Origin of the sequence: Kribbella rubisoli, from assembly GCF_004217145.1 — a bacterium.
In the GTDB taxonomy this organism is placed as follows: Bacteria; Actinomycetota; Actinomycetes; order Propionibacteriales; family Kribbellaceae; genus Kribbella; species Kribbella rubisoli.
Map to the genome: position 1 here is coordinate 57,276 of NZ_SHKR01000011.1, position 112,043 is coordinate 169,318.

The following is a 112,043-nucleotide window of genomic DNA, read 5'->3' on the forward strand; positions in this document are numbered from 1 at the left end:
CCCAGCGATCGCGATCCTGGTCCTCGAGCAAGACCAGCGAGCCGTCCGGCCCGGTGCGGGCGTCGCGTCGAGCGTGGACGAGCAGCATGAGGGCAAGCAGCCCCGTCACCTCGCGCTCGGCCGGGAGCAGCCGGTGCAGGATCCGGGCCAGCCGAATCGCTTCCTCGGCCAGGTCGAGGCGCTGCAGGTATGGTCCGGAGCTCGCGGCGTACCCCTCGGTGAAGACCGAATAGACGACCTGCAGTACGCCGGGCAGCCGCTCCGGCAACTCGTGCGGATCCGGGACGCGGAACGGGATCCGTGCATCGCGGATCTTCTGCTTCGCCCGCACGATCCGTTTCGCCATCGTCGCTGTCGGCACCAGGAACGCCCGCGCGACCTCCGGCGTGGTCAGACCGGCCAGGCAGCGCAGCGTCAGCGCACCGCGATCCTCGGCCGCGAGCGCAGGGTGCGCGCAGGTGAAGAACAGCTGCAACCGCTCGTCCGGCAGCTCGCCCCCGGTCGCCTGCGGCGCGGCCCGGTCCATGTCGACCTGCAGTACGGCGAGCTTCGCGGCGTACACCTGATCGCGCCGGAGCCGGTCGACGGCCTTCCGCCGGGCGGTCGTCATCAGCCAACCGCCCGGATTCGGCGGTACGCCGTCGACCGGCCAGCGCACCAGCGCCGCCTCGATCGCCTCCGACGTGACCTCCTCGGCCAGGTCGAGGTCCCCGAACCGCCGGGCGAGCGCGGCCAGCAGCCGGCCACGCTCCTCCCGGAAGACCGCCTCGACCTGGTCCATGCTCAGAACTCCGCGACCGGGCGAACCAGAACCGATCCGCCGGCCCGCGACCCCGGACACTTCGCGGCCCAGTCGAGCGCGACGTCCAGATCCGGTACGTCGATCACGTAGAACCCGCCCAGCACCTCGCGGGTCTCCGCGAACGGACCGTCCGTCACCGTTCGCTTGCCGTCGTTGGCGACCTGAACGCGGGTCGCGGTGACGAGATCGGCGAGCGACTCGGACGCGACCACGACCCCGGAGTCGGTGATCTCCTTGTCGAACCGCATCCAGTCCTCCGGCTCACACCCGACCGGCGCGTTCTCCGTGTCGAGCTCCCCGGCGTTGATCAGCAGCATGTACTTCATCAGAGCCTCCTGTTCACCGTGTCTACACCATCACCACGAACGGACAAGGTCGCTAAGGACAGGAGGTAGTGGCCAAATACCGGCCGTCGGCCGAGTCGGCAGGCGGACCGGTGCCCGGCGAGGCCGACTACCTCCTGTCGTTAGCCACGGTATGAGCGAGGATGGGCCTATGAGCGTGTTGCCATCTGGGGAGCAATGGACAGTCCGCGGCGGCGGGTACGAGGCGACGGTGGTGAGCGTCGGCGGCGGGCTGCGCGGACTCACCTACGACGGGCGCCCGGTCCTGCTCGGGTACGCCGAGGACGAGGCGGCGCATGCGGGTATCGGGCAGCACCTGTTCCCGTGGCCGAACCGCATCACCGACGGGAAGTACACGTTCGAGGGGGTCGCGCAGCAGCTGTACCTGACCGAGCCGGCCCGCTCGAACGCCATCCACGGCCTGACCCGCTGGGCCAATTGGCTCCGGGTCGACGACGGCTCAGACCCGGCGGCCCTGGTAGTCGGCCACCGCCTCCACGGCCAACCCGGCTACCCCCATCAACTGGACCTTCGCCTCGATTACCGCCTGACCGACCGCCTGACCGTCACCGCCACGGCAACCAACGTCGGTGCGACCGCGGCGCCCTACGGCTATGGAGCACATCCGTATCTCTCCGTCGGACGCTCGATCGACGAATGCGTACTCGAGTTCACCGCGACCAATCGGCTAGAGGTGTCCGCAGACCGCATGCAACCCGTCGGACTCACCCCAGTAGCCGGCTCGGAGTACGACTTCCACAGCGGTCGACTGATCGGGGCAACCTCGATCGACAACGCCTTCACCGGGTTGGACGGCCCCTGGACCGTCTCGTTGACGGATCCCGACACCGGCGCGAGGTCAGCGCTGACCAGCGACACCCCCTGGATGCAGCTGTTCACCGGCGAGGCGGTCGGGCGTACGGCGCTGGCGGTCGAGCCGATGACCTGCCCGCCGGACGCGTTCGTCACCGGTCAGGACCTGGTCGTCCTCAAGCCCGGTAAGTCGCACACGACTAGCTTTTCGGTGGCCGTTTAGCGCCGGCGCCGTGGTCGCGAGCCACCGCCGCCAGTTGCTTCGCGGCGCGGCCCGCCCGGGCGCCCTCCGCGGCCTGGATCGCGAGGATGCCGATCCGGTTGCCGTCGGCATCGAACAGCTGAAGCCACGCGTCCCCCGGCCGGAACCGCAGGCCGCTGATCTCCGGCCAGGTCAGCGTGTAGGTCTTGAACACGTTCCGCACGTGCAACCGGTCGGCGTACGCCGTCACGCGCAGCGTCGTCATCCGGTACAGGATCCAGAACACCGCACCGAAGAACGCGATCAACGTGAGCCGCTGGAACCAGCTGAACGAGTCCCGGGACTCCGCCGGCAGCCGGATCCAGATCACCCCGAACACCGCCAGCAGCGACAGGCCCATCACGCCCGCCATCAGCGCGAGGATTCGCGGATGGAACGTGAAGAGCCTGTCGCTCATGTCAGATCCGGCAGGCGTGGATGTCTGTGGTGAGGATGGCACGGGCGCCCACCTCCCACAGCTGGTCCATCAGGCGCTGCGCCTCGGCGCGCTGGACCATTACCCGGACGGCGACCCAGCCCTGCTTGTGCAGCGGGGAGATCGTCGGCGACTCCAGGCCGGGCGCGACCGCGGTCGCCGCGTCGACGTCCTCGGCGCGGATGTCGTAGTCCATCATCACGTAGTTCCGCGCGATCAGGACGCCTTCGAGCCGGCGTACCAGCTGGTGCATGCCGTTCGGCGTGATCTCGACGCCGTGCCGCTTGATCAGCACGGCCTCGGACTTCAGGATCGGCTCGCCGAACACCTCGAGGCCGGCCTGGCGCAGCGTCGTACCGGTCTCCACCACATCGGCGATCACGTCGGCGACACCGAGCTGTACGGCCGATTCGACCGCGCCGTCGAGCCGGACGACCGACGCGTCGACGCCGTTCTCGGCCAGGTGGTCTTGGAGCACCCCGGCGTACGACGTGGCGATGCGCTTCCCGGCCAGGTCCTTCACGGAGTCCGCGGCACCGGGCCGCCCGGCGAACCGGAACGTGGACGAGCCGAACCCGAGGCCCATGATCACGTCGGCGTCGGCGTGTGAGTCGAGCACGAGGTCACGGCCGGAGATGCCGACGTCGAGGGTGCCCTCCCCGACGTACACCGCGATGTCCCGCGGGCGGAGGTAGTAGAACTCGACCTCGTTGGCCGAGTCGGTGAGCGTGAGGTCCTTGGTGGTCCGGCGCTGCTTGTAGCCGGCCTCGACGAGCATCTCGGTGGCGGCTTCGCTCAGCGAGCCCTTGTTCGGTACTGCGACGCGCAGCATGGCGACTGCCCTTTCTGGGGGTGTGAACCGGTGATCTGTGGGAGGGGCTCCTACAGATGTCGGTACACGTCCTCGAGGTCCAGGCCGAGGGCATGCATCATCACCTGAGCGTGGTAGATGAGCTGTGACAGCTCCTCCGCGGCGCGCTCCTTGCCCTCGTACTCCGCTGCCATCCATGACTCGGCGGCCTCTTCGACCAGCTTCTTGCCGATCGCGTGCACGCCGGCATCCAGCGCCGCCACGGTCCCGGAACCCTCCGGCCGCGTCGCCGCCTTCTCGCCCAGCTCGGCAAACAGCTCCTCAAAACTCTTCATCGCGCGCCCAGCCTACGGGGTCCGGCCGGCACCCACCGCCCCCAGGTCCGCCGATCGGACCGGTCCCGGCGTGGCGTGTGGGTTACTGGACACATGGACGGATTCGCACAGATCTCCGTGATGCTCGCTGTGGAAGACGCGCCGGCCGCCGCGTCCTGGTACGCCGAGGCGCTGGGCGCGGTCGAGCTCTGGAACCTCGGCAGCGTGATCGGGCTGAGCGTGAACGGCGCTCCGGTGTTCCTCGGGGAGCCGGGGAACAACATCTGGAAGACGCCTGCGGAGACCGGCGCTCCGACCGTCCGGGTCGAGATGTTCGTGGACGATCCGGACGGTTTCGTACGGCGTGCCGTCGAGGCCGGCGCGGACGGGAGCTTCGACCCAGTGCGCGACCATGAAGTTCCGTGGGGGACGCATCGGCAGGGGTCGTTCCTGGATCCGTTCGGGCATCTGTGGTTCGTCGGCGACAGGTCTCCGCTAGGACCCGGCGAGCGCGGCTGATCTGCTGCGCGGGGCTGAGTGCGCGTCGACGTACCAGTCGTGCTGCTCGGACAAGAGTTGCTTGACCATCGCGTAGTCGATCGTGTCGTCGGGCGTGCGGAGGTGATACGGCGGCGGGTAGAACGCGTCGCCGAGCAGGGCGACGCCGTCTGCGACGACGATGAGCGAGTCCGCGGCGTGCTTTCCGCCGACGTGACGCAGTACGACGTCGGTCGGGAGCGTGAGGGTGTCGTCGAACGTCTGGTCTGGGATGACGATGCGGAAGTCGGACCAGTCGGGTACGGCGAGTGCACGGGCGCGGAAGCTGGGCCCGAGTTTGGGGTTGGCCTCGACCTGGTCGTGGAGGTAGCGGTGGCCCCACGGTCTTTGCGCTTCGCTGGTGAGGATCGGCACCGCCGACTCGTGGGCGATGACGGTGACGTCGTCCCAGGCGGAGGCTCCCCAGGTGTGGTCCCAGTGGTGGTGCGTGTAGACGAGCCACTTCGGCGCGGGCAGTCCGGCAGTTTCTATTGCTGTTTGGATCGCTCGGGCATGCTCCGGACTGTTGCCGGCGTCGACGAGGACGGATCCGTCGTTGTCTGCGATGACGGCGACCGATGGGCGGATGGCGTCGGGATCGGGGTCGTGCGGGTAGATCCAGACCCGGCCGGCGAGGTGCTCGAGCATGTGGTCGACGATAGCCGTATGCAGAATCCCCGGAGAGTCCGCGACCTCGGCGTCGTCGTCGGTACCCTGCCCACCGGTCCGCTCAACGCGATCACCGACGTACCCGGGGTCCGCGTCGGTCAGACCACGCTCACCGGCGACGGCCTGAACACCGGCGTCACCGCGATCGTGCCCGACGGGTACGACGAGACCCTTCCGGCAGCTGTTGCTGTTGGCAACGGATACGGCAAGCTCATCGGCACGACCCAGGTCGACGAGCTCGGCGTGATCGAGACCCCGATCCTGCTCACCGGCACCCTGAGCACGTTCCGCGTCGCCGACGCCCTGGTCACCTGGCTCCTCGACCGCAACCCTCGCGCCACGAGCCTCAACCCGATCGTCGGCGAAACCAACGACGCCTACCTCTCCGACATCCGCCGCCGCCCCATCACTCCCGAACACGTCCACGCCGCCCTGGACACGGCCTCCCCCGCCCTCCCCCTCGAAGGCTGCGCCGGCGCCGGCACCGGCACCACCGCCCTCGGCTTCAAGGCCGGCATCGGTACGTCGTCCCGCACGTTGGCGTCCGGCACGGTCGGAGCGATCGTGCAATCGAACTTCTCCGGCCTGCTCACCGTCCTCGGACATCCGATCCCCGCAACACCCGTCGACGCGGACGGGAACAGCTGCATGATCGTGGTTGCTACCGATCTGCCGCTTGATGCCCGGCAGTTGGCGCGGCTGGCGCGGCGGGCGGTGTTCGCGATGGGGCGGGTCGGCTCGGACTTCGCGCCCGGCAGCGGCGACTACGCGATCGCCTTCACCACCAACCGCGCCCCGGGCTACGCCGACGCCGACCTCCGCGGCCCGTTCCAAGCAGTCACCGAGTCAGTGGAGGAAGCTCTCCTCAACTCCCTCACAATGGCCCGAACCACCACCGGCCACCGCAACCACACCGCCCACGCCGTACCTCACGACCTCATCCGCGGGCTGACATAGCCATCCGCCGGCTGCGATCCCGCACGGTCGCAGTGACCTGGCTTGCCGTGATCAGGAGGCCGAAGGCGAGTACCGCGGCGGCTGTGCGGATTGCGTGTGCGACCTGCCATCGGTCGCGGACGTCGGCCCAATCGGAGGGCGGGTTCTGTACCGACCACGCGGACTGGTCCGAGTTGATCGGCAGGTTGATCGCGAAGGTCGTCGCGAAAACGACCACCAGCAAGGCGATCGCGATCAGCACGATCCGGCGATCGTTGCCCCGAGCCCGGATCGCCAGTAGCACCGTGGTGATCATTGCCGGGATCAACGTTGCCGAGGCCAACTTGTCCAGCGAGTCCAGCTCGACCAACCGCGTCTGCGTATAGACCGCCGCGTCGAACCCGCGCAACGAGTTCTCGAGCACCAGCACGCACACCAGAAATCCAGCGAACACCCCACTGAACAGCAAGCTGGCCGACCGCACGAAGCGCGTCATCAGTACGACACCCCGACCGGCTGGCCGATCGTCGCCGGGTCGTCGAGCACCGCGAGCATCAAGTGCGCGACGTCGGCCCGCGAGACGAAGTACCCCTTGGTGACCGTGCCGCCGACGACCGTGCGGTAGTGACCGGTGAGCGCCTTGTTGTTGAGCTTGGGCGGGCGCACGATCGTCCATTCCGTGGGGCTGCTCATGATGGCCGCCTCCATCAGTCGCAGGTCCGCGTACACATCGGCCGCGAACGCGTTGATCATCGGGTACACCACCCGGCGATTCAGGAAGCTTTCGTCGTCGGGGATCGGCCCGAGCGGCGCGGCGCTGACCGCGACGAACCGCCGTACCCCGGCGGCTTCCATTGCCGTCAGCATCGATCGCGTACTCCGCGACGCGACCGGCCCGTCCTTGCGTCCGCGGGCGCCCACGCCGGACACGACCGCCGTACTTCCATCGAGCGCCTCGCGCAGCGGCTCCGCGTCATCCAGACCCGCCACCCGGACCACCTCGAGGGACGGATGCTCCACCTCGAACGCCGACGACTTCCGCACCACCGCGGTCACCTTGTGCCCCGCATCGAGCGCCTGCCGTACGACGTGACCGCCGATCCCACCCGTCGCGCCGAACACCGTGATCCTCATCCCGCGTCTCCTTGCGCTATCGTGAATCTGATCTGTAACTCATATAGTACGGGAATCATAATATATGGAACAGACAGAACCGAGTGACGCGCGCCACCACCGGCGTACCGGCAACGAGATCAAGGCCGCTCTCCGCGACCTGCGGATCCAGCTCGCCCTGCTGAACCACCAGGTCGGCGGCAAGCTGGCGCTGAAGGACGTCGACCTGGACTGCCTCGACGTGCTCGCCCGCAGCGGACCGCTCACGCCGAGCGCCCTCGCCCGGCAGGCAGGCCTGCACCCGGCCACGCTGACCGGCATCCTCGACCGGCTCGAGAAGGCCGGCTGGATCGCCCGGGACCGCGCGCGGGCGGACCGGCGCAGCGTCACGATCCGCGTGCTGCCGGATCGCGGGATGGAGGTGTTCCGGCTGTACCAGCCGATGATCGGCGCGATGGACGACGTACTCGCCGAATACAACGAGGCCGAGCTTGCTTTGATCGCCGACTTCCTGCGTCGCAGCACCGAGGCCGGCGAGCGGGCCAACGGAGAGTTGGCTCAGGAGTAGAGGTCGTGGAGCGCGCGGCCGAGGGCGGCGAGTTCGGCTCGCAGTTCGGCGGGCTCGAGCACCTCGACCGCGGCGCCGAACCGGCTCAGTGAGGCTGCCGCGTTGGCGACCGATTCGATCGGGATCGTCACCACGACGCTGCCGTCGGGCTCCGGTTCGGCGGCCGCCACTGCCTTGACCAGGCTCGGGAATGAGACGTCGTACATCCTCCCGGCCAGGCGCGCGGAGACTCGTACGACGGCCTGATCGGTGTACCGGACGCGGTCGAAGCCTTCGAGGTGGTCCTGCCAGAACTGGGTCAGGTTGAAATCCGGGTCGCGCTCGAAGCCGTCCTCGGTCGGCGTCAGCTCGAGGATGTTGGAGACGCGGTACGTGCGGAGGCCCCGGGGTGTCGCGGCAACGACGTACCAGCTGCCGTTCTTCAGGACGAGGCCGTGCGGCTCGAGGAGACGCTCGACCTCGCGCGGTGCCTCCCAGCGGCGGTACAGGACTTTGACGCGGCGGTCGTGGAGTACGGCGTCGGCGATGGCCGAGAGATGCGGTGAGTCCTCGGCGTCCTGGTACCAGGCGGGCAGATCCAGGTGGAAGCGGTTCTTGAGCCGGCCGGCCCGGTCGCGCTGGTCCGGCGCGAGGGCGGCGAGCAGTTTGAGCTCGGCCGCGCTGGTCTCCGCGGTGAGCCCGAGCGCCGCGGCCGCGCCCGGCATACCGACCAGGAACAGTGCGGCCGCCTCTTGCTCGGTCAGTCCGGTCAGCTTGGTCCGGTACCCCTCGACGAGCCGATAGCCGCCGGCGCGCCCCTGATCGGCGTACACCGGAACCCCGGCAGCGGCGAGAGCCTCGACGTCGCGGTAGATCGTGCGCAGCGACACCTCGAGCTCGTCCGCGAGCTCACGCGCCGTCAATTGCCGGCGCGTCTGCAGCAACAGGAGGATCGACAACAGCCGGCTCGAACGCATGTTGTTCAGGTTAATGCTTATCGCTGCCATGGACTGTCAGGTATTGCCGGGAGGCTTGGCTGCATGACGACATGGAACAAGGTCACCGGCGACTTCGACTTCCTCAACGGGTACTTCGACGTCCACCACCGCACGCTGAAACAGGCCTTCGCCGACTGCGACGAGTGGCTCGAGTACGACGGGACCACGACGGCCCACACGTACTTCGACGGACAGATCAGCATCGACGAGATGCGCTTCCCGACGAAAGGGTCGTACGGGCTGTCGCTGCGGGTGTTCGACCCGGTGGCCAAGCAGTGGAGCATCTGGTGGGTCAACAGCACGACGATGAAGCTGTACCCGCCGGTGCGCGGCGGCTGGTCGGAGGACGGTACGACGTGCCGGCTCGTCGGTGAGGACTCGCTCGACGGGTTCCCGATCCTGTGCAGCTACGAATGGTCGGACATCACCGACAAGACGGCGCACTGGGAACAGGCGTACTCCAGCGACGGCGGCAAGACCTGGGAAACCAACTGGATCATGGACTTCACCCGCCGCTCCGATCCCCCGCCGCCCCTCGACCTACCGAAGGTCACCGACGACTTCGACTTCCTCGTCGGACGCTGGTCGTTCCACAACCTCCGACGTCGACCGGTACTGGGCGAACCGTTCGAGTGGCACGAGTTCGACGCGGAACTGGAGGCCACCACGTACTTCGACGGGGCCATCAGCGTCGACGAAGGCTGGTACCCGACCGAGGGCTTCCGGGGTGCGACGTTCCGGCTGTATGACCCGACGACGCGGACGTGGGCAATTCACTGGATCAACAGCGAACGCGGCCACCTGGAGACGCCGGTCATCGGTTCCTTCACCGGCGACGTCGGCACCTTCGAAGGCCCCGACGAGTGGGACGGCCAGCCGATAGACGTCCGCTTCCTGTGGAACCGCGGCGTCGACAAATCGTCGTGGGAACAGGCGTTCTCGACTGATGGGGGTAAGTCCTGGGTCGCCAACTGGCACATGAACCACACACGGATCGGTTGAAGTACTGCGTGAGGTGCACCTCAGGAGCCAAACCGCGCGGACCTCCAAGCCCCAGCACGACAGGGCAGCGCGGTGCTTGCGGATCCCCAGGACATCACAATCGCCGTCCCGCCGGCCGGTTCCGCCTGGCAGCCCCGGCACACGCGGATTGTGATGGCGTGGGGATCCGCTGCCTCCCGTCGAGCAGTTCGGTGACGGGGCAGAGCCCTCGTCTGCCCCCCGCACGTTCCGCCGCCAGGTACTCACCCGGGGGCGGCAGCCCGCGCGTGGGGGCTGCTATCCCAGTTGCCTGACGGCAGCGAGGGTCGACAGGGCGGCCTGAGTTGCTTCGTAGCCCTTGTCTTCGCGGCTGTCGGGGAGGCCGGCTCGGTCGAGCGCCTGGGGGTCGTTGTCGCAGGTGAGGACGCCGAAGCCTATGGGGACGCCGGTGGCGACGCCGACCTGCATGAGGCCGTCGGTGGCTGCCTGGCAGACGTATTCGAAGTGGGGCGTGTCGCCGCGAATCACCACGCCGAGCGCGACCACCGCGTCGTACCCGGCCTTTGCCGCATGCAACGAAGCGACGGGCAGCTCAAAGGAACCGGGCACGCGCACGACCGTGTAGTCGCGAACCCCGGAGTCCTCCAGCGCCCGCAACGCGCCGGCCAGCAGACCGTCGGTGACCTTCGGGTGCCACTGGGCTGCGACGATTGCGACGCGGGCGCCGTCTACTCGCGGGGCTTCGATGGTTGGTGCTCCACTGCCCGACATCAGCCGGCTCCGTTCTCTTCCGTACGAATCTCTTGGGCGAGTACGCCGCCGGGCAGGTGATGCCCCATCCGGTCGCGCTTGGTCCGCAGGTACCGCAGGTTGTGCTCGGTCGGGTCGATCGAGATGCCGCGACGCTCGACGACATCGATGCCGTACCCCTGGACCCCCGCGAGCTTGTCAGGATTGTTGGTCAGCAGCCGCACGGACGTCACGCCGAGATCAGCCAGGATCTGCGCACCGGTCCCGTAGTCGCGAGCATCAGCAGGCAGCCCCAGATCCAGGTTCGCGTCGACCGTGTCCCGGCCGGCGTCCTGCAGCTCATAAGCCTGCAGCTTGTGCAGCAGCCCGATCCCACGCCCCTCATGACCGCGCAGGTACACCACCACACCGCCCTCGGCCGCGACCTGCCGCATCGCCTCGTCCAACTGCGGCCCACAGTCGCACCGCAGCGACCCGAACACGTCTCCGGTCAGACACTCCGAGTGCAGCCGCACCAGAGTCGGACCATCACCAATGGAGCCGCGCACCAACGCCAACTGCTCCGACCCGTCCACCGTGTTCCGGTAGCCGTGGGCAACAAAGTCGCCGTACTGCGTGGGCAGCGTGGTGGTCGCGACCCGCTCGATCTGAGACTCCGTACGACGCCGGTACCGGATCAGGTCGTCGATCGACACCAGCACCAGCCCGTGCTCGTCGGCGAACGCCCGCAGTTCCGAACCGCGCTTCATCGTCCCGTCGTCGTTCACCATCTCGGAGATCACAGCAGCCGGCGTCAGCCCAGCAAGACGTGCCAAGTCGATCGACGCCTCGGTGTGGCCGGGCCGCACGAGTACGCCGCCCTCCCGGCCGCGCAACGGAAACACATGCCCCGGCTGGACCAAGTCGTACGACTCCGAGGCCGAGTCCGTGAGTACCCGGATCGTCCGAGCCCGATCGGCCGCCGAGATGCCGGTGCTGATCCCGTCACGCGCATCGACCGAGATCGTGTACGCCGTACGCATCCGCTCGCGGTTGTGCGGCGTCATCAACGGGATCCCGAGCCGGTCGAGCTCCGAACCCTCCATCGGCACGCACACCACGCCGGAGCTGTACCGGATCAGGAACGCGAGCAACTCCGGCGTCGCCTTGGACGCGGCGAAGATCAGGTCGCCCTCGTTCTCACGGTCCTCGTCGTCGACCACGATCACCGGTCGCCCGGCGCGGATCTCGTCGATCGCATGCTCGATCGTGTCGAGTTTCAAGACGTTACCCATCTCAGCCCACCACCACTGGTTCCGGCGGAGCAACCCGCTCCTGGTTCTGGATCTTCCACCACGACGCGAAGCCGATGATGCAGAACAGCCCGTACACGACGTACATCGTTGCCGACGGGTAGAACTTCGCCTGCACCAGCAGCGGTACGCCGACCACGTCGACCGCGACCCAGATCAGCCAGAACTCGACGAACCCGCGGGCCATCCCGTACGTCGCCAGGATCGAACCGGTCAGGATCCACGCGTCCCACTGCGGGCCCCACGAGCCGAGCGCCTTCAGCACGAAGTACGAGATCGCGTAGATCACGACGCCGATGCCGAGCAGTTCGAGTCGCTGCCTCGCCGTCGCCCACTTGGGCTGGACCGCCGAAGCGGAACCGCCGTGACGGGTCTGGTACCAGCGGTACCACCCGTACAGGCTGATCAGCGCGAAGAACACCTGCCGGCCCGCCTGGCCCCAGAGATCCTTGTCCTGCGGGGTGTCGAAGATCCCGCCGACGAAGACCGTGAACAGCAGCACGTTGCCGACGATGCCGACCGGCCACGCGGCGACCAGCCGGCGCATGCCGAACAGTGCGCTGGCCAGACCGAACACGTTGCCGACGATCTCCCGGACGAGCACCGGCGACCCGGCGATCGTCACCTGGGAGTGCAACAGCCAGTCGATCGGGTTCACTTGTTGCCTCCAGCAATGAGTCTCTCGACGTACTTCGCGATCACGTCGACCTCGAGGTTGACGGTGTCGCCCACTTTGTTCCGCCCGAGAACGGTCAGCTCGAGCGTGGTCGGGATCAGGCTGATCCCGAACGTCCCGGACGCATCGTCGACATCGGTCACGGTCAGCGACACTCCGTCGACCGCGATCGAGCCCTTCTCGGCGACGTACTTGAGGATCTCCGGCGTCGTCGCGACCCGGACGTCTTCCCAGTGCTCGCCGGGGCTGCGGGAGGCGATCGTGCCGGTGCCGTCGACGTGCCCCTGGACGATGTGGCCGCCCAGTCGCGCGTGTGCGGTGACGGCACGCTCCAGGTTGACCGACGAGCCCTTGTCGAGGCCGCCGAGGCTGGTGCGCTTCAACGTCTCGCGCATCACGTCCGCGGTGAACACGCCCTCGCCGTACTCGACCACCGTCAGGCAACAGCCGTTGACCGCGATCGAGTCGCCGTGGCCGGCGTCCTCGGTCACCTTCGGCCCGCGGATCGTCAACCGGGCTGCGTCGCCGTCCAACAGGTCCAGGGACTCGACCGTGCCGAGTTCTTCGATGATGCCGGTGAACATCTACTTTCCTCCCAGAGGAACCAGGGTCAGCCGGACGTCGTCGCCGAGGCGGCTGACGTCCGCTAGCTTGAACCGCCGAAGGTGGTCGATCGATTCCGCGCCGAGATCGCCGACCGCGGCGAACCCGGAACCGAGTACGGCCGGAGCGACGTACGCGATGAGCTGGTCGACCAGACCGGCGCGTACGAATGCGGCGGCCAGCGTCGGGCCGCCCTCGAGCCACAGGTGCCGGATTTGCCGGTCGTCCAGCTGCCGCAGCACCTCGGCGGGATCATGGGTCGGCAGCAGCAACGTCTCCGCGCGATCGTTGCGGACCCGCGCGGTCGTCGGGATCTCCCGGTCGCCGACGACGACCCGCAGCGGCTGCCGCTCCGCCGGTACGTCGTTCTCGTCGCGAACCGTCAGTTCGGGGTCGTCGTCCAGCACGGTCTGGGTGCCGACGGCAATCGCGTCGCACTCCGCTCGATGCCGGTGTACGTCGGCGCGCGCGATCGGGCCGGTGATCCACTTGCTCGTCCCGTCCGGGGCCGCGGAGCGTCCGTCGAGCGTGGTCGCGAACTTCCACGTGACGAACGGGCGACCCATCCGGACGCTGTGCAGCCAGACGTAGTTGACCGCCTCGGCCTCGTCCCGCAGTACGCCCTCGACGACCTCGATGTTCTTGTTGGCCAGCTTCTCGGCGCCGCCGGCCGCAGTCCGATTCGGGTCCGGTACGGCGTACACGACGCGCGCGATCCCAGCCTCGATCAGGGCGTCGGCGCACGGGCCGGTCCGGCCGGTGTGGTTGCAGGGCTCGAGCGTGACGTACGCCGTACCGCCACGGGCCCGCTCTCCGGCCATCCGGAGCGCCTCGACCTCGGCATGCGGGCCACCGGCAACGGCGTGGAAGCCCTCACCGACGGGATGCCCGTCGGGGCCGGTGACGACACAACCGACCACCGGGTTCGGATGGGTGCTGCCGATACCTTTCGCGGCCAGTTCGACCGCACGCCGCATCCATGCGACATCCATCGGCGAAGTGTTGCTCACTGCTCTTCGGTCCCTCGTCGTCACGGACGCACTACCGGGGTCTCGTGACGACCGGCGACCACGCTCCGCCACCCGGGCTTCGCCGTACGCCGCCAACTCGCGCACGCCCCGACCGGACGTCAGAGCACACCCGCCGACCGCGTGCGCCTCCCATCCGGACTTTCACCGTCGGTCCCGGAATTCCACCAGGTCAACCGGCCGCCGAACTGCAGCAGCCGGGTCGCGGACTGTCACCGCCGGCTCGGAATTACACCGACCCCGGAGCACGCGAGTGGGTTCACTCGTGGTTCAAGTATGCCCCTCCCCGCAACCGGCACCACGACCCAGGTCACATCGTGGTCCGTTCCAGCTCCTGATGCCGGCTCGGCGCGATCCGCCGGGTGAGGGCAAGGGCGCCGGCTGCCACGGCGCACGCCACCGCGACGGAGAGGACGAGCGGCCGGTACCCGAACGCGTCGGCCAGCCCGGCGCCGCCGAGCGGTCCGAGCGCCTTCGCGATCGAGGTCGGCGTACCCAGCATCCCGGCGATCGTGCCGAACCCGGCCGCGCCGTACCGGTCGAGCAGGATCGCCGGCGTCGCGACCGACGACACCCCGAACCCGAGCCCGAACAGCACCAGACAACCGACCGCCCCCGCGACGTGACGCCCGACGACCGGCAGCAGAGCGATCGCGACTGCCTGGACGGACAGGATCAGCGCGGTGATCGTCGCCATCGGCAACCACCGCGAAGACACGCTGGTCACCAGGCGGCCGGTCACCGAAAGCAGGCCTAGCAGACCCGCCAGGCTGGCCGCGCGCGCCGGCGGGTGCCCGAGGCTGATCAGGTAAAGCACCAGGTGCACCGAGATCACCGCCAACGCGGCACTGTGCACAACGAACGCTCCCGCAAGCACCCAAAACCCAGGATCCCGAAGCACCCGGCCGGGCGACCCGGCCAGCCTCGCACCGCGGTGTGCCCCGGGCTCCGCACTGTCGCCTCGCCCGTCGGAGGCGCGGTCAACTGGGCGTGGTGGGCCGGGGTGGACGGCGAGGAGGTGGAGCGGGAACGTGATCACGGCGAGGGTGCCGGCCAGGATCATCAGCGCGTTACGCCAGCCGTGAGCGTGGGCGAGGTAGCCAGTCAGCGGCAGGAAGATCGAACTGGCCAATCCACCGACCAGCGTGATCGTCAGGATCGAGTTGGTCCGCTTGGCGGGTGCGGCGACGGCGACCACGACGGCGAACGCGGGTGGGTAGAGGACCATCGCGCAAGCAACGCCGATCACCGCGAATACGGCGTACAGCTGGACGACGTTCTGCACCTGCGACCAACCGAACACGGCGACCGCGGCCAGGACCGAGCCGCTGGCCATCAGCCCGCGCCCACCCCGCAGATCCAGCCGGCGACCGACCGGGATCGACATCAGAGCGCTGACCAGTACTGCGGTGGTCGATGCGCCGACCGCCGTGGTGGTGGAGATGGACAGGTCGGCGGTCATCGGTCCGAGCAACGCGCTGAACGCGTAGCTGAGCACGCCGTACCCGACGGTCGTGGTGATCGCGAGCGCGGCCACCATGAGCCGCAACCGGTCATTCTTCGCCCCAGCGACCACAGTCGAACTCATTGCCGTCAGTATTTCACGGCCGACACCACCCGTCGGGTTAGTTTCCTCTCAGCGAACCAGCAACCAGACCGCACTCCCCAACAACCCCACCGCCCCCACAAAACACCCAACCGCAACCACCCACAGCACCCGCGCCCGCCCAGCCCCACGAGCCGCCGCACCCGCGCCCACCCGCGCCGACGCGCCAGCAGCTACAACGTGTGCGGGCACAGTCGGAGGCGTCGCGACAGCTGCGGGTTGGGGTGTGGATGCTTCGCCGGCGGCGGGTGGCCACAGGCGCGGTCGGTCGGCGGCGGTTTCAGGGGTTGGGGCGGCGCCACGCGTGGCTGCTTGCGCGGATCCGGCGTTCGGGGTGCTGGGTGTTGGTGGGGGTTGGTGGGCGCGTGGGCCGGTGGGGGTCCAGGTCGGGGGGAGGGGTGGGAGTTGGTCGAAGACCTCGGGGGCGTCGGGGTCTTGGGTCCATGGCTCGGTTCCTGGGGGTGGTACGGCGCCGGTTGCGGCCAGCAGGCGGCCGGCGGTGGCGGCGGAGTCGGGGCGGTCGGAGGGGTTCTTTGACGTTAGGTGGTGAATGAACTCGGCCAGGAGTCCGTCGACGGCTGGGAGTTTGCCTTCTGTGCCGGGGCGCTCGCCGGTGAGGAGTTCGGCTGTTACAGCGCCGACGGCGTACAGGTCCTGGCGCGGGTCGGGGTCTGCGCCGGCCAGCTGCTCGGGAGCTAGGTAACCGGGTGTGCCGAGGATCGTGCTGTGGCGGGTCATGCGGGGTTCGTCGAGGAGGCCGGCGACGCCGAAGTCGGACAGGCGCAGATGCGGGAGCCCGGTGCCAGTCGCGTCGAGCAGCAGGTTGGCCGGCTTCACGTCCCGATGTACGACGCGCGCCGCGTGCACAGCGGATAGCCCGTGCAACAACTGATCCACCAGCACAGCGACGTACGACTCGGGCAACGGACCGTGATCGCCGAGCAGCGTCGCGACCGATCCGCCGCGAACCAGCTCCATCGCGAACACGACCTTGTCGTCGTCCGCGGCCCAGCCGTGCGGCGCAACCACATGTGGGTGCTCGATCCGCAGCGACTGCTCCCGCACGAATCTCAGCAGCGTCGCCGCATCATGCTGGCCCAGCACCTTCGCCGCCACGTACGCGGACCGCCGCAGGTCCCACGCCCGCCAGACCGAACCCATGCCTCCGGTCCCGACGAGGTCGATCAGCTGATACCGCCCGGCAAACGCCTCCACCCGCCAGAACCTACCGTCCCAACCGCCCACCCCCCGAAGGACACCGTCCGGACCACCAAGCGGTGATCCGGACGAGTGCGCACCGGGTTAACGGTGCGGCGGCTGCTGCGGCGGCTGACCGCCCTGGTTCGGGTACGGCGGCTGGCCACCCTGGTTCGGATACTGCTGAGGGCTCCCCTGGTTGGGGTACTGCGGCGGGTACTGGTGCTGCCCGTGCTGCCAGTTCCCAGCTGCGGGCGCGGGGCTCGGCTTCGCGCGAAGGCGGAGTACCGCGAACACTCCGACCAGCAGGAGAGCCAGCCCGCCGCCACCCAGTCCGGCGACCAGGACGACAGGAGTGCCGTCGTCCGAATCCGAGCTGCCCTGCACCGGGCCACCAGCCTCAGTCTTGTCGCCACCCTTGTCGCCGGCGGGCGTCTCCGAGGGCTCCGCAGTCGGCGTCGGCGTGATCGAGTCGCCTGACACCGGAGTCGCGCCGTCGACGTACGTCGGCTTGCCGGTGCCGGCAGTCCCCTGCAGACCGACGGTCAGCGTCAGCGGGATCGCGAACGCCTTGTCGTCGTCCTTCCGGGTCAGTGACACGGCGATGTAGTACTCCCCAGGCGTGGACGTGCCGGTGTCCTGGTTGTTGGCGCCGTTCCGGTTCAGGTACCGGATCTCTTTGCTTGTCACGGCCTTGACCAGCCCGCGCTTGGTGAGAACCGCCTTCGTATACGAGCCCCCTGGCACCTTCTTCGCGAAGACCGCGTAGACGTCCTCACCGATCGGTGAGATCAGCGCGGTGTCCAGGTACCGGATCCCGTCGATCGCCTCGGCGGTGGCGCCGGCCATCTCCGGCACGGTGATCTGCGCCTGGATGCGCTGACCCCAGTCGGCCTTGACCTTGTAGAGCTGCAACTCCCCCGGCATCAGGGTCGTCTTGTAGCTGCCGGGCTGCAGCAGCGGCGCGTCCGGGAAGCTGGAACCGGGAACGATCTCCCGCGGGGTCGAGCCGGCCATCGGAACCCAGACCGGGTCGCCGGCCGCCGCCGGGAGGCTGGTGGTCTCGTCCACCGGCGGCTCCTCGTCGATCCGCAACTCGTAGGGCACGCCCTTCAGCTCCCGGAAGTCCTTGCCCGGGTTCACGGTCAGGACCAGCTGGTCGGACTCGGCGCACTCGTCGTTCTTCTTCTCGTACTTCGACCAGCTCGCGGCCGTCCCGGTCGCCAGACCCTGGTCACCGTCGAACGCTCTCGGATAGCTCCAGCCGCACTGCTCACCGGTGAGCGTGTTGAGCCTCACCTCGGTCTGGATGACGAAGCTGCCGCCCGACGGACGCCGGAAGCTCACTCCGGCCCGCAGCGTCGAACCCGTCATGGTCCGCTTGATCAGGTAGTGCTTCGAGGTGGTGTCCGCCCCGAACGTGTCGGAATAGTGGCCCGGGGCAAGCGCCGGCGCCCCCTCCTGCTGCGCGGCGCCATGGACCGGCGTGCCGGAGATGCGGAACGGGCGGAACGCTCGTGTGGACAGGCGGTCCAGGCCGGCCTCGAGGTCGATCGTCGAGTCGGCGTCGTAGTAGTCGCCGCGGCCCTCACGAGCCACACATTGCAGCTGGGTGCGCGCCTTCCCCGCGACACGGAACCCGACCACGTCGATCTTCAGATCGATGCCCTGCTTGGCGATCGACTGCGCCACCACACAGGGATCGGGCGCGCAGGTGGCTTCACCATCGGAGACCAGCACGATGGTGCGCTGGCCGACCGGGCCAAGGTCCTTGGCCGCCTGCTGCAGCGCATAGCCGATCGGAGTCTCGCCGTACGGCTTGTACTTCGCGATCGCGGCCTGCAGCTGGGGCCGGTTGTTCGTGCCGATCGGGACGGTCAACTGGGTGTCGGTGCAGGCACCGGGCTGGGTGCGCTTGAACACGGTCGCGCCATACACCCGCAGGCCGACTTCTGCGGCCGTCGGGAGCTTGGTCACCACCTGGGTCAGGGCGGTCCGGGCCGCGGCGATCTTCGTCTGCCCGTCGCCGGCCGGCTCCTTCATCGAGCCGGACGAGTCGAGCACCAGGACGAGCTTGCCCCCGGACGGCGCCGGGTCGGCCACCGCAGAGCCGGTGGTCAGACCAGCCAGCACAGCAGTCAATGTGATGGCGAGGAGCGCCCACACCGCGGGGCGGCGGCGGTGTCCCTGCTGAGTCGTCATCGTTTCCTCCAGTGAGATTCGCTGCCGCAAAGATTCGCAGTTTGCGATTGCAAATGTCAAGCCCGTTCTGACTGGAAATCCGCGTTCGCAAGTGCGAAGATGTTTGCAATCGCGATGCGATGGCCGGCAGAAGGGCAGACCGATGGACCAGACAGCACTCAACCTCCAGCAGCAGATCGAGCTGTACGGCGAGCCGCTCGGAGAGACTGTACGGCGCGTTGTGGGTCCGCTCGGGCTGACCCAAGGCGGCCTCGCGCAGGTGATCGGACTGTCGGCGCCGATGCTGTCCCAATTGGTGAGCGCCCAGCGGGTCAAGATCGGCAATCCGACGGTGATGGCACGGCTGCGCGCCGCGTCGGAGCTCGCCGACCTGGTGATCACCCATGAGATCCAGGAGTTCGACATTCCAGATGCCGTCGACCGGATCCGGGCGACGAACGGCGCGCTCACCACCTCCGGGCCGACCACCCACTTGCCGGCCCAGGGTGGCCCACCGCCGTACGCGACACCGCCAGAGCTCGGAGCTCAGCCGTCAGGTGTCAGCGGGGCGAATGTTGCATCCGGCATGCAATCTGCCTGGCCCACCGCGGCCGCAACGCCACCCAACGAGGGCGCCGTCCCGGCCCGCACCATCGTGAGAGCGATCCAGGATCTGCTGCGCGAGGTCGCGTCGACCGACGAGCTCCAACGAGCTGCCGTCACCATCAGAACAGAGTCACCGGCACTGGCCGAGTTACTCCTGGCCTACGGCACCGGCAGGACCGCGGACGCCATGGCCCACTATGAGCAACATCACGGCTGAGCAGCTAAGGCACGGCTCTATGTAGCACGAGCCGAGTAGACATTCGGGCCCGTCTCATCCCTTGTCCGCAAGGAATTCCGCCCCCAGGTCTGGTGTTGGGTTGCCTCGGCGGGGCGGATCGTCCTGCGTTCGTTGACGTTGTGAGGAGAGGCTTGTGCGCGCGTTCGGCGCTTTTCGGCGGGTTGTTGCGGTGGCGGGAGCGGTCACGCTCGCGGTGTCGATGGTTGCCTGCGGCAGCGATCAGAAGGACGCTGCCTCCGGTCCTGATCTCGGGCTGATGAAGGCGGGCACGTTGCGGATCGGGACGCTGACCGACGCGCCGCCGAACGTGTACGTGAAGGACGGCAAGTTCACCGGGTTCGACAACGACCTGATCACCGCGGTCGCCGCCAAGCTGAACCTGAAGCCGGAGTTCGTCGGCACGGACTTCTCCGCGCTGCTCTCGCAGGTGAACGGCGGCCAGTTCGATCTCGGTAGCTCGTCGATCACGGTCACCGAGGCGCGCAAGAAGACGGTTGCCTTTAGCAACGGGTACGACTTCGGCTACCTCGGGCTCAACACCACGAAGAACTCGGGTATCACGTCCTTCGACCAGCTCCAGGGCAAGCGGGTGGTCGTGGTCCAGGGCACCGTCCAGGACGACTACGCGACCGGCAAGAACCTCAACCCGGTCCGCGTGCCGAACTACAACGCCGCGCTCGGCCAGCTGAAGGCCGGTACTGCGGATGCGTGGGTCTCCCCCGCCGAGATCGGCGAGAAGATGGCCAAGGAGCAGGGTGGCGGCACGGTGATCCTGGCTGCCAAGGAGCTGAGTGACGCGCCGATGGCGTTCGCCGTGGCCAAGAGCAACGACAAGCTCCGCGACGCGGTCGACAAGGCGCTCGACGAGGTCATCGCCGACGGCACCTGGACCAAGCTGGTCGAGCAGTACTACCCCGGTCGCGCCGTGCCGGCGAACTTCAAGCCGGGCAGCGGGTCTGTGAAGTTCACCGCTCCCAAGGCCTGAGCATGGACATCTGGTCCACGCTGAGTGACACCTTCCTCGACTGGGAGTCGATGAAGGCGGTTCTGCCCGAGATGCTCAAGGTGGGACTGGTCAACACCCTCATCCTGGCGGCCGCCTCGGTCGTGCTGGGCACAGTGCTCGGCATGATCGTGGCGGTCCTCGCCCTGTCCACCAAGCCGTGGCTGCGCTGGCCGGCGAAGATCTACACCGACATCTTCCGCGGCCTGCCCGCGATCCTGACGATCCTGCTGATCGGTCAGGGCCTGTCCCCCATCACCCGGCACTGGTGGGGCCCGAACCCGTACCCGCTCGGCATCCTCGCCCTGTCGCTGATCGCCGCCGCCTACATCGGCGAGATCTTCCGCTCAGGCATCCAGAGCGTGGAGAAGGGCCAGCTCGAGGCCGCCCGCGCACTTGGGTTCAGCTACACCAGCGGGATGCGGCTGGTCGTCATCCCGCAAGGTGTGCGACGGGTGTTGCCGGCGCTGGTGAACCAGTTCATCGCGCTGGTGAAGGAGTCCAGCCTGGTCTACTTCCTCGGTCTGCTGGCCAGTCAGCGTGAGCTGTTCCGGATCGGTCAGGACGCTGCCGCGACCAACGGCAACCTGTCACCGCTGCTGCTCGCGGGCATCTTCTACCTGATCATCACCGTCCCGCTCACGCACTTGGTGAACCACTTCGACAAGCGGCTGCGCGAGGGGCGACCGGCCGAGACCGAAGCTGTGAAGCTGGAGGAACTCGCGCATGCGAACCATTGAGGCCGCGAGCCTGCAGGTCGAGGGCGTCGAGCTCGCGTTCGGGACCAACAAGGTCCTCCGCGGCGTGGACCTCGCCGTGCCGGCCGGACACACCGCGTGCGTGATCGGGCCGTCAGGCTCCGGGAAATCGACGCTGCTACGGGCGATCAACCGGCTGCTCGAGCCGGATGCGGGCGACGTGAAACTCGGCGGCGAGTCGGTGCTGCGCGGTGACCCCGACGTCCTGCGCCGTCGGATCGGGATGGTGTTCCAGCACTTCAACCTGTTCCCGCACAAGACCGTGCTCGACAACATCACGCTTCCGCTCCGCAAGATCAAAAAGCTCGACACCGACGCGGCGCAGGAAGCCGCCCGGGAGCAGCTTGAGCTGGTCGGCCTGAAAGAGAAGGCCGCGGCGCGCCCCGGGAACCTGTCCGGCGGACAGCAGCAACGGGTCGCGATCGCGCGAGCGCTCGCCATGAAGCCCGAGGTGATGCTGTTCGACGAGGCGACGTCCGCGCTCGATCCCGAGCTGGTCAAGGGCGTGCTCGCGCTGATGGCGGACCTCGCGCAGGCGGGGATGACGATGGTCGTGGTCACGCACGAGATGGGGTTCGCGCGCGAGGTCGCGGACCAGGTCGCGTTCATGGATCACGGTGTGGTGGTCGAGTCCGGCGTACCGGAGCAGGTGTTCACGGACGCGGACTCGCCGCGGCTACGGCAGTTCCTGTCGCAGGTGCTGTAAACCGCCTCTGGCGTAAATGGTTGCCGAGGGCCACTATGGGGATTGGGCCCGACAGCCGGGCCGACCATGGCTGGGGGATGGTTATGGTGAGAGATCTTCGGTTGATGATCTCGGCGGCGCTCACCGTCGGGCTGACAGCGATGCTGGGCCTGGCGGTGAGCACCGAGCCACCACCCGCCGCAGCCGCGGCCACGCCAGCAGCGACGACGAGGCCGTCAGCGAAGCAGGCAGCGAAGCCGAAGTGGGTCTACCTGACGTTCGACGACGGGCCGAGCGCGCGCTACACCGCGCAGATCCTGAAGATCCTTCAGGCCTACCACGTGCGGGCGACGTTCTTCGAGGTCGGCCAGAACGTCAAGCGGTACCCGGCCATCACCCGGCGGGTCGACCAACTCGGTCACAGCGTGCAGAACCACTCCTGGTCGCACCCGAACCTCACCAAGGTCAATTGGGCCACGTTCAAGTACCAGGTCCGCACCACCGACCGTTACCTCCGGACACAGACCGGCTACACCCCGCGCTGCCTGCGACCGCCGTACGGCGCGACGAACCGGGTGGTCGCGCAACGAGCCGCGATGCTCGGCAAGAAGCTCACGCTGTGGACCGTTGACCCGGCCGATTGGAGCCGCCCGGGTACGTCGGTGATCGTGCGTCGCGTCCTGGCGAAAGTTCGGAGCGGCTCCGTGGTCCTGATGCACGACGGCGGTGGCAATCGCAGTCAGACCGTCGCCGCGCTCCCGAAGATCCTGAAGGCACTCAAGGCCAGGGGCTACCTGTTCTATCCGTTGTGGTGTCACTGACAGGCGTCCGCTATTCGTTACTCGTTGACACGGCAGCGGCGTGGCCGCTGGCTTTCGACGGGATCCTGCCCAGGGTGGACGGGAGGAGTGAGCCACCCACCGCCCTGGGGGACGCATGGATGTTCGCTTGACGCGCGCCGGGAACCGGATGATCGGTCTGGCGATGATGATGCTGGTGAGCGCGGTGATCGGCTCGGTCGTTGTCGCGGCCGCGAAGTCACCCGCCAAACCAGCCACGCCCGAACCGCCCGCCGCGGCGCCGGCAGCAGCCGCGCCGACCAAGACTCCGCTACCTACCAAGTACGTCGTGCTGACGTTCGACGACGGTCCCGATGTCGAGTACACCCCGAAGGTGCTCGAGATCCTCGCGAAGTACGACGCGAAGGCGACGTTCTTCGAGGTCGGCCAGAACGTCCAGAAGCATCCCGAGCTGACCAAGCGCATCCACGACGCCGGCCACAGCGTCGAGAACCACACCTGGACCCACGCTGACCTGCGCAAACTGAGCGCGACCGCGTTCCGGCAGCAGGTCATGTCGACGGACCAGGCGATCCGCGCACAGATCGGGAGTACGCCGGGCTGCCTGCGACCGCCGTACGGCGGGGTGAGCGCAGCCGTCCGGCAACGGGCGAAGGCGCTGGGCAAGGACCTCGTCGTATGGACCGTCGACTCGCGCGACTGGACCAAGCCGGGCACGACCGCCATCGTCCAGCGGGTGATGAAGAACGTGCACAGCGGCTCGGTGATCCTGATGCATGACGGCGGCGGCAACCGCAGTCAGACGGTGGCCGCGCTGCCGACCATTCTCAAGTCGCTCAAGGCGCAGCGATACGGCTTCCGCACCCTCACCTGCTAGGAGAGGGCGCTCACCAGCGGCACGATGTCGGCGATCGACTCGACGATGCGGGTCGGGCGGTACGGGAACCGCTCGACCTCGTGCTCGCCGGTCGATCCGGACAGCACCAGCACGCTGCGGAGACCCGCCTCGAGACCGCTGATGATGTCCGTGTCCATTCTGTCGCCGATCATGACAGTGGTTTCGGAGTGCGCCTCGATCCGGTTCAGCGCGCTACGCATCATCAGCGGGTTCGGCTTGCCGACGAAGTACGGCGCGACACCGGTCGCCCGGGTGATCAGCGCGGCCACCGAGCCGGTCGCGGGCAGCGGGCCTTCCTGCGACGGGCCGGTTGGGTCCGGGTTGGTCGCGAGGAACCGCGCGCCGTCGGCGATCAGCCGGATCGCCTTGGTGATCGCCTCGAACGAGTACGTCCGGGTCTCACCGAGGACGACGTAGTCGGGGTCGCGCTCGGTCAGCACGTACCCGATCTCGTGCAGCGCGGTCGTCAGACCCGCCTCACCGATCACGTACGCCGTCCCGCCCGGACGCTGGTCGTCCAGGAACTGGGCGGTGGCGAGCGCGCTGGTCCAGATCGCCGCCTCCGGGATGTCGATGCCCGCAGCAAGCAGGCGGGCACGGAGGTCGCGCGGCGTGAAGATCGAGTTGTTGGTGAGGACAAGGAACTTCTTGCCCGACGCCTGCAGCGCGGCGATGAAGTCACCGGCTCCCGGGATGGCGCGCTCCTCGTGCACCAGCACGCCGTCCATGTCCGTCAGCCAGCTCTCGACCGGTTTGTGCTCGCTCACCGGCTCATCGTAATGGCCACATGGAAACTGTCGGTGGAGGCCGCAAGAATGCGGGCATGGAGTTAGCCGGGTACCGAGAGTTGTGGCGAGCACACGGCGTGATGGCGCTGCTGGTGTCCTCGCTGCTCGCGCGGCTGCCGGTGCTCGCGACGATGGTTCCGATCGCATTCCTCGCGAAGGACGCGAGTGGTTCGTTCCGCTGGGCCGGAGTGGTGGCCGGTGCGTACTCGATCGGTATGGCGATTGCTGGGCCGGTCTGGTCGCGGGCGGCGGATCGCCGCGGTCCTCGGGGCGTGTTGTTGGTGACCGGGATCGCGTGGAGCGTGGCGCTGATCGCGATCGCGTTGCTGCCCGCCGGGCTGCATCGGTTGCTGCCTGCGCTGGCGGTGGTCGCGGGTGCGCTGGTGCCTCCGGTGATGCAGACGTTGCGGGCAGCCTGGCCTCGGGTGGTGCAAGGGCCGGCGCTGCGGACGGCGTACTCCGTGGATGCGACGGCGCAGGAGTTGCTGTTCATGGTCGGGCCGATGCTCGGGGCAACTGCCGTGAGCGTGGCCAGTCCGCGTCTCGGTGTGCTCCTCGCGGCGGCGATGTCAGCGGTCTTCATCTGGTGGTATGCGCTTCGACAACCCAAGCCCGTCCCGCACGATCACCGGACCAAGGTGACCGCGCGGCAGTTGCTTTGGCATCGGCACCGGTTGCCGTTGATCCTTGCGTTCGGCCTCTGGGTGACGTCGTTCAACGGGATCTCGCTGGGGATCGTCGCGTTTGCGGACGAGCACGGTCAGCGGCTGCTCGCCGGCATCTTCGAGGCCGTCTGGGCGTTCGGCAGCCTGGTCGGCGGCGCTGTCGCGGGCGCCTTGCCCGCTCGGCGTACGTCGTACCTGTGGCGGCGGGCTGCTCTGGTGGCGGCCGGGATGCTGTTGTGCGTGTTCGCGACCTGGTCGTCGGTGTCGTTAGGGATCGCGTTGCTGTTGTCGGGGCTGACGTTGGCGCCCGCGATCGGCGCGCTGTACGAGCGGCTCGGTGCGTTGACCCCGGATGTGGCGCGGACCGAGGTGTTCGGCTGGATGGGCAGCGCGGCAATGGGCGGCGCTGCGATCGGGGCCGCGGTATCGGGTGCGGTCATCGAGGGATTCGGCGTGCGATATGTGTGGCTGCTGGCCGCCGTACTCGCCGCCGCGTCGATGGTGTTGCTGCTGAGAGTGCCGCCCGAGCAGCACCTGGAGGTGGAGCCAACGGCACCAGAGCTACCGGCCGGTGGATTGCTCGGCGAGGGTGCGTAGGTTCTCGACCATCGCGTTGGGGTCGTCCGCGGCGTAGACGGCCGAGCCGGCTACGAACACGTCGGCACCGGCTTCAGCGCATTGCTCGATGGTGTCGGCCGCGACACCGCCGTCGATCTCGATCCACAGGTCGAGGCCGTGCTTGTCGAGCAGCTGGCGGGTACGGCGGATCTTGGGCACGCAGATGTCGAGGAACTTCTGGCCGCCGAAGCCGGGCTCGACGGTCATGATCAAGATCATGTCGAGCTCGGGCAGCAGGTCCTCGTACGGCTCGATCGGCGTCGCGGGCCGGAGCGCCATCGCGGCCCGCGCACCCTTGGCCCGGATCTCCCGCGCGGTCCGGATCGGCGCCCGACAAGCCTCGATGTGGAAGGTCACGCTCGAAGCGCCCGCTTCGACGTACCCGGGTGCCCAGCGGTCCGGGTCCTCGATCATCAGGTGACAGTCGAGCGGCATGTCGGTCGACTTCGCGAGCGACTCGACCACGGGCATCCCGAGGGTCAGATTCGGCACGAAGTGGTTGTCCATCACGTCGACATGCAGCCAGTCCGCATTGGACACCGCAGCAGCCTCATCAGCCAGCCGGGCAAAATCGGCGGCCAGGATGCTCGGCGCGATCTGAATCCCCATAGGCGTCAATCTACCGAGACCCCACCGCCGCACCGGCAGGCGGTGAGCCTGCGGGGTGGCTGACCTCACCCGGCGAGTTCGGCAGCGAGCACCTCGCGGAGGGTGGCGGTGGGACGACCGAGCAGTTCAGGCAAGGCGGGATCGACGACGGTGAACTCGCCCCGACGGCTGGCGGCGAACAGGTCCAGGGTCATGTCGACGGCGTGACGCGGCATCCCCCGCTCGAGAGCAGTTCTCTTCCAATCCATGTCGGCGACGGTGATCCGGGTGATCGTGCGCCCGGTCAGGTCAGATGCGATGGCGGCCGCGTCGGCGTAGTCCAGGGTTTCCGGCCCGGTCAGGGCCGGACTGATGCCGTCGAGGCGTTCGGGTGAAGTCAGCGCAATCACCGCGGCGTCGGCCAGATCCGCGTGCGCCGTCCACGACACCGGCGCGTCCTCCGGGAGGATCAGCCGGCCGGATTCGAGGGCCGAGCGCAGCATCGCGACAGCAACGCTCGCGTAGAAGCCGTTGCGTAGCACGGTGAACGGGACGCCGGATGCCTGCAGGTGCCGCTCGACCGCGGCGTGGCTGCGCGTCGCGGCGAAGAGCGAGTCGGGGCTGGAGCCCTGCTGGCTGGTGTAGACGATGCGCTCCGCGCCCGCAGTCCGGGCCGCCTCGATCGCGGCGCGATGCGCGTCCGGATTGCCTCGGCCGGAAATGAGCATCACCTGGGTGGCACCCTCGAAGGCAGCGGCGAGAGTTTCCGGGCGATCGAAGTCTCCCTCGCGCACCCCGATGCCGCGGGCCCGCAGGTCGGACGCCCGCTCGGGCGAGCGCACGCTGACGCCGAGCTGGTTCGCAGGCAGCCGGCCTGCGAGTCGCTCGACGATCGCCCGGCCGAGGTGACCGTTCGCTCCGGTGACGATGATCATGCCGCCCCAACTCCTCGTTATCGATGCTAACAGTTGAACGTTATCACCGATAACGACTACCTTTGGGCTCGTGAAGGACACAGATCCGGCCGGTGGCGGACCGCCCGACGAGACCTGGACCGACGCCGGATCCACCCGGGACCGGATGCGATCGCAGATCGTCGAAGTGGCGGCGGGGTTGCTGGCGCGCGGTGGGCGGGAAGCAGTGTCGACGCGAGCGGTGGCCGCGGCCGCCGGGACACAGGGGCCAACCATCTACCGCTTGTTCGGGGACAAGGACGGCCTGCTCGCCGCCGTGCTCGAGTATGGCGTTGCGAAGTACCTGTCGGACCGGCCGGTGGTGGAATCCGGCGCGGACCCGGTCGCCAGGCTGCGCGCCGACTGGGATCGGGATCTCGGGTTCGGACTGGCGAACCCGGCGTTGTTCAGGTTGATGTACGTGGAGGCGGTCCCCGGGCGACCGTCGGCAGCGGCGGAAGCCGCTTTGTCGACGCTGCGGACCCGCATCCGCGGCATCGCCGCCGCCGGCCGGCTCCGGGTCGACGAGGAGCTCGCGATCGCCATGGTGCAGGCCGCTGGGTGTGGAGCGATCTTCGCGCTCGTCGCAGTACCGGAGGAACGCCGGGATCCGCGACTGGCGGAGGCGATGTTCGATGCGGTCGTCGCCGCGATCACGACCGGCGAGGTCGAGACCCGCAACACCCGTCCGACGACGGCCGCGAATGCCCTACGAGCGCAACTGCCGGACCTCGAGATGCTGACCGATGGCGAGCGTCAGCTGCTCGATGAATGGTTGGTTCGGATCACCCACTGAACCGCATCTCGGACCGTCTCGACCACCTCGGGGCCGATGGGCAATGACGGGCGGCGGATGACGAGTACGGGGATCGCGAGCCGGCGGGCCGCGGTGAGTTTCGCGGCCGTGGCCGGGCCGCCGCTGTCCTTGGTGACCAGTACGTCGATGCGGTGCTCGCGGAGAATTGCCAGCTCGTCCGTGAGGGTGAACGGACCGCGCGCGAGGATCAGCGTGCACCATGTCGGGCGGGGTTCGGGCGGGTCGACGCAGCGGGCGAGCGTCCAGAGCCCGGTGGTTGCGAAGGCGTCGAGGCCTTGCCGTCCGATCGTGAGGAACACGCGCGAGGTCCTGAGGTCCCGAAGCAGATCGGCGGCTGCGGTCGCAGAGTCGGCCCAGTGCCAGTTGTCGTCGGGACCAGGCGTCCAGCCGGGGCGGCGGAGGACGAGGAGAGGTACGCCGGTCTCGCGGGTCGCGGCGACTGCGTGCGCAGTCATGGTCGCGGCGAACGGATGCGTCGCATCGACAACAAGATCGACCGGATGATCGCGAAGCCAGGCCGCAAGCCCGTCCGCGCCACCGAATCCACCCGTCCGAACCTCGCCGACAGGCAGCCGGGCGTCAGTCGTCCGTCCGGCCAGCGACGAGACGACCTCGATCCCCTCGGCGGTCAGAAGCCCGGCAAGCGTCCGCGCCTCACCGGTCCCGCCGAGGAGCAGGACCTTCATCGCGCCCGGTCGGCCGAGTAGAGGTGGCTGTCACGGAAGGTCGTTGCCGAGAGCACCTTTCCGACGATGATGACGGCGGTACGACGGATGCCCGCGGACTTCACCTGGTCCGCGATGTCGGCGAGAGTTCCGCGGAGAATCAGCTCGTCGTCGCGGGAGGCGCGGGCGACGACGGCGACCGGGCAGTCGGGACCGTAGTTCGGCACGAGCTCATCGACGACCCGGTCGATCTGTTGGACCGCGAGATGGAGGACGAGTGTTGCCTGAGCGGCGCCGAGGGTCGGGAGGTCTTCGCCCGCGGGCATTGCGCTCGCGCTGCCGCCGATGCGGGTCAGGATGACGGTTTGGCCGACTTCGGGAACGGTCAGCTCGCGGGCCAGGGTTGCCGCCGCGGCGGCGTAGGCGGGTACGCCGGGCGTCACGTCGTACGGGATGTCGAGGGTGTCGAGGCGGCGCATCTGTTCGGCCATCGCGCTGAAGACGGAGGGGTCGCCGGAGTGCAGGCGGGCGACGTCCTGGCCGGCGGCATGGGCAGTGGCGAGTTCGGCGATGATCTCGTCGAGGGTCAGGTTCGCGGTGTCGATCTTGCGGGCGCCGGGTGGGCAGTGGTCCAGAAGGTCGCCGGGGACGAGCGCCCCGGCGTACAAGCAGACCGGCGACGCCGCGATCAGGTCGCGCCCGCGCACGGTGATGAGATCGGCAGCACCTGGGCCGGCCCCGATGAAGTGAACGGTCACTTCACCACGCTCCAGATCGTGACTGGCATGGCCGGGCGCCAGCCGGTCATGGAGCCTACGGCGGAGGCGCGTTGCACGGAGAGGCGGACCAGGTCGCCGCCGTGGGCCGTGTACCAGCCTGCGATGAGGGACTCGGTTTCGAGCGTGACGCCGTTCGTCACCAAGCGACCCCCGGGTTTGAGGGCGCCCCAGCAGGCGTCGAACATGCCGGCCGCGGTCGCTCCCCCGCCGATGAAGATCGCGTCCGGCGCCTCGAGACCGTCGAGCGCGGCGGGTGCGGCGCCTTCGACGACGGTGACTGACGCGCCGAGCGCGGCGGCGTTGCGTTCCAGTCGCTTGGCCCGGTCCGAGTCGCGTTCGACGGCGATCGCGCGGCAGGACGGGTGATGACGGGACCATTCGATCGCGATGCTGCCGGCGCCACCGCCGACGTCCCAGAGCAGTTGCCCGGGCACCGGGGCGAGTCGCGACAGCGTGACAGCGCGTACTTCACGCTTGGTGAGCTGGCCGTCGTTCTCGTAGGCATCATCGGGCAGCCCGGGTGCGGTGGACAGGACGGGGCCTTCGCAGGCGATGGCGATCACGTTGAGGGCGTCGACGTCCTCGGACCACGAACCGGCGCGTGATCGTCGTACCCGCTCGGTCGGTCCGCCGAGCTGTTCGAGGACAGTGAACTCGCTGGAGCCGTAGCCGCGGGCAACCAACAGCTGGGCGACCTCGGCCGGAGTTTGGGCACCTCGGCTCAGGATGAGCAGAAGTCGACCGGGCTGGAGGTGTGGGTGGAGACGCTCGACCGGTTGGTTGACCAGGCTCACCACCTGCACCTGATCCTGCGGCCAACCGAGTCGCGCACAGGCCAGGGAGACGCTCGACGAGTGCGGGATGACTCGTACGGCGTCCGCGCCGAGCATCCGTGCCAGGGTCGTGCCGATGCCGTGGAAGGTGGGGTCGCCGCTTGCCAGTACACAGATCCGCTGGCCCGCGTACTGCGAGAGCAACCCGGGAAGCGCCTCGGACAGGGGCGAAGGCCACGCGACACGCAAGCCGGTCGGGACGAGGGCCAGCTGGCGGGTGCTGCCCATGACGACGTCGGCTGACTCGACGGCGGCGCGGGCTGCGGGTGACAAACCGGGCCAGCCATCGGCACCGATGCCAACGACCGTGATCGGGTCAGGCATTGCCGAGGACCTTGGTGATCGTGATCTCGATGACCACGCGTTGCGGGTTCACTCGCGGTTCCTTGTAGCGCTTGGCGTAGCGGTGCTCGGCATCCCGCACGCGCCCCGGGTCGTCGCTCACGACAGCCCGCCCCTCGAGCGTGCTCCAGCGCCGGCCGTCCACCTGCGTCACCGCGACCGCGGCCTCCCCCAGCCGCCGGATCGCGTGCGCCTTGTACGACGTACCCGAGCAGATGACCCGGACCAGCCCCGCCTCGACGTCCAGCGTCGCCCCGACAGGCGTCGCGTGCACGGTCCCGTCAGCGCGGACGGTACTCAGCACGCACAGATGCCGCTCGGTCCAGAACTCGGCCAGTCGCTCACTCAACACCCAGCGATCGTAGACAAGGCGGCCCGCCCGGTGAGGTGCCGGGCGGGCCGTCGTGCGCTGGACCCCTCAGACCAGCGCGGTCCAGATCGGCTGGGAGTCAGCCGATGTCGCGTCGGCGGAAGGTCGCGAAGCCGGCGACGGTCAGTGCGGCGGCGATCGCGGTCAGCCAGAGGACCGGGGTGACGGAGAAGTCGCCGCCGGGCAGCCGCGGGGTGTGGCCGTACGGGCTGAGGTTGATCATCCATTGCGGCAGGTTGAAGATCTCGCCGAACTGGCCGATCAGCAGGAACACGCCGTACAGGACCCAGCCGCCGGTGACGAGCTTCGGCGCGAAGCCGAACAGTATGACGACCAGCGCGGTCACCAGCCAGATCGCCGGCAGTTGTACGGCGGCCGCGCCGAGCATCCGCGGGACCTGGCGCCCCATGTTGCCGAGCGACGCCCCACTCGAGATCCCCGAGCCGAGGCCGGCGACCAGGATCAGCGCGCCGGTCCCCAGCAATGCCATCAGCACGTGGCTACCGAGCCAGCGCGCCCGGGTGACGCCGGTCGCCAGCAGCGGCTCGGCGCGTAGCGCAGTCTCCTCGGAGCGGAGCCGGAGCGCCGCCTGGATGCCGAACGCCGACGCGAGCAGACCCATCACGCCCATCTCTGTCGCCAGGAACGCGTCGGTGATGCCCTCCACACCGCCGAGCTTCTGCACCATCTCCTTGGCGCTGTCGCTGGTGACGAACCCGTCGACGTTGCTGGCGATATTGCCGACCAGCAATCCGAGCAGCAGGAACGCGAATCCCCAGGCGTAGAACGAGCCTCGGTGCAGCCGCCAGGCCAGTGCGAGCGGCGAGCGCAGCGACGCGGCTGCCTGCGGCGGACCGGGACATGGTGGAACCAGTCCGGCACCGAGGTCGCGCCGCCGGATCAGTGCGGTCGCAGCAGCGATCAGCACGACCAGGAACACCAGCGGGATCAGCAGTACGACGATCCGGTCACCGGCGTACGCGCGGACCTGCTGCGACCATCCGATCGGCGACAGCCACGACACCCACTGGGTACTACCGTCGGCCGACGAGTCACCGATCGCCCGCAGTACGTATGCCACACCAAGGACGACCGCAGTCAGTCCGTTGGCGGCCCGAGCGCTCTCGGTGACCTGTGCGGTCACAGCGCCCACACCGGCGAACGCCAGCCCGGCACCGGCCCACATCAGCCCGAACGCGAACGAGCCCTTCGTGTCCAGCCCGCTCCCCATCAAAGCGAGTGCAGTGACCAGACCGAGGACGATGACGGTCCCTGCGGACACGATCAGCGCTGCGGTCAAAGCGGCGTACCGCCCGAGGACTCCGGCGCTCAGCAACTCCAGTCGGCCGCTCTCCTCCTCCGTGCGGGTGTGCCGTACGACGAGGATGCCGGCGAGCAATCCGACCAGCAGAGCACCGAATGCGGTGAGCTTGAACAGCGAGACCTCCCCGAGCGAGGACTCGTCGAAGATCCGCCCGTACAGCGACACCAGTGCCGGCGACGCGTTCGACGTACGCGCGGCCTCGACCAACGCGTTCTGGTCGGAGTACAGGTCGATCGACGCTTTGACCGACCCGGCCGCCGAGATCACGAAGACGACGATCCAGATCGGGATCAGCAGCCGGTCCCGGCGCAGCGCAAGCCGCACCAGCGTCCCGGTACCGACGAAGTCGTTCATCGCACGGCCGCCTCAGCCTCAGCCGGTACGTCGTCCTCGTAGTGGCGCAGGAACAGCTCCTCCAGCGTCGGCGGCTGCGCGACCAGGCTCTTGATCCCGCTGGCGGACAACTGTCGCATCACCGCGTCGAGCTGTGCGGTGTCGACCTCGCACCGGACACGGTTGCCCTCGACATCCAGGCCGTGGATGCCGGGCAGTTGCGCGAGCCCGTTCGGCGATCCGGCCAGCTCGGCGTGGATCGACGTACGCGTGAGATGGCGGAGGTCGGACAGAGTGCCGGTCTCGACCACCTTGCCGCGGCGGATGATGCTGACCCGATCGCACAGGGCCTCGACCTCGGACAGGATGTGACTGGACAGCAGCACGGTGCGGTCCTCGCGCTTGTCCTCCTCGATGACCTGCCGGAACACCTCCTCCATCAGCGGGTCCAGGCCGGAGGTCGGCTCGTCCAGGATCAGCAGCTCGACATTCGACGCGAGCGCCGCGACCAGCGCGACCTTCTGCCGGTTGCCCTTCGAGTACGTCCGGCCCTTCTTGGTCGGGTCGAGGTCGAACCGGCGCAGCAGGTCGTCGCGCTTCTTCTCGTCCAGCCCGCCGCGGAGCCGGCCGAGCAGGTCGATCACCTCACCGCCGGTCAGGTTCGGCCAGAGGTTGACGTCACCGGGGACATAGGCGAGCCGCCGGTGCAGCGTGGCGGCATCGTGCCAGGGGTCGCCACCGAGCAGCGAGACATCGCCGGCGTCACCCCGCAACAGGCCGAGCAGGACGCGGATGGTGGTGGACTTCCCGGCGCCGTTCGGGCCGAGGAATCCGTGCACCTCGCCGGTCGCGACCTCCAGATCGAGACCATCGAGCGCGTGCGTACTTCCGTACGACTTGTGTAGTCCAGAGACCACGATGGCTGATGTCATGATTCATAACGTACACTGCATTCAGAAGATTGTGAATCTTGCTAACAGCTTCCTGACAGCGCAGAGGGGATGATGGGGCGGTGAGTGCAGATCGAGACGACGACGCCGTCAAGCGGTACACCGAGCAGTTCGGCAACCTGCTCGCCGAGACAGGCTGGCCGCGGATGGCGGCCCGCGTGTTCGCCGCGATCCTGTCCAGCGTGTCCGGCCGGATGACCGCCGCTGAGCTGTCCGACCAGCTGCAGGCCAGTCCCGCCGCGGTCTCCGGCGCGGTCAACTACCTGCTGCAGCTGCGCCTGGCCACCCGCGAGCGCGAGCCCGGGACCCGCCGCGATGTGTACGTCGTCCAGGACGACGCCTGGTATCAGACGATGATGAGCGAGGACGCGTCGCTGCTGCGGTGGTCGGAGTCCCTGCGCAAGGTCCTCGACGCGTCCGGCGACGGCACCGACGCCCACCGACGCATCCGCATCTCCCTGGGCTTCATCGACTTCATCGGCGAAGAAGTCAAAGGCCTCACCGATCGCTGGGTGAAACGCAAAGCCGAGCTGGACGCAGAAATCGACGCCGAACTCGCCTGATTTCCGGAGCCCGCCAGTGAGCGAGGGACTCCCGCGGCCGAGGCTTCAGGTGGAGATCCGCGATCAGGACGGCCTTCACCGCGCACGCTGCATGAAAGCCGATGGTGACCTCTACTGCGGGTCGTAGACGGTGAAGATTGTGCAGTAGATGGGTGGAGACTCCAGGCCGGGGTAGTACAGGCGGCCGGCCTCGTCGGTGATTTTGAAGTACGCCGTTGACGCGCCGACCTGGGCCGGGGCTTGGAGGTGCATCGTGACGACGACGGTCTCCCCTGGTGCGGCATCGGGGACTCGCGAGCGGGAGGGCGAGCGTAGCCAGCCGGGAGTGCCCGCTGCGCCTTGGCGGGTCAGCCAGCGGTCGTGCCACGGGCGCTCGCCGCTGTTGCGGATCTCCCAGGTCTTTTCGAATGGCTGATCGCGGCTGACCCGCGTGCCGTCGGGGACCGTCTCCCCCGCCAGCTCGGCGCGGTCGTCGGGGTGGTGGTCGATCGGCACGGATCCACCGAGCAGCACGGGTTGGATGTGCCGGCGCATGTCGCGTTGGGAGACGTCGCGGCCGGCGCGTACGGCGGCGTCGAGCTCCATCAACTGGTTCACCAGGGACTGGCCGGCGCCGAACGAGGCGTCGTACCACTCGGTGAGCTCGCGGCTGGGTTTGGTGTGGCCGCGCTCGACCCGAGACAGGTGCCCCTTGTCCCAGCCGGACTCCGCGGCGGCGCGGCTCAAGGGCATACCGACCGCTTCCCGGAGCTCGCGCATCCGGGATCCGATCACAAAGCGAGCCTGTGCTGGCCTCACGGCGGACTCCCCGGTCCTGCTAACGGTCGTTGCCCACTGCGACAACACGGTAACCCTTTGATTCTCTGTAAATCAGTGTCACTTCGCCAGTCGCCCAGCGAAAAGGACCAACATCATGCGTACCGCCCTCATGCGCATCACCCTCACCACAGTGCTGGCCACCGCCGCCGCCCTCGGCACCGGCACCCTGACCGCCAGCGCCGCCACCGGAACAGTGGTCACCGACAGCGGCCAAGGCGTCGCCATCCGGTCCGGAAACGCGACCAGCTTCGGCTCGGTCGGCACCCAGCCCAACGGACCGGTCGAGATCGACTGTCAGATCTACGGCGAGCCCGTCACCGGTAAGTACGGCCGCAGCCTCGTCTGGGACCACATCCCCGGCAAGGGCTTCATCACCGACTCCTACGTCAACACCGGCAGCAGCGGCCTCATCGCTCCGCTCTGCACCAGCAACCCGCGCGCCGACGCCGCGATCGCCTGGTACGCCGCCCGCAGCGGCTCGACCGCCTACCAGGGGTACTGCGAGATGGCCGCCGAGAACTCGTACGGCAAGACCGCGATCTGGGCCTCCGCCAAGGCCGACTGGAACGACGCCGTGGCCCGCGGGGTCGCCCATCGCGGTGACCTGAACCCGCCGAAGGGCGCCCTGGTGTTCTGGGACCTGGCTGCGCCGTACGGCCACGTCGGAGTCGCCAAGGGAGACGGCACCTTCTGGGCCACCAGCGTCAGCGGCGCGATCGGCACCCGCGCACTGCCCTACTTCAACAGCTACCTCGGTTGGGCCTGGCCCAACTTCTGATCGCGAGCACCCGGACGCGCGTCCCGCCCCTCACGCGTCCGGGTGCTCGACCCTGTGTTCGATTCTGTCCAGCCAGTCCGACACCAGCGCGCGGTACGCCGCCAGCCCGGGCCCGGGCAGCAGGTGATCCTCCTGGTCCAGTACGGCGAACGTCGCGCGCGGATAGTCCTCGAGGATCGCCCACGCGTCGGCGTACCCGGCGGTGGTGTCCTGGCGGCCGGTCACGATCAGAGTCGGACGCTCGAAGCGGGCCGCGGGATCTTCGCGCAAGGCGTACGTCGTGACGTCTCGCTGGATGTGACCGAGGAACGCGAGGTCCGCGGCTGCCTCTGCGGCGTCGTAGTACTGATGCTGGCGTTGCCGATCCGGTGAGGCGACGAGGTGTTCGTCGGTCGGCAGGGTGCGTCGGGTGCGATCGACGACGATGCCTGGGGCCCTCAGCAACAACCCGAGGACCCGCGTCGGATCACGGCGCACGATGCCGCGGGCGTGCAGCCCGCCGGCCGACGTACCGGCCAACACGAACGGCTCGCCGCCGGACAGGTCGTCGACCAGCGCGGTGATTGCGTCGAGCATCCCGTCCTGGTCGGTGATCGACGGAACCGCCGGCGACTTCCCGGTGCCGGGGGGATCAACGTAGATCCGTCGCCAGCCCGCTCGGTCCGCGAAGACCGGCTCGTGGACGTCGCGACCTTCACCCGCATCGCCACCCCAGCTGGGCAGGAAGAAGATCGGACGGCCAGCTCCGAAAGACTCGTAGTACACGTGCCGACCCTAGCCAGGGCGTCAGCGGCTCAACGAGCCTTTCTCTTGGCAGCAGAATCCGGTGGGCGTTCGCCGGACCCGCGCTCGATCAGCCCGCAGGGAAGCACGATCCGCTGCGGCGGACGTGTGTCGGCGCCGGACGCGCGATCGAGCAGCAACCGCGCCGCGCTACGACCGAGCTCGGCGATGTCGGAGGCAACGACCGTGACCGGCGTCGGCAGCATGTCGGCCAGCCGGAAGTCGTCGAACCCGACCACGGCCGGCTCGCTCTTGAGTTGGCTGCCGAGCTCGCCGAGCGCACGCAGTACACCCTCGGTGAGGAAGTTCGTCGAGGCGAAGATCGCGGTCGGCGGATCCGGCCGCAGCATCACCTCGCGGGTCGCCTTCTCGGCGGCCTCCGCGTTGCCCTCGGGCAGCTGGATGACCAGCGACTCGTCGACGTCGATCCCCGCGGCCCGGTGCGCCCGCCGGAACCCGCGCAGCCGGCGTCCGATCGTGTAGTACGACGGTGCGAGCAGGATCGCGATCCGCTCATGCCCTTGCGCCAGCAGGTGCTCGGTCGCGAGCCGCCCGCCGCCTTCGTTGTCGACCATCACGATGTCCGCGTCGATACCGGTCGCCGGACGGTCGACGAACACCACAGGCACGCCGGCGCCTTCCAGGAACGCGTGATCGCCCTGGTCCGGCACGATCATCAGGCCCGCGACCTGCCTGCTGACGAGTTCCTGGATGGCCCGCTTCTCGCCCTCCGGGTCCTCGTCGACACTTCCCAGTACGACGGCGAACCCGGACTGCCCCGCGATCTCCAGCGACGACTTCGCGATCGTCGCGTAGAACGGGTTGGTCAGGTCACCCAGCACCAGGGCCAGACTGGTCGACTTCTTCCCTGGCCGCAGCGCCCGCGCGACCTCGTTGCGCTGGAACCCCAGCTCGTCGATCGCGGCCCGGACCCGCTGCGCGGTCTCGTCCCGGACACCATGCCCGCCGTTCACCACGCGCGACACCGTGCCGAGCCCGACACCGGCCCGTCGGGCGACGTCGATCATCGTCGGCCGGGAGACCTCCGGCTTGGTTGGAAACGTTTCGGACACGGGGTTGACTTCCTTTTCGCGACACGGCATCGTCACCCAACAGTAAAACGTTGGAAACGTTACCGTCCAGGAGGCCGGATGAATCGTTCTTCTCTTGGGACACCGGGCCGGAGGCGATCCGCCCGCGCCGGCATGAGCCGCAACGCCGGCTCCGATGTGAAGGCGGCGTACCTGTTCATCGCACCGGCGATGATCGGGTTCTTCGTCTTCGTGGGGTACCCGCTGGTCCGGTCGTTCTACCTCGCGCTGACCAAGTACAACGGGCTGACCGATCCGATCTTCGTTGGCCTGGGCAACTTCCGCCGGATGTTCACGACCGACCCGGCGTTCTGGCCGGCGCTGCGGGCAACCGGGTACCTGGTGGTCCTGTATGTCCCGCTGTCGCTGGTCATCGGGCTGGCGCTGGCGATGTTCTGCAACCAGCGGTTCGCCGGCGTGCGGGTGGTCCGGACGCTGGCGTACCTGCCGGTCGTGCTGCCCGCGGTCGCGACGATCACGCTGTGGAAGTTCATGCTCGACCCGCAGGTCGGCCTGCTGAACACGCTCCTCGACCGGATCGGGCTGCCGACCAGCCTGTGGTTGCAGAGCCCGAAGATGTCGATGCCCTCGGTCGTGCTGGTGATGCTGTGGGGCGTCGGCGGGACGATGATCATCTTCCTGGCCGCGCTCCAGTCGGTGCCGACCGAGCTGTACGAAGCGGCCAAGGTCGACGGCGCCGGACCGTGGTCGGTGTTCTTCCGGATCACGATGCCGATGATCAGCCCGATCATCCTGCTGCAGGTGATCCTGCAGACCACCGCCGCACTGCAGACGTTCAACCAGCCGAAGATCCTGACCGCCGGCGGACCGGGGTTCAGCACCAATGTGCTGATGCTGTCGATCTACAACAACGGCTTCCCCACCCTGGGCCGGATCCCGCAGCTCGGGTACGCATCCGCGCAGGTGTGGGTGCTGTTCATCATCATCATCGCCGTGATCGCCCTGACCGCGAAGTTCTCCTCACTCTGGACGTACAGTGACAGCACTTCAGACTGAAGCCTCCGTGACGGAGGCGACCGAGGCCGCGCCCCCGGCGAAGAAGAAACCCCGCGTGCTCGGTACGACGTCGTGGTACGTCGTCGCGCTGTTCATCTGCGCCGTGATGGTGGTGCCGCTGCTGTGGATGATCACGATCGGCCTGAAGAGCCGGACCGCCGTGTTCGACATCCCGCCGAAGCTGCTGCCGCACGAGTTCCACTGGAGCAACTTCATCAACGGACCGCAGGTGATCCACTTCCCGCGGCTGTTCCTGAACTCGATGATCATCACCTCGCTCAGCGTGCTCGGCGGCGTGATGACCGCGATGATGGCCGGCTACGCGCTGGCCCGGTTGCGGTTCCCCGGCCGCAAGCTGTGGTTCTACCTGTTCGTCGGCAGCATGTTGCTGCCGGGTGTGGTCGGGCTGATCCCGTTGTTCCAGCTGTACAAGAGCATCGGCTGGTACGACACCTGGCTGCCGCTGATCGTGCCGGCGTTCCTGGGCGGGAATCCGCTCTTCATCTTCCTGGCTCGCCAGTACTTTCTCGCGATCCCCTATTCCATCGATGAAGCGGCCAAGATCGACGGCGCCGGACACCTGCGGATCTTCGTCAGCGTGATGCTGCCGTTGACTCGGCCGGCCTGGCTGACGATGGCGATCCTCGCGTTCCAGGCGTCGTGGAACGACTTCCTGAACCCGCTGGTCTACCTGTACTCGTCCGGCAAGTGGCCGTTGTCGGTGGGGATGGCGTCGTTCATCTCCCCGTTCGCCGGGAAGACGCCGGACTGGAGCTACTACATGGCCACCAACCTGCTGTACATGCTGCCGCCGCTGATCATCTTCTTCGCCGCGCAGCGCTACTTCATCCAGGGCCTCGGCGCTCTCGGCAGCACGAATCAGAAATAGAAGGAGAACCTTGTGAAGAGGACATTGGGCGTCACCGCGCTGGCCTGTGCCGGGTTGCTGGCGGCAACGGCCTGCAGCGGGTCGGACTCCGGCGGCGGCTCGAGCAGCGGCCCGGTCACCGTCACCGTGATGACGTGGGAGTCGGCCGAGACCAACGCCGCGATCAAGAAGGCGCTCGCGGACTTCAAGGACGACAACATCACGGTCCAGCTGATGGACACCCCGGCCGGCAACTTCGGCGACAAACTCGCCTCGCTGACCCAGGCGAAGAAGCTGCCGGACCTGTTCTGGTGCGGTAACGACACCGAGCAGCAGTACACCTCGCAGGGCCTGCTGGTCGACTGGGCCGACAAGATCAAGAACGGCGACGGCGACTTCAAGGCGGACAACTTCGTGTCGTCCGCGATGGACAACTGGAAGACGTCCGACGGTCAGATGGGCGGCCTGCCGTCACTGATGAACACGTACGGCGTCTGGTACAACGCCGACGCGTTCACCGCGGCCGGTCTGCCGCTGCCGAAGGCCGGCTGGACGTGGGACGAGATGTACGCCGACGCCGCGAAGCTGGCCAACAAGAACGGCGCGAAGTACGGCCTGGTCGCCGACCAGCTGACCTCCGCCGACGGTCCCTTCACGATGAGCATGTACTCCGTATCGGCCGGCGGCGCGCCGTTCACCGACAACGTGAACCACCCGACCAAGGCCGAGGCCGACGACAAGTACACGGAAGGCGTCGAGAAACTGACCGCCGCGATCAAGAACGGATCGGTCGCGCCGCCCGGGTACGACGCCTCGAACGTGCAGTCGCTGTTCTCGGCCGGCAAGGTGCCGATGACGTTCGGCGGGCAGTGGCTGGCGGCCGGGTTCCAGACCGACAAGCCGAAGGTCAAGTACGGGTTCGCGCCGTTCCCGCAGGTGCAGACGCCGACCACGCTGTACGACTCGGTCGGCATCTGCACGCCGCAGTACACGAAGGACCAGGACGCGACGTACAAGGTGCTCGAGTACATCAACACCAAGGTCTGGGACGCCGTGCTGCCGGCCTCCCCGGTGGCGCCGCCGGCGTACAAGCCGGCTCAGACGAGCTACTTCGACGCGCTCACCAAGGCCCAGCAGCCCACTGTCGCCGACACGGTCAAGGCCGACCTCGGCGCCGAGAAGACGGTCGGCGTCCGCTTCACCACCCAGTGGGCACAGCAGGTCGGTGACCTGACCACGGCCAATTACCAGCCCATCCTGAGCGGTAAGAAGCCGATCACCGACCTACCTGCCTACATCGACAAGATCAACGGATTGATCAAGCAGGGCGGCTAGGGTCAACGAAGTACATAAAGGAAAGAACAGAGATCTAGAGAAGTAGCTGGCTTCGGTGATCGGCCGCGAGGCGGCCGGTCGGAGCCCGACCACGTTCCCCTTTGTTCTTTGCTCTTTCTTCAAGTAACCCTCTTCTATGGCTGCTTTGTCACACTGCTTGCCACAGTGACAGGGCGAAGCGGGCTTCACTGTCGGTCCACCATGCGGCCGGGGTGAAGCCCGCTTTGTCGAGTTCGGCCTCGACGCCGGAGCGGTGGAACTTGGCGGAGATCTCGGTGCTGAGCTCCTCGCCCTCGTCGAAGGTCACTTCCAGATGGATCTCCGGGATCAGCACCTGCATAGCCCGGGTGGCCCGCAGGTGCATCTCGATCCACTCGTTGTCGGCGTCCCAGATCGCCACGTGCTCGAACGCGTCGACGTCGAAGTCCGCGCCGAGCTGCCGGTTGATGACCCGCAGCACGTTCTTGTTGAACTCCGCGGTGACGCCGGCCGAGTCGTCGTACGCCGCGACCAGGGTGGCCGGATCCTTGACCAGATCGGTGCCGAGCAGCAGCCATTCGCCGGCCTCGAGGACGTCGCGGATCGAGGTGTAGAACGCCTCACGCTCGGCCGGGATCAGGTTGCCGATCGTGCCGCCGAGGAAGGCGACGATCCGCGGCGGCTCGCCGGGCAACTTGTCCAGGTGCGCGGTGAAGTCGCCGACGACACCGCGAACCTCGAGCGTCGGGTAGTCGACGTTGATGGCGTCGGAGGCCTCTCGGAGCGCCGACTCGGACACGTCGAGCGGCACGAAGCTCGTCAGCGTGCCGCGGTCGCGCAGCCCGTCCAGCAGCAGCCGGGTCTTCTCCGACGATCCGGATCCGAGCTCGACCAGCGTGTGCGCCTTGGTGATCGCCGCGATCTCGCCGGCCCGGGCGCGCAGGATCTCCCGCTCGGCCCGGGTCGGGTAGTACTCCGGCAGGCGGGTGATCTCCTCGAACAGCTCACTCCCCCGCGCGTCGTAGAACCACTTCGGCGGCAACCACTTCGGCGTCGCCGACAACCCGGCCCGAACGTCCTCCCGCAGCGCACGGGCCACATAGTCCGGCGTCAGATGTACGTCGATGAGGGTCACTCTTGTCCTTCCATCGGGGTGATGTGCAAGGTCGTGGCGGTAGCCACGAGCAATGAGCGATCGGGCACTTCGGTCCACTGGTGGGGACCGAACGGTTCGGAGCTGACGGTCACCGAATCGGCCGTCTGGTGGACGTGCAGGGAGTGGGTCCACGTCGTTGCGATGAGTTGCTCGCCATCGGTGAGCAGGACATTCAGCCGGGCGCCGGGCGCAGCCGCTTCAACTTCTTGTACGACGGTTGCCACGGCGTCGGCCGGCGGAACGCCTTCGGTGAGGCGGTTGGTGATGAGGGCCCAGAGCAACGCCGAGTCGACCGAGGCATCGAGCTGGAGCAGGTCGGCGACCGGGAGTCGCTCGGCCAGCTTCAGGGTCGAGTCCGGCCAGCCGGGGATCCGTCCGTTGTGACTGAACAGCCAGTCGCCGAGCATGAACGGTGCGACCGCCGCCTGCCCGTACGGCATGTTGACGGTCCCGTTGCGGATGGCGGCGATGACGGCACCGGAGCGGATCGAGCCGGCCAGACCGGGGAGGTTCTCGTCGGTCCAGATCGGCACGTTCCGCCGGTACCGGACGGGGCCGCCGGACACGGCGACGTCACCTTCGGGATACCAGCCCAGGCCGAAGCCATCGGCGTTGACCGAGCCGCCGCCGCGCATGTCGGCGGGGGCCCAGCTCTGTTCGTAGATCGAATGGTCGGGGTCGAGGACGAGGGACGCCAGGGTGACCGGCGGGCCGAGGTAGGCCAGATGGCGGCACATCAGTCGTGCAGCTCCTCGGGACGCGGGTCGCGGGCGCAGCGGAAGCCGGCGAAGATCTGCCGGCGGATCGGGTAGTCCCAGTTGCGGAAGGTGCCACGGGCAACGACCTCGTCGGTTCCGAACGAGCCGCCGCGGAGGACCTTGTAGTCGGGACCGAAGAAGACCAGCGAGTACTCGTCGTACGGCCAGGCGCGGAAGCCGGGGTATCCGTGGAAGTCGCTCGACGTCCACTCCCAGATGTCCCCGATCAACTGCTCGACACCCAGCGGCGACGCGCCCGCCGGGTACGCACCGACCGGTGCCGGCCTGAGGTGGCGTTGGCCGAGGTTCGCATGCTGCGGGCCGGGTGACTCGTCGCCCCACGGGAAGCGTCGCGTCCGGCCGCTGGCCTGGTCGAACCGGGCCGCGAACTCCCACTCCTCCTCGGTCGGCAGCCGCTTCCCGGCCCACTTCGCGTAGGCCTCCGCCTCGTAGAAGCAGACGTGCATGACCGGCTCGTCCAGCGGCAACCGCTCCTGGTGCCCGAACCTGAGGCGCGACCACTCCCCACTGTCGTGAGACCAGAACCGCGGCGCGACCAGCGAAGCCTTCTGCACATGCGCCCAGCCGGTGTCGGACCACCATTGCGGATCCTGATACCCACCGGCGAGCACGAAGCCCAGGTAGTCCCCGTTCGTCACCGGGACTGTGTCGATCACGTACGGCGCGACGTGCACCGCGTGGGCCGGTCGCTCGTTGTCCAGCGCCCACGGCTCGATCGACGTACCCATCTCGAACACACCGCCCGGGACGAACACCTCCCTGCGGGGCAGCTCACGTCCGGGAGGCGGCGGCGGTGCGTCGAGCACGGGTGCACCGGCCCGGAGCTGGTGCGTCGCCAGCATCGTCTCGTCGTGCTGCTGCTCGTGCTGCGTGATCATGCCGAACGCGAACGCGTTGTCGACGAGCTCACGCCCGGCGTCGAACTTCACGTGGTCCAGCACGTCCATGACTTTGTCGCGCACCTCGGTCACGTACGCACGGGTCTCGGACGGGCCGAGCAGCGGCAGCGACGGCCGCTCCGCGCGCGGGTGCTCGAACGCGTCGTACAGCTCGTCGATGTCCTGGCGCAGCGGCTCGCGGCCGCCGACGTCGCGGACCAGCCAGAGCTCCTCCTGGTTGCCGATGTGCGCGTAGTCCCAGACCAGCGGCGACATCAGCTTGGAGTGCTGCCGGACCAGGTCGTCGGTGTCGACCGCGTCGGTCAGCTGCACGGTCCGCGACCGGGACCGCTCCAGCTGCTCGCCGACGAAGGTCCGCAGGCCTTCCGGTGACAGATCTGATAGTTGGTGATTCACGAAGCTCGCCTTCCGTGGGTGTCGTCGACGATGCGCTGCAGCCGGGTTGCGACGGCAGCGATGAGTTCGGGATCCGCACCGGTCCGGTCCAGCACCTCGGTGCCCAGGTCGACCACGTCTCGCGCGGCCTGCAGGACCAACTTGTCCTCCAGCCCTTCACGGGCCGCCGGGAACCAGCGGCCCGCTGCGGGCTCGGCTGCGGCCAGCACCTGGTCCATCGGTGCGGACATCAGTGCGGTGAGCAGCAGGGTCGGGGCGATCCACCCGTCGCCCGGCTGCGCGTCGAGGTAACGCACCTCGAGGTACCCGCGCGGTCGCACGGGCGGGAACAGCGTGGACAGGTGATAGTCCAGGTCGTCGTACGTCGGTCTGTCGGGCACCTGTCCGTCGGCCAGTCCGTCGGCCCAGGCGCCGAAGGTCAGACCGGTCGGTGCATCCCAGGTGTCGCCGCGCCGTAGGCACAGCACCGGCGCCTCCATCGCCATCCGCGCCCACGCCGCAGCCGGGTCGCCGTCCAGCGGTGGCGGCTCGGTGAACGGGGCACAGGTCCCGAAGGTCGCCTCGGTCCGGGCAGAGGCCCATCCGGTGTCCGAACCGGCGCGACGACGGGAGTTGGCGAAGAGGCCGACGAGGGCGGGACCCAGATCGTGCAGCGCGCGCCAGCGCAGTGCGGTCTCGTCCTGTTCGCCGGCGTCGAGGCAGATCTGCAGGCCCGCCGTACTGCACATCATCCGCGGGCCGTGCGGTCCGAGCCGCTGGAATGCGTGTTCCATCGCCGCGTAGCGCGGGACGGTGAGGATACGGCGGGGTGCGCGGAACGGGTCCAGGCCGTGGGCGCCGGGAATCAGGTCCGCGTCGAGGAGGAGCGCCGTGAGCTCGGCGGCGTCGGCGGCGGTGTCGTCGATCAACCGGGGAATCGATTCCGCCGCGGGTACAGAAATCTCGACCTGGCCACCGGGCTCGACGGTGACCAGAGCGCCCCGGCTCAGCGGCAGTTGCGGACTGCCTCTCACCAGGGTCGCGGGGGCATGCAGCCCCAGGGCTTTGCTCAACCGGCCGGCGTCGAGGGGCCGGTGCGGATCATCCGCGTGATGCACTGTCCACTCGAGCTCGACGCCGAACAACCGAGGTGGACCGTGCTTGAAACAGACCATCGCGACGTACCCCTCCGCTTCGGCCCGCGAGCCGATCGGAGTCGTCGCCGGAGAACCACCGGGCGAGGTCACGTCAGCGAACCTAGCTCCGGACCCAAAACTGGACAACCGACCAGGAATTACCCGTCGGTGACATCTGCGCTGCCTGTCGTTTCATGCCCAGCATGCTTCCCGAGCCCACCGACACTTTTCCGGCCACATCAGGACACCCAATTTCGCCCTGAGCGAAATACGGTCGATAGGCCTGCTGCCCGACTTGGTTAGGGTCTGGGGGTGACTGTTCTGACGCGGTGGCACGTGGGTCCGTGGACGACGCGCGGGACTCGGCCTGGGGAGCCGTTCGAGCCTGGGGTCAAGCGCACGCCGGATGAGTTGAACTTCGATGTGGTGGGGTTGGCTCGGATTCTGGGGCGGCGGTTGTCGGGGCGGGATGAGTTGCAGGTTCGGCTTTGGCAGAACGAGTTGCGGCCGACACACACGCGGCTGGTCGGAGTACACACGTTGGCCGACCCGTCCAATGCCCAGCTCCTCCAGGACACCGCTCGCGAAGCTCTTGCCTGGCTGGGTGAGCGGGCGCCGGCTGGCTACCAGTTCGTGCTGACTGATTCGGTGGAGTTGCGGCCGGTGCTCGACGTCGACGCCGAGGTGGTGGCGGTTGATGCGGTTGTTGAGCTTGCCGGTGTGGACCTGCCGGCAGCACGGCTCGCGGCGGCTCACGTACGACGTGCTGCGTCGGGTGACTGGTACGCCGGCGACGCCGTGTGCAACTGGTCCGGTCCACACGAGTCGCCAGACGCCGCAGTCGCCGTCGTACGAGCGGCACGGGCTGAGCTGGTCGACCAGCTTCGAGCAGGTGGTCGCGATGACCTAGCCGCTACCTCCGTCCGTTGGCCCGACGTGCCGGTCGAGCACTAACCAGCGGTTTGCGGTGACTTTTCGGCGCTGGGCGACTGTTTCTTTCCGGAAAGCTGCCGGGTGAGGAAGACCAGCTCGGCTTCGACGACTTGCTCGTGGGCGTCGAGGAACGGGGCGTAGTGGCCGCCGGGGACCTGGAGAACCGTGGCGTCCGGGGTTTGGGCAGCGGCCTTCAGAGCGGGTGCCGCGAGGGCGGACTGGTCGTCCTCGCAGACGACGTACAGGAGCGGGCAGCGGACGTTCGGGGCGTACTTGATCGGGCGATAGAGGGCGGCCGGGAAGACGGAGCGGGCGGCGAGAGTCTGCTGCCAGTCGCGGTAGCGGTTGTCGGGGTCCAGGGCCTCGTCGGTCTGCTGGGCGTCGGGGGTGTTGAGGAGGGCAACTGTGCCGGGTGGGCCGGCCAGCGCTACCAGTCGGGGTTTGCGGCCGAACAGGGCGCCCAGGTTGTCGAGGATGGCGCGGCCTACCAGGCGGAGGGCGGCGCCGGGGGTTTGATAGCGGGAGGCGTTCCGGGTGACGGTGGGGCCGTCCACGTTCGGCGACTGGGCGATGGCGGCGGAGATGCCGAGGTCCTCCGACGCGAGCTGAAGGATGTAGCCGCCGGGGAGTGAGAACGCCCAGATGGCTACCCGCTCGACGCCCGGAAGCGTGGCGGCGTGGGCGATCGCGGACCGCCAGTCGTCGAGTTGGTCGGGGATCCGGGCGACCTGGCGAGGTTCGCCGGCGCTCTCGCCGAAGTTCCGGTGGTCGAAGGCCAGCACGCTGAACCCGGCCGCGTTGAACCGCTCCGCGAAGCGGTCCGTCCCCGGCTCCTTCGTCACTGCGAAGCCGCCGGTCATCACCACGCACCCACCGTTGGTCCCCGGGTAGTGCCAGGCCGCGCATGCGACCCCACCGCTGATGAAGCTCACTTTCTCGCGCATGAGAAAAGTGAACCACGTGGTTCGCAAACTGTCCAGGAGACTTAGGGTGCCTGCTCCTCGCGCTCCAAGGCACGGGTCAGGGCCGCCAGTCCGGCCTCGATCCCGGCGGCGTCGCCGCTCGTCCGCCACTCGATCAGGAAGCCGCGGAGAGTGGCGAGGATCAACTCGGCAACCTCCTGCCGGCGTTGCTCGGACCAGGACTGCGGGCACAGCGACAGGAGTGTGGGCAGGTACTGGCGTGAGGCGGTGCGCGCGAGGTCGGCGTACCGCGGGGCGTCGTACATCGCGAGGCCGATCGCCTGGTCGAGGACCCACGATTCCTCGCCGATGAGCGTCGGCCACATGGAGCGCACGCGGTCCGCGAGCGAGCGGTCGCCGGGACCTTCGGCTGCGGCGGCGAGTGCGCGGGTGATGCGTCGTTCGCGGAGTTGCAGGACCGCTTGGGTGAGCAGGTCCTCGGCGCCGTCGAAGTGGTACAGCAGCACCTTGTGCGTCGTGCCCGCCGCCCGCGCCGCGCGGCGGAGCGAGAAGTCGACCAGGCCGTTCGTCCCGAGCTCGTCCGCGACCTTGTCGAGCAGCTCGCGGCGCCGCGCTTCACCCCGCGGCGACTTCACCGATCGCCGATACCCCGTCCGTTCCTCAGTCACCCGGTCAGTATCTAGGTGAACGACGCGACGAGGTAGCCGACGCCGTACGGAGCGGCGTTGTAGGTCAGGTCGGGCGTGAGCGTCGCACCCTCGAGGGCGCCGGCGAGAGCTTGCCAGGGGCCTCGGCCGGCGGCTTGCAGTTCGGTACCGAGGTCTGGGTCGAGGGCTTTCAGTACGTCGAGATCGCTGTGCTGCAAGGCGGTTGCGACGGTCGTGTCGAAGATCTCCGCGCGGGGGTGGAGGTGGACCGGTGAATGCTCACTGCGGCGCGCGGAGCCGTCACCCATCACCAGCAAGCCGACGCGGTCGTTGCCTGCAGCGATCTCTCGACCGAGGCGGACGCAGTCGTCCGGCGATGTAGTTGCCGGTACGGCGACGTACGTGCGAGGCAACCGCGCCGCCTTCGATTGCTCCAGCAGCCACCCACCGATCGCGAGCGACAGCGGGAGAACGGGGTCGCCGCCGCCGATCCGCACTCCGGGCGCACCGTACGCCGCGAACGAGCCGCCTGCCGCAGCGGGGAACCGTACCAAACCGTATGGTACGGCGGGCGCCGAGCCGACGACCACGATCGTGGATGCGGTGGACAGGGCGTCGATCGCGGCCAGGCAGGCGGTGCGGAGGTCGTCGAGTTCGGGAGCTGCGCCGGAAGCGACTTCGGGCACGAGCAACGGCGGATGCGGGCAGACTGCAGCGGCGACAACGGGCATGACCTACACCTTCCGGCGATCAGGGGGCATGGGGTCAGGCCTCTCGGGTGTAGCGGAAGAAGAGGTAGTCGTCCTCGGCCTGCAGGGTCGTCCGGAGTTTCATCTGGCGGGTGAGGGTCGTCGGCAGGCCTGCTGTGATGCGACCGGAGCCGGGGCCGGCCAGGAGCGGGGCCAGGGCCAGGCAAAGCTCGTCAACCAGGTCGGCCTCGGTGAGCGCGCCCAAGAGGTGCGGCCCACCCTCACAAAGGATCTGCGGCATCTCCCGCGCCGCCAACTCGTCGACAACCGCCCGCAGATCAACCTCACCCGAACCCAGGACGATCAGGTCGGCCACCTCCCCCAGCGCCTCCCGCCGATCCGCCGGCGACGCTTCGTGCGTCACGACGATCGGCCGTACGGCGGACTGGAACACCGGGTTCACCGGGCTCAGCTCGAGCCGCGACGACACGATCGCCAGCGTCGGGTTCTCCGCGAGCCCCGCCGCCGTACGCCACTCCCGCGCCGCCTTCGACAACCGCAGCGGGTTGTACCCCTCGTCGCGGATCGTCCCGGCGCCGACCAGCACCACGTCCGCCAGCCGCCGGACCATGCTGAACACCCGGCTGTCCGAGTCGCTCGACAGCGCCTTCGACTTCCCGTCGATCTCGACCGCGCCGTCCAGGCTGCTGACGAAGTTCGCCCGCAGGTGCGGCGCCGACCGGTCCTCGACCTCGTAGACGCCGATCAGTTCCTCGTCGGACAGTTCCTCGAGTCCACGCATCAGGCCAGGCTCCTTCGGGTTCCGGCAGGCTGCGCGCTGCCCCGCAGTACGGCGATGAAATCGAGCGCCTGGCGAGCCGCCGGTACGTCGTGCACCCGGAAGACCCGCGCACCGAGCCAGGCGGAGACGCTCAGCGCCGCCAGCGTTCCGTTGCCACGCTGCCCCGGCGGCAACTCCAGCGTCTCGCCGATGAAGTCCTTGTTCGACACCGCGACAAGCACCGGCCAGCCCGTCGCGGCAAGCTCGTCAAGGCGGCGGGTCAGCTCCAGCGACTGCAGCGTGTTCTTGCCAAAGTCATGCGTCGGGTCAATCAGGATCCCGTCCGGCCGTACGCCGGCTTCGACGGCCCGATCCGCGAGCGCGGTCGTCGTACGGATCACGTCGGCGACCACGTCGTCGAACGCCATCCGGTGCGGGTCCGTGCGCGGAGAGAGACCGCCGACATGGCTGCAGACCAGCCCGGTCCCGGCCTCGGCGGCGGCGTACACGAGGTCCGGGTCGGCGCCCGCCCAGGTGTCGTTGAGGAGATCCGCGCCGGCCTCGGCGACCCGGCGCGCGACGCCGCTGCGGTACGTGTCCACGCTGATCACCAGCGACGGGTGGCGTGCCCGGATACCGGCCACGAAGTCCACGGTCCGCCGAAGCTCCTCGTCCTCGCTGACGGGTTCGCCGTACCCGGCCTTCACGCCCCCGATATCGACCAGGTCGGCACCGTCCGCGACCGCCTGGTCGATGGCTGCGTACGCCGCGTCGGTGGCGTAGGTCGCACCGCGATCGAAGAACGAGTCCGGGGTCCGGTTGATGATCGCCATCAGGGCGAACTCACCTGCCGCGAACGACCGGTTGCCCAGCCGCAGTACGCCGTCGCGCTCGTCCGTCACGCCACCGACTGTAATGGGCGGATCCGCACGCCATCACAATCGGCACCCCGACCGCCCATCCAGGCTGCGGCCGCCCCTGAGCGGTGGATTGTGATGGCGTGGGGATCCGGTACCAGGTGCCGCAGGGCCACATATCCTATAGGATTCACTTCGACAGTCCCGCCCACCGCTGCAGATCGGGTTCTCGATGCCACGATTCACCGAGTTCGAGACGTACGACGTCCGCTTCCCCACGTCGCTGGACCTTGACGGCTCCGACGCGATGAACACCGATCCGGACTACTCCGCGGCGTACGTGATCCTGCGGACCGACGCCGGTGACGGGCTGGAGGGGCACGGTTTCGCGTTCACGATCGGCCGGGGCAACGACGTCGAGACCGCGGCGATCGAGGCGCTGCGCGACCACGTCGTCGGGCTTGACCTGGACGCGACGCTGAGTGATCTCGGCGGGTTCTGGAAGTCGCTCGTGCACGACTCGCAGTTGCGGTGGCTCGGCCCCGAGAAGGGCGTCATGCACATGGCGATCGGCGCGGTCGTCAACGCGGTCTGGGACCTGGCCGCCAAGCGTGCCGGCGTGCCGCTGTGGAAGCTGCTGTCCGACCTGACCCCGGAGCAGATCGTCGACCTGGTCGACTTCCGCTACCTGACCGACGCCCTGACGCCGGAGGACGCGCTGGAGATCCTCCGGCAGGCGAAGCCCGGGCGGGCGGAGCGCGAGGCGGTACTGCGCGAGCGCGGCTACCCGGCGTACACAACGACGCCCGGCTGGCTCGGGTACGACGACGCGAAGCTGGTCCGGCTGTGCCACGAGGCGGTCGCGGACGGCTTCACCCAGATCAAGCTCAAGGTCGGCGCCAACCTCGACGACGACATCCGCCGGATGCAGCTGGCCCGCGAGGCGGTCGGGCCGGACATCCGGATCGCGGTCGACGCCAACCAGCGGTGGGACGTCGCCGAGGCGATCAGCTGGGTCGAGGCGCTGGCGCCGTACGACGTCTATTGGGTCGAGGAGCCGACCAGCCCGGACGACATCCTCGGGCACGCGACGATCGCGCGGGCGATCGCGCCGATCAAGGTCGCGACCGGTGAGCACGTGCAGAACCGGGTGATCTTCAAGCAGCTGCTGCAGGCCGGGTCGCTCTCGGTGCTCCAGCTCGACTCGGCCCGCGTCGCCGGCGTGAACGAGAACATCGCGAACCTGCTGCTGGCGGCCAAGTTCGGCGTACCTGTGTGCCCGCACGCGGGTGGGGTAGGACTGTGTGAGCTGGTCCAGCACCTGTCGATGTTCGACTACGTCGCGGTGAGCGGATCGATGCAGGACCGGGTGATCGAGTACGTCGACCATCTGCACGAGCACTTCCTGGACCCGGTAGTGATCCGGGACGGGCGCTACGTGGCACCGGTGCGGCCCGGGTTCGGCGCCGAGATGGATGCTGAGACGCTGACCGACTTCCGGTTCCCGGGTGGCAAGATCTGGACTGACCTGACAGAGGAGAAGAAGTGACGGACTTCGCGGGCCTTCGGGCCGTCGTGACCGGTGGCGCATCGGGGATCGGACTGGCGGCGGCGAAGCTGCTCGCGGCCCGCGGTGCCCAGGTGGTCGTGTTCGATCTGAAGCCTGAGGTCGACGCGCCGCTGACCGGGATCGCCGCGGATGTCACCGACGACGGCTCGATCCGGGACGCGGTCGCCGCGGCGGCGCTGCAGCTCGGCGGGATCGACATCGTGGTGAACAACGCCGGTATCGGCGCGCAGGGCACGGTCGCCGCGAACGACGACGCCGAGTGGCACCGGGTGCTCGACGTGAACGTGGTCGGGATCGCCCGCGTCACCCGGGCCGCGCTGCCGCACCTGCGCAAGTCGGAGGCGGCCGCGATCGTCAACACCTGCTCGATCGCCGCGACCGCCGGCCTGCCGAACCGCGCGGTGTACTCCGCGAGCAAGGGCGCCGTCCTGGCGCTGACGATGGCGATGGCGGCGGATCACGTCCGCGAAGGCATCCGGGTCAACTGCGTGAACCCGGGTACGGCGGACACACCGTGGGTCGGCCGTTTGCTCGACGTGGCAGCCGACCCCGACGCCGAGCGGGCCTCGCTCGAGGCCCGGCAGCCGATGGGCCGGCTGGTGTCGGCCGACGAGGTCGCGAACGCGATCGCCTACCTGGCCAGCCCGCTGTCGGGTTCGACCACGGGTACGGCGCTGGCCGTCGACGGCGGCATGCAGAACCTGCGGCTTCCGGCGGCGCGCTGATGAAGCTCTTCCCGGACGACCAGCGCGTCGGGCTCGGCGGTGCGCCGCTGGGCAACCTGCTCGGCGAGGTCAGCGACGTCGAAGCTATCGCCACCGTGAACGCGGCCTGGGACGAGGGCTGGCGGTACTTCGACACCGCGCCGCACTACGGCCTCGGACTGGCCGAGGAGCGGCTCGGCGCCGGGCTGCGGGACAAGCCGCGCGACGCGTACGTGCTGTCGAGCAAGGTCGGGCGGATCATCTACCACGCCGAGGACGCCGCGACCGATGACGAGGGGTTCGCGGTCGACACCACCCGCCGCCGGCGGTGGGACTTCAGCCGGGACGGCGTACTGCGGAGCATCGAGGACTCGCTGCAGCGGATCGGCACCGACCGGCTCGATGTCGTGTATGTGCACGACCCGGACGATCACTACGAGGAGGCGGTCGCGACCGCGTTCCCGACGCTGATCGAGCTCCGCGAGCAGGGCGTGATCGGCGCGATCGGCTCCGGGATGAACCAGACGGCGATGCTGACCCGGTTCGTCCAGGAGATCGACATCGACGTGATCATGCTGGCCGGCCGGTACACGCTCATCGATCCGGACGGCCTCGACGACGTACTCCCCGCGTGCCTGGAGCACGACGTACAGGTAGTTGCCGTCGGCATCTTCAACTCGGGCCTGCTGTCGCAGCCGCGCCCGGTCGCCGGGACCACGTTCAACTACGAGCCGGCAGCCCAGTCCTTGCTCGACAAGGCCAACAAGCTCGCCGACCTCTGCGAGTCACACGGTACGACGCTGCCGGCCGCCGCGCTGGCATTCCCGCTGGCCCACCCTGCGGTCGCCGGCATCGCAGTCGGCTGCCGCACTCCGGAAGAGGTCCACACCAACGCAGCCCTGTCCCGTGCCAAGGTCCCCGCGGCTCTGTGGTCAGATCTGAAGTCGGCAGGCCTCCTCCGCGAGGACGCACCCACGCCGTAGCCGAGAAATCAGCCGCCCCTCTCGTACTACTCCACAGGAGTCGTGCGGGAGGCGAGGTGCAGCGCCAGGCGTTCGTCCGGGTTGGTGAGGTCTACGCCGAGGAGGTGCTGGATCTTCTGGATTCGGGCGGCTGCTGTGTTGCGGTGGATGCCTAGTACTGCCGCGGTTTCGGCGACGGACGACTCCGTGTCGAGGTAGACAGCCAGTGTGGTGACCAGGTCGCCGGGCTGGTCTTTGATGGGAGCCAGGAGGGCCTGGGCAGCGGGCTGGAAGGTGTCGGTGCGGGTCCACGCCAGGAGCAGTTGAGCGAGCCCCAGGCGGTCGACGTGCAGGAACCGGCCGGTCTCGGCCCGACCACGCGCGAGACCGGCCGCGTCACCGGCTTCGGCCAGCGTGGTGGCGATACCGCTCGGACCAGCCTGCACGCGACCGACACCGACGTACGCATCAACGGTCTGTACCAAACGGCGCTGCACCCGCCGGATCGTCGCCGCCTGCTCCTGGACCTCGGTCGCGGTCGGCTCGCTCACCGCGGTGATCCACGCCGACCACCCATCGCCCTGCTCCACGACGACCGCCTGCAGACCCTCAGCGTCGAACGCCTCCACCACATCGGTACGCCGACCCGCGACATCCACCTGTCCGTCCGCGCCGATCCGGATGCCCGTGTGCCACCCGTCGACCTGCCAGCCCAGATCCACCGCACGCCGACGCGTAGCCTCCGAAGGCTCACCATGCAGCAGTTCACCGAGCAGCGACGTACGTTGGCGTGCATCCCGCTCCAACTCCAACCGCCGCAACGCCAACCGCTCCCCCACCGCCGGTGCGACCACACTCAGCACCTCAGGTACGGCGGCAACCTCAGCCGGCACCACCGCAGGCAAACGCGCCACCAACCAGCACACCGGCCCAACACCCAGGACTGCAACAGCTATCAGCACCGCACCACTCGCCAGATCCACCCGGTACGGCGCAGCCCAGCCAATCGGCACCCGCGGCAACGCAGCGACCAGAGCCTTCCGTTCCTCGGGCTCCAGCGGATCACCGTCCAGCGTGCCGCCGTCAGCACCGGCCAGCGTGACCGGCCGCTCCAGCACGCCGGCAGTAGTCCGCAGTACCGACGCCAGATCACCATTCGCCCGGCGCAGCGCTGAGACGGCCCTGAGCACCAGGTCAGACCGCACGACCTCCGGTTCGGCTGTGACCCGTCGCAGGTGCTCATGCGCTGCCAGCGGGTCCGGGCATCCCAGCACCGGCAGCTGCAACCGCTCAGCCAGCAACTGAGCCCCGCGTCCCAATGGCTCCACACCGGCCAGCAACACCGCCCCGGCTCCGGCCGCCGATGCCCGGCTGATCAAAGCATCGATCCGCCAATCGGTGTGATCACCTGCCAGCAGTACGACGAGCACCTGCCCGTCCAGCGGCTCCGGATGCACAGACACCTCTAGCGCCACCACAGACCCCGTCAGCCGCGGACCAGGATCCGCACCACCACCCAGCACCACCACATCTCGCCAGCCGGGTGAGGTGAGCATGGCCGTCAGCGATGGAGACAGCCCCGGCCTCATGACGCCTCCAACAGCTGTGGTGCGCAGGTGAGGCCGAAGGCTTCAGGGCCGACGTGGGCGAGGCGGTCGGGGCGACGCCACCACGTGGGTCCGGGCAGTGCGAGAACCAGTACCTCGTCGCCGGTGCGGATGGCATCTACAGCGATGGGCTGCAGCGTACGGCGATCCAGCAGGCACAGCAGATCCGGTGTGGTCACCGCAGGGGTGCCGTCGACCAGCGCGAGGAGGTACTCGTTCTCCGTCTCGATCCGGATCACTGCACGGCTGCCGGAGTCGACCACGCAGACGCTACCGCGACCGAACGCAGCACCACCGTCAGCGATCAGGTGACGGGCAACCTGCTCGACCCGACCGCTCGCCAACAGCCGACCGCCCAGACCGTCAGCGATATCAGCCGGCGTAGCCCATGCCTGTAGAGCAGCATGAGCTCGACCGAGCGCCAGAGCCCGCGTCAAACTCCCCTGTACGGCGTCCGCCGCAGCAGCCTCCACCGGAGTAGGCGCCAGGGCCAGCACCGCCCAGCCACCCGTGTGAGCGACGAAGCTGCGTACTGCACGCTCCAGACCGCCGGCGTCGACGTTGTCGACGACAATCACCTGACCGCTCGGCTCACTCAGCGCACACGGCGTCAGTGAACGGCCCGCCACCGCCCACGAGAACTGGTCCAATCGTGGCAATGCCCGACCCATCAGATCGGCGTCGACCACCGGAAGCGCCAGATCCAGCGCAGCAATCAGCGGAGTCAACCCGTTGAGCCCACCGGCCTCCAGCGGCATCAGCCCGGTGACGTCCGCACCGGCCCACCGGCTGACCGCCCGCACCGCGGTGTCGAACTCACCACCGCTCGGCAGCTTCTCCATCAGCACACTGGTCGCCCCGACCACGCCGATAGGACTCACCAGCGCATCCGGCACGTCGGCGGGGTCCCGCAGTACCAGCTCGCCGTCACCCAGCCGCCGGCGCAGCATGCGCCCGAACGACCCTGTGTCGCCGCCACCACCCGAGCCCAGGAGGGTGACACCGACAACCAGCGCTTGCAGGTCCTGCGCCTTGACGACAGTCGTCATAGGCCGATCCTTGCACGGGTGAGTTGGAATCTCGGCCCGCCGCGGAGGGGTCTGCACGACGGGCCGAGAGCTAGAGGGTGGTGACCAGGTCTCCGCGGCGTTCGACCGGGTTGAACTCCACGTCGAGTCCGAAGCAGGCCGGTCCGAAGACGGCCAACGCCTCCGGTGTCCGCATGAGGTCAGGCGTCGAGATGCCGACCACGGTGACGCGCTGGCCGTACCGCAGGCCCTCTGTGGTGATCGGCTCCGCGGTGTCCGCCTCCAGTACGCAGATCAGGTCCGGCACCGTGCACACCACCTCGCCGTCGACCTCCGCGACCAGGTTCTCGTTCTGGAACCGCAGCTCGAGCTCCGACGTACCGTCGTACCCGGTGAACCGCGCCCGCCCGCGTGCAAAGCCCTCGAGCGTACGGCGTTCCACGTCGACCACCTTCCCGCGGAACAGCACCCGCAGGTGGTTGTACAGCGTCGGCGCCAACGCGGCACGCAGAGCCTCGATCGGATCCCGGTGCGCCTCCCGCGCCTCCCGGACCGCACGACCGATCGACAACCCGAGCGACAGCGTCCGCGGTACGGCGGTGCGCTTCACGTCGGCGCCCGTCATCGAGTACTCCGCGATGTGCGCGACCCCGCCGAGCCGGATCGTGATCCCGCGCGCGAGCCACTCCATCTGCTTGTTGTCCGTGCCGGTGTCGATCACGACGGTCTCGTCATGCTCGCCCGCGATCGCCATCGGCGACCCCGGTACGCCGTACACCGAGAACGTCTCCATCTGTAGTTCGGGAAACGCCCGACCCATGCCGTCGGCATCGACCACCGGCAGACCGGTGCGGGCGGCAACGAGGAGCGGGATCATCGAGTTGATGCCGCCGCACTCGATCGGCATCGTCGCGTCGGCGGTCCGGCCGAGGTGCTTCTCGAGCGCGCGCAGGGCGCCGACCGGTTCGCTGCCGCGCGGGATCTTCTCCACGATCACGGTCGGCGCGCCCATCTGCGCGGTCGGGATGACGAACGCGTCGTCGTCCAGCTCGTCCGGGTCCAGGACCGTCACCGGCCCGTGTTCGCGGATCGCCTGCTCGACCAGGAGCCGCCCGATCAGCGGATCGCCACCACCACCGGTCCCGAGGATCGCCGCCCCACGGGCGAGATCCCGCAGGTGCTCGATGTCCAGTTGCCAGCTCATACAGTCTCCAAGGCCCGGATCGGGTCGAGGTCGTAGCCGAAGTACCGCGGGCCGACCAGCTCGATGCCGGCCGGCGAGTGCCAGCGCTCGTCGGCCGGCGCGGCGAGCACGCTGACGCGGTGGCCGTAGCGCAGCGCCTCGGTAGTGATCGGCTCGCCGGTCTCGGTGTCCAGCACGATGATCAGGTCCGGCGTGGTGGCGACCGCCGTACCCTCCAGCTCGGCGACCAGATGCTCGTTCTGGAAGCGCAGCACCATCACGTGCCCGTGCGACGCGTCCAGCCCGTCGACGGTCGCATCACCACGGGCGAAGCCGGTCGTCGTACGGCGTTGTACGTCGACGACCTTGCCGACATGCAGGAGCCGGCCGCCGAGCTCGTCGACCACGGCCGCGACCGGATCGGCGTGCTCGCGCTGGGCCCGCTCGATCGCCCGGCCGATCGTGACGCACTTGCTGAGTGTGCCGGCGACGAACGCGCCGCGGATCTCGGCGCCGGTCATCGCGTACAGCGAGACGATCGCCGAGCAGCCCATGTCGATCGTCGCGGAGCGGGCCAGCCGTTCGGCCCACTCGTTGGTGACCGTGTCGAAGATGCCGCGGTTGCCCTTCTCGTCGACGATCGACATCGGGGTCGCCTCGATCCCGGCGAGCGTCGGCAGCACCATCTGCAACTCGGGGAACGCGCGGCCCATCCCGTCGCCATCCACCAGCGGCAGCCCGAGCTGCGCGGCGGCGATCACCGGAACGGTCGAGTTGACCCCGCCGGCCTCGATACAGGCGAGATGGGTCGGCGTCTTCCCGACGTACTTCGCCAGGGTCTGGACCGCGACCGAGATCTGGTCCGCCGACGGCAGCTTCTCCACCATCACCGTCGGCGCGCCCATCATTGCCACCGGCAACACACAGGCATCGTCCGGAAGATCGCCGACGGCAACGATCTCCACCGGACCGTGTTCGCGGACGGCCTGCTGCGCGAGCAGCTTCCCGATGTGCGGATCCCCTCCGCCCCCGGTGCCCAGCACGGCGGCACCGCGAGCGAGGGACCCCAGGTCTTCAGCGCGCAACTTCATCGCCACCACTCCACCCCAGCTCGGAGGCCACCGGCTCCATACCAAACCGTTTGGTATGGAGCTCCACCGGCGCCATACCAAACCGTTTGGTATGGCGCGATGGCGGCGCTCATGATGCCTCCCCGAGGCGCAGGTCGCCGACGGCCTTGCAGCGGATGCGGGTCGCGTTGCCCGGCAGGTACGGGATCGGCACCTCGTCGAAGTCCACGATCCGCACGGCGGCCGGATCGGCGCCGGCCGCGATCGCACGGTCGACTGCTTCCTGGCGCGCCTCGTCCACCACCGCGTCACGGCGGCCCGGGTCGATCGCGTACACCCGGTCGACCTCGCCGCCGACCTGCGCGATCGCCGCCCCGATCGCGTTCGCGACCGCGAAGTGATCCGGCCGGTGTACTGCGAGACTGCCGGGCAGATCGTCCGGCAGCAGGATCGATCCACCGCCGACCGCCACCACCGGCAGCGGGTCAGGCGACGTACGCATCCGCTCCACCGCGTCCGCGATATCCGCCGCGACCCGCGCCAGAGCCGCCTTCACCAGCGTCGGATCCAGCTCGGAGACCGCCGAAGCGTCACCGACCTCGGCCCGGCCGGCGGCGACCGCAATGTCCGTTGCCGTGAGCGTCCTGCCCCCGAAGACCAGGGCCTCCTCGGTCAGGCGGTATCCCACCGACCGCGGGCCGACCGTCACCACATCGTTGCCCGAGGCCACCAAGCTGCCGCCGCCGATCCCGATGCTGAGCACATCGGGCATCCGGAAGTTCGTCCGCACCCCGGCCACGTCGACCTCGGTGGTCGCTTCGCGCGGGAAGCCGTGCGTAAGTACGCCGACATCGCTCGTCGTACCGCCGACGTCGACCACCGCGCAGGTGTCGAGACCGGACAGCAGCGCCGCACCGCGCATCGAGTTCGTCGGACCGGACGCGAACGTCGCGACCGGGTACCGGCGGGCGAAGTCGACGTCCATCAAGGTGCCGTCGTTCTGGCTCAGGTACAGCGGCGCGGAGATCCCGTGGCCGGCGACGGCACCGGACAGTCCGTCGACGATGCTCGCGGCCAGCTCGCGCAGCGCCGCGTTGATGATCGTCGCGTTCTCCCGCTCCAGCAGGCCGATCCGGCCGATCTCGTGCGACAGCGAGATCGCCACGTCGTCGCCGAGCTCGGAACGCAGGATCTCGGCCGCGCGCAGTTCGAACTCGTTGCTCACCGGCGAGAACACCGACGAGATCGCCACCGACCGTACACCGTGCTTCACCATGTCGCCCGCGTGCCGGCGCAACTCGTCCTCGTCCAGCTCAGCGATATGCCGGCCGTCGAACTCGTGCCCGCCGTGCGCCAGATAGCTCCGCCCGCTGATCGCCTCGACCAGCCGCTCGGGCCAGTCGACCAGCGGCGGCAGCGACGCGGTAGCGGGCAGTCCGAGGCGCAGCGCGGCGGTCGGGGCCAGCCGCCTCGCCTCGACGAGTGCGTTGATGAAGTGCGTGGTGCCGATCATCACGGCCTGGACCTGCGCGGGGTCGAAGGATCGCTCCGCCTGCAGCCGGTCCAGTGTGTCGATGATGCCCGCGGTCACGTCCGCGCTGGTCGCCGACTTGTTGGCGGCCAGCACACTGACATCGCCACCGGTTCCGTCGAGCAGCACGGCGTCGGTGTTGGTCCCACCGACATCGATGCCGATACGCATTCGTATTCCTCCCGTTAGTTCATTTCCAGCCAAACACGGCGCCGGCCGTCTGTAGCCGACTTTGTGCACCAAATCCGCGTCACGTCATCGATTCGGCACGGATCCGGTGCACAAAGTGGAGACCGGGGTGGAGCGTGCCGCGCGAGCGATCAGCTTGTGGCGGGTACGGCGGCGGCAGCGGTCGGCGCACTGTCCATGGTGCGGCTTGTACCGACGCCGCGGATCAGGCCGAGCTTGCCGGCCACGACGTACGCCGCGAAGCCGACGACGAGCGAGTTGATGCTGGGCAGACCCCAGGCGACGTACTTGCCGATCAGCGCGGCGCCGATCCAGATCACGATCGTCGCCGGCACCCAGGTCGGCGCCGTCGCGGGCAGTGTGCCGGCAGCTCTGGTCGCGTCCAGGTCGGGGCGCCAGCGCTTGACGACGAAGTACTCCGCGACCATGATCCCGGCGATCGGCGGGAACGCGACGCCGAGGAAGATCAGGAAGTCGGTGAACTTGTCCAGGATCCCGCCGGCCGCGAGCACGCTGCCGAGGACGCCGACCACGAGCGTGACGACGGCCCGGTTGACGTGCCGGCCGAAGACGGTGCCGATGAAGTTCACGACGCCGAGGCCCGAGCTGTAGAGGTTCCAGTCGTTGATCTTGATCGTGCCGAGGATGATCACCAGCGTGCCGACCCAGCCGACCGACGAGGTGACGATCGTGATCACGTTCGCCGATCCGACCGCGTGAGCGAGCAGTACGCCGACCAGACCGATCACGTACTCGCCGAGCGTGATGCCGAGGACGGTCTGCTTGACGACGTCGCCGACGCTGCGGTTGAAGCGGGTCATGTCCGGCGTGATCACCGCGCCGACGATGAATCCGCCGGCCACCAGCGTCGTACCCTCGAGCAGGCTCAGCTGCGGACCGGGCGGCGCGGCGTTCACCAGTGAGCTGAAGCTGTGGTCGGACAGCTCGCTGATGATCGACCAACCGACCAGGACCAGGAAGGCCGGCACGGTCACGTACGCAACCCAGGCCATCGAGTGGAAGCCGCGCAGTACGACGAGCGTCACCGCGAGACCGAAGACGAGCGACCAGCCCCAGGTCGGGAGTACGCCGATCAGCTGGCTGAGCCCGGCCGCGGAGACCGCGGACTGGATCCCGAACCACCCGATCAGGCTGATCCCGATCGCGAGCCCGATCAGCGACGAGCCGGCCTGGCCGAACCCGGTCCAGCGCGCGATCACCGACGTCTGCAGTCCCTCGCGGGCGCCGATGACGCCGATCAGGATCGCGACGAGTTCGAGGATCACCGCGCCGAGCGTGAGCGCCCAGAACGCGGTCCAGAAGCTCATCCCGAACCCGAGCGTCGCGCCGAGCAGGAACTGACTCAGCGCCGAGATCTGCCCGAACCGCTGGGTCGCGACAGACCACCAGGAGTACCGCGCGTGCTCCGGGACGCGGGCGAGCGCATAGTCGTCCGCACCAACAGATGTACCGGCCATCGAAACCTCCAGCCCTGGGATTTCATCGAACGTACGACTCCAGGCGGGCGGTCTCACCGTCCAGTGTGCACACTCAGCAGGCGCTGACTGTGCAAGCGGCCCAGCTCGCTACTCTTGTCGCGATGCCCGGTCGCACACACGAACGCGGAGCGCGACTGCTCCGTCTACTCGGCGTACTCACGGTAGTCGCCGGGGTCTTCGCGATGCATGGCCTCACGTCCGACCACGATGCGGCCATGGCGGCTCCTCAGCCGGCGATGGTCGCAGGGATGGTTATGGACCACGCCCAGCCCGGCCCGCCGCACGTTGCGCCGGCCGATGAGCTGCACGAGATGGGCGGTGCGTGTGTCGCAGTACTGACTGGGCTGGTGCTGCTGCTCGCGTTGTTGCTGGGGTTGCGGAGCCTGCTCGTGTGGCGGGCCGTGTCTGTGCCGTCCGCGGCTGGGCGCCTGGTGCTGAGCGAACGGTCTCCTCCGCCGGTGAGCGCGTCGATGTTGGGTGTACTGCGGATATAGGCCGACGTGCGCCTGTTTCGCCGTACCCGTTTTCGACACACACACCCAAGGATTGTGATGACGCACGTCTACCGTACGACCGCGGCCTCGGCCGCGCTTCTCGCCGCTGTGTTCGGCGTGACCGGCTGCGGCTCGGACAGCAGCCCGAGTACGCCGCCCGCCACCTCGGCAGCCGCCTCGTTCAACGACGCGGACGCCACCTTCGCGATGCAGATGATCCCGCATCACCAGCAGGCCGTGGAGATGTCCGACCTCGCGTTGCGCAAGGCAACGACCGCGGCGGTGAAGAACCTCGCGACCGCGATCAAGGCTGCACAGGACCCGGAGATCAAGCAGTTGTCCGGGTGGCTGACCGCCTGGGGCAAGCCGGTCCCGACGCCCGGTGAACACAGTGGTCATGCCATGGCAGGCATGATGAGCACCGAGGACATGAGCGATCTGTCCGAAGCGTCCGGCGCGATGTTCGACCGGATGTGGACGCGGATGATGATCGAGCATCACCAGGGCGCGGTCGCTATGGCCACGACCGAGCAGACGGCCGGAAAGGATCCCGCCGCCATCGCCCTCGCCAAGAAGATCCAAACCACCCAAACAACCGAGATCGCCACCATGAAGCGGCTCCTCGGACAGCTGACGGCGAGCTGATCGGTCACTAAGGACAGGAGGTAGTGGGTCTCGGCGTCGCCGCGCACGCTCAAGACGAGCGGCCGGACCCGCCTTTGGCCGACTACCTCCTGTCCTTATTGTTCCTGCTGCCAGTGGACCGTCAGGTTGTCCCGGCGGCCGAGCTTCTCGATGCGTTCGGTGACCCGGGCGCTGAACCGGCGCAGCACGCCGGGGTCGTCGGCCTCGACCCGCAACTCCAGACGGGTCTGCTCGGCGCGCAGCGTCCACGTCGCGCCGCCGAGGTCGACCACGAGCTCGCCCGGCGCTTTCGACAACACCTTCATGCCACCCGGCTGGTGCCCGAAGTGACCGCCCAGCCGCTCGACGTACCGCGCTGCCCGCACGGTGTCGGCGTACCCCTCGATGGCCGGCATACCCACGCCTCCTTTTTCAATACACTTTGTCTCGAATACTAACAGCATGTCCAGGTAGGATGGGGGCCGTGCCGAAGTTGTGGGACGACAGCATCGCGACGCATCGCCACGCCGTGCGGACGGCGACGCTCGATGCGACCGCCGCGCTGGTGGCCGAGCGCGGGTTGACCGGCGTCACGATGTCCGAGGTCGCGAAGCGGGCCGGGGTGGGCCGGGCGACGCTCTACAAGTACTTCCCTGACGTCGAGTCGATCCTGACCGCCTGGCATGAGCGGCAGGTCGGCGATCATCTGCGGCAGCTCACCGGCATCTGGACCGACACCGGGCGACTCGAGGCAGTGCTGGAGGCTTATGCGTTCATCTGCCACGAGCATCCGTCGTCGGAGCCGGCCGCATCACTGCATCGGTCGGAGCACGTCGCGCGAGCGCAGGAGCACCTCGTCGACTTCCTTGCCGGCTTGATGCTCGACGTACGCGATGATGTTCCACCGAAGGAGCTGGCGGCGTACTGCGTGTATGCGCTGGGTGCGGCAGGCGCCGTACCGTCGAAGGCTGCGGTACGACGCCTGGTGGCAGTCGTTCTCAGCGGGCTACGCGGGGAGGCGGGCCGGTGAGAGGTTGAGGCGGCGCAGCAGCTGGGCGTTGAGGGCGACGACGATCGTGGAGATCGACATCAGCAGCGCACCGACCGCCGGCGAGACGACGATGCCCGCGAAGGCGAGGACGCCGGCTGCGAGCGGGACGGTGATGACGTTGTAGCCGGTCGCCCAGATGAGGTTCTGCCACATCTTGCGGTAGCTGGCCTTGGACAACTCGATCACCGAAAGGACGGCCCGCGGGTCGTCCGCGGCGAGTACCACGCCGGCGGATTCGATGGCGACATCGGTGCCGGCGCCGATCGCGATGCCGACCTCGGCGCGGGCCAGGGCCGGGGCGTCGTTGACTCCGTCGCCGACCATGGCGACCTTCAGCCCGCGGGCCTGCAGCTCAGCGACCTTGGCGTCCTTGTCCTGCGGCAGCACCTCGGCGAACACCTCGTCGATCCCGAGCTCCTTCGCCACGGCGTCGGCAACCTGATGCGCATCCCCGGTGATCATCGCCACCTTCACCCCACGCCGATGCAACGCATCCACGGCCTGCCGAGACTCCTCCCGCACCTCGTCCTCGAGCGCAACAGCGCCGAGCACCTGCCCGTCCCTCACGACATGCAGCACCGCGGCCCCTCGCTCCTTCCACTCCGCAACCTCCGCGTCCAACTCGCGAGGCTCCCCCAACCCGCTCTCACGCAGGTACGCCGGTCCGCCGACGGCGACCTCGGATCCCTCCACGACAGCCTGCACACCCCGCCCGGTGAGTGACCGGAAGCCGGAGGCAACGAGCCGACCATTGCCTCCAGCAACCGCGTCGCCGACATGCAGACCGGCGGCTTGCGTGTCGCGTGCGCGCACGATCGCCTTTGCCAGCGGATGCTCGCTGTCCGCTTCGACTGCGGCGGCCAGCGCCAGCAACTCGTCAGGCGAGATGGATCCGACGGCGGCGACACCGGTGACGGCCGGTTCGCCCTTCGTCAGCGTGCCCGTCTTGTCGAACAGGACTGCGTCGATCGTCCGCATCCGCTCGAGCGCGAGCCGGTCCTTCACGAGTACGCCGGCCCTTGCCGCGCGCTCGGTGGAGATCGCGATCACCAGCGGGATCGCGAGGCCGAGGGCGTGCGGGCAGGCGATCACCAGCACGGTCACCGTCCGCGTCACCGCCTCGTCGACCTTGCCGAGCAACGCCCACACCACGAACGTGATCAGCCCGGCGATCGACGCGAAGTAGAACAAGAACGCCGCCGCCCGATCGGCCAACGCCTGCGCACGCGACGACGACGCCTGCGCCTCGGCCACCAGCCGCTGGATCCCAGCCAGCGCGGTGTCATCACCGACCGCCGTGATCTCGACGCGCAAAGCGTTGTCAGTGGCAACGGTTCCCGCCACCACGGCATCACCGACCGCCCGCGACACCGGCCGCGACTCCCCGGTGATCATCGACTCGTCGACCTCGGCCTGTCCGTCGACCACGGTCCCGTCCGCCGGCACCCGACCACCGGACCGCACGAGCACGACGTCCCCCGCCCGCAGCTCATGCAGCGAGACCTCGACAACCTCGCCGTCGATCACCTTCTCGGCCGTGTCCGGCAGCAAGGCCGCCAGCGCGTCGAGCGCACCGGACGCAGCGCCGAGCGCCCGCATCTCCAGCCAGTGCCCGAGCAGCATGATCACGATCAGCAGCGCGAGCTCCCACCAGAAGTCCAGGTCGAACCCGCCGAGCTTCAACGTCGTCACCCACGACGCCACGAACGCGACCGTGATCGCCATCGAGATCAGCAGCATCATCCCCGGCCGACGGGACTTCAGCTCACTCCAACCGCCCGTCAGGAACGGCTGCCCGCCGTACACGAAGATCACCGTCCCGAGCACGGGCGCAATCAGCCCCGCCCCGGGGAAGTCCGGCCGCGCATACCCCAGCAGATCCGCGAACATCGCACTGAAGAACACCACCGGCACAGCCAGCCCGAGACTGATCCAGAACCGGTCCTTGAACTGCGCCGCGTGATCCCCGTGCCCTGCATGCCCGCTGTGCCCCTCGTGCTCACTCATACCCGAGAACATACCCCTAGGGGGTATCAAAAACAACCGCGGACGCAGAAACGCCCGGCTGGGGTTACCAGCCGGGCGTGAGGGGTTGGGGGTTTACAGGGGGTCGATGTCCGTGAGGGTTTCTGGGGTTAGTTCCAGCCACCGGGTGATGCCGATGTCGCGGAGGAAGGGGACGTCGTGGCTGGCGATGACCAGGGCGCCGTTGTACGACGCCAACGCATCCTTCAGCTGGGCGACGCTGGACAGGTCGAGGTTGTTGGTGGGCTCGTCCAGCATCAGCAACTGGGGTGGAGGCTCGGCCAGCAACAGAGCCGCCAGCGTCGCCCGGAAGCGTTCGCCGCCGGAAAGAGTGCTGACGAGCTGGTCGGCTGCTCGACCACGGAAGAGGAAGCGCGCCAGGCGGGAACGGCGTTCCTGGTTCTCCGTGCTCGGGGCCAGCAGGGCCAGGTTGTCGACGACGGACAGGTCGTCGCGCAGCAGGTCGAGTCGCTGGGGCAGGTACCGGAACGGCACCGCCGGCAGCTCCCCTGACACGATCGACTGCAGCAGTGTCGTCTTGCCGGCACCGTTCGGCCCGGTCAGCGCGATCCGTTCGGGCCCGCGGATCTCCAGGTCGACGTGCGCACCGGTTCGCAGTACGTGGTCCTCCAACCGCAGCACCACGCGACCAGCAGGCACTGCGGTCTTCGGCAGGTCTACCCGGATCGAGTCGTCGTCGTGGACCTTGTCCTCCGCATCGGCCAACGCCTCCTGCGCCGAATCGAGCCGCTCGGACTGCATCCCGAGGTGCTTGCCCGCCGACACCTGCGCACCGCGCTTCAGGTTGCCGGCCACGATCTTCGGGATGCCGCCCTTCTCGAATGCCCGCTGTCCGCGGGCCTGGCGCTGATCCATCTTCATCCGCGCCTCGATCAGGTCGCGCTTCTGCTTGCGTACGTCGGCCTCCGCCGCGCGCAGCATCCGCTCGGCCGCCTCCTGCTCGACCGCGACAGCCTCCTCGTACGCCGTCAGGTTGCCGCCGTACCAGGTGACGTCACCCTTGCGGAGGTCGCCGATCTGGTCGACCCGGTCGAGCAACTCCCGGTCGTGGCTGACGATGACCAGCGCACCGCGGAACTGGTCGACGGCGTCGTAAAGATGCCGCCGCGCCCGCAGGTCGAGGTTGTTCGTCGGTTCGTCGAGCAGCAGTACGTCGGGACGCCGCAGCAGCTCGGCCGCGAGCCCGAGCAGGATCGTCTCGCCGCCGGACAGCTCGCCGACACTGCGATCGAGCCCGATCGCACCCAGGCCGAGCTTGCCGAGCAGCGCCTCCGCTCGTTCGTCGACGTCCCAGTCGTCGCCGATGATCGCGAAGTTCTGCTCCGAGGCGTCACCGGACTCGATCGCGACGATCGCCTTCCGGACGTCCTCGATGCCGAGCGCCTGGTCGACGCGCAGAGACGTGTCGAGGGTCAGGTCCTGCGGCAGGTACCCGAGCTCGCCGCTGACCCGGATCGCCCCACGCTGCGGGGTGAGCCGGCCGGCGATCAGCCGGAGCAGCGTCGACTTGCCGGCGCCGTTGCGGCCGACCAGACCGGAGCGGACCGGTCCGGCGACGAAGGTCAGGCCGTCGAACAGGACCTCACCATCAGGCCAGGCGAAGAAGAGGTCGGTACAGGACAGGGAAAAACTCATAGGCGTTGCACTCCCAACGAGGTCTCGGACGAGACCGCGCACCAGACAGGTGGCGATCGATCGACTGAAGAAAAGACCTCGGAGCTACAACGCGGACCCCTGACGCCGGGAATGGGACGTCCACCAGAATACGGGCCGGCCGACGACCCATCAACTACTTTCCGAACGCTTGCGCCAGGCAACAACTACCAGGTCCACCAGTGCGACCACCCCGAGCGCCCCGAAGGTGATCACCCAACCCGCCGGGAGCTCGTAGACGACCGACAGCACCACGGCCGCCGCGAACAGCACCACCCCGAACGCCGCCAGCACGATCCGCAGCGTCAACGCACTGCGAGGCGGCGGCGGCTCACCGGTCACGGCAGGCCCCATGACCCGCCGCGCCGGAGGCGTGGCATCAATACAGCCATAAACCGCTTGTACTCCTAGGGTGCCTTGCGCAGCCAGGTCTCGACGCCGGCGATGTGAGCGGTCATCCAGGCGCGGGCCGCCTCGGCGTCGCCGATCTCGATCGCGTCGAGGATCGCAGCGTGCTCGGCAAGCGTGCGCCGGACCGCGCCGGCCTGGGTGACACCGCGCCAGATCCGGGCCCGCTGGGTCGCGCCGGAGATGCCGTCGAGCAGTGAGCAGACAACCTGGTTCCCGGTCGCCTCGGCGATCGCGCGATGGAACCGCAGGTCGTTCGCGACCAGTTCCTCGACGTCCGCGTCGGGCGTGAGGTCGCTGGTCAGCAGCCGTAGCTCGATCACCTGCTCCTGGCTGATGCGGGTTGCTGCCAGCGCAGCGACTCCAGGCTCCAGCAACCGCCGTACCTCGAAGAACTGCAGGACCGAGTCGTCGCGGTGCAGGTCGACCATGAAGTTGAGCGCATCGAGCAGATGCGCCGAGTCGAGGCTGCTGACGTACGTGCCGTCGCCATGCCGGACGTCCAGCACGTTGACCAGCGTGAGCGCCTTGACCGCCTCGCGCAGCGAGTTTCGCGACAGGCCGAGCCGCGCGGCCAGATCCGCCTCTTTCGGCAGTCGATCCCCCGGACCCAGTTCCCCTGAGGTGATCATCCCTTTGATCTTGACGATCGCCTCATCCGTCAACGCCATCCAGTCAGTATGCCGCCCAGTGCCCTGCGTCGGAGGTTGTTTGAGTGATTGCGGTGTCCAGGTGCGTGCATCGTGGTGCCGGAGGGGCAGCCTCGATGTTTTTCCATCGTGGCTGTTCCTCCGGTGCCGCGAGGTGCGTGCCTGGGCGCCGCAAGCGCCAAAGAACCTCCGACGCAGGGCACTAGCATCGGTTCATGACCACCTCCGGTTACTCCGGGAAGCCGCTGGCCGCGAAACTCGGCATCAAGCCCGAGCACGTGGTCCTGCTCGACAACGCGCCGGACGGCTTCACGATCGAAGGATTGCCGGCCGGTACGACGCTCGCGCGCCGGGCGGGCCGTTCGTCGTACGACGTCGTGGTGATGTTCTGCCCGGACCGCTCGCGGCTCGCGAAGCGGCTGCCGGTGCTGCTGGCGAAGACGGTGCCGGCCGGGATGATCTGGGCCGCCTGGCCGAAGCGGTCGTCCGGGGTCGCGACCGACCTCGACGAGAACGGGATCCGCGAGCTCGCCCTCCCGCTCGGCGTCGTCGACGTGAAGGTCTGCGCGATCGACGCGACCTGGTCGGGTCTCAAGCTGGTCCGGCGGTTGACGAACCGATGAAGACCAATCATGCCCAGGTGGACTGATCTGGAGCGTGACCTTGGCCACACTTTTGCGCGGTTGTGATCATCACCGGGGGCGAGTGGACAACTGCATACAGTGGGCAGCTACGCTCAACAGGCCCTGTCCGAGACATCGGAACAGGCCCCGGAAAGCCACATCTGCAAGGGGTCCCGGAGTCCCTGCCGTTGCTCTCCGCACCGACAGGTGGTGAGAGGCGGGCGTGTGGCCTGAAACACCTTTGTGAGCAGTGTTTCAGGCGCCGACGGATCGACTCGCCGGAGCCCGACCACTCGACACACTGGTCCGGTGGTCCCGGGCTGTGGAAGTGGTCCCCCTGCTATTAGCCTTTGCTTGGGACACCACCCATAACATCTGAATTAACCGTGCTACCGGACCCGAAATCGGAAGAGGCGAACTGCCAAGTGGCCACCGAGCCATCAGACACCAACCCCCTAGCAGCCTTCGGTGCGAACGAATGGCTGGTCGACGAGCTGTACGAGAAGTACCAGCAGGACCCGAATTCGGTGGATCCGGCGTGGCTCGACTTCTTCAAGACGTACAACCCCGACGGTGACGCGAAGCCGGTGACGACGACCCCGGCCGACGCTCCCAGGCCCGACGCTCCCCGACCTGACGCGGTGTCCGACAACAAGACGCCGGAGGCGCCGAGCCGCGGCAGCGCGCCGTCCGTGCCGGCTTCGAACGCTCCTGCCGCTGCCGCGGCGCCGCAGTCTCCCGCTACGCAGACGCCGGCTCCCGCGCCCGCCGCCGTACCGCAGAAGGCAGCCCCGACCGGAGGCACGGTGAACCAGCCGACCACCGCCCAGCCCAAGCCTGCCGCCCAGCCCGCGGCCGCGGCGACCGGCGAGGCCGAGCGGAAGATCCTGCGCGGGGCCCCGGCCCGCACGGCGCAGAACATGGAGACCAGCCTCACGGTCCCCACCGCGACCAGCGTCCGCCAGGTCCCGGTCAAGCTGCTGATCGACAACCGCATCGTCATCAACAACCACCTCAAGCGCGCCCGCGGCGGCAAGGTGTCCTTCACGCACCTGATCGGCTGGGCGCTGGTCAAGGCGCTGAAGACGCTGCCGGAGATGAACGCGTCGTACGACGAGACCGACGGCAAGCCGACCCTGGTCAACCCGGCGCACATCAACCTCGGCCTGGCCATCGACATGCAGAAGCCGGACGGTACCCGGCAGCTGCTGGTGCCGTCGATCAAGGCCGCCGAGACGATGACGTTCGCCGACTTCTGGATGGCCTACGAGGACATCGTCCGCCGGGCCCGGGACAACAAGCTCGCGCTGCCCGACTTCCAGGGCACGACGATCAGCCTGACCAACCCCGGCACGATCGGTACGCAGCACTCGGTGCCGCGGCTGATGACGGGCCAGGGCTGCATCATCGGCGTCGGCGCGATGGAGTACCCGCCGGAGTACCAGGGTGCGGCCGACGAGACGATGGCCAAGCTCGCGGTCAGCAAGGTGATGACGCTGACCTCGACGTACGACCACCGGATCATCCAGGGCGCCCAGTCGGGTGAGTACCTGCGCCGCCTGCACCAGCTGCTGCTCGGCGGCGAGGGCTTCTACGACGAGATCTTCCAGTCGCTGCGGATCCCGTACGAGCCGATCCGCTGGGCCGCCGACCTCCCGCACAGCCACGAGGAGGACATCAGCAAGCAGGCCCGCATCCTCGAGCTGATCCACGCCTTCCGGGTCCGGGGCCACATCATGGCCGACACCGACCCGCTGGAGTACAAGCAGCGCAGCCACCCCGACCTCGACGTCGCGACCCACGGCCTGACGCTGTGGGACCTGGACCGCGAGTTCGCCACCGGCTCGTTCGGCGGCGACCGGCGGTTCATGAAGCTGCGCGAGATCCTCGGCATCCTGCGCGACTCGTACTGCCGGACCACCGGTATCGAGTACATGCACATCCAGGACCCCGAGCAGCGCAAGTGGCTGCAGGAGCGGATCGAGCGGCCGCACACCAAGCCGCCGCGCGAGGAGCAACTGCGGATCCTGGCCAAGCTGAACGAGGCCGAGGCGTTCGAGACCTTCCTGCAGACCAAGTACGTCGGTCAGCGGCGGTTCTCGCTCGAGGGCGGGGAGACCACGATCCCGCTGCTCGACGAGCTCTGCGAGGAGGCGGCCGGCGCCGGGCTGGAAGAGGTCGCGATCGGGATGGCCCACCGCGGCCGGCTGAACGTGCTGGCGAACATCGTCGGCAAGTCGTACGGCCAGATCTTCCGCGAGTTCGAGGGCAACATCGACCCGCGGACCGTGCAGGGCTCCGGTGACGTCAAGTACCACCTGGGCGCCGAGGGCGAGTTCGTCTCGGAGTTCGGCGACAAGATCAAGGTGTCGGTGGCGGCGAACCCGTCCCACCTGGAGACCGTCGACCCGGTGCTCGAGGGCATCGTCCGGGCCAAGCAGGACATCCTGGACCGCGGCGCGGCCTTCCCGGTGCTGCCGGTGCTCGTCCACGGTGACGCGGCCTTCGCCGGCCAGGGCGTCGTGGCCGAGACGCTGAACCTGTCCCAGCTGCGCGGTTACCGCACCGGCGGCACGATCCACGTGATCGTGAACAACCAGGTCGGCTTCACCACCTCGCCGGCCTCGTCCCGCTCGTCGATGTACTCCACCGACGTCGCGCGGATGGTGCAGGCGCCGATCTTCCACGTCAACGGCGACGACCCCGAGGCGTGCATCCGGGTCGCCGACCTGGCCTTCGAGTACCGGCAGGCGTTCAACAAGGACGTCGTCATCGACCTTGTCTGCTACCGGCGCCGCGGTCACAACGAGGGCGACGACCCGAGCTTCACCCAGCCGCTGATGTACGACCTGATCGAGCAGAAGCGCTCGGTTCGCAAGCTGTACACCGAGGCCCTGATCGGTCGTGGCGACATCACGATCGAAGAGGCCGAGCAGGCGATGATGGACTTCCAGCACCGGCTGGAGCGGGTCTTCGCCGAGGTCCGCGAGGCGAAGAACCAGCCGGACACCCCGGCGCCGTACGTCACCGCACCGGTCTACCCGGACAAGCCGGAAGGCCCGGACGCGACCGCGACCACGCCCGAGGTGCTGAAGAAGATCGCCGACGCGCACACCACGCTGCCGGCCGGCTTCACCGTGCACCCGAAGGTGATGCCGCAGCTGCAGCGCCGGGCGCACGCGATCACCGAGGGCCCGATCGACTGGGCCAGCGCGGAGATCACCGCCTTCGGTTCGCTGCTGCTCGAGGGCCGGCCGGTCCGGCTCGCGGGTCAGGACAGCCGCCGCGGGACTTTCGTGCAGCGCTTCGCCGCGGTCATCGACCGGGTCAACGGCCAGGACTACGTCCCCCTGCAGAACCTGGACGAGGGTCAGGCGAACTTCTACGTCTACGACTCGCTGCTCAGCGAGTACGCCGCACTCGGCTTCGAGTACGGGTACTCCGTGGCGCGGCCGGAGGCGCTGACCCTGTGGGAAGCGCAGTTCGGCGACTTCGTCAACGGCGCCCAGTCGGTCATCGACGAGTACATCTCGTCCGGTGAGGCGAAGTGGGGCCAGAAGTCCGGTGTCGTGCTGCTGCTTCCGCACGGCTACGAGGGCCAGGGCCCGGACCACACCTCGGCCCGGATCGAGCGGTTCCTCGCGCTGTGCGCGGAGAACGCGATGACGGTGGCCCAGCCGTCGACGCCCGCGTCGTACTTCCACCTGCTGCGCCGGCACACGCTCGGCGAGGAGCACAACCCGATGGTCGTGTTCACGCCGAAGCAGCTGCTGCGGCGCAAGGAGGCGGTGTCGCGTCCGGAGGAGCTGACCCACGGCACCTTCCGGCCGGTCATCAACGACACGGAGGCGGAGGCCAACCCGGCGACCGTCGAGCGGGTCGTCCTGGCTTCGGGCCGGATCGTGTACGACCTGCTCGCCGAGCGCAAGCAGGTCGAGCCGGACAAGATCAGCACCGCGATCCTGCGGGTCGAGCAGCTGTACCCGCTGCCGGCCGAGGAGATCGCGGCCGCGCTGGCGAAGTACCCGAACGCGACCGAGATCCGCTGGGTGCAGGACGAGCCGGCGAACCAGGGTCCGTGGCCGTTCATGGCGCTGAACCTGACCGAGCACCTGGGCGGCAAGCCGTTCTACCGGGTGTCCCGGCCGGCGATGGCTGCCCCGGCGGTCGGCTCGCACGGTGTCCACGGCACCGAGCAGACGACGCTGCTGAAGCAGGCGTTCAGCTGACGTGTACTTCACCGACCGCGGGATCGAGGAGCTCGAGAAGCGGCGTGGCGAGGAGGATGTCACGCTCGCTTTCGTGGCCGAACGGCTGCGTGAGTTCGTCGACCTGAACCCAGAGTTCGAGACCCCGATCGAGCGCTTCGCCACCTGGCTGGCTCGACTCGACGACGAAGACGACTGAGTAGTCTGAACGAATGCCCTTCGCCACGCAGCCCGTACGCCGGGTCGCCGCGGCGGAGGGCATTCGTCCGTCCGGGCAGTGGCCGCACACGATCCCCGCGGTCCGCCAGCTCCTCACCGACGGCCTCGACCTCGACCCGGGCGTGACGTTCCTCGTCGGCGAGAACGGCGCCGGAAAGTCGACGCTCGTCGAGGCGATCGCCGTGGCGTTCGGCCTGTCGCCCGAGGGCGGCTCGACCGGCGCGCGACTGACCACCCGGGCAACCGAGTCACCGCTGGCCGACGACCTGCTGCTGACCCGCGGCGTCGGCGCCAAGCGGGCCGGCTTCTTCCTGCGGGCCGAGACGATGCACGGCTTCTACAGCTATCTCGAGCGCAACCCCAAGACCTCCGGGCCGCCCGATCCGGTCTTCCACGAGATGAGCCACGGCGAGAGCTTCCTCAACCTCATCAACGACCGCTTCACCCGCCAGGGGTTCTACTGTCTCGACGAGCCCGAGTCGGCGTTGTCGTTCTCCAGCAGCCTCGCTGTCGTCGGTGTGCTCAACCGGCTCGCCGAGCACGACTCCCAGGTCCTGTGCGCGACCCACTCCCCCGTCATCGCGGCCCTGCCCGGCGCCACGATCCTCGAGGTCGGCGAGTGGGGCATCCGGCGTACGACGTGGGAGGAGCTGGAGCTCGTGCAGAACTGGAAGGCATACCTGGACGCACCACAGCGGTACCTCCGGCACATCATCTAGTTCTCAGGCACCCGCGAGAGGGCGTCGGCGACCACCGCGGCCGTCTGTTGCGGCGCCTCGTCCGGGAGGAAGAACACCGCACCTGGGATCGTCACCACGGTCACGTCGGCAGCCGCCAGCAGGGTGTCCCGCTCGGTGTCGGTGAGGCCGCCGTCCCCTTTCTCGGCATGGACCACCCACACCGGACAGCCGGATGCGGCCACCTCGGCGGCATAGTCCCGGTCGGCGGCCAGGTAGTCGAAGTACGGGCCGAGCAACCGGATCGCAGCGGCGGCCTGGTTCTGCTTGAGGTCCTCGATCAGCTCCCGCTTGTGCGACGCCGGTGCCTTGGCGGACCTGGCCATCAGTGGCAGGAGCCTGAACAGAACGGCCATCGGCCAACTACCCACGCGCTGCGACGCCGACACCACGCCGCGGAAGAACGCGGCTTCGTCCGCAGTCGTCAGGCTGATGCCCAAGAGCACGACCGGCCCCCGGAAATGACCGCCCAGCAGCATCTCCAAGGCAACCGTCGCGCCGTGGGAGAAACCGACGACCACATCGCAGCTGTGCAGCTCGGCCAATTCACCGGCGCGACGGGCCAGGCCGGGAACGGAGACGTCACCCACCAGCGGAGCACCCGCCATCCCCGGGAGGGTCGTGGCCACCAGGCGGACACCGGCCAGCGCCGGCTCAGCCATCACCAGGTCGAACGACCGCGCCGCGTTGGCCCCGCCCGGCAGCAGCAGAACCGATCGCTCGGCATCGTCAGGCCCCGCGGTCAGCAGCTCCCATGCTTCCCTCATCGCTACCTCCGTAACGACGGCTCCCCTTGCCCCGAAGGTAGGACGCAGCGGTCTCACCCGGAACCCTCGGCGCCTTACGGATCCGTGACGCAGTGGCCCGACCGGTCAGGCAGCTAATCCGTGTGGGGTGGTCTGGTCCGGAGTGGCGGATCGGGCGCGAGAGAGCCGTCCGGGGCGATGTGCTCGAAGATCTGGTCGACCAGATTGAGCACGTGCGGGTCGTCGACGGTGTAGATGTGTCGCCGGCCCTCGCGGCGGGCGGTGATGATCCCGGCCAGCCGGAGCTTGCCGAGGTGCTGGCTCGCGGTGGCGATACTCACGCCGACGCGCGCCGCCAGGGTGCCGACGTCGTACTCCCCCTGCGCGGCCAGCGACACCAGGTGCAGCCGGACGGGTGCGGAGAGCATGGCGAAGGTGCCCGCGGCGGAATCGAGCTGAGCCTTCGTCGGTTCAGGGTTGGTCATCGCGCAGTCATTGTGACCGGTAGACCGGTCTGCGGACAGCTCGCCGGGCCGTCGTGATGACGGTCTCACACTTTCGCAATTGCGAAAGTATCGAAACGGTGGCAGGCTGGAACCATGTTCCGAGCGCTCCGCCCCGTGCTGTTGCTGTTCCTGGTGGCGATCCCCGCGGTCGCCCTCCGACTCACCGGTACGCACCCCCCGGCACTGGCCTCGTTGCTGATCTTCGGCCTCGCCGTGGTCGCCGCATCCTTCGTCCTGGCCTGGGCTGCCGAGGCGGCAGAGATGGACATTTCGGGCGGTCTGGCGATCGCACTCCTGGCGGTCATCGCAGTCCTGCCGGAGTACGCGGTCGATCTGTACTTCGCCCACACCGCCGGCTCGAATCCGGCCTACGTGCAGTTCGCGGCAGCCAACATGACCGGGTCGAACCGGCTGCTCCTCGGCCTCGGCTGGTCCAGCGTCGTGCTCATCAGCCTGTACGTCGCATCCCGGCGCAGCGGGCAGTCCGTCAAGGCGCTGGTGCTCGAGTCCGGGTACCGCCGGGAGCTGGGGTTCCTCGCCGTCGCCGGTCTGGTCGCGTTCGCGATCCCGGTGACCGGCGAGATCCACCTGGTGCTGGGGATCCTGCTGCTCGCCTTCTTCGGGTACTACCTGTACCGCGCGGCCACCTCCGAGCATGACGACGAGCCGGACCTGATCGGCCCGGCCGCGACGATCGGTGCGCTGCCCCGGTTGCAGCGGCGGATCACCGTGACCGCGATGTTCCTGGTCTCGGCCGGGATCATCCTAGCGGCCGCGGAGCCGTTCGCGGACTCGCTCGTTCAGGGCGGGCATGCGCTGGGGATCGACCAGTTCCTGCTGGTCCAGTGGCTGGCGCCGCTGGCGTCCGAGGCGCCGGAGTTCATCGTGGCGATCCTGTTCGCCTGGCGGGGCAAGGGCGCGGCGGCGCTGGGCCTGCTGATCTCGGCCAAGGTGAACCAGTGGACCCTGCTGATCGGCAGCCTCCCGATCGCGTACGGGATCGGTGGCGGCGGCCCGGCGCTGCACCTGGACGGACGGCAGGTCGAGGAGTTCCTCCTCACCGCCACGCAGACGCTGCTCGGGATCGCGATCCTGCTGAACCTGCGCTTCCCGCGCTGGGCGGCGTGGACGCTGCTGGGGCTGTTCGCGATCCAGTTCGCCGTGCCGGGTCAGACCGGGCGCTACGTGATCAGCGCGATCTACCTCGTGCTGGCGATCGGCGCGGCGATCCACAACCGCGACCAGGTCCTGCGGACGATCACCTCACCGTTCCGCCGTACGGAAAAGCCCGTCGACGCGGAGCCCGCGAACGCCGAACACGCCGACACCCTCCAAAACGCGTAACCCCCGCCCCCGCCCCTCCCCCCGGCGCCTTGGATGGGTTCACCCACCATGTTGTGGGTTCCCCTCCGTGGCTCCGGGGTGAAAACCCACAACCCGGTGGGTGAACCCATCCAAGGCGTGGGGAGTGGGGGGTGCGGGCGAGGTCAGGAGGCTTGCTGGGTTTCGTCGATCTCGGTGAGGAGCGGCGGGCGGTTGCGGCGCTCCTGGGGGCCCGGGCGGCCGCGGCGGCGGCCGTAGAGGAACTTCTCGCCGGCGGCGGTGCCGGTGAACTTCGTCCGGCGCGCCCACTCCCGGCACTCCTCGATCACGGGGCACGAGGTCAGGCAGAGCGCCTGCGCCTTGCGCTGCTCCCACTGGGTCGCGGTCTCGTCGTACGACGGCGCCTGTCCGACGCACGCGGCCTTCGTCATCCAGCGGTCGGCCGGGTCAACGATCACCGTCAAAGTAGGCCTCATGGGCTCCTCGTTCCTCATCGATCGGGCGGATCGGTAGGAACAGACTGAACCCGTCGCGTTGCCCCGGTGCGACGCCAATGTTTCCGGCATGAAACGTCAGTGCCGGACGAGGCGGATCTCACGTAGATCGAAGTAGGGATCGTGCTTGCCGACGCCGTCCGGCGCGAACCCGTGCCGCCGGTAGAAGCCGAGCGCCTGCTCGTTTCCCTCGAAGACCCAGAGAAACGCGGGCTGTTTGCCGACGGCAACATCCAGCAGGCGGGTGCCGAGTCCGGTCTTCCAGAACGCCTGCCGGGTGTAGATCGCCTCCAGCTCGAACGGCACCGGCGCGTCCTCGTCGCGGCCCGGGCCGATGCCGACGAAACCGGCCACGCGGTCCTGGACCGGCGCGTCCGGATCCGGGTTCACCGCGATCCAGCGGCGCCGGCCCTCACCCAGGGGTGTGGTCCAGCGTTCGATCCGGCGTTCGAGGTTCGACGTACGCTCACCGAGCAGGTCGGCCGGCACGAGCCCGGCGTACGCCTCCCGCCAGCAGAGCAGGTGACACCAGGCCGCGGCCTCGGCGTCGTCGGGCGTGACCGGGCGGATCTCGGGTTGCTGCACTCAGACAGTAAAGACGATCTTGCCGAAGACGTCGCCTGCGTTCATCTTCGCGAAGCCGTCGCGGGCGTCCTCGAGCGGAAGGATCGAGTCGATGTGCGGCGAGATCCCGGCGGTCGCCATGAACTGCATCAGCTCAGCCAGCTCGGTCCGCGTACCCATCGTCGAGCCCTGGACGCGCAACTGGAGGAAGAAGATCCGGTTCAGCTCGGCGGACTTCGGCGCCTGGCCGCTGGTCGCTCCGGAGATCACCAGCGTGCCGCCCTGCTTGAGCGACTTGAGCGAGTGCGACCAGGTCGCCTGCCCGACCGTCTCCATCACCGCGTCGACCCGCTCCGGCATCCGCGCGCCCGACTCGAATGCCTCGTGCGCGCCGATCTCGACGGCCTTGGCCCGCTTCGCCTCGTCCCGGCTCGTCGCCCACACCCGCATCCCCGCGGCCCGTGCCAGCGTGATCAGCGAGGTCGCCACGCCGCCGCCGGCACCCTGCACGAGCACGGTGTCGCCCGGCTTCAGCCCCGACTGCGTGAACAACATCCGGTACGCCGTGAGCCACGCCGTGGGCAGGCACGCCGCCTGCTCGAAGCTCAGCCCGGCCGGCTTCGGTACGACGTTCCGCGCGGGTACGGCGACCTTCTGCGCGAGCGTGCCCTGGTACCGCTCGCTCAACAGCGAGCGCTTCGGGTCGAGCGTCTCATCGCCCTTCCACGCCGGGTCCGAGACCACCGCGTGCACGACCACCTCGTTGCCGTCCGGGTCCACGCCGGCCGCGTCACACCCGAGGATCATCGGCAGGTTCTGCTCGGCCAGCCCGACCCCCTTCAACGACCAGAGATCGTGATGGTTGAGCGCCGTCGCCTTCACCTCGATCGTCACCCAACCCTCGGGGACCTCGGGCTCGGGCCGCTCCCCCACCTCCAGCGCGGAGATCGGGTCGTCGGCGTCGAACTTGGCGGCATAGGCAGCAAGCATGCTGACCACCTTAGACGCCCTTCCTCCGCGCCACGGACCAGAGCTTGTGGAGCTCCTGGGCGTACTCCGGGCGGGCCGCCAGGATGCCGCCGGACTCGGGCCACACGGTTTCGTTGCCGTTGTCATCGAGGAGGACGCCACCGGCTTCCCGGACGACGAGCGCGGAGGCCAGGTGGTCGATAGGGCTGAAGCGCTCGATCACGGCTCCGACGCCGCGACCGGCCGCAGGACCGGCGAGGGTGAGGGTCCCGGACCCCATCACCCGAAGAGTGCAGAACCGGTCGCGGAGCCCGTCGAGGAAGAGGTCCATGCCGGGCCACGGCGAGTGGTTCAGCAGTTCGGTGCTCACGATCCTCCCCTCCAGACCCGACTCAGCACGGTCCGAGGTCTGAAGTTCGAGGGGCCGCCCGTCGAGTTCGGCACCCTTGCCCGCGACAGCGGCGAACACCTGGTCGCGCCAGACATCGCCCACCACGGCAACGAACGGCTCGCGGTCGATGGCCAGGGCGAGCGAGAACGCCGTCCACGGCACGCCGTTGGCCAGGTTCGCGGTCCCGTCGACGGGGTCGACGTACCAGCAGGGAACCCCTGGACGGGCCACGCCACCCATTTCCTCCCCCACGACGAGGTGGCCGGGGAGCCGTTCGGCAATGACCTTCCGGACATGCGCTTCGACGGCGAGGTCGACGGCTGTCACGTGGTCCGCGGCGTTTGCCTTCGTACGGACGTCGCCGAGGTCGGCATTGCGGGTGAAGTCGTTGGCCCACCGCGCGAGTTCGCCGGCGACGGCAATAGCCTCCACAAGCTCGTCATCTGTGAGCTTGACCGGCCGGGGCGCTTCTTCCCAGGACGCCCGGCCTTCGGCGACGACCTTCCGGAGTACGCCGAGCCGGTTGGTCGTGACGACGTCCGCGCCGAGGGCGAGGACCCAGCGCATCGCGTCCTCGTCGTCGACCGTCCAGCAGGCGACATCGAGTCCCGCACGATGGACGACGTCGATGAGCTCGGCGCTGAGGAGGAGGTACTCCGTGTTGACGACGTCGGGCCGCAATTCCGCGAGGACGTCCGCGGACGGCAGGTCGCGGCGGTCCCACGGGAGCCAGATGCTCGCCTCCGGGTCGAGCGCCCGGACGGTCCTCAGCGCCTCCAGCGCGCCGCACCAGGCGACCCGTACTCCCGAGCCCAGCACGACCCGCATCGCGGCATCGACGATTTCCGGCGTACTGCTGTCGATCAACAGAGTCGACGACGTCCCGGCCGCGAGGGTGAGAACGTCCGCGAGGAGCGGGATGCGGTTCTCGCCCTCGCCGAGCGCCGCGACGTCGGCCCAGTCGACCTGCGAGACCTCCCGGTCGAGACCCCACAGACGCTCGAGGGTCTCGTCGTGCAGAACTACGACGCGACCGTCCCGGGTCACCCGGACGTCGATCTCGATGAACTCGGCGCCCGCGTCGATGGCCGAGCGCACCGCCGCGATCGTGTTCTCCCGGTGCCGTTCGACATCGCCTCGGTGTGCGGTGGCAGTACTCATTCCGCCGTTCCCTGGCCGACGAGCTGACCGTCCTCGAACTCGAGCCACTTCTCGATCCGCGCACAGCCGGAAGCGCCGACAGCGGGCGGGACACCGGTCACATACGCACGCAGTACGGCGTCCTCGCGGCGCAGATGCAGCTCGGCGAAATGCCCACGCGGGACGACCCGTTCGACGGTCGCGGCGAGCCCGCGAGGATGCGTCTCGGTCCCGAAGACGACATCCTCGGGACGGATCCCGACCACGCCCGGGCCTGGCACGACCCGACCGTCCTTGATCGCGCCTTCGAGCCGGTTGAGACTCCCGATGAACGTCGCGACGAACTCGGTGGCCGGCGTTCCGTAGAGGTCGGCCGGAGTACTGAACTGTTCGATCCGGCCGTTGTTCATCACCGCGATCCGGTCCGAGACCGACATCGCCTCCTCCTGGTCGTGGGTGACGATGACGGTGGTGATGCCCAGCCGCTGCTGGATCTCGCGGATGTCCTCGCGGACCTTCACGCGCAGCTTCGCGTCGAGGTTGCTGAGCGGCTCGTCGAGCAGCAGCAGTTCCGGCTCCTGGACGAGCGCCCGCGCGAGCGCCGTCCGTTGCTGCTCACCGCCGGAGATGCGCGCCGGGCGCGAGTCCTTGTGGTGCAGGAGATTCACCAGCTCGAGGGCGGCGTCGACGCGTTCGGCGATCTCCGCCTTCGGCCGCTTGCGCAGCTTCAGCGGGAAGGCGACGTTCTTGGCCACGGTCATGTGCGGCCAGAGCGCGTAGTTCTGGAACACCATCGCGCTCGGACGGTGCTCGGGCCCCAGGTGCACGACCTCGCGGCCGCCGACCTTGATCGAGCCCGCGTCCGGGGTGAGGAAGCCCGCGATCATCCGCAGCGTCGTGGTCTTCCCGCAGCCGGACGGGCCGAGCAGCGAGACGAGCTCACCCGGGCGGACCGTCATGTCGAGGCTGTGGATGATGCTCCGGCCGCCGAGCACCTTGTGCAGGCCTTCGATCTCGAGGCCGCCGGAATCTGATGTGGTCATGGTGCCCTTACTTGATCTGGAAGCCCTCGGCGAGGTGGCCGCCGACGATGTGCTTGTGCGCGGCCAGCAGCAACGCGACGGAGGGGATGGCGAGCAGGATCGAGAAGACCGCCGCCACCTGGGTCGGGTAGTTGAGCACGAGGCTGTACATCTGGGTCGGCATCGTCATGTAGTCGGGTGCACCGACCAGGTACGTGCCCTGGGCCTCGTCGAACGAGGACAGGAAGCTCATGATCGCGGCCACCAGGATCCCCGGCAGGGCCATCGGCAGCGTCACGCTGAAGAAGGTCCGCAGCTTCGATGCGCCCGCGTCCCGCGCGGCCTCCTCGAGACTGCGCGGTACGGCGGCGAACGCGGCGGCCGGGATCCAGGTCATGAACACGACCGTGCCGAGCACGTGGACGACGAGGATGCCGAGGATCGTGTTCATCAGGTTGAGCGCGTAGAACAGCGCGGCGAGCGAGACGAACAGCCCCATCTTCGGGAACGAGTTCGCCGCGAACACCCCGATCAGGAAGAACCGCCGGCCCGGGAACTCGAAGCGCGCGAACGCGTACGCGGCCGGCAGGCAGATCACCGCGGAGACGAGCACGGTGATCGGAGCGAAGAACAGCGAGTTCTGTACGGCGACCCCGAGCGCCCGATCGCTGAACACGACGCTCCACCACCGGAAGGTCCACGCGTCGGGGAGCAGGTCCGGGTACGTCCAGCTCGCCGCGAACGCCCGCATGGCCAGCCACAGCAGCGGCCCGATGATGAACAACGCCAGGAGTGCGGCAAGCAGGACGACCACGCCGCGAGACAGTGCCCTGGGCATCAAACCGCCCCGCTTTCCTTGGCCGAGCGGAAGTTCGCCCAGACGTACACCGCCGCGATCCCGGACGCGATCGCGAACACGATGAAGGCGATCACAACGGCCTGCTGCGGCTGGTTGAACGCGGAGAAGTAGTTCGACATGTCGACCCCGAGCATGTTCGGCGAGTTCGGGCCGGTGAAGTACGGCACGGTGAACGAGCCGAGGATGCCGATCGCGGTGAACGTCGTCGCGATGATGATCGGCACACCCGCCATCGGAACCACGACGCTCCCGACCACCCGCCAGAACGAGGCGCCGGCGTCGCGCGCGGCGTCGATCATCGCCTGCGGGACGGCCTGCAGCCCCGAGGTGACCAACAGGGTCGCGAACGGAAGCGACGTCCACACCGAGCCGATGACGACGGTCACCAGCGTGTAGGACCAGACCGGGAAGCCCAGTCCGAGGTTGGCCGCCACACTGCGCAGGAAACCGTTCGCGGAGTAGAAGCCGAGGATTGCCCAGGAGGCGATGACCACCGGGATGAACAGCGGGATCACCGCTAGCGCGGACAGCAGTTTGCCGATCAGCCCGCCGGAGAACTTCAGGTACAGCCCGATGCCGACCGCGAGCAGGATGACGACGGTGGTGCTCACGACCGTGACGACGACCGTGACGACCAGATCGCCGAGGAACCGTGCGTTCGTGAACATCTCGGCGTACGCCGACAGCGTCGGGACGATGCCGTGCGCCGTGTGGACGTTCTGGCCGATGAGCGCGACGGTGCGGTTGAGACCGCCGGTGAACCCGAGGCTGAAGCCGAACGCGAGGACGACCGGGAAGCCGATGAAGAACGCGATCAGCACCATCGGCGGGAGCGCCATCAGCAAGCCCCGGGTCTGGCCCGCCGCCGCGGGGGCAGCGGGCCGGACCACGACCGCGGGGCGGGCTTCGACCTCTGCCGTCACTTGCCGGGGACCTTCTGGTCCCAGAGCTGGTTGAGGTCCTTGGTCATCGAGTCGAAGTAGCCCTTGCGCAGGTTGTTCGTGTCGGCGTTCGCGAACTTGGCCTGCAGCTCCTGCGGCAGCTTGTCGATCGAGATCGCCGGGTAGCCCGAGATGTCCTTGACGATCATCGCCTGCTGCTCGGGCTGCTCGACGAAGTTCACCAGCTTCAGCGCCGCGTCCTTGCTGGGGCTGTTGGCCGGGATGCCGAGGTACGCCGCTCCGCCGGTGAAGGACGGGTCGGAGATCTGCGTGGACTTTACCGTCGCGGGGATCGCGCCGTTCGCGACCGCCGTCGTGAACATGTCCGACCACACCGGCGCCATCGAGATCTGCCCGTTGGCGAGCAGGTCCAGCACCTGCTGGTTGCCGTTGGGGTAGACGCCCTTCTGGTACACGTACGGGTTGAGACCGTGCAGCGTCGCGAAGCCCTGGTCCCAGTTGGACTCCAGCCCCTTGTCGTAGCCGACCGTCATCTTCTGCCGGGCGTCGGCGGGGACGTACTTGTCGAGCACGGTTGCCACGAACGATCCGCCGGAACCGCCCGACTTGGGCGAGTTGTAGGTGAACTTGCCCGGGTGCGCCTTGATCCACGCGAGCAGGTCGTCCAGCGTCTTCGGCGGGGCCGGGACGGCCTTGGTGTCGTAGGCGAGCAGCACCGAGGATCCGCGGTACGGGATCCCGCCGGTGCCGCCGGCCTTGACGACGTCGGCCGGGATGTCGGCCAGCGCGGAGATCTTCGAGGAGTCCGCCGGCTCGAGGAGGTTCGCGGTCGATGCCTTCGGCACGAAGCCGCCGTCGACCACGTCGAAGCCGGGGTCCTTCTTCTGCGCGACCGACGCCGACAGTTTCGCCATCGTCTGGGCGTCGTGCTCGCCGTGCAGGTCAAGTGTGACCTGCACCTTGTAGCCGGGGTTGGCCTTCTCGAACGCCGGGCCGAGGTCGTTCGCCCAGAGCTTCTGGATGTTCGTGTCGCCGCTGATGAAGACCCTGACCGTCTTCACGTCGCCGGCCCCGCCACCCTGCGCGGCGGTGCTGCTCTTCGCACACCCACCCAGTGCGAGGGTCGCGGCGACAACCGCCGCGACGGCTCCGAATGCGGGCCTGAGCTTCATGGAAGCCTCCAACCATCGGTCCTTTGCGGAATGCCCGGCGGGCAAAACCACGCCAATGGTGGCTGCGGCGGTTTCTTAAGTCAATAGGTTTCCAAGAAGCGTTTGATAACTGGCGGAAAACAACCAACGACGCCGAGGGAAAGTTGCTCTGAGCAACACTTCGGGGTCAGGCCGGACGGGCCACCCCGTCGGTCGCGGCGGCTGCGGCGACCGCGGCGGCGACCGCGGGGGCCACGCGCTCGTCGAACGGGGACGGGATGATGTAGTCGGGCCGCAGGTCATCGGCCGAGATCAGCCCGGCGAGGGCGTTGGCGGCGGCGAGCTTCATACCCTCGGTGATCCGCGACGCGTTGGCGTCGAAGGCACCGCGGAAGATCCCCGGGAATGCCAGCACGTTGTTGATCTGGTTCGGGAAATCCGAGCGGCCGGTCGCGACCACCGCGGCGTGCCGGTGCGCGATATCCGGGTGCACCTCGGGATTCGGGTTCGCCAGCGCGAAAATCATCGCGTCGGGGGCCATTTTCGCGACGGCCTCCTCCGGCACGGTTCCGCCGGAGACGCCGAGGAAGAGGTGCGCGCCTTCGAGCGCGTCGACCAGCCGGCCCGACAGGCCGCCGGTGTTGGTGTCGCGGGCGAGCGACAGCTTCACCGGGTTGAGGTCGGCGCGGTCCTCGTGCAGCACGCCCTTGCTGTCCACCACGGCGAGGTCGCCGACGCCGGCCTGCAGAAGGATCCGCGCACAGGCCACCCCGGCCGCACCGGCGCCGGAGATCACCACCCGGATATCCTCGATCGACTTGTCCGTGACCCGCAGCGCGTTGCGAAGAGCCGCGAGTACGACGACCGCCGTACCGTGCTGGTCGTCGTGGAAGACCGGGATGTCGAGCCGCTCCTTCAGCCGGCGCTCGATCTCGAAGCAGCGCGGCGCGGAGATGTCCTCGAGGTTGATCCCGCCGAACGTCGGCGCCATCCGCGCGACCGTCTCGACGAACTCGTCCACATCTGTGCAGTCCAGCGCGATCGGCACCGAGTCGACACCGCCGAACTCCTTGAACAGCAGGGCTTTGCCCTCCATCACCGGCAGCGACGCGGCCGGGCCGATGTCGCCGAGCCCGAGGACGGCGGTGCCGTCGGTGACGACAGCGACCACGTTGGACTTCCACGTGTACCGGCGTACCAGCGAGGGGTCTTCGGCGATCGCGGTGCAGACCCGTGCGACACCGGGCGTGTACGCCTTGGAGAGGTCATCTGCATCGCGGACGTGGATCGAGGACGACACCTCGATCTTGCCGCCGCGGTGCAGTTCGAAGACGGCATCACCCGCGAACGGGTCGGAGACAGGCGATTCAAGGGGTTGGGCGACCATGGACGGACCCTTTCGGAAGACTTGGATTCAGTGTTCAGAAGCAGGGGATCGCCCGTGCGGAAAGTAAACCACAGACCTCACTGGTCTGCTGTGAGGGGTCCCACACCCCCCTCGTGTGCCAGGATGCGGGATTCACAATCCCTGTCGAGGAGAACTCGCGATGAATTTCGTCCCCACTCTCCGCAAGACTCGAGCCGCTGTCGCGCTGGCCGCCGTACTCGGACTGTCCCTGTCCGCCTGCGGCAGCGACTCGGGCAGCGGTGGTTCCGATGACAAGGCCAAGGCGGCCGGCATCACGCTGGTCAAGCCCGGCAAGCTCACCGTCTGCACCCACCTGCCGTACAAGCCCTTCCAGTACAAGGACGGCACCGACGTCGTCGGCTTCGACGTGGACCTGCTCAACCTCGTCGCCGACGACCTCGGCCTGAAGCAGGACGTGGTGAACATCGAGTGGGCCCAGGTGACGTCGGGCGCCGCGTTCCAGGCGAAGAAGTGCGACATGGGCATGGGCGCGATGACGATCACCAAGGAGCGTCAGGCCGCGATCAGCATCACCGATCCGTACATGGACGCCACCCAGGTGCTGATGGCGAAGAAGGACTCCGGCATCAAGTCGCTGGCCGACCTGCGGGGTAAGAAGATCGGCGCGCAGGCCGACACCACCGGCAAGAAGTACGCCGACGAGAACGCCGCGGCCAACGGGTACACCGTGATCCCGTTCAACGACCTCGCGCTGCAGGAGAACAACGTCAAGTCCGGCCGGGTCGCCGCCGCGATCAACGACAACGGCGTGCTGTACGACTTCGTCAAGGACAACCCGGACATGGCCGTGGTCGCCGAGTTCAACACCGGTGAGCAGTACGGCTTCGGAGCGCTCAAGGACGGCAGCGGCCCGAAGCTGGTCTCGAAGTTCAACGAGCTGCTGGCCAAGGCCAAGTCCGACGGCAAGTACAACGAGATCTACAAGAAGTGGTTCGGGGTTGAGCCGCAGAAGTGAGCACCTCGACCGACACACCTGTTGAGCGGAAGGGGCTGAGCCCGCGCCGGCGGGCCCAGCGCTCCCGCTGGATCCAGTACGCCGTACTCGTCGTCCTGATCCTGGTCGCCGTGTTCGTCGCGAACTGGCACCAGATCGGCAGCGTGTTCTTCAAGCCGGAGTTCATCAAGTCGACGTTCACCGACGGCGTGCTCAAGGCCCTGCTGAAGACGCTCGAGTACACGGCCGGCGCGTTCGTGATCGGTCTGGCCGGCGGCACGTTGCTCGCGCTGATGAAGCTCAGCCAGGTCGGCCCGTACCGGTGGATCGCGACGGCGTACATCGAGTTCTTCCGCGGTCTGCCTGCGATCGTGGTGTTCATCGCGTTCAGCCTGCTGCCGCTGGCGTTCCCGGGTATGACGATCCCGTGGGACCCGTACGGCGTGGTGTGGCTGGCGCTCGGGATCGTGGCATCGGCGTACATGGCCGAGGTGATCCGGGCCGGCATCCAGGCGGTGCCGAAGGGACAGGTCGAGGCGGCCCGGTCGCTCGGCATGCCGGCCGGGCTGGCGATGCGGAAGATCGTTCTGCCGCAGGCGTTCCGGATCGTGCTGCCGCCGTTGACGAACGACCTGATCCTGCTGGTGAAGGACTCTTCGCTGGTGTTCATGATCGGCGTCGCCGCGGACGGGTACGAGCTCACCGGCTTCGGCCGGGACCTGGCCAACACGTACTCGAACCTGACCCCGATCGTGGTCTGCGGCTTCTGCTACCTGGTCATCACCCTCCCGCTGGGCATCCTGGCCCGTAGACTCGAGGCCCGAACGGCGAGGACGCGCTGATGGCACTGGTAGAGATCAAGAATCTGCACAAGTCGTTCGGCACCAACCACGTCCTGCGTGGGATCGACTTCACCGTCGAGCAGGGCGAGGTGGTCTGTGTCATCGGTCCGTCCGGATCGGGCAAGTCGACACTGCTGCGCTGCGTGAACCTGCTCGAGAAACCCCAAGAGGGGCAGGTGATCGTCCGCGGTGAGGACATCACCGACCCGGACTGCCATCTGGATGCGGCCCGGCAGCAGATCGGGATGGTGTTCCAGCAGTTCAACCTGTTCCCGCACCTGTCCGTGCTGGCCAACTGCACCGTTGCCCAGCGCACCGTTCTGAAGCGCGGACCGCAGGACGCGGACCGGATCGCCCGCGCCAACCTCGAGCGGGTCGGGCTGAGCGACAAGATCCACGCGTACCCGGCGCAGCTGTCCGGCGGCCAGCAGCAACGTGTCGCGATCGCGCGGGCGCTGTCGATGGACCCGGCGCTGATGCTGTTCGACGAGCCGACGTCCGCGCTCGACCCGGAGCTCGTCGGCGACGTCCTCACGGTCATGCGCAAACTCGCTCTGGACGGGATGACGATGCTCGTCGTCACGCACGAGATGGCCTTCGCCCGGGAGGTGGCCGACCGGGTCGTGTTCATGGACGCCGGCGTCATCGTCGAGCAGGGCCCGCCCGCCGACGTGATCGGCAGCCCGAAGGAGGAACGCACCCGCACCTTCCTCCGCCGCGTTCTCGACCCGACACACGTCGAACCGGCCTGATCGTCACGCTGCGTGCCCGGGTGATCGACGGGCCGCAGCGTGACGGGCGGTGACGACTACGAATAGGTCTCCTTTCCCGGTTGGTCCGTGCGCTGCCCGCAGGTCGCTGTGTCAAGATGCGGACACATGGCACCGGGGCCGACCGGTGCCCGGGTTTGGAGGACCTAGATGTCTGTCCTGCGTAGGACACTCGCGTTGTCCGGTGTCCTGGTTCTCGCCGCCGCCGGTTGCGGTTCGAACTCTCTCGAAGGTGGCTCGTCCACCTCACCGTCGAGCGCCCCCTCCAGCGCTCCGTCGAGCGGCCCGTCCAGCAGCGGCCCGGATCTGAGCGGCTCGCTGCCGCCGAAGATCAAGTCGGCCGGGAAGATCGTCGTCGGCGTGGACGCCAGCTACCCGCCGAACGAGTTCCTGCAGGGCGGCAAGACCGTCGTCGGCATGGACGTCGACCTGTTCAACGCGGTGGCGCAGAAGTTCGGCGTCACGGTCGAGTGGCAGCCGGCCGGCTTCGACACGATCATCACCGGCGTCCAGAGCGGCAAGTACGACGTCGGCGTCTCGTCGTTCACGATCAACGACAAGCGCAAGGCGCAGGTCAACATGGTCAGCTACTTCAACGCCGGCACGCTGTGGGCGACCGCGAAGGGCAACCCGAAGGGCGTCAAGGCCGACGACGCGTGCGGCAAGACCGTCGCGGTGCAGAAGGGTACGACGCAGCTCGAGGACGACATGCCGAAGCGGCAGGCCGCGTGCAAGGCCGCCGGCAAGCCGGAGATCAAGCTGGTCGTCCGGGAGAAGCAGGACCAGGCCACCGCGGACCTGGTCGCCGGGAAGGCCGACGCGATGCTGGCCGACTCCCCCGTCGTGCTGTACGCGATCAAGCAGACCAACGGTCAGCTCGAGCAGCTCGGTGACATCTACGACGCCGCGCCGTACGGCTATGTGATCCCGAAGGCGGAGACGGCGTTCGCGCAGTCGATCACCGAGGCGCTGAAGGCCCTGAACACCGAGGGCACCTACAAGAGCACGCTGCAGAAGTGGAACAACGACTCGGGTGCGCTCACCGACTTCGCCGTGAACCCGTGAGGCTCCGATGAGCACTGACACAACCGAGACCCGGCCGGCGGACGCGAGCCCCGATCGGCCGGGGGCGATCAACGCCGTACCGGTCCGGCATCCCGGCCGCTGGGTCGCGATCGCCGTGATCGTGATCCTGGCCGGGATGCTGGTGCACCTGCTGGTGACGAACAAGGCCTTCGACTGGCGCTTCGTCTTCCAGGCGATGAACCAGCAGCCGGTGATCCACGGTTTCCTCAAGGGCACCTTGCTGGTCACCGTGCTGTCGATGATCGTCGGCGTCGGCGGTGGCGTCCTGCTGGCCGTGATGCGGCTCTCGGACAACCCGATCCTGGCCGGGGTGTCGTGGGTGTTCACCTGGTTCTTCCGGAGCATCCCGCGCTACATCCTGCTGTTCACGATGGGCACGCTGGGGATCCTGTTCCCGCAGGGCATCGCGTTCGGGATCCCGTTCGACTGGAAGATCATGGACTGGCTCGGGATGTCCGGTGACTGGCGGTTCTTCACCCTCGACGCCAACCAGGTCTTCACCGGCATCGTCGCCGGTGTGATCGGGCTCGGGCTGTCCGAGGCGGCGTACATGGCCGAGATCGCGCGCGCGGGCATCATGAGCGTCGACAAGGGCCAGGCCGAAGCGGCCGAGGCGCTGGGGATGAGTAGCGGCAAGGTGATGCGCCGGGTCGTGCTGCCGCAGGCGATGCGGGTGATCGTGCCGCCGACCGGCAACGAGACGATCGCGATGCTGAAGGACACGTCGCTGCTGCTCGCCGTACCGGTGATCGCCGAGCTGTTCTACCAGCTGCAGTCGATCGGCAGCACGTACTACAAGACATTCCCGATCGCGGTCGCCGCGACGCTGTACTACCTGGCCGCGACCAGTGTGTTGATGGTCGGCCAGTACTTCCTCGAGCGGCACTTCGGTCGCGGCTTCGGGACCAAGGCACCGCGCGCCGCGCGGCCGGCCGGGGCAGGAGGCGCCTGATGCCGCTGGTTCACGCGGTCAATGTGACCAAATCGTTCCACCACAACGAAGTGCTCAAAGGCATCGATCTCGATGTCGATCGCGGGCAGGTGGTGTGTCTGCTCGGGCCGTCGGGTTCGGGCAAGACGACGTTCCTGCGCTGCATCAACCAGCTCGAGACGATCGACGGCGGCCGGATCTGGGTCGACGACGAACTGATGGGGTACGCCGACCGCGACGGCAAGCTGTACCGCCTGAAGAACAAGGAGATCGCGGCGCAGCGGCGCGAGATCGGGATGGTGTTCCAGCGGTTCAACCTGTTCCCGCACAAGACCGCGCTGGAGAACATCGTCGAAGCGCCCACCCAGGTCAAGCGTGAGTCGAAGAAGACCGCCCGCGAACGCGCGATGAAGCTGCTCGACCGGGTCGGGCTCGCAGATCGCTGCAACGCCTACCCGGCGCAGCTGTCCGGCGGTCAGCAGCAGCGGGTGGCGATCGCGCGGGCGCTGGCGATGCAGCCGAAGCTGATGCTGTTCGACGAGCCGACGTCGGCGCTCGACCCCGAACTCGTCGGCGAGGTGCTCGCGGTGATGCGGGAGCTCGCGCTCGAGGGGATGACGATGATCGTGGTCACCCACGAGATGTCGTTCGCCCGCGAGGTCGCCGACACGGTCGTGTTCATGGACGGCGGCGTGGTCGTCGAGGCCGGTCCGCCGAAGGACGTCATCGGCAATCCGCAGCACTCCCGCACCCAGGCGTTCCTCTCGAGGCTCCGCTCGGAGCACGAACACCCCTGATTTCAGGGGATTTCCCGCGGTCGGCCCCGTTCGCCGTGCATCAGCGTCCGTGAGGTTGGATGATGTACGGCGTCAGGGTCGATACGAGGGAGACGATGTGAGCAGCACGGGACGAGCCGCTGAGGTCCGCTTGAGTATCCCGGCGGACAGTGCCTACATCGCCGTACCGCGATCCGTGGTCGGCAACCTGGCTGCCCGCAACGACTTCACCCTGGACGCGATCGACGACCTGCGGATCGCCGTCGACGAGGCATGCGCGCTGCTGCTGCCGGAGGCGGCCGACGGCGTACTGGACTGCGTGTTCGAGATCGAGCCGCCGCAGCTGACCGTGCGCGCGAGCGCGCTGGTGCGCAGCGGCTGGATGCCGGACACCGACTCCTTCGGCTGGACCGTCCTGACTGCACTGGTCGAGTCCGCCGCGGCGGAAACCATCGACGGCCGGCTGACCATCACCGTGACGGCGACCGCCACCGCGACGGAGAGCCTGTGAGCAAGCGAGCCAAGAGCACAGCAGCGCTGTCGGTCGCACCGGAGCTGAGTGCCAGCGAGGCTTCGGCGTGACCGACGAGCAAATCCCGAGCGAGCCTCGGGAATCCACGGATCTGCGTACCCGGACGGCGGACTTCTTCAGCCGGATGGCCGCGGCCACCGGGCCGGGCGACGCGGCCCATACCGCGGCGCGGGACGGGCTGGTGTCGCTGCACATGCCGCTGGTGGAGCATCTGGCGCGCCGGTTCCGCAACCGCGGCGAGCCGTACGACGACCTGGTCCAGGTGGCCACGATCGGCCTGATCAAAGCGATCGACCGTTTCGACTCCGATCGCGGCGTCGAGTTCTCGACGTACGCGACGCCGACGATCCTGGGTGAGATCAAACGGTACTTCCGCGACAAGGGCTGGGCCATCCGCGTGCCGCGCCGCTTGCAGGAGCTGCGATTGTCACTGACCGCAGCCACCGCCGAGCTGACGCAAGAGCTCGGCCGGGCGCCGACCGTGGCCGAGCTGTCCGACCGGCTCGGGCTGTCACCGGATCTGGTGATCGAAGGGCTCGAGTCCGCAAACGCCTACAACACCTTGTCCTTGGACGCTCCGGACCAGAACGAGACCGACGCAACCACGGTCCTGGACGGCCTGGGCGGCGAGGACGAGGCGCTGGAGAGCGTCGAGTACCGGGAGTCGCTCAAACCCTTGCTGGCACAGCTCGACACCCGCGAGAAGCGCATCCTCACACTGCGGTTTTTCCGCGGTATGACGCAGTCCCAGATCGCCGAGGAGATCGGGATCTCGCAGATGCACGTCTCCCGGCTGCTGGCCCGGACACTGACCGAGCTCCGCGCCGGTCTGCTGAAGGAATAGCTGCCTACAACACCGCTACAGCATCGTTACAGGACCGGGTGATCGTTGGCTTCGCCACCGGCCAGGGCTTCGGTGGATGCCTTCTGGAACACGCAGATCAGTACTGCGAGGGCCGCGACGGCGAGCGCGATCGTGACGGCCTTGGTCGATCCGCCCCAGAAGCTGTACGCCACCAGGAGCTGGATCAATTGAGTGAATACCGTCGGCCCGCGACTCCAGCGCACGGCCTTCCACAGACCGCGGGCGACGAAGCCCAGAGCCACGCCGTAGACGAGGAAGAAGCCGGCCGTGGTCAGGCCGAGCACCAAGCGATCGCCATGAATCGTCAAGGCTTCGCCAATTCCGAGAACGATCAGTGCGAGGCCTTCCAAACCGACCACTGCCGCAGCTAACTTGAGCGGTCTCGGGACGGCGGCAGCTGGGGAGTCGGTCGGCACTTCGCCAGCTTAGTGCCACGTCCTGGGGGCCTCGCCGGACCCAAGGCCCTACAGGGATTTGAGGGTTGTGCGTAACCAAAAGAAGGTTGGAACGGTTACCTGCAGTGAACGGGTGATTGCGGAAGAGCGGCTCCGTCCGATAACCGGATGGAGCGTACGACCCTGCGCCAGTTCCGAGTGTTAAGGAAGCGTTGTGATCGGATCGACAACTCCATAACCCTTGTTTCGATCCGCCAAGATTGGGAACATGGTCTCGTTCGTGAATGCGTTCACAACGCATCGCACTACAACCCCCCAGTGCGAGACGAACCGACGAGTACAACACCGCTGATCGGGCACAGACCTACCCGTCAGCTTACGTCAACTACTGAGAGAGATGGGATCCGCCATGGATTGGCGCCACCGGGCCGTATGCCTCGACGAGGACCCGGAACTGTTCTTCCCCATCGGTAACACCGGCCCCGCGATCATGCAGATCGAGGAAGCCAAGCAGGTGTGCCGACGTTGCGACGTGCGTGAGCAGTGCCTGGCATGGGCGCTGGAAGCCGGCCAGGACCACGGTGTCTGGGGCGGTCTGAGCGAGGACGAGCGCCGCGCTCTCAAGCGCCGCAACGCCCGCCAGCGCATCCGCACCGCCTGAGTAAGTCCTCTCGGGGCCCCGCGGGAATCACCGCGGGGCCTTTGTGTTTCCCGGCCTAATCCTTCACGGGGATGTCCAGGATGACCTGCGTGCCGGGTTTTCCGTCGTGGCGGTTGCCGAACTCGAGCGTCCCGTCCAGCTCCCCGATGACGAGGGTGCGGACGATGGACAGGCCGAGGTTGCCGGACAGCTCGGAGTCGAAGTTCGTCGGCAACCCTTTGCCGTCGTCGATGACGTTGATGTGCAGACGTCCGACCGACCGCTCGGCGGTGAGCTCGATCCGGCCGCTGGCCTCTCCCCCGTCCCGGGCGCCGAAGGCGTGCTCGACCGAGTTCTGCATCAGTTCGGTCAGCACCATCGCCAGCGGAGTGGCCACTTCGGAGTCCAGTACGCCGAACGTCCCGCTTCGTCGCGTCTCCACCACGGTCGAGACCGTGGCCACATCCGCGACCATCGCGCCGACCCGGTCCGCCACGTCGTCGAAGTCCACGTGCTCGTCGAACGACTCCGACAGGGTCTCGTGGACGATCGCGATCGACCCGACCCGGCGTACCGCTTCGGCCAGCGCGGCCTGTCCTTCCGGCACGGTGATCCTTCTGGCCTGCATCCGGAGTAACGCGGCGACCGTCTGCAAGTTGTTCTTGACGCGATGATGAATCTCCCGGATGGTCGCCTCCTTGGTGACCAGCTCCCGCTCCCGGCTCCGCAGCTCCGTGACGTCGCGGAGCAGGATCAGCGCTCCGACATGCGCGCCGTCGGCCCGCAGCGGGATCGCCCGGAGGAAGAGCGTCGCGTCGGAGTTCTCGATCTCGATCTCCTTGGCCGCACGCCCGGTGACCACCGACGCGAGTACGTCGTCGACCTTGTGTCCGGAATGCAGCAACTCCGCGGTGACGTCCTTCAGCCGGCTGCCGACCAGGTCGGTGACGAGCCCCATCCGCCGGTACGCCGACAACGCGTTCGGGCTCGCGAACGTCACCATGCCGTGCCGATCGACCCGGATGCAGCCGTCGCCGACGCGTGGCGTGGTGGAGAGCAGCCGCTCGCCGCCGTACGGGAAGATGCCGTCGGTGATCATCCGGGCCAGGTCGGTCGCGCTCTGCAGGTAGGCGATCTCCAGCCGCGACGGCGTGCGGACGCCGAGCAGGTTGGTGTTGCGCGCGATCACCGCGATCACCCGGGTGCCGCGCCGGACCGGGATCGTCTCGACCCGCACGGGGACGTCGTCGCGCCACTCGGGATCGCCCTCGCGGCAGATCCGGCCGCCGTCGTACGCCTGGTCGAGCAGGTGCCGGCGGCCGCGCGGGATGAAGCTGCCGACGATGTCGTCGAGGTACGCCGTCGGGCCGGTCGTCGGGCGCATCTGGGCCCCGGCCCAGAACCCGAGTCCCTCGGTGTCCGGCAGCCAGAGCACGAGATCGGCGAACGACAGGTCGGCCAGCATCTGCCAGTCGGAGATCAGCAGCTGCAGCCGATCCAGGTCGGCGGAGTCCAGGGTGGTGTGGTTTCGGGCCACGTCGGTCAAAGACGGCACAAGCTCGATGCTACCGACGGACTTATACCACCACGCGGAGTGGTCCGCTCGACAAGTTGGTGTAGACAGGTGTTAGTTGATTCAGCACAGATGAAAGGATGCTCGGGTGGAGTCGACGTACTGGCAGGACGTGATGGCCGCGGACTACGCGGTACCGCACGACCGTACGCTGACCGAGCTCACCGAGGAGCTTGTCCGCGGGCTGGCCAGCACCAACCCACAGGTCCGTGACGCCCTCGCCTACCCGACGCTCGCCACCTGGCTCGAGCGGGGGGTGTACGACGACCTGCTGCCCGGGTTCGGCGACGGCCTCTGTGCCGGACTGAACTACGGGCTCGGCGAGGACGGCACCGACAGCGTGTTCCGCCGCTCGTTCACCGCGCTGACGCTGGCGGAGGTCATCCACCGCGACAACGCCGAGTTCCTCGTCCACGACGAGGTCGTGATGCGCTGGGGCGACCGGCTGGCGACCTGGCTGCTGCGCGAGCGCGACCTGCGCGGATACGTCAAGGACTGCGGCTGGGCGCACGCCGTTGCCCACGGCGCCGACGCGATCGGCGCGCTGGCCCGGTCCCGGCACTGCGACGCCGGCGTACTGCGGGCCTTGCTCGACGTACTCGCGGACCGGATCGTCAAGGACACGCCGTACCGCTGGGTGCACGAGGAGCACGACCGGGTCGCGCACGCGGTGATGACGATCCTGCACCGGAACATGCTGAGCAGCGACGAGCTCGAGCGCTGGCTGAAGCCGATCGCGGCGACCGCCGGCCAGCAGCCGTTGATGCACGAGACGCTGCCGGAGTGGCCGATGCCGGCGGTCTTCAATGCCCGCGGCGTCCTGCACGTCCTGCTGAGCCAGCTCGCGATCGGCGTGAAGGGGTTCCCGATCCCTGGTGACGACGAGCTCTTCGGCCGCCCGATCGAGGCTCGCGCCGACCTGCTGCTGATGCTGACCGAAGCCGTCCAGGCCTCGCAGCCCTACATCTACCGCCCGGCCACTAATCCGTCTTGAGCGCGGCCGTCGCGACCACGGCCCGGTGGTCCGTCCCCTGGATCGGGTACGTCGTGAACCGGCCGGGCTCGAACCGCCGCGTCACCACGACGTGATCGATCTGCGTCCGCAGTAGCGCCGGCTGGTCGGCCGGCCACGTGCCCTGCAGACCACCGCCGACGGTCGGTCCGACGCTACGGCAGTAGCCGCCCAGGGCGTTCCGGAAGTCCTCATGGTCGAGGGTCGCGTTGAAGTCCCCTGCAACTATCGTCGGCGGGTCCTCGGTGCACCACCGGCGTACGTGCAGCAGGTCGCTCTTCCAGGTGGTCACAGAGTCGGTCAGCGGCGGGAAGCCGTGGTACGCGATCAGGCGGATCGCACCGAGGGTCCCGCCGGTCACGATGATGTTTCCGAAGGTCGTCCCGGCCTCGGACGCGAACGACACGTTCCCGAGCGCGGACGACACGAGCACACTGGTCGCACTCTCGACCGCCTTGCTCGGCTGGGCCGTGTAGCCCTTGTACTGCTGGTCCTGCAGCTGCGCCCGGATCTCCTCGCGGACGTCGACCTGTGCCTCCGGCAACGAAACCAGGTCCGGTTTGCGGTCCCGGATCACCTGGGCGACGTCCGCGGCGCGGGCTCCGCCGCCGAGCACGTTCGCGACCATGATCGTCAGCACCCGGGCGCCGGCCGGAGCGGGCCTTGCGTGGGAGAACTGGCGCGGGACGACCAGGGCGCCGCCGATCAGTGCGAGCGAGGCGACGAGTACGGCGGCGATGCGCCAGCCGCGGCGTATCAGCATCAAGAGCGCGAGCACCAGTACCACGACCAGTCCTTGCGGACGGAACGCCGCCAGCTGGGTGAACGGGGTGACCTCGTCCAACCCGAACAGTTCCGGATACAGCGGCACGGCAACGATGACGAGGAACAGTACGGACAGCACGACGCGCCGTACGAACCATGCCTTTTCGTTATCCATGCACCAACCTGAAGGTCTAGTACCGACTGTCATCGAACGGTAGCGTGCTGCGTTGCGCCTGTGTCCCGAGGAGGTTTGCAGTGTCTCGATTGTCCGCGGTCAGACCCGCGTACTGGATCTCCGGTGTGCTGCTGGTTGTGGCGGTCGTCGTACCGCTGCTCGTGCCGACGTACGCCAAGACGGATCCCCACCTGTGGGGTTTCCCGTTCTTCTACTGGTACCAGCTGATGTGGGTCTTCCTGTCCGCGATCCTCGTCAGCATCAGCTACCGCCTGCTCCGCGCCGAGGAACGCCGGCGCCGGGCCGCGCAGGGACTTGGTGACCCTGACGCACCTGACGCTGACACCAAGGAGGCCGGCCAGTGAACACGAGTGTCGACTGGGTGCAGCTGATCATCGTCGTCGTCATCTTCGGCGGCGTCACGGTGATGGGCTTCATGGCGTCCCGCTGGCGCAGCGCCGGTCATCTGGACAACCTCGACGAGTGGGGTCTGGGCGGCCGGAACTTCGGTACGTTCGTCACCTGGTTCCTGCTGGGCGGCGACCTGTACACGGCGTACACGTTCATCGCGGTGCCTGCGGCGATGTATGCGACCGGTGCGATCAGCGGCTTCTTCGCCGTGCCGTACACGATCGTCGCGTATCCGATCGTGTTCGTCTTCATGGCCCGGTTGTGGTCGGTCTCGCACCGCCACGGGTACGTGACGCCGGCCGACTTCGTCAGCGGCCGGTACGGCAGCAAGGCGCTCTCGCTGGCGGTGGCAGTCACCGGCATCCTCGCGCTGATGCCGTACATCGCGCTGCAGCTCGTCGGTATGCAGGCGGTCTTCGAGACGATGGGTCTCGGCGGCAACAACACGCTGGCCAAGGACCTCCCGCTGCTGATCGCGTTCGCCGTACTCGCGGCGTACACCTACTCGTCCGGGCTGCGGGCGCCGGCGATGATCGCGTTCGTCAAGGACTTCCTGATCTACGTGGTGATCCTGGTCGCGATCTTCTACCTGCCGCACGTGCTCGGCGGCTGGGACTCGATCTTCGGTGCGGCCCAGGAGAAGATGGCCAAGACGAACCCGGCCACGGGCAAGCCGACCGGGTCGTTCATCCCGGGCAACGCAGGCTACGTGTCCTACTGGACGCTGGGTCTGGGTTCCGCGATGGCATTGTTCATGTACCCGCACTCGGTGACCGCGGTGCTGTCGACGAAGACCCGCAACGTCGTACGGCGGAACGCGGCGATCCTCCCGGCGTACTCGTTGCTGCTGGGTCTGCTCGCCCTGCTCGGCTTCATGGCGATCAAGGCGAACGTGAACGTGAAGGGCCTGGACGGCCTGGCCAACCCGCAGCTGGCGATCCCGCGGCTGTTCGACCAGGAGTTCCCGTCGTGGTTCGCCGGGATCGCGTTCGCGGCGATCGCGGTCGGTGCGCTGGTGCCGGCGGCGATCATGTCGATCGCGGCGGCGAACCTGTTCACCCGCAACATCTACCGCGCCTTCATCAAGCCGTCGGCGACACCGGCCGAGGAGGCCAAGGTCTCCAAGCTCGCGTCGCTGCTGGTGAAGGTCGGCGCGCTGGTGTTCGTGCTCGCGATGGACAAGACGATCGCGCTGAACCTGCAGCTCCTCGGCGGTATCTGGATCCTGCAGACCTTCCCGGCGATCGTGGTCGGCCTGTACACGCGCTGGTTCCACCGGTACGCGTTGCTGACCGGCTGGGCGGTGGCGATGGTGTTCGGCACGATCTCGGCGTACAACGTGGTGAACCCGGCGACCAAGAAGCACTTCGGCGGATCGCTGGCGAACATCCCGTTCACCAACACCCCGGCGTACATCGCGCTGACCGCGTTCGTGCTGAACGTGCTCATCGTGATCGTGCTGACGTTCCTGTTCCGGGCGCTGAAGGTGCCGGACGGCCAGGACACCACGCACCCGACGGACTACCTCGCCGACCGTGGCGACCCGGGCGTGCAGGACCTGCCGGAGATCCTCGACGACGGCGGAGCGGCAACCGCCAAGTCCTGATCAGTTTCCGTTGATGGCGGCCCCACGGGGCCGCCATCACCTTTTGAAGTTAAATCGACACGCTGCGGGGTCAGCTTGCCCGGTTTCGGGCCGCGGGTTCGGCAGAATCGCACACGTGCTGCTGGTCCTCCTCGTCATGGTGCTCGCCGCCGGGGCGGCGCTCGCGACCGGCGGCGGCTTCGGACGGCTTGCGAACAACACCTTGACCGGCGTGCACTGGCTGGCCGCCGCCGCGATCGGGCAACTGCTCGGCTCGGCCTTCGGAGGCACGGTCTATCCGGTCGGGCTGATCGGCTCCGCGGTCTGCATCGCGGTCTTCCTGCGGCTCAATGTGCGCCATCCCGGCGTCGGCCTGCTGGCGTTGGGTTTCTTCAGCAACGCTCTTGTCGTCGCGTTGAACGGCGCGATGCCGGTGTCCCTCGCGGCGCTCTCACGCGCGGGCGTGGGCTCCGCCGTCGTCACCGATCCGCGGCACGAGTTGTCCGACGCCGCGACCCGCTTGCCCTGGCTCGGAGACGTCGTACCAGTGGCGCTTCCCGGGCTCGGTCAGGCTGTCAGCCCAGGCGACGTACTGATCGCCGCCGGCGCCGGCCTCCTGCTGTACGCCGGGATGGGCGCCGCGGGGCGGGTGCCCGCGACAAGCGCTCCGGTCTGGGACGAGCTGGAACCCTGCGCCGGAACCCCCGCGCTGCTCCGGCTGTCGCCCGAGGCCTGCTCAGAAGCGGAAGCCGCGCCCGATCACGCGCCTGAGTGACTCGACCACGACCGGGTCGTACTCCGCGCCGATGCCCAGCCCGATCGATTCCATCGCCTTGTCCGGCGACTGCCCCGACCCTTCCCCCACCAGCTGCTCGTAGGCCAGCGCAACGTTCACGATCCCGCTCTCGACCGGGATGTCCGCGTTGTTCGCGCGGCCCTGCCGGTACGGATCGTTGGAGTGCCTGACGATCTCCGCAACATGATCCAGCACCCCCGACCGCTCGATCACCGAAGCCCCGATCTCCGCGGCCCGCTGCCGCTCCTCCCGCGTCCTCAGCAACGAGGCCCCACCCGGACTGGGATCCGCCAACGCCAACTGCCCCACCCCGGACAGCAACGCCGCATACTCCAACGCCTCCATCCGCGCCGGCGTCAGCCCCAGATCGTTGCCCACAGCCACCGCCAACGTCGCCGTCCGCGCGTTCTGCCCCGGACTGCTGAACCCGGCAATCTCCGTACTCCGCGCCATCGACCGCACCGTCGTCCGATACGTCCGCTGCGCCGAAGCAAACCGCCGAAACGCAAACTGCGTCAACAACAACGGCACGACGACCAGCGGCGGTCCCCACAACCCGACCAGCGAGGTGCCCGCCGCCAGCAGGACACCGCCGATCCCCATCGCCATACCGATCTGGCCGAGGATGACGAGTTCGTCCCGGAGCCCGGCGGGGAACGGCCGGTTGTAACGCTCCGTCGCCTGCCCCGCGCCGATCAAGGCATCGGTCAGCCCCGCCGCGAGCACACCGAGGAACATCGCGAGGATGATCGGCATCGACTGCCGCCAGGAGCCGTTCCAGCTCTCGCTCTGCGGAATGAGTGCGGAGAAGACGACGGCTGCGCAGGCGACGGACAGCACCCGCCGGCACGAGACGACGACGTCCCAGCGGAGACCGGCGACCGCACGCGGACCGACCCCGATCATCGTCGCGATGCCCACCACGGTGATGATCTGGGCGATGTCCGGCGGTGTCAGCGCCGGCCCGCGGAGCATCGCGTACCCGAGCGCGGCGCTGGTGGCGATCGGCGCCCGGTTCCGGTTGCCGTAGACGTTGAACTGCACCATCTCACCGATCGCGATCAGGGCACCGAACGTGATCGCGAAGGACCACTCGGAAACACCGTGACGAACGGTCATCAGGAGGGCTGCGATTCCGACCGCCGCACCGGCCGCGAGAATGACGACACCGCTGCCCAGGTTGCGGGTCGTGAACCGGTCGGCCTCGGCCGTAGCCGTCATCCCGGGCCTGCCGCAGATCCGGACGCGCCGCCGCCGTTTCCGAGGCTCAGGTCGTCGTGATCGATGCTGAACTGGACCGAGGCATCCGGCGCCGGCTGGACAGCCTCGGCGGCCTGCCAGCCGTCGGACCGGATCACCTTGACGAAGGCGTCGACGAGGTGTGGGTCGAAGTGCGAGTACTTGTCCTGTTCCAGGATCGCCAGCGTCTCCTCCACCCCGCGCGCGGGACGGTACGAGCGCGTCGAGGTCAGGCAGTCGAACGCGTCGACGATGCCGATGATCCGGGCGAAGTACGGAATGTTCACCCCGCTGAGGCCGGCCGGATACCCACTGCCGTCGTACTTCTCGTGATGGTGCAGGACGGCGGACTTCACTTCCTCGAGGAACGGGATGTTGCCGATCAGCTCGACACCCCGCGCGGGATGGAGCCTGATCGCGTCCATCTCGGAATCGTCCAGCCGGCCGGGTTTCTGGATGATGCTGGTCGGAACGCCCACCTTGCCGACATCATGCAACAGCCCGGCGTGCTCCAGCGCGCTCTGGCGGTCCTCGCTGAGCCCCAACTGCCGACCGAGCAGGCCGACGCCTTCACTGACCCGCTCCGAGTGGCCTCGGGTGTAGAGGTCCTTCACCTCGATCAGCTGGATGAACGCACGCAGCGCCGCGGACTGCGCGCGGCGCTCAGCGGCGTACTGGGACAAGGCCCACCTGGCCACGACCAAGGGGCCGAGGATCAGGAAGGCCGCGAAGATGTTGAGACCGCCCAGCCAGATCACGGCCATCGACAGGCCGAGCAGGCCGTACCCGAGCAGCGGGACGGCGGTCGTCCGGACGACATGGCGGAGGAACTCGGCAACAGCATGGTGGCCGCGCTCGAGCCCGAGGATCATCGTGAGCAACAGCGCGTTGACCAGGAGCAAGGCGAACGTCGCGGCAGTGACCGCGATGATCGCGTCCGGAACCCGGTGGAAAACCTCCTCGCCGACCGGGCCGTCCAGCGCCGCGTAGACGACCGCGGCAGCCGCTGCGGACAGGATGCGCTGGGCACTGTTGAAGACTCGTTTGATCAGCGGCGCCCGAGCTTGGGCCAACGATCCCACGGCCGCGACCACGACGGCAGCCGCGGGACCTACCACGACATAGACGGCAGCCAGCACAACTGAGACGAGCTCAACAGGGCGCTCGGTGTGTACGGACCGTAAGGCGCTGGCAACCAGAGCGAGCAGGCAGAAGCCGGCTACCAGCAGGGGTTCTTCGGTCTGGCCGAGGGCCAGCACCAGAGAGGCAAGAGCGGCCACCGCGGTGGCCGCGACAGCAATCGGCAGGATCCTTCTCCGAGGGCTCAATGCCATTCATGCCCTCCATGGCAGAAGGATCACCAGTCCCAGGCGTCGCCGGTCATCATACGTCACCTCCGATCAGCGGTCGCAGTCTTACGCCCAGTTGGATTGCGAGGCGTAGGGGGGCAGACAGCACATCGCTGACTCGTCTGAATTTTTGCTCATAACGGCTGCGCCGAAACACTGTAAGCCCAACCGTGACCCGCCGCCGACTCAACAGTAGCTAGCGTGGTATGAGAGACTGTGACTCTTTGCAGTTGTTTCAAGGAGGCTTAGGAATGGGTAAGACCGGCCGGAAGCGCCGTGCACGCAAGAAGAAGGGCGCAAACCACGGCAAGCGCCCGAACGCCTGAACGCAGGCGGCTACAGACAGCGAGGACCTCGGAGAAATCCGGGGTCTTTGCGATTTGGTCACAGCTTTACAGCAGACCACCTTTAAAAGAGGTCCTGTATTCGGAGAGTCTCCAGTTGCGTACCGAATGCTATCTTTCAAACAGTCGTTGGATTTCGGCGACGGACTCCGACCCCCTGTGGACAACGGCAAACGGCCGTCGGCGGATCCCCCTAGAGTTGGGGCCGGGAAGTTTCCGGTACTGACCGATATCGGGCTGGATCCGAGGAGGGCGCGACGATGAGCGACGCTGCGATGCCGACGCTGAGCGAGCTCCTCCGTACCTTCCGTGCGCGCGCGGGCCTCACCCAGGCTGCTCTCGCCGAGCAGGCCGGCCTCAGCGAACAGGCCATCAGCGTTCTCGAACGCGGCACCCGCAGCCGCCCCCGGATCGACACGATCCGCGCTCTCACCAAAGCGCTTGATCTCACGGCGGCCGAGGCCGAGCAGTTCCTCACCGTTGCCCGCGGCAAGGGCAAGATCGGCAAGCATCGTGACGATCCGCCGAAGGAGTCGCCGCCCGCGGCCGACCAGGTTCTGACGCCATGGCAACTACCTCCGGCGGCTCGCGACTTCACCGGCCGGGCCGCCCAGGTCGACGCGATCCTGTCGGTGCTGAGGGATCCCGCCGCAGCCGTCGGGCTGGTCACGGTGACCGGCATGGGCGGTATCGGGAAGACCACGCTCGCGGTCCACGCCGCGCACCAGTTGGCCGACAGCTACCCCGGCGGCCAGCTCTACCTGAACCTGCGGGGTTACGGCCCGGGAGCACCGATGAGCCCGGGCGACGGCCAGCGTCACCTGCTGCGCTCGCTCGGCTTCGATGTCACGTCAATACCTGACGACGTTGACGAGGCGGCAGCCGTGCTGCGATCCCAGCTCGCCGGCCGGCGGGTGCTGATGCTGCTCGACAACGCCGCAGATGTCGCGCAGGTCCTGCCCTTGCTGCCCGGCAGTGCTGGAGCGGCCGCCATCATCACCAGTCGGGGCTCCTTGGTGAATCTGCCAGGCGCCAGACAGATCCTGCTCGACGCTCTGTCGGAGTCGGAGTCGGTCGAGCTGCTGGCCGGTGTCATCGGTCCGACCCGGGTGGCATCGGAGCCGGACGCGACCCGCATCCTCTCGGAGTACTCCGGGCGCCTGCCGCTCGCGATCCGGCTGGTCGGCGGTCGGCTCGCGGCCCGGCCGACCTGGCCGATCCAGCACTTCGTCGACCTGCTTCAGGACGAGGAGCGCCGCCTCGACAGCCTCGGTTCCGACGAGACCGGCGTCCGCGCCAGCATCGCCAGCTCCGTTCGCTTCCTCGAGACGAGCGACCGCGAGCTCGACCGGCAGGCTGCGGCCGCGCTGCCGCCGCTGACCGTGCCGGACGGTTCCGACCTGACGACGGAGGTCGTGGCGGCGCTGCTCGAGCTTCCACGCCGCCGGGCGGATGCGATCGTCGAGCGTCTTGCCGACCTGAACCTGCTGGAGTCCGTTGCCCCCTCGCGCTACCGCTTCCACGACCTGATCCGCGCGTACGGCCGGGAGGTTGCCGACCTGACGTTGGCCCAGGCCGAGCGTGACCGGGCCCTGGCGCGAGTGGTCCGGTTCTACACCCAGGCCGGCTGGGTCTGCCACGCGCTCACCCATCCGACCAGCCCTCGGTTGCCATTGGCAACCGTCGGTACCAGCGCGCTGCTCCCGACCTTCAGCGGCCGGGAGGCGAGCCTGCGTTGGCTCGACGCAGAACAGCGGAATCTGCTGGACCGCGTCCGGCAGGCACAGCAGTCGAGCCTGGCAGACGACGTACTGCTCGCAGAGACCGCGCTCGCGTTCTTCGGGTATCACGAATCACGACGGCGCTGGCAGGAGATGCGCGACCTGGGCGCCGGGGCGATCGAGCTCGCACAACGCCACAATCGTCCGGCGACGGCCGCCTGGCTGCAGCACGACAGTGCCATTCCCGATGCGGAGAACGGCGACCCGCGTGCCGCAATCGCACGCATTCTGGTCGCTCTCGAGATGTTCCGGGCCATCGACGATCTCTTCGGGCAAGCACGATGTTGCTCGTCCCTGGCGTACCTGCTCGGCCTGGAAAGCCGGATCGACGAGGCCTTGGAGTATGCCCGGGCAGCTCTGACGCTGAGCCGCACGATCCAGGACAAGACGCTGGAGGGTGTCTCACTGACCGCGATCGGTGGGCTGTACGACCGCGTCGGCGACTTCGAGCGTGCGGACGCGGCGTTCGCCGAGGGCATTGCCCTTGCGACGCAGGCGAATGACACCCGAGCGATGTTCAAGCGCTACGTGAATGCCGGCTTCGCCCACCTGCAGGTCGGTCGGTACGCGGACGCCGTGGAGATGGCGTTGCAGGCACTGGACGTGATGGTGCGGGCCGGCGATGCGACCTTCCAGGCCGAGAGCCACCATCTGCTCGCGCTCGCGTATGCCGCCCAGGGGCTGTACGACACTGCCGTCGGCCACATCGACTCCGGTCTGCGCACAGCGCGGACCGCCGACGACCCGGAGCGTGAAGGACGGCTGTACATCGAACTGGCCAGAATCAATGCGTCAATCGGCCGGCGGAGTGACGCCACCGAGCAGTTGAACACCGCATTGCGACTGCTGCGGAATGCGTCCGCGGTTTACTTCGCGGACGCGCGTCAGCTACTCGAGAAACTCGACCGCGGCGAAAGCGTCGACTACCACTTCACGACCTACTCGATCTGACCGGGCGGCGTCAGTCGGTGGTGGTGATGGTGGTTTCTACCTGGATTTGGGTCAGGCGGAGGAGGATTTTCTGGCGGAGGGCGTCGGGGGCGTGGTCGGAGCCGCAGGAGCGGTGGACCAGTTTCTTGACGCAGCGTTCCAGGTCGTATTCGTCCAGGCAGGGGGCGCACTCTTCGAGGTGCTGCCGGATCTCGTCGGAACTGGCGTCCTCGAGTTCGTTGTCGATGAAGACATAGACCCGCTGCAGGATCTCTCCGCAGTCGACGTCGTGGTGCTCGCCGCAGCTCACGACTCCTCCTTCTCCGCATCTCCGCCGGTGCTGGACACCGACGCGGTCGCGTCGGTGCTGTCGTCCGGGGCGGAAGCGTCCGTACTCTCGTCGTCCGCCGGGATCAGGCCGCGATCCCGTGCGTAATCGCCCAGCAGGTCACGCAGCTGGCGCCGGCCGCGGTGCAACCGCGACATGACGGTGCCGACCGGAGTGCCCATGATCTCGGCGATTTCCTTGTAGGCAAAGCCCTCGACATCGGCCAGGTACACAGCCAGCCGGAAGTCCTCCGGGATCGACTGCAGGGCCGACTTGATGTCGGAATCGGGCAGGTGCTCGAGAGCGACCGCTTCGGCCGACTTCAGCCCACCGGGAGTGTGCGACTCGGCAGCGGTGAGCTGCCAGTCCTCGATCTCCTCGGTCGGCGACTGCGTCGGCTGACGCTGCCGCTTCCGGTAACCGTTGATGAAGGTATTGGTCAGGATCCGGTACAGCCACGCCTTCAGGTTGGTACCCGGCGTGAACTGGTGGAACGAGCTGTACGCCTTGGCGAAGGTGTCCTGCACCAGGTCCTCGGCGTCGGACGGATTACGTGTCATCCGCATCGCCGCGGCGTACATCTGGTCCAGGAACGGCAGCGCTTCGCGTTCGAACCGCGCGGTGCGCTGCTCGGGTGTCTCGGTCGTGGTGGGAGTCGGCATCGTGATCGAGAATACCGGTGACTTCCCAGTACTCCGCTCCGGAGCCACTCTCGTCGCCATCATGTTCATCACAACGCGCCCGGCAGCGGGGTCATTCCCGGCCGCCGACCGTTATCCGGACACCTCGCGTGTGACCCACTCGAACACGGCCTCCACCAGCAGGTCGTAGGTCTCCTGCTGGTCCAGCTCCGCCCGCTTCGGCACCTTGAACGAGTGGTCCGCGTCCGGCACGACAGCCATCTCGGTCAGCGGCGGGAACTCTTCCGGCGTACCGAACGGATCCCGCTCCCCCTGGACGACGAGCGTCGGCAGCCCGGCCTGGTGCAGCTCGTCGACTCGCGACTTCTCCGGCTTGCCCGGCGCATGCAGCGGGAACGACATCGCGAGTACGCCGGAAGCGCCCAAGCTGCTCGCCGTACGACAGGCCACCCGGGCGCCCGCGCTCCGGCCGCCGATCACCAGCGGCGTACGCACCCGCAGCTGGCCGATGATCGCGATCCAGGCCTCGTCGAGCACCTTCGGCGCAGGCGCGAGCTTGCGGCCGGCGCGACGCCACGGCTGCTCGATCAGGAACACGTTCATGTCCTGCTTCGGCAGCCGGCCGGCCAGCGCGGCCAGGTCACCCGACTCGATCCCGGCCCCGGCGCCATGACCGAGGGCCAACGTCGCCACCGGCCGGCGGGCCCGGTACGCGACGATCCGGGCCTCCCCGTGCGGCGTCCCCACAATGCGTTCGTCGGTCACCCGCCCCATCCTGTCATCAGCGACCGGATTCGGTGGACAGGAAACTCAGGACAGCTCAGAACAACTCAGAACAGCGTGGTCTCCTCGGGCGCCTGCGGCTTGTCCAGCGGGTCGACACCGTCCGGCGGCAGCGGATCGAGCAAGTGACGGCCGTTGTTCTTCACGGAGCTGACCGCCTTCGACACGGCGTACGCCTCGAGGCGACCGGGTGCAGCCGGGACCAGCAGGTCGAGCAGATCGTCGGTGTCGGACGACAGCGGATCGAGCCACGCGTCGTACCGCTCGCGCTCGACGAGGAGCGGCATCCGGTCGTGGATGCGGCCGAGGTCGTCTGTCGCCGAGGTGGTCAGGACGGTGCACGTCCACAGCCAGGCCTCATCGGCGTCCGGGTCCTCGACGGTTTTGTCGCGCCAGATCTCGTACAGCCCCGCCATCGAGAGGATGCTGCCGTCCGGCGGATGGATGAAGTACGGCTGCTTGACCGGCTTGCCGTTGACCTTCTCCTCGGCGGTGTACCACTCGTAGTACCCGTCGGCCGGCAGGATGCAGCGCCGGGTCTGGAACGCCTTCTTGAACGCCGGCTTCTCCGCGACCGTCTCCATCCGGGCGTTGATCAGCCGGTTGCCGATCGAGGTGTCCTTCGCCCAGGACGGCACCAGCCCCCACTTGACCGTGGTCAGCTTCCGGATCGTCTGGTCCGGGACCTCGCGGTTCCTCCGCTCGACCACCGCGACCACCTGGTTGGTCGGCGCGACGTTGTAGTTCTCGCCGAGCTCCTCGACGGACTCGCGCACGTTACCCACCTCGATCTCGAACTCGTCGACGAGATCGGACGGGGCCCGGCCGGACGCGTATCTACCGCACATACCAGCAGCCTAGTGATCGCCAGGGACAAAAACCCGCCTTTCATCACCGGATCTATATAGACGCGCCTATACTTATCGCATGACCACAGGCAACGACGCCGTGGGCGAGGTTCTCTTCGGCCTCGCCGCCGTGGCGATCAGGCGCCGGGACCGCACCCTGAGCCTGACCGCCATCTCCGTGTTGTCGACGCTGGAGCGCACCGGCCCGCGGCGGCTGACCGACCTGGCCGTCAGCGAGGAGATCACGCAGCCGTCGATGACAGCGCTCGTGACCCAGCTGACGGACCTCGGCCTCGCCGAACGCCGGCGCTACCCCGGCGACGCCCGCGTGGTCCTGGTCGCCGTCACCGAGGCCGGGAGCCGACAGCTTCGTGCGATCCGCGCAGCGGGCGCGTCGGCGCTGACCGAGTTGATCGACAAGCTCGACGACGAGGACACCGAGTCGCTCACCGCGGCCCTGCCCGCACTCCTCCGCCTGATGGAGCTCGCCGGCGAAAGTCAGGACAGCCGTACCCCGTTGCCGAAGAGGTGACCAGATGAACTACGACGCCGAAGAACGGCGCATCCAGCTCCGTCAGGAGAAGGCCCCCGGCACACCGGCGATCGTGGTCGGGATCGACGGGTCGGCCACGAGTTGGGACGCGTTCGCCTGGGCCGCCGGCGAAGCCGTCCGCACCCACGGCCACCTGGTCGCGGTCTACGTGATGCCGTACGCCGAACCGACCGCGATCCTCGCCGCGCCGTACGCGTACGGCGCGGCCGCGAGCAGCCGGCAGGAGCTGGCCGACGAGATCAAGGCCGACGCGGTACGCCGGGCCGGGGAGGCCGGCGTACCGATCAGCTTCGTGAGCGAGTACGGCGACGCGATCGGCACCCTGACCGAGATCGCCCGCACCGTCGACGCCCACCTGATCGTGGTCGGCCGGTCGGCGAAGCGATGGCACCGCCTGACCGGCTCGCTCGGCCACCGGCTCACCTGCCGCAAGGACGCCCCGGTCGTCGTGGTGGTCCCCTGACAGGGGCCGGAGGGCCACCTCCGGTAGCGAGGTACCGTTAGTTTTGCTAACGAAATCTATCCCGTGGGGAAGTGCCTTGTGAGTGCAGGCAACAGGCCGGCGTCCCGGTTCGCGGTCGAGAAGGATCACCCGCATTACAAGTGGGTGGCGCTGTCCAACACGACGCTCGGGGTGCTGATGGCAACCATCAACTCGTCGATCGTGATCATCTCGCTGCCGGACATCTTTCGCGGCATCAAGCTCGATCCGCTCCGTCCCGGCAACGTCAGTTATCTGCTCTGGATGCTGATGGGCTTCCTGGTCGTCACGGCGGTGCTCGTCGTGACGCTGGGCAGACTCGGCGACATCTACGGCCGGGTGAAGATCTACAACCTCGGCTTCACGGTGTTCACGATCGGGTCGATCGCGTTGGTGTTCGATCCGTTGACCCAGAGCAGCGGCGCGCTCTGGCTGATCCTGTGGCGCATCGTCCAGGGCGTCGGCGCCGCGATGCTGTTCGCCAACTCGACGGCGATCCTCACCGATGCGTTCCCGGTCGAGCGCCGCGGCTTCGCGCTGGGCATCAACCAGGTCGCCGCGATCGGCGGCTCGTTCATCGGGCTGATCGTCGGCGGCGTGCTGGCGCCGGTCGACTGGCGCCTCGTGTTCTTCGTGTCGGTCCCGTTCGGCCTGCTCGGCACGGTCTGGTCGTACCGCAGCCTGCGCGAGACCAGCACCCGATCGGCGGCAAAGATCGACTGGTGGGGCAACGGGCTGTTCGCGGTCAGCGTGACCGCGATCCTGGTGGCAATCACCTACGGCATCCAGCCGTACGGCGGGCACAACATGGGCTGGACGAGTCCGTGGGTGCTGAGCGGACTGATCGGCGGCGTCGCCCTGCTGGTCGCGTTCTGCCTGGTCGAGGCGCACACGGTCGATCCGATGTTCGACATGTCGCTGTTCCGGATCAAGGCGTTCTCCGCGGGCAACCTGGCCGGCCTGTTGGCGTCTGTCAGCCGCGGCGGCCTGCAGTTCATTCTGATCATCTGGCTGCAAGGCATCTGGCTACCGCTGCACGGCTACAGCTTCTCGAGTACGCCGCTGTGGGCCGGCATCTATCTGCTTCCGCTGACGGTGGCGTTCCTGCTCGCGGGTCCGCTGTCGGGCTACTTCTCCGACCGGCTCGGCGCCCGGGCTCTGTCGACCGGCGGGTTGTTGCTCGTGGCCCTCAGCTTCCTCGGCTTCATGCTGCTGCCCACCGATTTCAGCTACTGGGCCTTCGCCGGCCTGCTGGTGCTGAACGGCGTCGGCTCCGGACTGTTCTCCGCCCCGAACACCAGCGCGATCATGAGCAGCGTCCCGGCCAACCGGCGGGGTTCCGCGTCAGGCATGATCGGCACGTTCCTGAACTCGGGTACGTCGCTGTCGATCGGCGTCTTCTTCACGCTGATGATCATCGGCCTGGCCCAGACGTTGCCCCGTACGCTGACCGAGGGCCTACGATCCCACGGCGTTTCGCAGGCCGCAGCAGTAGCCATCGGCAACCAACCTCCCGTCGGCAGCCTGTTCGCGGCGTTCCTCGGCTACAACCCGATCGGCACGGCCCTCGGCGGACTACCCGCATCAGCCGTCAAGGGCGCCGACCTGGGCACGCTGACCAGCAAGCAATTCTTCCCGCAGTTGATCTCGGGCCCGTTCCACCATGGTTTGGTCATCGTGTTCGCGGTCGCCATCGGCATGTCCCTGGTGGGTGCGGCCGCCTCGGTCTTCCGCGGCCCCCGCTACATCCACACCGAACCGGAGACGCTGCCCAGCGCCGCCCGTGTCGTCCCGGAGCACCAGCGCTCGGCGGGGTGATCCGCTGCCAGTCCGGCCATCCACCTGTCACGCGCGAGCTACCGCCGTACATGGATGAGCGACGGTGGATCGCCCACCCCGTGTTAGGCGATCCACCGTCGGACTGATGCGCCCGGCCGCCCCCCTGTTGGCGCCCGGACGCAGGTCTCAAGGTCTGGCGAGCTCGTCGAGCAGCCTCCCGGCCATCTCGTCGCTGCCGGGCAGACCTTCGATCCAGATCCGGGCGAGCTGGGGTACGTCGGTGTCCAGCCGCCACTGCGTGATCAGGGCTCGTACCGTCGCGACCTGCTCCGGCAGGTTCGGCTCGCGGCCGACGAGCGCCGCCGCGCGGCGTGAGCCGACGCGACCCAGTACGTCACCGCCGCAGAAGACGATCCGCAGGCATTCCGCGACGTCGACGAGGCGGAGCTCGCGGTCGAACGGCGACGTACCCGCGGGATTGAGCGGTTCGACAACCACCAGTGCATGGGTTTGCGGTACGGAAGTTCCACGGAACTCCGCCTCTCGATAGAGCTCTTCCAGGCGGGACCGCAGATGCGCCAGGCTGGACAGCCCGGTCAGCGGGTCCTCGCAGGACAGCGAGTGCAGGTACACCAGCGAGGCCTCGGCCCAGCTGGAACTGAGTGCGCGTACCGCTTCGAAAGCCGGCTCGCCCCCGGCGATCGAGCGGTACAACGCACTCAGCCCATCAAGTGCCTCCACCAGCGAGACTCCGTCGGTCGCCAACTGGCGACCGACCTCGTCCGATGCAGGCACGACGTCGGCTCCGTCCGTGAGCGCCTCCGCGATTGCGAGGTAGGCGCTGTGGTCGGTGCCGTCTGTGCCGCGCGGCTCCCTCCTTCCGCGCGGTTCCACCCCCGTGAAGTCCCCCGTGTCTTTTGACGACGCCTCCGGCCGGGTCCGGGCGGGCGACCCCGCCAGGTTCAGGGACTTGGCCGGACGCAGGTCGAACCGTCTGCGGAGATCCGCGAACAGCGACATGGCCCTCCTCGAAACAGCCCCGTCAGTCTCC

118 protein-coding genes and 1 riboswitch (1 of these 119 only partly in view) are annotated in these 112,043 nt (G+C 68.3%); of the genes, 48 read left to right on the plus strand and 70 right to left on the minus strand.

Annotated features, from left to right (window positions below):
- Positions 1-781, minus strand: the 5' portion of a protein-coding gene (locus EV645_RS02850; protein WP_130439453.1) for an RNA polymerase sigma factor. 440 nt of this gene lie to the left of the window's left edge; 781 of the gene's 1,221 nt are visible here — the first part of the coding sequence; the start codon lies at positions 779-781; its stop codon lies beyond the left edge, outside the window.
- 2 nt (positions 782-783) lie between these two features.
- Complete coding sequence (locus EV645_RS02855) at positions 784-1,128, minus strand: YciI family protein (RefSeq protein ID WP_130439455.1); 345 nt, start codon at positions 1,126-1,128, stop codon at positions 784-786.
- Between the two features lie 169 nt (positions 1,129-1,297).
- Here EV645_RS02855 and EV645_RS02860 point away from each other — a divergent pair, with 169 nt between their 5' ends.
- Positions 1,298-2,182 carry an aldose 1-epimerase family protein gene (locus tag EV645_RS02860; protein WP_130439457.1) on the plus strand — a complete coding sequence of 295 codons (885 nt, stop codon included), beginning with the start codon at positions 1,298-1,300 and terminating at the stop codon, positions 2,180-2,182.
- Here the strand turns inward: EV645_RS02860 and EV645_RS02865 are convergent.
- Genes EV645_RS02865 through EV645_RS02875 form a run of 3 tightly spaced genes read right to left on the minus strand, consistent with a single transcriptional unit; the run spans position 2,160 to position 3,782 of the window.
- Positions 2,160-2,618 (minus strand): PH domain-containing protein, encoded by a 459-nt coding sequence (locus tag EV645_RS02865; RefSeq protein WP_130439459.1) that lies wholly within the window; start codon positions 2,616-2,618, stop codon positions 2,160-2,162. The genes EV645_RS02860 and EV645_RS02865 overlap by 23 nt on opposite strands.
- Before the next feature lies 1 nt (position 2,619).
- The gene (hisG, locus tag EV645_RS02870; protein WP_130439461.1) at positions 2,620-3,468 is read right to left on the minus strand and encodes an ATP phosphoribosyltransferase; all 849 of its coding nucleotides are present in this window, start codon (positions 3,466-3,468) and stop codon (positions 2,620-2,622) included.
- Positions 3,469-3,518: 50 nt separating this feature from the next.
- Complete coding sequence (locus EV645_RS02875; RefSeq protein ID WP_130439463.1) at positions 3,519-3,782, minus strand: phosphoribosyl-ATP diphosphatase; 264 nt, start codon at positions 3,780-3,782, stop codon at positions 3,519-3,521.
- Between the two features lie 93 nt (positions 3,783-3,875).
- Here EV645_RS02875 and EV645_RS02880 point away from each other — a divergent pair, with 93 nt between their 5' ends.
- Complete coding sequence (locus EV645_RS02880; protein WP_130439465.1) at positions 3,876-4,280, plus strand: VOC family protein; 405 nt, start codon at positions 3,876-3,878, stop codon at positions 4,278-4,280.
- On the opposite strand, the gene EV645_RS02885 is transcribed toward EV645_RS02880, so the two are convergent.
- On the minus strand, positions 4,257-4,946 hold the full coding sequence (locus EV645_RS02885) for an MBL fold metallo-hydrolase (RefSeq protein WP_130439467.1): 690 nt from the start codon (positions 4,944-4,946) through the stop codon (positions 4,257-4,259). The two genes, EV645_RS02880 and EV645_RS02885, sit on opposite strands and share 24 nt — an antisense overlap.
- An 18-nt stretch (positions 4,947-4,964) precedes the next feature.
- On the opposite strand from EV645_RS02885, the gene EV645_RS02890 reads away from it, so the two are divergent.
- Entirely contained in the window at positions 4,965-5,924 is a 960-nt protein-coding gene (locus tag EV645_RS02890; RefSeq protein ID WP_130439469.1) for a P1 family peptidase, read from the plus strand.
- Here EV645_RS02890 and EV645_RS02895 read toward each other — a convergent pair.
- Complete coding sequence (locus tag EV645_RS02895) at positions 5,905-6,399, minus strand: anthrone oxygenase family protein (protein ID WP_130439471.1); 495 nt, start codon at positions 6,397-6,399, stop codon at positions 5,905-5,907. The genes EV645_RS02890 and EV645_RS02895 overlap by 20 nt on opposite strands.
- Positions 6,399-7,037 carry an NAD(P)-dependent oxidoreductase gene (locus EV645_RS02900; RefSeq protein WP_130439473.1) on the minus strand — a complete coding sequence of 213 codons (639 nt, stop codon included), beginning with the start codon at positions 7,035-7,037 and terminating at the stop codon, positions 6,399-6,401. The genes EV645_RS02895 and EV645_RS02900 overlap by 1 nt, the downstream gene beginning before the upstream one ends.
- 64 nt (positions 7,038-7,101) lie before the next feature.
- Between EV645_RS02900 and EV645_RS02905 the strand changes: the two genes are divergently transcribed.
- Entirely contained in the window at positions 7,102-7,584 is a 483-nt protein-coding gene (locus tag EV645_RS02905) for a MarR family transcriptional regulator (protein ID WP_130439475.1), read from the plus strand.
- Here EV645_RS02905 and EV645_RS02910 read toward each other — a convergent pair.
- A complete protein-coding gene (locus EV645_RS02910; RefSeq protein ID WP_130439477.1) occupies positions 7,575-8,540 on the minus strand; it encodes a helix-turn-helix transcriptional regulator in 966 nt (321 codons plus the stop codon). The two genes, EV645_RS02905 and EV645_RS02910, sit on opposite strands and share 10 nt — an antisense overlap.
- 63 nt (positions 8,541-8,603) lie before the next feature.
- On the opposite strand from EV645_RS02910, the gene EV645_RS42125 reads away from it, so the two are divergent.
- Complete coding sequence (locus EV645_RS42125) at positions 8,604-9,563, plus strand: hypothetical protein (RefSeq protein WP_198681438.1); 960 nt, start codon at positions 8,604-8,606, stop codon at positions 9,561-9,563.
- A 276-nt stretch (positions 9,564-9,839) separates the two neighbouring features.
- On the opposite strand, the gene ribH is transcribed toward EV645_RS42125, so the two are convergent.
- The 8 genes from ribH to EV645_RS02955 all read right to left on the minus strand — a co-directional run bounded on the left by ribH (position 9,840) and on the right by EV645_RS02955 (position 18,896).
- Positions 9,840-10,313, minus strand: a complete 474-nt coding sequence (gene ribH, locus EV645_RS02920) for a 6,7-dimethyl-8-ribityllumazine synthase (protein WP_130439479.1) — start codon at positions 10,311-10,313, stop codon at positions 9,840-9,842.
- Positions 10,313-11,566, minus strand: a complete 1,254-nt coding sequence (locus tag EV645_RS02925) for a bifunctional 3,4-dihydroxy-2-butanone-4-phosphate synthase/GTP cyclohydrolase II (RefSeq protein ID WP_130439481.1) — start codon at positions 11,564-11,566, stop codon at positions 10,313-10,315. Before EV645_RS02925 ends, ribH begins: the two co-directional genes overlap by 1 nt.
- Before the next feature lies 1 nt (position 11,567).
- Positions 11,568-12,242: a nicotinamide riboside transporter PnuC gene (gene pnuC / locus EV645_RS02930; protein WP_130439483.1), complete on the minus strand. Its 675-nt coding sequence runs from the start codon at positions 12,240-12,242 to the stop codon at positions 11,568-11,570.
- Positions 12,239-12,844 carry a riboflavin synthase gene (locus EV645_RS02935; protein ID WP_130439485.1) on the minus strand — a complete coding sequence of 202 codons (606 nt, stop codon included), beginning with the start codon at positions 12,842-12,844 and terminating at the stop codon, positions 12,239-12,241. Before EV645_RS02935 ends, pnuC begins: the two co-directional genes overlap by 4 nt.
- Positions 12,845-13,855, minus strand: coding sequence for a bifunctional diaminohydroxyphosphoribosylaminopyrimidine deaminase/5-amino-6-(5-phosphoribosylamino)uracil reductase RibD (gene ribD / locus EV645_RS02940; protein WP_130439487.1), 1,011 nt, complete (start codon positions 13,853-13,855; stop codon positions 12,845-12,847).
- Between the two features lie 156 nt (positions 13,856-14,011).
- Positions 14,012-14,143, minus strand: a riboswitch (FMN riboswitch).
- A gap of 58 nt (positions 14,144-14,201) precedes the next feature.
- The gene (locus EV645_RS02945; RefSeq protein WP_198681439.1) at positions 14,202-15,479 is read right to left on the minus strand and encodes an MFS transporter; all 1,278 of its coding nucleotides are present in this window, start codon (positions 15,477-15,479) and stop codon (positions 14,202-14,204) included.
- A 48-nt stretch (positions 15,480-15,527) separates the two neighbouring features.
- The gene (locus EV645_RS02950) at positions 15,528-16,712 is read right to left on the minus strand and encodes a serine/threonine-protein kinase (protein WP_130439489.1); all 1,185 of its coding nucleotides are present in this window, start codon (positions 16,710-16,712) and stop codon (positions 15,528-15,530) included.
- An 87-nt stretch (positions 16,713-16,799) separates the two neighbouring features.
- Positions 16,800-18,896, minus strand: coding sequence for a vWA domain-containing protein (locus EV645_RS02955; RefSeq protein WP_130439491.1), 2,097 nt, complete (start codon positions 18,894-18,896; stop codon positions 16,800-16,802).
- 142 nt (positions 18,897-19,038) lie between these two features.
- Here EV645_RS02955 and EV645_RS02960 point away from each other — a divergent pair, with 142 nt between their 5' ends.
- The 6 genes from EV645_RS02960 to EV645_RS02985 all read left to right on the plus strand — a co-directional run bounded on the left by EV645_RS02960 (position 19,039) and on the right by EV645_RS02985 (position 23,842).
- On the plus strand, positions 19,039-19,698 hold the full coding sequence (locus EV645_RS02960; RefSeq protein ID WP_130439493.1) for a DNA-binding protein: 660 nt from the start codon (positions 19,039-19,041) through the stop codon (positions 19,696-19,698).
- 154 nt (positions 19,699-19,852) lie between these two features.
- Positions 19,853-20,704 (plus strand): substrate-binding periplasmic protein, encoded by an 852-nt coding sequence (locus EV645_RS02965; RefSeq protein WP_130439495.1) that lies wholly within the window; start codon positions 19,853-19,855, stop codon positions 20,702-20,704.
- A gap of 2 nt (positions 20,705-20,706) precedes the next feature.
- Positions 20,707-21,462, plus strand: coding sequence for an amino acid ABC transporter permease (locus EV645_RS02970; RefSeq protein WP_130439497.1), 756 nt, complete (start codon positions 20,707-20,709; stop codon positions 21,460-21,462).
- A complete protein-coding gene (locus EV645_RS02975; protein WP_130439499.1) occupies positions 21,449-22,186 on the plus strand; it encodes an amino acid ABC transporter ATP-binding protein in 738 nt (245 codons plus the stop codon). The genes EV645_RS02970 and EV645_RS02975 overlap by 14 nt, the downstream gene beginning before the upstream one ends.
- 83 nt (positions 22,187-22,269) lie before the next feature.
- A complete protein-coding gene (locus EV645_RS02980) occupies positions 22,270-22,986 on the plus strand; it encodes a polysaccharide deacetylase family protein (RefSeq protein ID WP_242000173.1) in 717 nt (238 codons plus the stop codon).
- Between the two features lie 115 nt (positions 22,987-23,101).
- On the plus strand, positions 23,102-23,842 hold the full coding sequence (locus EV645_RS02985; RefSeq protein ID WP_242000174.1) for a polysaccharide deacetylase family protein: 741 nt from the start codon (positions 23,102-23,104) through the stop codon (positions 23,840-23,842).
- On the opposite strand, the gene EV645_RS02990 is transcribed toward EV645_RS02985, so the two are convergent.
- Positions 23,839-24,591: an HAD-IIA family hydrolase gene (locus tag EV645_RS02990; protein WP_242000378.1), complete on the minus strand. Its 753-nt coding sequence runs from the start codon at positions 24,589-24,591 to the stop codon at positions 23,839-23,841. The two genes, EV645_RS02985 and EV645_RS02990, sit on opposite strands and share 4 nt — an antisense overlap.
- Before the next feature lie 95 nt (positions 24,592-24,686).
- Between EV645_RS02990 and EV645_RS02995 the strand changes: the two genes are divergently transcribed.
- A complete protein-coding gene (locus EV645_RS02995; protein ID WP_130439502.1) occupies positions 24,687-25,913 on the plus strand; it encodes an MFS transporter in 1,227 nt (408 codons plus the stop codon).
- On the opposite strand, the gene rpe is transcribed toward EV645_RS02995, so the two are convergent.
- Both rpe and EV645_RS03005 read right to left on the minus strand, forming a co-directional pair.
- The gene (gene rpe, locus EV645_RS03000) at positions 25,878-26,543 is read right to left on the minus strand and encodes a ribulose-phosphate 3-epimerase (protein ID WP_130439504.1); all 666 of its coding nucleotides are present in this window, start codon (positions 26,541-26,543) and stop codon (positions 25,878-25,880) included. The genes EV645_RS02995 and rpe overlap by 36 nt on opposite strands.
- 65 nt (positions 26,544-26,608) lie before the next feature.
- A complete protein-coding gene (locus EV645_RS03005) occupies positions 26,609-27,457 on the minus strand; it encodes an SDR family oxidoreductase (protein ID WP_130439506.1) in 849 nt (282 codons plus the stop codon).
- A 70-nt stretch (positions 27,458-27,527) separates the two neighbouring features.
- On the opposite strand from EV645_RS03005, the gene EV645_RS03010 reads away from it, so the two are divergent.
- Positions 27,528-28,271, plus strand: a complete 744-nt coding sequence (locus tag EV645_RS03010; RefSeq protein WP_242000175.1) for a TetR/AcrR family transcriptional regulator — start codon at positions 27,528-27,530, stop codon at positions 28,269-28,271.
- On the opposite strand, the gene EV645_RS03015 is transcribed toward EV645_RS03010, so the two are convergent.
- From EV645_RS03015 to EV645_RS03040, 6 genes are all read right to left on the minus strand, one after another.
- A complete protein-coding gene (locus EV645_RS03015; RefSeq protein ID WP_130439508.1) occupies positions 28,232-28,978 on the minus strand; it encodes a cobalt-precorrin-6A reductase in 747 nt (248 codons plus the stop codon). The genes EV645_RS03010 and EV645_RS03015 overlap by 40 nt on opposite strands.
- Entirely contained in the window at positions 28,975-29,715 is a 741-nt protein-coding gene (gene cobM / locus EV645_RS03020) for a precorrin-4 C(11)-methyltransferase (protein WP_130439510.1), read from the minus strand. The genes EV645_RS03015 and cobM overlap by 4 nt, the downstream gene beginning before the upstream one ends.
- Entirely contained in the window at positions 29,712-30,893 is a 1,182-nt protein-coding gene (gene cbiE / locus EV645_RS03025) for a precorrin-6y C5,15-methyltransferase (decarboxylating) subunit CbiE (RefSeq protein WP_130439512.1), read from the minus strand. Before cbiE ends, cobM begins: the two co-directional genes overlap by 4 nt.
- Complete coding sequence (locus tag EV645_RS03030) at positions 30,886-31,263, minus strand: PPOX class F420-dependent oxidoreductase (protein WP_130439514.1); 378 nt, start codon at positions 31,261-31,263, stop codon at positions 30,886-30,888. Before EV645_RS03030 ends, cbiE begins: the two co-directional genes overlap by 8 nt.
- A 97-nt stretch (positions 31,264-31,360) precedes the next feature.
- Positions 31,361-32,959 (minus strand): ABC transporter permease, encoded by a 1,599-nt coding sequence (locus tag EV645_RS03035; protein WP_130439516.1) that lies wholly within the window; start codon positions 32,957-32,959, stop codon positions 31,361-31,363.
- Complete coding sequence (locus EV645_RS03040; protein ID WP_130439518.1) at positions 32,956-33,870, minus strand: ABC transporter ATP-binding protein; 915 nt, start codon at positions 33,868-33,870, stop codon at positions 32,956-32,958. Before EV645_RS03040 ends, EV645_RS03035 begins: the two co-directional genes overlap by 4 nt.
- A gap of 80 nt (positions 33,871-33,950) precedes the next feature.
- Between EV645_RS03040 and EV645_RS03045 the strand changes: the two genes are divergently transcribed.
- Positions 33,951-34,451, plus strand: coding sequence for a GbsR/MarR family transcriptional regulator (locus tag EV645_RS03045; RefSeq protein WP_130439520.1), 501 nt, complete (start codon positions 33,951-33,953; stop codon positions 34,449-34,451).
- Between the two features lie 111 nt (positions 34,452-34,562).
- Here the strand turns inward: EV645_RS03045 and EV645_RS03050 are convergent, their stop codons facing one another.
- Positions 34,563-35,225, minus strand: coding sequence for an NBR1-Ig-like domain-containing protein (locus EV645_RS03050; RefSeq protein WP_242000176.1), 663 nt, complete (start codon positions 35,223-35,225; stop codon positions 34,563-34,565).
- A 139-nt stretch (positions 35,226-35,364) separates the two neighbouring features.
- Here EV645_RS03050 and EV645_RS03055 point away from each other — a divergent pair, with 139 nt between their 5' ends.
- Positions 35,365-36,048 (plus strand): CHAP domain-containing protein, encoded by a 684-nt coding sequence (locus tag EV645_RS03055; protein WP_130439524.1) that lies wholly within the window; start codon positions 35,365-35,367, stop codon positions 36,046-36,048.
- A 30-nt stretch (positions 36,049-36,078) separates the two neighbouring features.
- Here the strand turns inward: EV645_RS03055 and EV645_RS03060 are convergent, their stop codons facing one another.
- Positions 36,079-36,813: an alpha/beta fold hydrolase gene (locus EV645_RS03060; protein WP_130439526.1), complete on the minus strand. Its 735-nt coding sequence runs from the start codon at positions 36,811-36,813 to the stop codon at positions 36,079-36,081.
- A 29-nt stretch (positions 36,814-36,842) separates the two neighbouring features.
- A complete protein-coding gene (locus EV645_RS03065; protein WP_242000177.1) occupies positions 36,843-37,904 on the minus strand; it encodes a LacI family DNA-binding transcriptional regulator in 1,062 nt (353 codons plus the stop codon).
- A 78-nt stretch (positions 37,905-37,982) separates the two neighbouring features.
- On the opposite strand from EV645_RS03065, the gene EV645_RS03070 reads away from it, so the two are divergent.
- Genes EV645_RS03070 through EV645_RS03080 form a run of 3 tightly spaced genes read left to right on the plus strand, consistent with a single transcriptional unit; the run spans position 37,983 to position 41,142 of the window.
- A complete protein-coding gene (locus EV645_RS03070) occupies positions 37,983-38,939 on the plus strand; it encodes a carbohydrate ABC transporter permease (RefSeq protein ID WP_198681441.1) in 957 nt (318 codons plus the stop codon).
- Between the two features lie 7 nt (positions 38,940-38,946).
- The gene (locus tag EV645_RS03075; RefSeq protein ID WP_242000178.1) at positions 38,947-39,828 is read left to right on the plus strand and encodes a carbohydrate ABC transporter permease; all 882 of its coding nucleotides are present in this window, start codon (positions 38,947-38,949) and stop codon (positions 39,826-39,828) included.
- Between the two features lie 12 nt (positions 39,829-39,840).
- A complete protein-coding gene (locus EV645_RS03080; RefSeq protein ID WP_130439528.1) occupies positions 39,841-41,142 on the plus strand; it encodes an ABC transporter substrate-binding protein in 1,302 nt (433 codons plus the stop codon).
- Between the two features lie 148 nt (positions 41,143-41,290).
- On the opposite strand, the gene egtD is transcribed toward EV645_RS03080, so the two are convergent.
- Genes egtD through EV645_RS03100 form a run of 4 tightly spaced genes read right to left on the minus strand, consistent with a single transcriptional unit; the run spans position 41,291 to position 45,577 of the window.
- Positions 41,291-42,256: an L-histidine N(alpha)-methyltransferase gene (gene egtD, locus EV645_RS03085; protein WP_130439530.1), complete on the minus strand. Its 966-nt coding sequence runs from the start codon at positions 42,254-42,256 to the stop codon at positions 41,291-41,293.
- Positions 42,253-43,014 carry an ergothioneine biosynthesis protein EgtC gene (gene egtC, locus EV645_RS03090; RefSeq protein WP_130439532.1) on the minus strand — a complete coding sequence of 254 codons (762 nt, stop codon included), beginning with the start codon at positions 43,012-43,014 and terminating at the stop codon, positions 42,253-42,255. Before egtC ends, egtD begins: the two co-directional genes overlap by 4 nt.
- Positions 43,014-44,351, minus strand: coding sequence for an ergothioneine biosynthesis protein EgtB (egtB, locus tag EV645_RS03095; RefSeq protein WP_130439534.1), 1,338 nt, complete (start codon positions 44,349-44,351; stop codon positions 43,014-43,016). The genes egtC and egtB overlap by 1 nt, the downstream gene beginning before the upstream one ends.
- A complete protein-coding gene (locus tag EV645_RS03100) occupies positions 44,348-45,577 on the minus strand; it encodes a glutamate-cysteine ligase family protein (protein ID WP_130439536.1) in 1,230 nt (409 codons plus the stop codon). Before EV645_RS03100 ends, egtB begins: the two co-directional genes overlap by 4 nt.
- Positions 45,578-45,778: 201 nt before the next feature.
- On the opposite strand from EV645_RS03100, the gene EV645_RS03105 reads away from it, so the two are divergent.
- Positions 45,779-46,420, plus strand: a complete 642-nt coding sequence (locus tag EV645_RS03105) for a hypothetical protein (protein WP_130439538.1) — start codon at positions 45,779-45,781, stop codon at positions 46,418-46,420.
- Here EV645_RS03105 and EV645_RS03110 read toward each other — a convergent pair.
- The 5 genes from EV645_RS03110 to folP are packed head-to-tail and all read right to left on the minus strand — an operon-like array spanning position 46,417 to position 50,272.
- Positions 46,417-47,343, minus strand: a complete 927-nt coding sequence (locus EV645_RS03110; RefSeq protein ID WP_130439540.1) for an alpha/beta hydrolase — start codon at positions 47,341-47,343, stop codon at positions 46,417-46,419. The two genes, EV645_RS03105 and EV645_RS03110, sit on opposite strands and share 4 nt — an antisense overlap.
- 41 nt (positions 47,344-47,384) lie before the next feature.
- On the minus strand, positions 47,385-47,990 hold the full coding sequence (locus EV645_RS03115) for a TetR/AcrR family transcriptional regulator (RefSeq protein ID WP_130439542.1): 606 nt from the start codon (positions 47,988-47,990) through the stop codon (positions 47,385-47,387).
- Positions 47,991-48,001: 11 nt separating this feature from the next.
- Complete coding sequence (locus EV645_RS03120; protein ID WP_130439544.1) at positions 48,002-48,700, minus strand: class III extradiol dioxygenase subunit B-like domain-containing protein; 699 nt, start codon at positions 48,698-48,700, stop codon at positions 48,002-48,004.
- 34 nt (positions 48,701-48,734) lie between these two features.
- The gene (locus tag EV645_RS03125; protein WP_130439546.1) at positions 48,735-49,460 is read right to left on the minus strand and encodes a pyrimidine reductase family protein; all 726 of its coding nucleotides are present in this window, start codon (positions 49,458-49,460) and stop codon (positions 48,735-48,737) included.
- Positions 49,460-50,272: a dihydropteroate synthase gene (gene folP, locus EV645_RS03130; RefSeq protein WP_130443439.1), complete on the minus strand. Its 813-nt coding sequence runs from the start codon at positions 50,270-50,272 to the stop codon at positions 49,460-49,462. Before folP ends, EV645_RS03125 begins: the two co-directional genes overlap by 1 nt.
- A 256-nt stretch (positions 50,273-50,528) precedes the next feature.
- On the opposite strand from folP, the gene EV645_RS03135 reads away from it, so the two are divergent.
- Genes EV645_RS03135 through EV645_RS03145 form a run of 3 tightly spaced genes read left to right on the plus strand, consistent with a single transcriptional unit; the run spans position 50,529 to position 53,553 of the window.
- Positions 50,529-51,845, plus strand: a complete 1,317-nt coding sequence (locus EV645_RS03135) for an L-fuconate dehydratase (RefSeq protein ID WP_130439548.1) — start codon at positions 50,529-50,531, stop codon at positions 51,843-51,845.
- On the plus strand, positions 51,842-52,591 hold the full coding sequence (locus EV645_RS03140; RefSeq protein ID WP_130439550.1) for an SDR family NAD(P)-dependent oxidoreductase: 750 nt from the start codon (positions 51,842-51,844) through the stop codon (positions 52,589-52,591). Before EV645_RS03135 ends, EV645_RS03140 begins: the two co-directional genes overlap by 4 nt.
- Positions 52,591-53,553, plus strand: a complete 963-nt coding sequence (locus tag EV645_RS03145) for an aldo/keto reductase (protein ID WP_130439552.1) — start codon at positions 52,591-52,593, stop codon at positions 53,551-53,553. The genes EV645_RS03140 and EV645_RS03145 overlap by 1 nt, the downstream gene beginning before the upstream one ends.
- A gap of 26 nt (positions 53,554-53,579) precedes the next feature.
- Here the strand turns inward: EV645_RS03145 and EV645_RS03150 are convergent, their stop codons facing one another.
- From EV645_RS03150 to EV645_RS03175, 6 genes are all read right to left on the minus strand, one after another.
- Complete coding sequence (locus EV645_RS03150; RefSeq protein WP_130439554.1) at positions 53,580-55,121, minus strand: PucR family transcriptional regulator; 1,542 nt, start codon at positions 55,119-55,121, stop codon at positions 53,580-53,582.
- Entirely contained in the window at positions 55,118-56,188 is a 1,071-nt protein-coding gene (locus EV645_RS03155) for a DUF917 domain-containing protein (RefSeq protein ID WP_198681442.1), read from the minus strand. The genes EV645_RS03150 and EV645_RS03155 overlap by 4 nt, the downstream gene beginning before the upstream one ends.
- Positions 56,189-56,258: 70 nt before the next feature.
- The gene (locus tag EV645_RS03160) at positions 56,259-57,371 is read right to left on the minus strand and encodes a DUF917 domain-containing protein (RefSeq protein WP_130439555.1); all 1,113 of its coding nucleotides are present in this window, start codon (positions 57,369-57,371) and stop codon (positions 56,259-56,261) included.
- Positions 57,368-58,441 carry a DUF917 domain-containing protein gene (locus EV645_RS03165; RefSeq protein ID WP_130439557.1) on the minus strand — a complete coding sequence of 358 codons (1,074 nt, stop codon included), beginning with the start codon at positions 58,439-58,441 and terminating at the stop codon, positions 57,368-57,370. The genes EV645_RS03160 and EV645_RS03165 overlap by 4 nt, the downstream gene beginning before the upstream one ends.
- Before the next feature lie 109 nt (positions 58,442-58,550).
- On the minus strand, positions 58,551-60,122 hold the full coding sequence (locus EV645_RS03170; protein ID WP_130439559.1) for a hydantoinase/oxoprolinase N-terminal domain-containing protein: 1,572 nt from the start codon (positions 60,120-60,122) through the stop codon (positions 58,551-58,553).
- Positions 60,123-60,271: 149 nt separating this feature from the next.
- On the minus strand, positions 60,272-61,618 hold the full coding sequence (locus EV645_RS03175; protein WP_130439561.1) for a purine-cytosine permease family protein: 1,347 nt from the start codon (positions 61,616-61,618) through the stop codon (positions 60,272-60,274).
- A gap of 122 nt (positions 61,619-61,740) precedes the next feature.
- Between EV645_RS03175 and EV645_RS03180 the strand changes: the two genes are divergently transcribed.
- Together EV645_RS03180 and EV645_RS03185 are read left to right on the plus strand one after the other, a co-directional pair.
- Positions 61,741-62,133: a DUF6153 family protein gene (locus EV645_RS03180; protein WP_130439563.1), complete on the plus strand. Its 393-nt coding sequence runs from the start codon at positions 61,741-61,743 to the stop codon at positions 62,131-62,133.
- A 57-nt stretch (positions 62,134-62,190) separates the two neighbouring features.
- Positions 62,191-62,778 carry a DUF305 domain-containing protein gene (locus EV645_RS03185; protein ID WP_130439565.1) on the plus strand — a complete coding sequence of 196 codons (588 nt, stop codon included), beginning with the start codon at positions 62,191-62,193 and terminating at the stop codon, positions 62,776-62,778.
- Positions 62,779-62,873: 95 nt separating this feature from the next.
- On the opposite strand, the gene EV645_RS03190 is transcribed toward EV645_RS03185, so the two are convergent.
- Positions 62,874-63,173, minus strand: coding sequence for a DUF2218 domain-containing protein (locus tag EV645_RS03190; RefSeq protein WP_157996995.1), 300 nt, complete (start codon positions 63,171-63,173; stop codon positions 62,874-62,876).
- 68 nt (positions 63,174-63,241) lie between these two features.
- Between EV645_RS03190 and EV645_RS03195 the strand changes: the two genes are divergently transcribed.
- Positions 63,242-63,787, plus strand: coding sequence for a TetR/AcrR family transcriptional regulator (locus EV645_RS03195; RefSeq protein WP_130439569.1), 546 nt, complete (start codon positions 63,242-63,244; stop codon positions 63,785-63,787).
- Here the strand turns inward: EV645_RS03195 and EV645_RS03200 are convergent.
- The 4 genes from EV645_RS03200 to EV645_RS03215 form a co-directional block, all read right to left on the minus strand.
- A complete protein-coding gene (locus tag EV645_RS03200; protein WP_242000179.1) occupies positions 63,764-65,815 on the minus strand; it encodes a heavy metal translocating P-type ATPase in 2,052 nt (683 codons plus the stop codon). The genes EV645_RS03195 and EV645_RS03200 overlap by 24 nt on opposite strands.
- Before the next feature lie 93 nt (positions 65,816-65,908).
- Complete coding sequence (locus tag EV645_RS03205) at positions 65,909-67,489, minus strand: ABC-F family ATP-binding cassette domain-containing protein (protein ID WP_130439573.1); 1,581 nt, start codon at positions 67,487-67,489, stop codon at positions 65,909-65,911.
- 150 nt (positions 67,490-67,639) lie between these two features.
- Positions 67,640-67,849 (minus strand): DUF6343 family protein, encoded by a 210-nt coding sequence (locus EV645_RS03210; protein ID WP_130439575.1) that lies wholly within the window; start codon positions 67,847-67,849, stop codon positions 67,640-67,642.
- A gap of 65 nt (positions 67,850-67,914) precedes the next feature.
- Positions 67,915-68,586: a FadR/GntR family transcriptional regulator gene (locus EV645_RS03215; protein ID WP_130439577.1), complete on the minus strand. Its 672-nt coding sequence runs from the start codon at positions 68,584-68,586 to the stop codon at positions 67,915-67,917.
- A 194-nt stretch (positions 68,587-68,780) separates the two neighbouring features.
- Here EV645_RS03215 and EV645_RS03220 point away from each other — a divergent pair, with 194 nt between their 5' ends.
- The 4 genes from EV645_RS03220 to EV645_RS03230 all read left to right on the plus strand — a co-directional run bounded on the left by EV645_RS03220 (position 68,781) and on the right by EV645_RS03230 (position 74,334).
- Entirely contained in the window at positions 68,781-69,188 is a 408-nt protein-coding gene (locus tag EV645_RS03220; RefSeq protein ID WP_130439579.1) for a DUF3052 domain-containing protein, read from the plus strand.
- Positions 69,189-69,613: 425 nt separating this feature from the next.
- On the plus strand, positions 69,614-73,417 hold the full coding sequence (locus EV645_RS03225; RefSeq protein ID WP_130439581.1) for a multifunctional oxoglutarate decarboxylase/oxoglutarate dehydrogenase thiamine pyrophosphate-binding subunit/dihydrolipoyllysine-residue succinyltransferase subunit: 3,804 nt from the start codon (positions 69,614-69,616) through the stop codon (positions 73,415-73,417).
- Position 73,418: 1 nt separating this feature from the next.
- Positions 73,419-73,595, plus strand: a complete 177-nt coding sequence (locus tag EV645_RS42130; protein WP_165546322.1) for a DUF6104 family protein — start codon at positions 73,419-73,421, stop codon at positions 73,593-73,595.
- A gap of 13 nt (positions 73,596-73,608) precedes the next feature.
- Complete coding sequence (locus tag EV645_RS03230) at positions 73,609-74,334, plus strand: AAA family ATPase (RefSeq protein ID WP_130439583.1); 726 nt, start codon at positions 73,609-73,611, stop codon at positions 74,332-74,334.
- Here EV645_RS03230 and EV645_RS03235 read toward each other — a convergent pair.
- Together EV645_RS03235 and EV645_RS03240 are read right to left on the minus strand one after the other, a co-directional pair.
- Entirely contained in the window at positions 74,331-75,119 is a 789-nt protein-coding gene (locus EV645_RS03235) for an alpha/beta fold hydrolase (RefSeq protein ID WP_130439585.1), read from the minus strand. The genes EV645_RS03230 and EV645_RS03235 overlap by 4 nt on opposite strands.
- A 113-nt stretch (positions 75,120-75,232) precedes the next feature.
- Positions 75,233-75,583: an ArsR/SmtB family transcription factor gene (locus tag EV645_RS03240; protein WP_130439587.1), complete on the minus strand. Its 351-nt coding sequence runs from the start codon at positions 75,581-75,583 to the stop codon at positions 75,233-75,235.
- Between the two features lie 114 nt (positions 75,584-75,697).
- On the opposite strand from EV645_RS03240, the gene EV645_RS03245 reads away from it, so the two are divergent.
- Positions 75,698-76,948 carry a sodium:proton exchanger gene (locus EV645_RS03245; protein WP_130439589.1) on the plus strand — a complete coding sequence of 417 codons (1,251 nt, stop codon included), beginning with the start codon at positions 75,698-75,700 and terminating at the stop codon, positions 76,946-76,948.
- A gap of 143 nt (positions 76,949-77,091) precedes the next feature.
- Here the strand turns inward: EV645_RS03245 and EV645_RS03250 are convergent, their stop codons facing one another.
- From EV645_RS03250 to EV645_RS03290, 9 genes are all read right to left on the minus strand, one after another.
- Entirely contained in the window at positions 77,092-77,403 is a 312-nt protein-coding gene (locus EV645_RS03250; protein WP_130439591.1) for a WhiB family transcriptional regulator, read from the minus strand.
- Positions 77,404-77,499: 96 nt separating this feature from the next.
- Positions 77,500-78,006: a GNAT family N-acetyltransferase gene (locus EV645_RS03255; RefSeq protein WP_242000180.1), complete on the minus strand. Its 507-nt coding sequence runs from the start codon at positions 78,004-78,006 to the stop codon at positions 77,500-77,502.
- Complete coding sequence (locus EV645_RS03260) at positions 78,007-78,975, minus strand: zinc-binding dehydrogenase (RefSeq protein ID WP_130439593.1); 969 nt, start codon at positions 78,973-78,975, stop codon at positions 78,007-78,009.
- Between the two features lie 10 nt (positions 78,976-78,985).
- A complete protein-coding gene (locus EV645_RS03265; protein WP_130439595.1) occupies positions 78,986-80,506 on the minus strand; it encodes an inositol monophosphatase family protein in 1,521 nt (506 codons plus the stop codon).
- Positions 80,503-81,528: an ABC transporter ATP-binding protein gene (locus EV645_RS03270; protein ID WP_130439597.1), complete on the minus strand. Its 1,026-nt coding sequence runs from the start codon at positions 81,526-81,528 to the stop codon at positions 80,503-80,505. Before EV645_RS03270 ends, EV645_RS03265 begins: the two co-directional genes overlap by 4 nt.
- A 7-nt stretch (positions 81,529-81,535) precedes the next feature.
- Complete coding sequence (locus EV645_RS03275; RefSeq protein ID WP_130439599.1) at positions 81,536-82,345, minus strand: ABC transporter permease; 810 nt, start codon at positions 82,343-82,345, stop codon at positions 81,536-81,538.
- The gene (locus tag EV645_RS03280) at positions 82,345-83,289 is read right to left on the minus strand and encodes an ABC transporter permease (protein WP_198681443.1); all 945 of its coding nucleotides are present in this window, start codon (positions 83,287-83,289) and stop codon (positions 82,345-82,347) included. Before EV645_RS03280 ends, EV645_RS03275 begins: the two co-directional genes overlap by 1 nt.
- Positions 83,286-84,440: an extracellular solute-binding protein gene (locus EV645_RS03285; protein WP_130439601.1), complete on the minus strand. Its 1,155-nt coding sequence runs from the start codon at positions 84,438-84,440 to the stop codon at positions 83,286-83,288. The genes EV645_RS03280 and EV645_RS03285 overlap by 4 nt, the downstream gene beginning before the upstream one ends.
- Before the next feature lie 166 nt (positions 84,441-84,606).
- A complete protein-coding gene (locus EV645_RS03290) occupies positions 84,607-85,806 on the minus strand; it encodes an NAD(P)-dependent malic enzyme (RefSeq protein WP_130439602.1) in 1,200 nt (399 codons plus the stop codon).
- Between the two features lie 160 nt (positions 85,807-85,966).
- On the opposite strand from EV645_RS03290, the gene EV645_RS03295 reads away from it, so the two are divergent.
- From EV645_RS03295 to EV645_RS03330, 8 genes are all read left to right on the plus strand, one after another.
- The gene (locus tag EV645_RS03295) at positions 85,967-86,803 is read left to right on the plus strand and encodes an ABC transporter substrate-binding protein (RefSeq protein ID WP_130439604.1); all 837 of its coding nucleotides are present in this window, start codon (positions 85,967-85,969) and stop codon (positions 86,801-86,803) included.
- Positions 86,800-87,624 (plus strand): amino acid ABC transporter permease, encoded by an 825-nt coding sequence (locus EV645_RS03300; RefSeq protein ID WP_130439606.1) that lies wholly within the window; start codon positions 86,800-86,802, stop codon positions 87,622-87,624. The genes EV645_RS03295 and EV645_RS03300 overlap by 4 nt, the downstream gene beginning before the upstream one ends.
- Positions 87,624-88,376: an amino acid ABC transporter ATP-binding protein gene (locus EV645_RS03305; protein WP_130439608.1), complete on the plus strand. Its 753-nt coding sequence runs from the start codon at positions 87,624-87,626 to the stop codon at positions 88,374-88,376. The genes EV645_RS03300 and EV645_RS03305 overlap by 1 nt, the downstream gene beginning before the upstream one ends.
- A gap of 168 nt (positions 88,377-88,544) precedes the next feature.
- Positions 88,545-89,459: an ABC transporter substrate-binding protein gene (locus tag EV645_RS03310; RefSeq protein ID WP_130439610.1), complete on the plus strand. Its 915-nt coding sequence runs from the start codon at positions 88,545-88,547 to the stop codon at positions 89,457-89,459.
- Positions 89,460-89,466: 7 nt separating this feature from the next.
- Positions 89,467-90,432 (plus strand): amino acid ABC transporter permease, encoded by a 966-nt coding sequence (locus EV645_RS03315; RefSeq protein WP_130439612.1) that lies wholly within the window; start codon positions 89,467-89,469, stop codon positions 90,430-90,432.
- Positions 90,432-91,208 carry an amino acid ABC transporter ATP-binding protein gene (locus EV645_RS03320; protein ID WP_130439614.1) on the plus strand — a complete coding sequence of 259 codons (777 nt, stop codon included), beginning with the start codon at positions 90,432-90,434 and terminating at the stop codon, positions 91,206-91,208. The genes EV645_RS03315 and EV645_RS03320 overlap by 1 nt, the downstream gene beginning before the upstream one ends.
- A gap of 97 nt (positions 91,209-91,305) precedes the next feature.
- On the plus strand, positions 91,306-91,698 hold the full coding sequence (locus EV645_RS03325; RefSeq protein WP_130439616.1) for an ATP-binding protein: 393 nt from the start codon (positions 91,306-91,308) through the stop codon (positions 91,696-91,698).
- Positions 91,699-91,765: 67 nt separating this feature from the next.
- Positions 91,766-92,563: an RNA polymerase sigma factor SigF gene (locus EV645_RS03330; protein WP_130439618.1), complete on the plus strand. Its 798-nt coding sequence runs from the start codon at positions 91,766-91,768 to the stop codon at positions 92,561-92,563.
- Between the two features lie 26 nt (positions 92,564-92,589).
- Here the strand turns inward: EV645_RS03330 and EV645_RS03335 are convergent, their stop codons facing one another.
- Positions 92,590-93,000: a hypothetical protein gene (locus EV645_RS03335; protein WP_157996996.1), complete on the minus strand. Its 411-nt coding sequence runs from the start codon at positions 92,998-93,000 to the stop codon at positions 92,590-92,592.
- Between the two features lie 388 nt (positions 93,001-93,388).
- On the opposite strand from EV645_RS03335, the gene EV645_RS03340 reads away from it, so the two are divergent.
- Positions 93,389-93,640, plus strand: coding sequence for a WhiB family transcriptional regulator (locus EV645_RS03340; RefSeq protein ID WP_130383822.1), 252 nt, complete (start codon positions 93,389-93,391; stop codon positions 93,638-93,640).
- Positions 93,641-93,695: 55 nt separating this feature from the next.
- On the opposite strand, the gene EV645_RS03345 is transcribed toward EV645_RS03340, so the two are convergent.
- Positions 93,696-95,174: a sensor histidine kinase gene (locus tag EV645_RS03345; RefSeq protein ID WP_130439622.1), complete on the minus strand. Its 1,479-nt coding sequence runs from the start codon at positions 95,172-95,174 to the stop codon at positions 93,696-93,698.
- A gap of 106 nt (positions 95,175-95,280) precedes the next feature.
- Between EV645_RS03345 and EV645_RS03350 the strand changes: the two genes are divergently transcribed.
- Positions 95,281-96,186 (plus strand): DUF2785 domain-containing protein, encoded by a 906-nt coding sequence (locus tag EV645_RS03350; RefSeq protein WP_130439624.1) that lies wholly within the window; start codon positions 95,281-95,283, stop codon positions 96,184-96,186.
- Here the strand turns inward: EV645_RS03350 and EV645_RS03355 are convergent.
- A complete protein-coding gene (locus EV645_RS03355) occupies positions 96,173-97,144 on the minus strand; it encodes an endonuclease/exonuclease/phosphatase family protein (RefSeq protein ID WP_130439626.1) in 972 nt (323 codons plus the stop codon). The genes EV645_RS03350 and EV645_RS03355 overlap by 14 nt on opposite strands.
- Positions 97,145-97,224: 80 nt before the next feature.
- Between EV645_RS03355 and EV645_RS03360 the strand changes: the two genes are divergently transcribed.
- The 3 genes from EV645_RS03360 (at position 97,225) to EV645_RS03370 (ending at position 99,915) form a co-directional block, all read left to right on the plus strand.
- Positions 97,225-97,509, plus strand: a complete 285-nt coding sequence (locus tag EV645_RS03360) for a DUF3311 domain-containing protein (protein WP_130439628.1) — start codon at positions 97,225-97,227, stop codon at positions 97,507-97,509.
- Positions 97,506-99,161: a monocarboxylate uptake permease MctP gene (gene mctP, locus EV645_RS03365; RefSeq protein ID WP_242000181.1), complete on the plus strand. Its 1,656-nt coding sequence runs from the start codon at positions 97,506-97,508 to the stop codon at positions 99,159-99,161. Before EV645_RS03360 ends, mctP begins: the two co-directional genes overlap by 4 nt.
- 115 nt (positions 99,162-99,276) lie before the next feature.
- Positions 99,277-99,915 (plus strand): DUF5317 domain-containing protein, encoded by a 639-nt coding sequence (locus tag EV645_RS03370; RefSeq protein WP_242000182.1) that lies wholly within the window; start codon positions 99,277-99,279, stop codon positions 99,913-99,915.
- On the opposite strand, the gene EV645_RS03375 is transcribed toward EV645_RS03370, so the two are convergent.
- Complete coding sequence (locus EV645_RS03375; protein ID WP_130439629.1) at positions 99,877-101,157, minus strand: HD-GYP domain-containing protein; 1,281 nt, start codon at positions 101,155-101,157, stop codon at positions 99,877-99,879. The two genes, EV645_RS03370 and EV645_RS03375, sit on opposite strands and share 39 nt — an antisense overlap.
- Positions 101,154-102,509, minus strand: coding sequence for an HD-GYP domain-containing protein (locus tag EV645_RS03380; protein ID WP_130439630.1), 1,356 nt, complete (start codon positions 102,507-102,509; stop codon positions 101,154-101,156). The genes EV645_RS03375 and EV645_RS03380 overlap by 4 nt, the downstream gene beginning before the upstream one ends.
- 266 nt (positions 102,510-102,775) lie before the next feature.
- Between EV645_RS03380 and EV645_RS43335 the strand changes: the two genes are divergently transcribed.
- Together EV645_RS43335 and EV645_RS03385 are read left to right on the plus strand one after the other, a co-directional pair.
- Entirely contained in the window at positions 102,776-102,850 is a 75-nt protein-coding gene (locus tag EV645_RS43335; RefSeq protein WP_369759046.1) for a 50S ribosomal protein bL37, read from the plus strand.
- Between the two features lie 278 nt (positions 102,851-103,128).
- The gene (locus tag EV645_RS03385; RefSeq protein WP_130439632.1) at positions 103,129-105,600 is read left to right on the plus strand and encodes a helix-turn-helix domain-containing protein; all 2,472 of its coding nucleotides are present in this window, start codon (positions 103,129-103,131) and stop codon (positions 105,598-105,600) included.
- Between the two features lie 10 nt (positions 105,601-105,610).
- On the opposite strand, the gene rsrA is transcribed toward EV645_RS03385, so the two are convergent.
- The 4 genes from rsrA to EV645_RS03405 form a co-directional block, all read right to left on the minus strand.
- The gene (gene rsrA, locus EV645_RS03390) at positions 105,611-105,889 is read right to left on the minus strand and encodes a mycothiol system anti-sigma-R factor (protein WP_130439634.1); all 279 of its coding nucleotides are present in this window, start codon (positions 105,887-105,889) and stop codon (positions 105,611-105,613) included.
- Positions 105,886-106,569, minus strand: a complete 684-nt coding sequence (locus tag EV645_RS03395) for a sigma-70 family RNA polymerase sigma factor (protein WP_130439636.1) — start codon at positions 106,567-106,569, stop codon at positions 105,886-105,888. Before EV645_RS03395 ends, rsrA begins: the two co-directional genes overlap by 4 nt.
- Before the next feature lie 111 nt (positions 106,570-106,680).
- The gene (locus EV645_RS03400; RefSeq protein ID WP_130439638.1) at positions 106,681-107,322 is read right to left on the minus strand and encodes an alpha/beta hydrolase family protein; all 642 of its coding nucleotides are present in this window, start codon (positions 107,320-107,322) and stop codon (positions 106,681-106,683) included.
- Positions 107,323-107,378: 56 nt separating this feature from the next.
- Entirely contained in the window at positions 107,379-108,179 is an 801-nt protein-coding gene (locus EV645_RS03405) for an SOS response-associated peptidase (RefSeq protein WP_130439640.1), read from the minus strand.
- Positions 108,180-108,258: 79 nt separating this feature from the next.
- Here EV645_RS03405 and EV645_RS03410 point away from each other — a divergent pair, with 79 nt between their 5' ends.
- From EV645_RS03410 to EV645_RS03420, 3 genes are all read left to right on the plus strand, one after another.
- Positions 108,259-108,711, plus strand: coding sequence for a MarR family winged helix-turn-helix transcriptional regulator (locus EV645_RS03410; protein ID WP_242000183.1), 453 nt, complete (start codon positions 108,259-108,261; stop codon positions 108,709-108,711).
- A gap of 4 nt (positions 108,712-108,715) precedes the next feature.
- Positions 108,716-109,195 carry a universal stress protein gene (locus EV645_RS03415; RefSeq protein WP_130439642.1) on the plus strand — a complete coding sequence of 160 codons (480 nt, stop codon included), beginning with the start codon at positions 108,716-108,718 and terminating at the stop codon, positions 109,193-109,195.
- A 78-nt stretch (positions 109,196-109,273) separates the two neighbouring features.
- Entirely contained in the window at positions 109,274-111,031 is a 1,758-nt protein-coding gene (locus EV645_RS03420) for an MFS transporter (RefSeq protein WP_242000184.1), read from the plus strand.
- A gap of 147 nt (positions 111,032-111,178) precedes the next feature.
- On the opposite strand, the gene EV645_RS03425 is transcribed toward EV645_RS03420, so the two are convergent.
- Entirely contained in the window at positions 111,179-112,012 is an 834-nt protein-coding gene (locus EV645_RS03425) for a hypothetical protein (protein WP_130439644.1), read from the minus strand.
- Between the last annotated feature and the right edge of the window lie 31 nt (positions 112,013-112,043).

Bases quoted from the DNA above. Each gene is read 5' to 3' on its own strand.
- EV645_RS02855 (WP_130439455.1), bottom strand. From the start codon at position 1,128: ATGAAGTACATGCTGCTGATCAACGCCGGGGAGCTCGACACGGAGAAC.
- EV645_RS02860 (WP_130439457.1), top strand. From the start codon at position 1,298: ATGAGCGTGTTGCCATCTGGGGAGCAATGGACAGTCCGCGGCGGCGGG.
- EV645_RS02865 (WP_130439459.1), bottom strand. From the start codon at position 2,618: ATGAGCGACAGGCTCTTCACGTTCCATCCGCGAATCCTCGCGCTGATG.
- hisG (WP_130439461.1), bottom strand. From the start codon at position 3,468: ATGCTGCGCGTCGCAGTACCGAACAAGGGCTCGCTGAGCGAAGCCGCC.
- EV645_RS02875 (WP_130439463.1), bottom strand. From the start codon at position 3,782: ATGAAGAGTTTTGAGGAGCTGTTTGCCGAGCTGGGCGAGAAGGCGGCG.
- EV645_RS02880 (WP_130439465.1), top strand. From the start codon at position 3,876: ATGGACGGATTCGCACAGATCTCCGTGATGCTCGCTGTGGAAGACGCG.
- EV645_RS02885 (WP_130439467.1), bottom strand. From the start codon at position 4,946: ATGCTCGAGCACCTCGCCGGCCGGGTCTGGATCTACCCGCACGACCCC.
- EV645_RS02890 (WP_130439469.1), top strand. From the start codon at position 4,965: ATGCAGAATCCCCGGAGAGTCCGCGACCTCGGCGTCGTCGTCGGTACC.
- EV645_RS02895 (WP_130439471.1), bottom strand. From the start codon at position 6,399: ATGACGCGCTTCGTGCGGTCGGCCAGCTTGCTGTTCAGTGGGGTGTTC.
- EV645_RS02900 (WP_130439473.1), bottom strand. From the start codon at position 7,037: ATGAGGATCACGGTGTTCGGCGCGACGGGTGGGATCGGCGGTCACGTC.
- EV645_RS02905 (WP_130439475.1), top strand. From the start codon at position 7,102: ATGGAACAGACAGAACCGAGTGACGCGCGCCACCACCGGCGTACCGGC.
- EV645_RS02910 (WP_130439477.1), bottom strand. From the start codon at position 8,540: ATGCGTTCGAGCCGGCTGTTGTCGATCCTCCTGTTGCTGCAGACGCGC.
- EV645_RS42125 (WP_198681438.1), top strand. From the start codon at position 8,604: ATGACGACATGGAACAAGGTCACCGGCGACTTCGACTTCCTCAACGGG.
- ribH (WP_130439479.1), bottom strand. From the start codon at position 10,313: ATGTCGGGCAGTGGAGCACCAACCATCGAAGCCCCGCGAGTAGACGGC.
- EV645_RS02925 (WP_130439481.1), bottom strand. From the start codon at position 11,566: ATGGGTAACGTCTTGAAACTCGACACGATCGAGCATGCGATCGACGAG.
- EV645_RS02935 (WP_130439485.1), bottom strand. From the start codon at position 12,844: ATGTTCACCGGCATCATCGAAGAACTCGGCACGGTCGAGTCCCTGGAC.
- ribD (WP_130439487.1), bottom strand. From the start codon at position 13,855: ATGGATGTCGCATGGATGCGGCGTGCGGTCGAACTGGCCGCGAAAGGT.
- EV645_RS02945 (WP_198681439.1), bottom strand. From the start codon at position 15,479: ATGAGTTCGACTGTGGTCGCTGGGGCGAAGAATGACCGGTTGCGGCTC.
- EV645_RS02955 (WP_130439491.1), bottom strand. From the start codon at position 18,896: ATGACGACTCAGCAGGGACACCGCCGCCGCCCCGCGGTGTGGGCGCTC.
- EV645_RS02960 (WP_130439493.1), top strand. From the start codon at position 19,039: ATGGACCAGACAGCACTCAACCTCCAGCAGCAGATCGAGCTGTACGGC.
- EV645_RS02970 (WP_130439497.1), top strand. From the start codon at position 20,707: ATGGACATCTGGTCCACGCTGAGTGACACCTTCCTCGACTGGGAGTCG.
- EV645_RS02975 (WP_130439499.1), top strand. From the start codon at position 21,449: ATGCGAACCATTGAGGCCGCGAGCCTGCAGGTCGAGGGCGTCGAGCTC.
- EV645_RS02980 (WP_242000173.1), top strand. From the start codon at position 22,270: ATGGTGAGAGATCTTCGGTTGATGATCTCGGCGGCGCTCACCGTCGGG.
- EV645_RS02985 (WP_242000174.1), top strand. From the start codon at position 23,102: ATGGATGTTCGCTTGACGCGCGCCGGGAACCGGATGATCGGTCTGGCG.
- EV645_RS02990 (WP_242000378.1), bottom strand. From the start codon at position 24,591: ATGGACGGCGTGCTGGTGCACGAGGAGCGCGCCATCCCGGGAGCCGGT.
- EV645_RS02995 (WP_130439502.1), top strand. From the start codon at position 24,687: ATGGAGTTAGCCGGGTACCGAGAGTTGTGGCGAGCACACGGCGTGATG.
- rpe (WP_130439504.1), bottom strand. From the start codon at position 26,543: ATGGGGATTCAGATCGCGCCGAGCATCCTGGCCGCCGATTTTGCCCGG.
- EV645_RS03005 (WP_130439506.1), bottom strand. From the start codon at position 27,457: ATGATCATCGTCACCGGAGCGAACGGTCACCTCGGCCGGGCGATCGTC.
- EV645_RS03015 (WP_130439508.1), bottom strand. From the start codon at position 28,978: ATGAAGGTCCTGCTCCTCGGCGGGACCGGTGAGGCGCGGACGCTTGCC.
- cbiE (WP_130439512.1), bottom strand. From the start codon at position 30,893: ATGCCTGACCCGATCACGGTCGTTGGCATCGGTGCCGATGGCTGGCCC.
- EV645_RS03035 (WP_130439516.1), bottom strand. From the start codon at position 32,959: ATGAACGACTTCGTCGGTACCGGGACGCTGGTGCGGCTTGCGCTGCGC.
- EV645_RS03040 (WP_130439518.1), bottom strand. From the start codon at position 33,870: ATGACATCAGCCATCGTGGTCTCTGGACTACACAAGTCGTACGGAAGT.
- EV645_RS03055 (WP_130439524.1), top strand. From the start codon at position 35,365: ATGCGTACCGCCCTCATGCGCATCACCCTCACCACAGTGCTGGCCACC.
- EV645_RS03070 (WP_198681441.1), top strand. From the start codon at position 37,983: ATGAATCGTTCTTCTCTTGGGACACCGGGCCGGAGGCGATCCGCCCGC.
- egtC (WP_130439532.1), bottom strand. From the start codon at position 43,014: ATGTGCCGCCATCTGGCCTACCTCGGCCCGCCGGTCACCCTGGCGTCC.
- EV645_RS03110 (WP_130439540.1), bottom strand. From the start codon at position 47,343: ATGCGCGAGAAAGTGAGCTTCATCAGCGGTGGGGTCGCATGCGCGGCC.
- EV645_RS03120 (WP_130439544.1), bottom strand. From the start codon at position 48,700: ATGCCCGTTGTCGCCGCTGCAGTCTGCCCGCATCCGCCGTTGCTCGTG.
- EV645_RS03125 (WP_130439546.1), bottom strand. From the start codon at position 49,460: ATGCGTGGACTCGAGGAACTGTCCGACGAGGAACTGATCGGCGTCTAC.
- folP (WP_130443439.1), bottom strand. From the start codon at position 50,272: ATGGCGATCATCAACCGGACCCCGGACTCGTTCTTCGATCGCGGTGCG.
- EV645_RS03135 (WP_130439548.1), top strand. From the start codon at position 50,529: ATGCCACGATTCACCGAGTTCGAGACGTACGACGTCCGCTTCCCCACG.
- EV645_RS03145 (WP_130439552.1), top strand. From the start codon at position 52,591: ATGAAGCTCTTCCCGGACGACCAGCGCGTCGGGCTCGGCGGTGCGCCG.
- EV645_RS03150 (WP_130439554.1), bottom strand. From the start codon at position 55,121: ATGAGGCCGGGGCTGTCTCCATCGCTGACGGCCATGCTCACCTCACCC.
- EV645_RS03155 (WP_198681442.1), bottom strand. From the start codon at position 56,188: ATGACGACTGTCGTCAAGGCGCAGGACCTGCAAGCGCTGGTTGTCGGT.
- EV645_RS03160 (WP_130439555.1), bottom strand. From the start codon at position 57,371: ATGAGCTGGCAACTGGACATCGAGCACCTGCGGGATCTCGCCCGTGGG.
- EV645_RS03165 (WP_130439557.1), bottom strand. From the start codon at position 58,441: ATGAAGTTGCGCGCTGAAGACCTGGGGTCCCTCGCTCGCGGTGCCGCC.
- EV645_RS03170 (WP_130439559.1), bottom strand. From the start codon at position 60,122: ATGCGTATCGGCATCGATGTCGGTGGGACCAACACCGACGCCGTGCTG.
- EV645_RS03175 (WP_130439561.1), bottom strand. From the start codon at position 61,618: ATGGCCGGTACATCTGTTGGTGCGGACGACTATGCGCTCGCCCGCGTC.
- EV645_RS03180 (WP_130439563.1), top strand. From the start codon at position 61,741: ATGCCCGGTCGCACACACGAACGCGGAGCGCGACTGCTCCGTCTACTC.
- EV645_RS03185 (WP_130439565.1), top strand. From the start codon at position 62,191: ATGACGCACGTCTACCGTACGACCGCGGCCTCGGCCGCGCTTCTCGCC.
- EV645_RS03190 (WP_157996995.1), bottom strand. From the start codon at position 63,173: ATGCCGGCCATCGAGGGGTACGCCGACACCGTGCGGGCAGCGCGGTAC.
- EV645_RS03200 (WP_242000179.1), bottom strand. From the start codon at position 65,815: ATGAGTGAGCACGAGGGGCACAGCGGGCATGCAGGGCACGGGGATCAC.
- EV645_RS03205 (WP_130439573.1), bottom strand. From the start codon at position 67,489: ATGAGTTTTTCCCTGTCCTGTACCGACCTCTTCTTCGCCTGGCCTGAT.
- EV645_RS03215 (WP_130439577.1), bottom strand. From the start codon at position 68,586: ATGGCGTTGACGGATGAGGCGATCGTCAAGATCAAAGGGATGATCACC.
- EV645_RS03220 (WP_130439579.1), top strand. From the start codon at position 68,781: ATGACCACCTCCGGTTACTCCGGGAAGCCGCTGGCCGCGAAACTCGGC.
- EV645_RS03230 (WP_130439583.1), top strand. From the start codon at position 73,609: ATGCCCTTCGCCACGCAGCCCGTACGCCGGGTCGCCGCGGCGGAGGGC.
- EV645_RS03235 (WP_130439585.1), bottom strand. From the start codon at position 75,119: ATGAGGGAAGCATGGGAGCTGCTGACCGCGGGGCCTGACGATGCCGAG.
- EV645_RS03240 (WP_130439587.1), bottom strand. From the start codon at position 75,583: ATGACCAACCCTGAACCGACGAAGGCTCAGCTCGATTCCGCCGCGGGC.
- EV645_RS03245 (WP_130439589.1), top strand. From the start codon at position 75,698: ATGTTCCGAGCGCTCCGCCCCGTGCTGTTGCTGTTCCTGGTGGCGATC.
- EV645_RS03250 (WP_130439591.1), bottom strand. From the start codon at position 77,403: ATGAGGCCTACTTTGACGGTGATCGTTGACCCGGCCGACCGCTGGATG.
- EV645_RS03260 (WP_130439593.1), bottom strand. From the start codon at position 78,975: ATGCTTGCTGCCTATGCCGCCAAGTTCGACGCCGACGACCCGATCTCC.
- EV645_RS03265 (WP_130439595.1), bottom strand. From the start codon at position 80,506: ATGAGTACTGCCACCGCACACCGAGGCGATGTCGAACGGCACCGGGAG.
- EV645_RS03270 (WP_130439597.1), bottom strand. From the start codon at position 81,528: ATGACCACATCAGATTCCGGCGGCCTCGAGATCGAAGGCCTGCACAAG.
- EV645_RS03275 (WP_130439599.1), bottom strand. From the start codon at position 82,345: ATGCCCAGGGCACTGTCTCGCGGCGTGGTCGTCCTGCTTGCCGCACTC.
- EV645_RS03285 (WP_130439601.1), bottom strand. From the start codon at position 84,440: ATGAAGCTCAGGCCCGCATTCGGAGCCGTCGCGGCGGTTGTCGCCGCG.
- EV645_RS03290 (WP_130439602.1), bottom strand. From the start codon at position 85,806: ATGGTCGCCCAACCCCTTGAATCGCCTGTCTCCGACCCGTTCGCGGGT.
- EV645_RS03295 (WP_130439604.1), top strand. From the start codon at position 85,967: ATGAATTTCGTCCCCACTCTCCGCAAGACTCGAGCCGCTGTCGCGCTG.
- EV645_RS03305 (WP_130439608.1), top strand. From the start codon at position 87,624: ATGGCACTGGTAGAGATCAAGAATCTGCACAAGTCGTTCGGCACCAAC.
- EV645_RS03310 (WP_130439610.1), top strand. From the start codon at position 88,545: ATGTCTGTCCTGCGTAGGACACTCGCGTTGTCCGGTGTCCTGGTTCTC.
- EV645_RS03315 (WP_130439612.1), top strand. From the start codon at position 89,467: ATGAGCACTGACACAACCGAGACCCGGCCGGCGGACGCGAGCCCCGAT.
- EV645_RS03320 (WP_130439614.1), top strand. From the start codon at position 90,432: ATGCCGCTGGTTCACGCGGTCAATGTGACCAAATCGTTCCACCACAAC.
- EV645_RS03340 (WP_130383822.1), top strand. From the start codon at position 93,389: ATGGATTGGCGCCACCGGGCCGTATGCCTCGACGAGGACCCGGAACTG.
- EV645_RS03355 (WP_130439626.1), bottom strand. From the start codon at position 97,144: ATGGATAACGAAAAGGCATGGTTCGTACGGCGCGTCGTGCTGTCCGTA.
- EV645_RS03375 (WP_130439629.1), bottom strand. From the start codon at position 101,157: ATGACGGCTACGGCCGAGGCCGACCGGTTCACGACCCGCAACCTGGGC.
- EV645_RS03380 (WP_130439630.1), bottom strand. From the start codon at position 102,509: ATGGCATTGAGCCCTCGGAGAAGGATCCTGCCGATTGCTGTCGCGGCC.
- EV645_RS03385 (WP_130439632.1), top strand. From the start codon at position 103,129: ATGAGCGACGCTGCGATGCCGACGCTGAGCGAGCTCCTCCGTACCTTC.
- EV645_RS03395 (WP_130439636.1), bottom strand. From the start codon at position 106,569: ATGCCGACTCCCACCACGACCGAGACACCCGAGCAGCGCACCGCGCGG.
- EV645_RS03400 (WP_130439638.1), bottom strand. From the start codon at position 107,322: ATGGGGCGGGTGACCGACGAACGCATTGTGGGGACGCCGCACGGGGAG.
- EV645_RS03405 (WP_130439640.1), bottom strand. From the start codon at position 108,179: ATGTGCGGTAGATACGCGTCCGGCCGGGCCCCGTCCGATCTCGTCGAC.
- EV645_RS03410 (WP_242000183.1), top strand. From the start codon at position 108,259: ATGACCACAGGCAACGACGCCGTGGGCGAGGTTCTCTTCGGCCTCGCC.
- EV645_RS03415 (WP_130439642.1), top strand. From the start codon at position 108,716: ATGAACTACGACGCCGAAGAACGGCGCATCCAGCTCCGTCAGGAGAAG.
- EV645_RS03425 (WP_130439644.1), bottom strand. From the start codon at position 112,012: ATGTCGCTGTTCGCGGATCTCCGCAGACGGTTCGACCTGCGTCCGGCC.